Consider the following 114212-nt stretch of genomic DNA (forward strand, 5'->3'; position numbering starts at 1 on the left):
ATTTATAGAGAGTTTGATCCTGGCTCAGGACGAACGCTGGCGGCGTGCTTAACACATGCAAGTCGAACGAGAATCTGTGGAAAGAGGATTCGTCCAATTGAAGCAGAGGACAGTGGCGGACGGGTGAGTAACGCGTGAGGAACCTGCCTTTCAGAGGGGGACAACAGTTGGAAACGACTGCTAATACCGCATGACACATAGGTGTCGCATGGCACTTATGTCAAAGATTTATCGCTGAAAGATGGCCTCGCGTCTGATTAGCTAGTTGGTGAGGTAACGGCCCACCAAGGCGACGATCAGTAGCCGGACTGAGAGGTTGAACGGCCACATTGGGACTGAGATACGGCCCAGACTCCTACGGGAGGCAGCAGTGGGGAATATTGGGCAATGGGCGCAAGCCTGACCCAGCAACGCCGCGTGAAGGAAGAAGGCTTTCGGGTTGTAAACTTCTTTTGTCAGGGACGAGTAGAAGACGGTACCTGACGAATAAGCCACGGCTAACTACGTGCCAGCAGCCGCGGTAATACGTAGGTGGCAAGCGTTGTCCGGATTTACTGGGTGTAAAGGGCGTGTAGCCGGGAGGGCAAGTCAGATGTGAAATCCACGGGCTCAACTCGTGAACTGCATTTGAAACTACTCTTCTTGAGTATCGGAGAGGCAATCGGAATTCCTAGTGTAGCGGTGAAATGCGTAGATATTAGGAGGAACACCAGTGGCGAAGGCGGATTGCTGGACGACAACTGACGGTGAGGCGCGAAAGCGTGGGGAGCAAACAGGATTAGATACCCTGGTAGTCCACGCTGTAAACGATGAATACTAGGTGTGCGGGGACTGACCCCCTGCGTGCCGCAGCTAACGCAATAAGTATTCCACCTGGGGAGTACGATCGCAAGGTTGAAACTCAAAGGAATTGACGGGGGCCCGCACAAGCGGTGGATTATGTGGTTTAATTCGAAGCAACGCGAAGAACCTTACCAGGGCTTGACATCCTACTAACGAAGTAGAGATACATCAGGTGCCCTTCGGGGAAAGTAGAGACAGGTGGTGCATGGTTGTCGTCAGCTCGTGTCGTGAGATGTTGGGTTAAGTCCCGCAACGAGCGCAACCCCTATTGTTAGTTGCTACGCAAGAGCACTCTAGCGAGACTGCCGTTGACAAAACGGAGGAAGGTGGGGACGACGTCAAATCATCATGCCCCTTATGTCCTGGGCTACACACGTAATACAATGGCGGTCAACAGAGGGATGCAAAACCGTGAGGTGGAGCGAACCCCTAAAAGCCGTCCCAGTTCAGATCGTGGGCTGCAACCCGCCCACGTGAAGTCGGAATCGCTAGTAATCGCGGATCAGCATGCCGCGGTGAATACGTTCCCGGGCCTTGTACACACCGCCCGTCACACCATGAGAGTCGGGAACACCCGAAGCCCGTAGCCTAACCTAACGGAGGGCGCGGTCGAAGGTGGGTTCGATAATTGGGGTGAAGTCGTAACAAGGTAGCCGTTCGAGAACGAGCGGCTGGATCACCTCCTTTCTAAGGAGACCTGTCAGTGCCGACAGCAATTACATGGCGCGCGCAGCGCGACATATAATTCACTCAAAAGTCGGAACAAACGCTGGCGGACATCCTGGTCAGACGTCTGGGCAAACGCGAAAGCGTTTGCGGCGATGTGCAAAGCACAGCGCGCGTTCGTTGTTTAATTTAGAGGGCACAAGTCCCTGGGCTGTGGATATGGGCCCGTAGCTCAGCTGGCTAGAGCGTACGACTGATAATCGTAAGGTCGGTGGTTCGAGCCCACTCGGGCCCACCAACAGTCTAAAAGAGATAGATGGGGATATAGCTCAGCTGGGAGAGCGCCTGCCTTGCAAGCAGGAGGTCGCCGGTTCGATCCCGACTATCTCCACCAATTTCGAATTGAAGATGGATGGAAGCGGACAAGAGGTTGTACGTTTCGATCTGGTTTCAAGCGAGACTGGAAATTGCACCTTGAAAACTGAACAATGAAGAATGTGATGAAAGCAAGGCAACAGAGAGGTCTTTCAACGAAAGTTGGAAGAAGTTTGTAAAACATTTAATTGTGGAACATCTGAAAAGATGTGGGTATACAATTACAATTTTGCGAAGTAACCTGTAGATTGCCTGCATAATTCAAGAGAACCAAAATCTCTTAGACGAAAGTCGACGCGAAGCGTCACCTTAAGTGTCGTTTCACAAACCAGCGAAGCGTTTGTGAAACGAAGAAGAGGCGACGCGATGGAATGTATGAGTTCTGTTGTTTACAACAGAACGAAGGATATGCAATCCGCGTCGCCTCAAGGTCAAGCTATAAAGAGCGCAAGGGGAATGCCTTGGCATCAGGAGCCGAAGAAGGACGTGACAAGCTGCGATAAGCTTCGGGGAGGAGCAAATATCCGTTGATCCGGAGATTTCCGAATGGGGAAACCCACCAGAGCAATACTCTGGTATCGTGCGTTGAATAAAATAGGCGTACGAGGGGAACGCCCTGAACTGAAACATCTAAGTAGGGGCAGGAAAAGACATCAACCGAGATTCCGCAAGTAGTGGCGAGCGAACGCGGAGGAGGCCAAACCGGTGGATTTATTCACCGGGGTTCGGACTGGCATCACGATCAGAGGTATCTAGAAGAACGGCATGGGAAGGCCGGCCATAGAGGGTGAGAGCCCCGTATTTGAAAGAGAAGACTGACAGCCAGTATCCAGAGTACCGCGGGACACGTGAAACCCCGTGGGAAGATGGGTGGACCACCATCCAAGCCTAAATACTACCTGATGACCGATAGAGGAGCAGTACCGTGAGGGAAAGGTGAAAAGGACCCCGGGAGGGGAGTGAAAGAGAACCTGAAACCTTGTGCTTACAAGCACTCAAAGCACGTTAATGTGTGATGAGGTACTTTTTGTAGAACGGTCCGGCGAGTTATAGTAACGAGCAAGCTTAAGGTATTCAGTACCGGAGGCGAAGCGAGAGCGAGTCTGAATAGGGCGCATAAAGTTCGTTGCCATAGACCCGAAACCGGGTGACCTAACCATGAGCAGGCTGAAGTGAGAGTAAAATCTCATGGAGGGCCGAACGCACGTTCGTTGCAATGACCGGCGATGACTTGTGGTTAGCGGAGAAATTCCAATCGAACTCGGAGATAGCTGGTTCTCCCCGAAATAGCTTTAGGGCTAGCGTTGATTTAGATTACCGGAGGTAAAGCACTGAATGGGCTAGGGGGCGATAAGCTTACTGAACCCTATCAAACTCTGAATGCCGGCTAATTGATGATCAGCAGTCAGACAGTGTGAGATAAGTTTCATTGTCAAAAGGGAAACAGCCCAGACCTACAGCTAAGGTCCCAAATGTATGCTAAGTGGAAAACGATGTGGAGTTGCGAAAACAACCAGGATGTTGGCTTAGAAGCAGCCATTCATTAAAAGAGTTCGTAATAGATCACTGGTCGAGTGACTCTGCGCGGAAAATATAACGGGGCTAAGCATGCAACCGAAGCTTAGGATGTCCGCAAGGGCGTGGTAGGGGAGCGTCGTGTACGGGGTGAAGTCGCAGCGGAAGCAGCGGTGGACTGTACAGGAGTGAGAATGCCGGAATGAGTAGCGAGAATTATGTGGGAATCATAATGGCCGAAAATCTAAGGTTTCTTGGGGAAGGTTCGTCCGCCCAAGGTAAGCCGGGAGCTAAGGCGAGGCCGCGAGGCGTAGTCGATGCACATACGGTAGAAATTCCGTAGCCACCGAACTTTAAACCAGAAGGACACTTTCAGATAGCGGGACCCAGCCGTTGGTAGAGCTGGGCGCAAGGGACCGAAATATAGTAGGGAAGTCCGCGATGCTGGGAGGCGAGAAAAGCTCTGGTGTACACTAAGGTGCCCGTACCGCAAACCGACACAGGTAGATGAGGAGAGAATCCTAAGGCCAACGGGAGAAGGGTTGTTAAGGAACTCGGCAAATTGACCCCGTAACTTCGGAAGAAGGGGAGCCTCGAAAGAGGCCGCAGTGAATAGGCCCAAGCAACTGTTTACCAAAAACACAGGTCTATGCTAAATCGAAAGATGACGTATATGGGCTGACGCCTGCCCGGTGCCGGAAGGTTAAGAGGAGAGCTTAGCGCAAGCGAAGGTTTGAATTGAAGCCCCGGTAAACGGCGGCCGTAACTATAACGGTCCTAAGGTAGCGAAATTCCTTGTCAGGTAAGTTCTGACCCGCACGAATGGCGTAATGATTTGGGCACTGTCTCGACAGCCCGCCCGGCGAAATTGTAGTACTGGTGAAGATGCCAGTTACCCGCAACTAGACGGAAAGACCCCATGGAGCTTTACTGCAGTTTAATACTGGGAATCGGTAATTCATGTACAGGATAGGTGGGAGACTGAGAAGCATGGCCGTCAGGTCGTGTGGAGTCACCGGTGGGATACCACTCTTGGATTGCTGGTTTCCTAACCTGCGGCCCTGAATCGGGTCGGGGGACACTGTTAGACGGGCAGTTTGACTGGGGCGGTCGCCTCCAAAAGAGTAACGGAGGCGCTCAAAGGTTCGTTCAGCACGGACGGAAATCGTGCATTGAGTGTAAACGCATAAACGAGCCTAACTGCGAGACCGACGGGTCGAGCAGTAACGAAAGTTGGAGTTAGTGATCCGGTGGTATGTGAGTGGAAATGCCATCGCTCAACGGATAAAAGCTACCCTGGGGATAACAGGCTGATCTCCCCCAAGCGTCCACAGCGACGGGGAGGTTTGGCACCTCGATGTCGGCTCGTCGCATCCTGGGGCTGTATTCGGTCCCAAGGGTTTGGCTGTTCGCCAATTAAAGCGGCACGCGAGCTGGGTTCAGAACGTCGTGAGACAGTTCGGTCCCTATCTGTTGCGGGCGTAAGAGATTTGAAGGGAGCTGTCCTTAGTACGAGAGGACCGGGATGGACGTACCTCTGGTGCACCAGTTGTCCTGCCAAGGGCATAGCTGGGTAGCTATGTACGGACGAGATAAACGCTGAAAGCATCTAAGCGTGAAACTCTCCCTAAGATGAGATCTCTCATCCATTATGGAGTAAGGGCCCAGAAAGACGATCTGGTTGATAGGCCGGAGGTGGAAGCGCGGTAACGTGTGCAGCTGACCGGTACTAATAGCCCGAGGGCTTGACCTACAATTTGCAGGCAATCTTAGCCTTCTCCGTTCACTTCTTCATTGTTCGGTTTTGAAGGTGCAAACNTGGAGTAAGGGCCCAGAAAGACGATCTGGTTGATAGGCCGGAGGTGGAAGCGCGGTAACGTGTGCAGCTGACCGGTACTAATAGCCCGAGGGCTTGACCTACAATTTGCAGGCAATCTTAGCCTTCTCCGTTCACTTCTTCATTGTTCGGTTTTGAAGGTGCAAACCTTCAATTGAATAGTTGGTGCTGATTAGGGCGAGGGTCCACCCGTTCCCATCCCGAACACGGAAGTTAAGCTCGCTTCTGCTGACAATACTTGGCTGGAGACGGCCCGGGAAGATAGGTAGCGCCAACACTCCTCCTTAGCTCAATGGTAGAGCATTCGGCTGTTAACCGAAGGGTTGTTGGTTCGAGCCCAACAGGGGGAGCCACGAAGGGTGAGCCGCCATCCGAAAAGGTGGCGGCTCATTTCTTTTACTCAGAAAGCCAGCGTAGACTTGGGCCTTTAGCTCAGTTGGTTAGAGCAGACGGCTCATAACCGTCCGGTCCCGGGTTCGAGTCCCCGAAGGCCCACCACATAGGGGTATAGCTCAGTTGGTAGAGCAGCGGTCTCCAAAACCGCGTGTCGAGAGTTCGAGCCTTTCTGCCCCTGCCAAAATGACCACCCGATCGGGTGGTCATTTTTTCATATAAAAACGGGTACACCCATGTAACATACATGGTACTTCTATGTAGGGAACATGGCGTTTTACTGAAGGGTTGCGCGATAGTTGCTGGCGCAACCGTGATCGGTTTGTTATACTGGCGGCAGAAAAGGAGGGCATCACTATGAAAACGACGATCATTCTCTTTCTGCTGTCCGTTCCGGTATGGGCGGCGCTGGCATACGTGGTGTTTCTGATCATCAAGGCGCTGCGGAAATACATTCGGTCCGAGCCGCTGCGGCAGGAAAAGGCGGAACAGGCCAAAACATTGGGAGAGACATTGAAGCGTCGCCGGACGGCGTGCAAAATGACGCAGGAGTTTGTGGCGGAGGCGCTGGGTGTCAGCCGACAGGCGGTATCCAAGTGGGAATCCGGGCAGTCGGATCCCAGCACGACCAATCTGCTGGCGCTGGCGAAGCTCTTTGGCGTGAGGCCGGAGGAGCTGCTGCAAGAGGCAGAGTGACCGCGTAGAAAAAGAGCAGGCCATCTCGTAAGAGACGGCCTGCGGGAATCTATGCCACATTCCAGCGGGCGGTATCCTCGGTGTTGATGCCGGTGTCGGTCAGTGTTTCGATAAGGTCGGAGACGAGCGTCTCCTTATCCTCGATGGTGTCGGCGTCACCGGTGGGAGACAGCAGGGCGGGGTCCAGCGTCACGCCGGTGCGCTGGACCAGGTCGGCGCTGCCGATAGTGGGCAGGCGATAGTCGCCGTGTGCCTCTGCCAGATCGGCGCAGGCCGGGGAGAGAACGAACTCCTGCCACAGCTGGGCAGCAGCGGTATGGCTGGCGCCGGATAAAATGGCGCTGGCGGTGACCTGACCGAAGGTACCGGAGGCGGGAATTATCAGATGCAGGTCACCGGAGGTGTCAGCGGACAGGGCGGAGAGCCCATCGTGGAGCCAACCCACGGCGATGACGCACTCGCCGGTGGACAGGCACTTGACGAAGGTGTCATCCGCGGCGGTATAGAACTGCACGCTGGTGTCCAGCGCTGCCAGATAGTCCAGCCCCTTGTCGCGGCCCAGCCGCAGGGCGGCGCTGTACGCGGTCAGATGGCCGATCTCCGTGCTGCGGTAGGTGGGCAGCCAGATCAGCTCCTGGTATACCGGGTCGGTCAGATCTGCCCAGTCCTTGGGGGCGGAGATGGTCATGCGCCGGAGCACGTCGCTGTTGACGGCGAAAACGACCGCGTCGACGGATACGCCGTACCAATAGCCGTCCGCATCGCCATAGGCGGCGTTGGTCAGGTCAGCGGCGTGGACGGGCGTATAGGTCAGCAGCTTACCGTCAGCGGCCAGGGTGCGGCAGGTATCCGCGCTGCCGCCGAACCACACGTCGCCCCGGGCGCTGCCCGCCTGGGCGGCGGTAATGGCGCGGTAAGTGGTCTTGATGTCGAACAGCTCTTCAAACTTTTCGCACAGGGCCGTCATATACGCCTCGTCGCCGGTGCCGCACACGGTCAGGCGGCCCTCCTCGCGGGCGGTGTCGATCAGCGTCTCCAAGCCGGAGAAGGCGGCGGGGTAGGTGGGCGTATCGTCCGTATCCTGCGCGCCGCAGGCGCACAGGGACAGCGCCAGCAGCAGGGCCAGCGCTGCGGTGAGCATACGTTTCATAGGGGGACCTCCTTGCGGCCGTCGAAAAAGGGGGCGGCCAGACTCCCTAACATTATAGCGGAGACTGCCGTGGCTGTCAAATTCCGTCGAGAGACGGGGGACAAAGCATCACATTTGACGATGTGCCCAAAACCTGAAAGCTTATCTATGCACTATGCACAAAAAGCACGGCACCGGATATAAAAAAATATTGTGTCGAAAGGGGGTTGTTTTGTGTAATGCGCCGTGTTATACTGGCAATCACGTTCGGATGTTTCTATGTGATATGTATTGTATAGGAGGGTGCGGGCATGAAGACTGCAACACGCCGGAGGGCTCTCACTGTGGAGATGACCTCCGGTTCACTTTGGAAAAATATCCTGCTGTTCAGCTTGCCGCTGATGATGACCCAGGTGCTGGAGGTGCTGTTCAACCTCAGCGATGTGGCCATCGCCGGCAAGTATGCGTACAACACCTATGTGGCCCTGGGCTCTGTGGGCTCCACCACCACGCTGGTCACGCTGTTCACGGGACTGCTGATCGGCCTGGGCGGCGGCGTCAATGTGGCTGTGGCCCGCGGGCTGGGCATGGGCAATGACGAGGACGTGGAGCACACCACCCACTCCTCCTTCCTGATCTGTCTGGCGATGGGCGTGCTGACGTGCCTGGTGTGCGTGTTTTTTGCCGAGCCTATGCTGCGGCTGCTGCACACCAAGGAGGAATTCCTCCCCGGTGCGGTGCTGTACCTGAAGCTCTATGCCCTGGGCCTGCCGGCCATGGGCATCTACAACTGCGGCAACGGTATCCTCAGCGCCACCGGCGACACCAAGCGCCCCCTGCTGTATCTGACGGTGGCGGGCGTGCTGAATGTGATACTGAACCTGGTGTTCGTTATCGGCTGCGGCATGGCGGCCGAGGGCGTGGCTATCGCCAGCGCCATCGCACAGTGGGTGTCTGCCCTGCTCATTATCATCCATCTGCTGCACCGCAAGGACGCCTGCCGTCTGGATATCCGCAGGCTGCGGCTGCACCACCTGGCCTCCAAGCGTGTGCTGCTGATCGGTATCCCCTCCGGATTGCAGAACGCTATCTTCGCTGTGGCTAACCTGTTCGTGCAGGCGGGCCTGAACTCCTTTGACGAGATCACCGTTTCCGGCGCGGCGGCTGCCGCCAATGCCGATACGCTGGTGTTCAACATGATGGCCGCGTTCTACACCGCCTGCGCCAGCTTTGTCAGCCGCAACTGGGGCGCGGGGCGGAAGGAGCGTATCCTTAAGAGCTACTACATCAGTATGCTGTACGCCGCCGTTGTGGGCGTGCTGGTCGGCGTGCTGCTGACTGTCTTCGGCCGGGAGTTCCTGGGCCTGTTTGCCGACAAGCCCGAGGTCATCGACGCCGGCGTGGACCGCCTGCGGATCATGGCCTTCTCCTACTGGATCGGCCCCCTGATGGACGCCAGTATCGCCGCCTCCCGCGGCCTGGGCCGCAGCGTGGCCCCCACCGTTATGGTCATTCTGGGCTCCTGCGTGTTCCGGGTCATCTGGATCTACACCATCTTTGCCTACTTCCACACGATCACGTCCCTGTATCTGCTGTATATGTTCTCCTGGATACTCACCGGCGTGGCGGAGTATATCTACTTCCGCATCACTTACAAGCGCAATGTGCTCACTGCCCGCGCCACATGGTAACAAAAAAGACCGTGCCGAGAGGCACGGTCTTTTCCTATTGCGGCGTTACTGCACGGCGGTGAACAGGGCGGCCATGTCGGCGGTGACATCCTCGGTGAAGCTGCACAGCGTCACGCTGAAGGAGTAATTGCCCGCCTTCAGGCATACCAGCAGCTCATACGTGGCGATGTCGCCGTTCATGGCGGATACGGCCACGGCGGGAACGTTCTTCTGACCGGCAAAATCCACGGTGGTCAGCTGGGCCGTCACGTCCGTGAAGCCATAGCTCTCCAGCGCGGCGGGGACCTGCTCCACGGACAGCTCGGCCACATCCTGGGGCGTCACGGTGCTGCCGCCCAGCAGACCCATGTTGGTGAATACGACGTTGATGGTCATCAGACCGTCCGTGGAGGCAGCGTACATATCCTGCACGCTGCTGCTGCTCTCCAAGCGGGTCTTCAGCTCCTCGTCGCTGGTGCTCTCGCGGACGAAGCCGTTGAGCTCGTCGATCTGCTCATCGGTGTAGAAGTACCAGCTGTCGTCCAGGGTGCAGCTGATGCCGGCGAAACGGTTGGTGTAGGTGCCGCCGCTGACAGTGCCCATATCGGGAACAGCATCGCCGGTCACGCCGGGGGTCACGGCGCCGCCCGCCTGGTCATCCTTCTGGTCGCCGCAGGCGGCCATGGACAGGGTCATCAGCAGCGCCAGCGCCAGGGCTGCAAGCTTCTTTATCATGGTGTTACCTCCTCTGTGCGGGGAATAGTGTTCCCCTTATGCTTACGTTATTCTACCAAATACAACGAAAAATTACAAGGGCAGACCGACGCTTTTCACCCCTGGGCCGAAAAATCAAAGCCCTTTGCCATTTCCCGACGGAAATCGCGCCTTTAGCCGTTTACAATAACGGAAAAAGGAGGGACGAGCCATGAAACATCTGCTCCCGGCGGTACAGCGCACCGCCCTGCGTATTCCCTGGGCGGCTGTGGGCGGCTGTGCCGCCGCGCTGCTGCTGACGGCCGCCGCCCCCGGCGGGCAGTACGCCCCCTGGGCACTGGCGGCGGTGGCGGCGGCCGGCGTGGGATGGCCGGGCCTGCTGGCGGTGGTCTGCGCGGGGCTGGGCGCCCTGCTGTTCATGGACTTTCAGCCGGGACTGCGGCATACCGCCGCGGCGCTGCTGATCTTCTGCGCCAACACGGCGCTGTGCAATACGCGGCTGTACCGGCGGCCCCGCTTCCGGCCTATGGCCGCTGTGTGCGCCGCCGGGCTGACCCAGCTGCCGTATCTCATACAGCGGGGCGGACGGCAATGGGCGCTGTGCATGGCGGCGCTGGCGCTGCTGTATGGCGCGGCGGCGCTGCTGCCCGATCTGCTGCCGGAGTCGGCGGCGGAGCAGGCGGACAAGCGCCGGGCCTGGTTTTTGCTGCTGCTGGGGGTATGCGCCGTGCCGGCGGGCTGGACGGTGATGGGATTTTCACCGGCGGCTGTGCTGACAGCGGTGCTGCTGCTATATTTCGTGGGCCGCGGGCCGGCGCCCGACGCAGCTGCCGCCGGTGCGCTGGCGGGGCTGACGCTGGACCTGTGTGGCACGGGAGAGCTGTATCTGGCGGTGGTGCTGTGCGCCGCCGCGTCCGCTGCCGCAGGGCTGCGGGGCGGACAAAGACTGCCGGCGGCTGCGGCCTTCTGCGCCGCGGGTGTGCTGGCGGCCCTGCTGCTGGGGGAGGTCCGCCCTCTGGCGGTGCTGTGCCAGCTGCTGACCGCTGCCGGTGTGTGGCTGCTGCTACCGGAAAAGGAGGGGATGCTGCTGACGGCCGCCGGAGAGGTGTCTCCGGAGGCTGCGGCACCTGCGGCGGCCTTCCGGGCGGTGTATGACAGCCTGGAGGACCACGCGCCGCTGCTGCGGCCGGAGAACCCCGCCGTGCTGTTTGACCGGGCGGCGGAGCAGGTCTGCCGGGACTGTCCCCTGCGGAGCGACTGCTGGCAGACCCATTATACCGACACGTACAACGCCTTCAACGACGCCTGCCCGGCGCTCCTGCGGCGGGGACAGGCGCTGGCGGAGGATTTCCCGCCGTACTTTGCGGATCGCTGTGTACGCTTTCCCAAACTGCTGGGGGCGCTGGACGGACAGCTACATGATTTCCTCCAGCGTAGGCTGCACCACGGGCGGCTGGATGCGGCCTATCGTCTGGCCCGGGAGCAGTACCGGCAGGTGGCCGAGGTGCTGTCACGGACCGCCCCGGCGGAACGGCTCCGCCGCGCACACCTGACCTGCCGCACCGCTGCCCTGCTGCGGCCAAAGACCGGCGAAAAGCACTGCGGCGATCAGTGCGCCGTTTTTGATGCCGGAGGGCTGACTTGTCTGGTGCTGTCCGACGGTATGGGCAGCGGCGAGAGCGCCCACTGCGAGGCCGCTATGACCATCCGCCTCCTGCGGCAGTTTTTGCAGGCGGGTATCGAACCTCTCCCGGCGCTGAAGACCCTGAACACCGCTGCCATGCTCCGCTGTCAGGGAGGCGCCGGCTTCACGACCATCGACCTGGCCTGTCTGGACCGGGCCGAGGGCGTGCTGACGCTGTACAAGTACGGTGCCGCGCCGTCGTATATCAAGCGGCAGGGCACCGTGGCCCGCTATCGCGCGCAGGCGCTGCCCGCGGGACTGGAGAGCGCCGACGGCGACGTGCCGCCCCAGCGCGTGGCGGTATCGCCGGGCACCTGGCTGGTGCAGGTGTCCGACGGTGTGGCCGGCGAGGACGACGAGTGGCTCCAGGACCTGCTGGCCGGATGGGACGGCACCTCGCCCCGGGCGCTGGCGGAGGAGCTTCTCCGTCAGTCCGTTCAGCGGACGGGCGGCGCGGACGACTGCGCCGTGCTGGTGCTGGCCATCGACGGCAAGGCGGACCCGCACCGCGTCTGAGCGACAAAAAACGGCGGGAAATTTTGCCCGCCGCGCCGTATAACTTTCCGCCGCCACGGCGATACTATGGCTGTAACAAACAGCGCCCGTCACGGCTGAAGGAGGCATCGGTTTTGGTAAAAGGCGTTTCCCGCCGCGTGATCGTCGTGGACTCTCCCGACCCGCGGATATTCGAGCAGGCTATTTTCATCCTTCCCACGGACGGCGGCGGCGTCAGCTCCCGCCAGCTGGTGGACGAGGCGGTGCGGATCGCCCGCAGCTACGCCCGGGGACAGACCGGCGTTCGCCGCCGGTGGCGTCCGCCTGCATGGCTGTGGGCGGTATGGGGCGCGTGCGCCTGCGGACTGGTGTGGCTGCTGGCTGCGCTGCTTTGATCGTCGCGGTCCCGTGGCCTGCGGATGCTGTATCAGCTTACTTCCAGCGGTTTCCGCTGTTTCTGCCCTTTTTATCGCGGCGGCTGTGAGCAGTCACCGCCGCAAGGGTCCTGTTTTTTCTCCTCACTTGGGGCGGACGCGCGGCGTCCGCCCTCCTTTTTTACCCGGCGGTATCGTATGCCCTGCTCCAAAAAAAGAGACGCCCGCGGGCGTCTCTTTTTTTGTGGGTGCCCACAGGTTTTGTTGTCTGCACTCCCGCCCACCGCAAGGAAGGGGGAGTGTGAGGGGGGGAACCTTTGACGGGTTCCCCCACTCGCGTTCAATCACCCGCCCGCAGGCGGTCACTTTTGCGTAGCAAAAGTGCTGCTCCAAAAAGAAAACACCATCCTGACGGATGGTGTTTTCTTTTTGGAGCAGGGTACGGGAGTCGAACCCGCCTTAACGGCTTGGGAAGCCGCTGTAATACCGATATACCAACCCTGCGATTTACTTACCGGGTTATTGTAGCATACCGGCGGCGGTTTTGCAACCGAAAATTGTGTCGAAAGGGCATGAACGTCTTGTCCCGCCGCATACCCATAGAAAAAAGCCTGGAGGGGACGCTATGAAACGAAAACTGACAGCGCTGCTGGCGGCGCTGTGCATCACCGCTGTGCTGCCGGTACACGCCGGGGCGGTGGACCTGCCGCTGACCTCCCGCGCCGCGGTGCTGATGGAAAAGACCACGGGACAGATGCTGTTCGCCCAAAACGAGCATGAGAAGCTGGAGCCGGCCAGCGTCACCAAGATCATGACACTGCTGCTGACCATGGACGCCATCGACAGCGGCGCGCTGGCCTATGACGATGTGGTGACGGTGTCGGCCAACGCCGCCGGCATGGGCGGCAGCCAGGTCTTTCTGGCGGAGGGCGAGCAGATCACCGTGGAGGAGCTGCTGAAATGCGTGTGCGTGTCCTCCGGCAACGACGCGGCGGTGGCGCTGGCGGAGAAGGTCGCCGGCGTGACGGAGCTGTTCGTGGAGCAGATGAACAACCGCGCCAGGGGGCTGGGGATGGACGATACCCATTTTGCCAATCCCACCGGCCTGACGGCGGCGGACCACGTCACCAGTGCCTATGACATTGCCCTTATGAGCCGTGAGCTGCTGACAAAGCACCCGGACATCCGCAATTTCACCACCATATGGACGGACAGCATCCGAAACGGCACCTTCGACCTGGCCAATACCAACAAGCTCATCCGCTGGTACGACGGCGCCACGGGGCTGAAGACCGGCTACACCGCCTCCGCAGGCTACTGCATCAGCGCCACGGCGGAGCGCGAGGGCATGGAGCTGATCGCAGTGGTCATGAAGGGGGAGACGGCCGACAAGCGGAACACCGACGCCAAGGCGCTGTTGAATTACGGCTTCTCCGCCTATACGCTGGTCTCCGCCGCGCCGGAGGAACCGCTGCCTGCCCTGCCGGTGACCATGGGGGAGGCGGAGCAGGTAAGCCTGACGCTGCCGGAGACGGGCGTTACCGCTGTGGTGGAGAAGGCACAGGCATCGTCGCTGGAGTATCGGGTGGACCTGCCGGAGACGCTGGCGGCCCCGATACAGCAGGGCCAGCAGGTGGGCACGCTGACCCTGTGCAGCGGCGATACGGAGGTGCTGACGGTGCCCATTCTGGCGGCGGAGAGCGTTCCGGGGCGCAGCTGGGGCCGGATGTTCACCGATCTTTTGAAGCAGGCGGTGTTCCTGGCGTAGCGGAAAGGGGAAAAGCGGGGGGAAGTCCCGTTTTTCCCCTTGTATTTTCGCCGGAAACGTTGTACGATAGGGCAAATAGTTGCATTGCACCGACGAGGAGGTTTTAACATGATACAGGTCGATCTGCAAAATATCCGCAGCTTTATCCCACTGCCCTACGAGGCCGCGCTGTCCCCCCGCCTGCGTATCGCCCATGACCATCTGCAAAATGGTGATGGCGCCGGCGGCGAATTTACCGGCTGGGTGCGTCTGCCGGAGGACTATGACAAGGCGGAATTTGCCCGCATCAAGGCGGCGGCGAAGAAAATACAGTCCGATTCCCAGGCGCTGGTGGTCATCGGTATCGGCGGTTCCTATCTGGGCGCCCGGGGCGTCATCGAATGCCTGCGCTCGCCCAATTACAACCTGAAAAAGAAGAATACGCCCAACATTTACTTTATCGGCAACGGCCTCAGCTCCGACGCGCTGACCGAGGTGATGGAGCTGGTGGACGGCGTGGACTTCTCCGTGAACGTTATCTCCAAGTCCGGTACCACCACGGAGCCCGCCGTGGCCTTCCGCTTTTTCCGTGAGCTGCTGGAGAAGAAGTACGGCCCGGAGGAGGCCGCCCGGCGTATCTATGCCACCACCGACGCCCACAAGGGGGCCCTGAAGGGCCTGGCCGACGATAAGGGCTACGAAGAGTTCGTGGTGCCGGACAACATCGGCGGACGGTACAGTGTGCTCACGGCCGTGGGTCTGCTGCCCATTGCTGTGGCCGGCATCGATATCGACGCGCTGATGGACGGCGCGGCGGATATGATGCGCGAATGTGCCTTGGCGGACATGAACGCCAATCCCGCCTGGCAGTATGCCGGCGCCCGGTATGAGCTGTACCGCACGGGAAAGAAGATCGAGCTGCTGGCTGCCTATGAGCCCTGCTTCCGCTTTATGTCCGAGTGGTGGAAGCAGCTGTACGGCGAGAGCGAGGGCAAGGAGAACAAGGGCCTGTTCCCCGCCAGTGTGGAGTTTACCGCCGACCTGCACTCCATGGGCCAGTACATCCAGGAGGGTGAGCGCCACCTGTTCGAGACGGTGGTGCGCTTCGGCCCCTCTCAAAACGAAAACCCCGTGCCCTATGACGAGGGCAACGGCGACGGTCTGAACTTCCTGGCAGGCAAGAGCATGGACTTTATCCGCCAGCAGGCCATGGACGGTACGCTGCTGGCTCATGTGGAGGGCGGCGTGCCCAACGTGACGCTGCGGACAGGATCCGTCAATGAGCAGACCCTGGGCGGGCTGATCTACTTCTTTGAGTACGCCTGCGGCCTGTCCGGCTACCTGCTGGACGTGAACCCCTTTGACCAGCCCGGCGTGGAGGCCTATAAGAAAAATATGTTCGCCCTGCTGGGCAAGCCGGGGTATGAGGACCTGCGGCAGACGCTGCTGGGGAAGCTGGAAAAGTAAAAGTGCCCAAAAATAAGTTTACTTTTTCTGCATTGCTATTTTTCCACCGGTATGGTATGCTGTACTCAGGTGGAAACCACCAATGACAAAGGAGTGATTTCTTATGGTTAGACTGATCATGGGGGCCAACGGTGCCGGTAAGACCAAGCAGCTCATCGAGCTCATCCACACCAGTGTGGAGTCCGAGACCGGAAGTGTCGTGTGCATCGAGCCTAAGGGCGATATGACCTACGACGTCAGCTACAACGTCCGTCTGGTCAACGCCGGCGAGTATAATGTGGATTCTTTTGACTGCCTGCGCGGATTCCTGTGCGGTATGTACGCGGGCAATTACGATATTTCCCATGTGTTCGTGGATAATCTCTGCAAGATCGCCGGCAGCAACGACCTGCAGGCGGTAGAGACGTTCCTTCACTGGCTGGACCGCTTCAGCGAGGAGAATGGCGTGAAGTTCACCGTCACCATCAGCGCGGACGAGGACACCGCCACCGAGGGCATGAAGCAGTACATCTGAACCGAGCAAAAAGAACCGGCTAGAGGCCGGTTCTTTTTTCATGTGCCGCCGAAAGGCGGCTTTTTATGTGTACGGGCGGACACGGTCGTGACCGGCAGCGCCGGCGCTCACACTATGCCAGCAGATACAGCACCAGCCCATACACCACGCTGGCAGCGGTGCCGAATACGATCACCGGCCCGGCCACAGTGAACATCTTGACCGCCGTGCCGGTGACGATGCCCTCCGCCCGGAAGTCGATGGCCGGCGAGGCTACGGCGTTGGCGAAGCCGGTGATGGGCACCAGCGTGCCTGCCCCGGCGTACCGCGCCAGCCGGTGGTACAGCCCCAGCGCCGTCAGCAGCACCGACAGGAACACCAGCGTTACCGAGGTGGCGGTGGCCGCCGTCTGCTGCGTCAGCCCCAGTGCCTGCCAGCCGTTGGCGATCAGCTGTCCCAGTGTGCAGATCCCGCCGCCGACGACAAAGGCCAGCGCCGTGTCCTTGCCGATGGGGGATCTGGGTGACAGCTGCCGTACCAGCGCGTCATATTCCTTAGGTGTCACGCCATCACATCCTTTCCCCGGTAATATGTGTCGCTTTCACCGCTGCTATACTTGTCAAAACCCATGAAAGCGGCTATAATAATACGGTGATCTCAGGAAAGGAGGGCGTCAGTTATGCATGACCCTGCCCATCCCTTCGGGCGTAAGGCGGTCCAGCTGGCCGTGATCGACCCGGTGAGCTGCACTGGCTGCGGCTGGTGCGCCATGTTCTGCCCCATGAAGTGCATCGACCTGCGGCCGGACGGCTATTATGAGGTCCGTCAGGATGACTGCATCGGCTGCCGCAGCTGCAAGGTCAACTGCTTTTACGGCGCTGTGACCATACTGCCGCCTCAGGTACGCTGATATGCAGAAAGAAAAAGCCCCTCTCGGGCTCTATATCCACATCCCCTTCTGCCGCCAGAAATGCGCCTACTGCGACTTTTACTCTCTGCCCCGCAGCGAGGAGAAGATGGATGCCTATACCGCCGCCCTGCTGCGCCATATCGAGGAGGTCGCGCCCCGCACTGCCGCCCATCGGGTGGACACGGTGTACTTCGGCGGCGGTACCCCCAGCTATCTGGGACCGGACCGCCTGACAAAGCTGCTGCGGACCCTCCGCAAGCGCTGCCCTGTGGCCCGCGACGCCGAGATCACGTTGGAGGCCAACCCGGACTCCGCCTGTGACGTCAAGGCCCTGCGTGCGCTGCGTCGGGCGGGCTTCAACAGGATATCTCTGGGCGTTCAGTCGGCGGATGACGGCCTGCTTCGCGCTATCGGCCGCATCCATACCTTTGCCCAGGTGCAGGAGGCCGTGGCCGCCGTGCGGAAGGCCGGGTTCAAAAACCTCAGTATGGACCTGATCTACGGCCTGCCGGGCCAGACCATGCAGCAGTGGGAGGACACCCTCGCCGCTGTCATCGCCCTGGCCCCGGAGCATATCTCCTGCTACGGCCTGAAGCTGGAACCCGGCACGCCCCTGTATGACCGCCGGGACAGCGAGCGCTTCCCGGACGACGACGGCCAGGCGGATATGTATCTCTACGCCGTCACGGTTCTGGCACAGAACGGCTATGAGCAGTACGAGATATCCAACTTTGCCAAGCCGGGCTTTGCCTCCCGCCACAATTTGAAATACTGGCACATGGAGGAGTATGCCGGCTTCGGGCCCGGCGCCCACTCCGACTTCGGCGGCGTGCGCTACGCCTACGTCCGGGACCTGGACAGCTACATAAGCGGACGCCTGATCCTGTCGGAGTCCGAGTCCGACGCCACGCTGACCCGGGATTATGAGTACGTCATGCTGTCTCTCCGCACGGCGGAGGGCATCGACCGCCGGTATTTCGAGACGACCTACCGCCAGCGCTTCCAGCCCATGGAGGATCTGTTCGTGCAGTATGAGCGCACGGGTCTGGCCGCCCGGACGGAGAACGGCTGGCGCCTGACGCCCCGGGGCTTCCTGGTGTCCAACAGTATCATCGTGGCCCTGGAGGAGGCCCTGGCTACCCAGAAAATACGCCGGGAGCAGGCCCTGGCCCAGCGGGATTATCGGATAATTTAACTGAAAAAGGCGGCTGTGTGCCGCCTTTTTCCGCTTTCCTCTTGACATTTTTTCAAAACCGTGCTACATTGTCAGCAATATTGAAAGTTGCGATGAAGGGGACAGGCCGTGCCTCATGTCCACGCGAAGAGAGCCGCCGTTTGGTGCAAGGCGGACGGGACAGGGACACCGAACATCACCCCGGAGCATCCGCCTGAAAGCTCGCCAAGTAAGCGCGGACGGCAAGGGAGCCGTTACCTTCTCCCCGCCCCATTCCGTGGGGAATGAGTGGCCGCCCCGGCGGCAACGAGAGTGGTACCGCAGAGGACGTTTTTCCGCGCCTTTGTCTCTTGAACGAGACAAAGGCGCTTTTTATTTTGTTTTCAAAACTATTCAGATAAAGGAGAAGCAACATGGAGTACAAGAAGACACTGAATATGCCCAAAAGCGGCTTTCCCATGCGCGCCGGCCTGCCCGCCCGCGAGCCGGAGATGCTGAAGCACTGGGAAGAGCTGGACCTTTACAATGAGCTGCTGAAGAAGAACGAGGGCAAGCCCCTGTTCTCCCTCCACGACGGCCCTCCGTTCTCTAACGGCGCGCTGCACATGGGCCACGCCCTGAACAAGTCCCTGAAGGACTTTATCACCCGCATGTACGCGATGCGCGGCTACTATACCCCCTATATCCCCGGCTGGGACAACCACGGTATGCCCATCGAGTCCGCCATCATCAAGCAGAACAAGCTGAACCACAAGGCCATGAGCGTCTCTGAGTTCCGCAGTGCCTGCCATGAGTTCGCCGACCACTACATCGACGTGCAGCGCGACGGCTTCAAGCGCATGGGCGTGGTGGGCGACTGGGAGCACCCCTACAAGACCATGGATCCCGGCTTCGAGGCCCAGGAGGTCCGTGTGTTCGGCAGAATGTACCAGAACGGTCACATCTACAAGGGCCTGAAGCCCGTGTATTGGTGCCCCCACGACGAGACGGCCCTGGCCGAGGCGGAGATCGAGTATAAGGACGATCCCTGCACCACCGTCTACGTCAAGTTTCCCATGCACGACGATCAGGGCAAGCTGGGCCATCTGGACCACAGCAAGCTGTACTTCGTGATCTGGACCACCACCGTCTGGACCCTGCCCGGCAATCTGGCCATCGCCCTGCACCCCGACGAGAGCTACGCCGTGGTCAAGGCGCCCAACGGCGAGATGTACATCATGGCCGAGGCACTGGTCGAGAAGGTCATGAAGATCGGCGGCTTCGACAGCTACGAGATCGTGGAGACGCACCCCGGCTCCTTCTTCGAGAATATGCTGGCCGACCATCCCTTCCTGCCCAAGACCTCCCGCCTGGTGCTGGCGGATTACGTCACCATGGACTCCGGTACCGGCTGCGTCCACACCGCACCCGGCTTCGGTGCCGACGACTATGTGACCTGCAAGCGCTACGGCATGGACATGGTAGTGCCCGTGGACGATCAGGGCAAGCACACCGCCTACGCCGGCAAGTACGAGGGCATGACCACCGATGCGTCCAACCCCGTCATCCTGCAGGATATGAAGGACAACGGCACGCTGTTCGCCAGCGAGGACATCGTCCACAGCTACCCCCACTGCTGGCGCTGTAAGCAGCCCATCATCTTCCGTGCCACCCCCCAGTGGTTCTGCTCCGTGGACAGCTTCAAGGACGAGGCCATCGCCGCCTGCGAGGACGTCCGCTGGGTGCCCGCCTGGGGCAAGGACCGTATGCGCTCCATGATCCTGGAGCGCACCGACTGGTGCATCAGCCGCCAGCGCCGCTGGGGCCTGCCGATCCCCGTGTTCTACTGCAAGGACTGCGGCAAGCCCGTCTGCACCCCCGAGAGCATCGAGGCCGTGGCCGGGCTGTTTGAGAAGGAGGGCTCCAACGCCTGGTTCGACAGAGACGCCGCCGACATCCTGCCCAAGGGCTTCACCTGCCCCCACTGCGGCAAGGCCGCCGGATTTGATAAGGAGACGGACACGCTGGACGGCTGGTTCGACTCCGGCTCCACCCACTTTGCCGCCATGGAGCGCGATCAGGGCTTCTGGCCTGCCACCATGTACATCGAGGGCCTGGATCAGTATCGCGGCTGGTTCCAGTCCTCCCTGCTGGTGGCCGTGGGTGCTCTGGGCCGCGGCGCACCGTTCAAGGAGTGCGTCACCCACGGCTGGACCGTGGACGGCGAGGGCAAGGCTATGCACAAGTCTCTGGGCAACGGCATGGACCCCGCCGAGATCTTCAACAAGTACGGCGCCGATCTGCTGCGCCTGTGGGCCGGCAGCTCCGATTACCATGTGGACGTCCGCTGCTCCGACGAGATCTTCAAGCAGCTGAGCCAGAACTACCTGAAGTTCCGCAACACCGCCAAGTTCTGCCTGGACAATCTGACCGGCTTCGACGCCGATCATCTGGTGGAGCCGGGCGAGATGCTGCCCCTGGACAAGTGGGCCATCACCCGCCTGAACGACCTGCTGACCAAGGCTTATGCCGCCTACGACAACTACGAGTTCCATGTGGTGTCCCACATGATCAACGACTTCTGCGTGGTGGACCTGAGTTCCTTCTACTTCGATATTCTCAAGGACCGCCTGTACTGCGACGAGGCCGAGGGCCTCTCCCGCCGCAGCGCCCAGACCGCCCTGTTCCTGATCCTGGACGCTATGACCCGTCTGTTTGCCCCCATTCTGGCCTTTACCTGCGATGAGATCTGGCTGGCCATGCCCCATCGCTCCTGCGATGACGCGCGCAACGTCCTGTTCAACGAGATGGTGCTACCCTATAACGGCTACGCCCTCTCCGAGGACGAGATGGCCCGTTGGGCCCGTATCGCCGCCCTCCGCACCGCCGTCAACGGCGCGCTGGAGACTGCCCGTGCCAACAAGACCATCGGCAAGAGCCTGGAGGCTGAGGTGGACCTGACCGTTACGCCGGAGGATGGCTTCCTGGCATCCATGGACGCCGCCCAGGTGGCCGACCTGTTTATCGTCTCCCAGGTCCGCGTGGACGTGGACGCGGAGCAGAAGGTGGCCGTTCGCCCCGCCAACGGCGCCAAGTGTGCCCGCTGCTGGAAGGTCCTGCCCACCGTGGGCAGCGACAGCGAGCACCCCGACCTGTGCCCCCGCTGCGCCGCCGTGGTCAAAAAGCTCCCCGTCATCGAGTAAAAGACAAATAAAAAAGAAACCGCCCCGGGGGCGGTTTCTTTTTTATTCCTTCACCTGCTTCATGGACAGGCTGATGCGGTGCTTTTTCTCGTCCACGTCCAGCACCAGCACCTTCACGATGTCGCCCACGGCCACCACCTCGGAGGGGTGCTTGATGAACCTGCTGCACACCTGCGAGATGTGTACCAGCCCATCCTGATGCACGCCGATGTCCACGAATACGCCGAAGTCGATCACGTTCCGCACCGTTCCGGTGAGCACCATGCCGGGCTTCAGGTCCTTCATGTCCAGCACATCGGTGCGGAGGATGGGTGCCGGCAGGTCGCTCCGCAGGTCACGTCCGGGCTTCATCAGCTCCTTCACCACGTCCCGCAGTGTGGGCACGCCCACGCCGATCTCCTCAGCCACCTTTGCCTCGCCCATGGCCTGCACCTTCCGCATCAATCCGTCCACCGCGCCCCGGCGCACGTCTTCGTCGCCGCAGCCGCACAGGGCTAGCAGCTTCTCCGCCGCCCCATAGCTCTCCGGGTGTACGCCGGTGTTGTCCAGCACGTTTTTGCTCTCCGGCACCCGCAAAAAGCCCGCGCACTGCTCATAGGCCTTGGGCCCCAGCTTCGGAACCTTCAAAAGGCGCTTCCGGTCCGGGAAGGCGCCGTTGGCCTCCCGGTACGCCACGATGTTCTTCGCCGTGGTGCCGTTCAGCCCGGATACATAGCCCAGCAGGCTGGCGCTGGCGGTGTTCAGGTCAACACCCACGGCGTTGACGCAGTCCTCCACCACGCCGCATAGTGCCTCGTCCAGCCGCTTTTGCGGCATATCGTGCTGGTACTGCCCCACGCCGATGGCCTTGGGGTCGATCTTCACCAGCTCCGCCAGCGGGTCCTGTAACCGCCGGGCGATGGAGATGGCCGAGCGCAGGTTCACATCGTAGTCCGGGAACTCCTCCGCCGCCAGCTTGCCGGCGGAGTACACCGACGCGCCCGCCTCGTTGACGATCATATAGCTGACGCCCGGAAGGCCCCGCAGCATCTCCACCGTCATCTGCTCTGTCTCCCGGCTGGCAGTGCCGTTGCCGATGGCGATGTGCGCCACGCCGTGTTTTTTGCACAGGGCCGTCAGCTTGGCGATGGCCTCCCGCTTCTGACGTTCGCCGTAGGTGGGGTAGACCACCGTGGTGTCCAGCACCTTGCCGGTGCCGTCGATGACCGCCACCTTGCACCCGTGGGCATAGCCGGGGTCCAGCCCCATGGTCACGTGGCCCTTTACCGGCGGCTGGAGCAGCAGCGGCTTCAGGTTCAGCGCGAACTGTCCGATAGCGCCCTCGTTGGCGCTGTCCGTCAGGGCGGACCGCGCCTCGCGCTCCAGCGACGGATAGATCAGCCGGTCATAGGCGTCCTCACAGGCGGCCTTGATGAATTCCATGGCCGCCGAGACGGGCTTTACCACCGCCCGCCGCAGTGCCGGCAGCGCGGCCTCCCGGTCCAGCAGTACCGTGACGGAGAGCAGCCCCTCTTTTTCGCCCCGGTTGATGGCCAGGATCTGGTGCCCCGCCAGCTTGGGAATGGCCTGTTCAAAGTCGTAGTACAGTCGGTACACGCTGTCCTCCTCCGTGGCGGCAAGGCTTCTCAGCTGTCCCTGCCGCATCAGCAGGCCCCGCAGTGCCTTGCGGATGTCCGCGTCGTCGCTGATGATCTCCGCGATGATGTCGTTGGCGCCCTGCAATGCGTCGGCCGCGGTCTCCACGCCCTTCTCCGGATCGATGTACGCCTGTGCGGCCGCCTCCGGCGCGGGACAGTCCTTCTCCTGCGCCAGCAGCAGCTGCGCCAGGGGCTCCAGCCCCTTCTCCCGGGCCACCGTGGCCCGGGTGCGCCGCTTTTGCTTGTAGGGACGGTACAGGTCCTCCACCTCCGCCAGCGTGGCGGCGCTGTCGATGGCCGCCGCCAGCGCATCGGTCAGCTTGCCCTGTCCCTCGATGGCGGACTTGACCTCCTGCCGCCGCTTGTCCAGGTTCCGCAGGTATTGCAGCCGGTCCTCCAGCTTTCGCAGGGTGGTGTCGTCCATGGAGCCGTGCTGTTCCTTGCGGTAGCGGGCGATGAACGGAATGGTGCTGCCCTCGTCCAGCAGCGCGATAACGTTTTCCACGTACTGGACCGGCTGGCCCAGCTCCGATGCCAATATCTGTGCGATGCTCTGCATATGTGCTCCTTTCAGAAAGCTGTGCCCGCGCACGGCGCGGGCACAGACGCTTATTTACTTGTGATACAGGCTCTTGACCTCATATTTCGCCTCGCAGCTGACGTTGATGCCCAGCCGCTTATACAGCTTGGCGTCCTCCTCGGAGATGATGACCGAGAAGTGGGCCTCGCAGCCCCGCAGGTTCTTCAGCTGCGCCTGCACCATGGCCGCCAGGGGATTCGTCAGACCGGAGATCGCCAGCGCGATCAGCACCTCATCCGAGTGCAGCCGGGGATTTCGGTGGCCCAGGCAGCCGGTCTTCATGGCGCTGATAGGTTCGATCACCGACGGGGGGATCAGGTCCAGCTTGTGGTCAATGCCCGCCATCTTCTTCAGCGCGTTCAGCAGCAGCGCCGCCGACGCGCCCAGCAGGGGAGAGGTCCGCCCGGTCACCACGCTGCCGTCCGGCAGCACCATGGCGCCCGCCGGCTTTCCGGTGGCCTCCGCCTTTTCCAGCGAGGCCGCCACCGCCGGGCAGATGTCCGGCGTCACGCCGGCCTGCTGCATCACCAGCTCCAGCTTCCGCACCACGCACTCGTCCGCCTGCCCCTTGGCCCGTTCCACGCACCCGGTGTAGTACCGGCGCAGGATCTCCATCCGGCTGGCCTCCTGACACACCGCGTCGTCCACGATGGCGAAGCCCGCCATGTTCACGCCCATGTCCGTGGGGGACTTGTAGGGGCACTCGCCCTGGATCATCCGGAACATGGCCGCCAGCACCGGGAAGATCTCCACGTCCCGGTTGTAATTCACCGTGGTCTTGCCGTAGGCCTCCAGGTGGAACGGGTCGATCATGTTCACGTCGTTCAGGTCTGCCGTGGCCGCCTCATAGGCCAGGTTCACCGGGTGCTTCAGCGGCAGGTTCCAGATGGGGAACGTCTCGTACTTGGCGTAGCCCGCCCGGATACCCCGCCGGTTGTCGTGGTACAGCTGGCTCAGGCAGGTGGCCATCTTGCCGCTGCCGGGGCCGGGGGCCGTCACCACGATCAGCGGCCGGGTCGTCTCAATATATTCGTTCTTGCCCAGGCCCTCGTCGGACACGATGTGCGCCACGTCCGAGGGATACCCGGCGATGGGATAGTGCTTATAGCTCTTCACGCCAAGGGCGCTCAGCCGCTTGATAAAGGCGTCCGCCGCCGGCTGGCCGGCGTACTGGGTGATGACCACGCTGCCCACATAGAAGCCCAGCCCCCGGAATACGTCGATCAGCCGCAGCACGTCCACGTCGTAGCTGATACCCAGGTCGCCGCGCATCTTGTTCTTCTCGATGTCCCCGGCGCAGATGGCCACCACGATCTCCACGTCGTCCTTCAGCGTCTGCAGCATCCGTATCTTGCTGTCCGGCTGGAACCCCGGCAGCACACGGGAGGCGTGGTAATCGTCAAACAGCTTGCCGCCGAACTCCAGATACAGCTTGCCGCCGAACTGGGCGCGCCGCGCCGTGATGTGCTCCGCCTGTAATTGCAGGTACTTTTCGTTGTCAAATCCGATCTTCACCCTGATCCACCTCTGTCTCTCCAAAATATCGTCTGCTATTATACAATATCTTGTGGGGCAGGGAAAGAAGAAATCACAACTTTCCCGGGGGAAAATGTGACGAACTTTGACTGTGTTTTTTGGCAAAACCCACCGTTGCTTTTTGCTTCCGGCGGGGGTATACTAAAAATTACCCCCATTTTGCAGGAGGAGTGTCTATGCGTTTTCACGTTATCTGGCGCAAGAGCCACGAGCCGGAGGAGGCCTATCGCGACTTCTTCGAGACAAACGATATTTACGAGGCCAAGGATTTCGCCATGCGCCTGGCCTTTGACGAGACGAACTGCGTCTACGTCCGCGACGAGAAGCGGGACGAGATCGTCCGCGACTTCGACGCGGAGGTCTACCGCTGAAACTCATAAACCCACTGCCTCCGGCCATACTAAGGCCGGAGGTGATTTTTATGCCCAAACGCAAGCGCAGCCGGGAGGGCTTTCCCTATGACGCTACACCGGACGTCCACCACTTTCCCGGCGTACCGCGCAGCAGCTTCGACCTGGTGAATATGTACGGCACCTATAACATTCAGCCCACGTCTGACACGGAGAACACCTTTCCCCTCATCGCCCCCGGCCTGCCCAAGGCCTACCGGAACATGAAGCTGGACAAACACGACCTGGAGCCGTGAACCGCAGAAAGCCGCATGGCGCGAGCGCGCCATGCGGCTTTCCCATACTGCCATGACGAGTTTCCAAAGAAAACGCAACATTGTCCCGGAAAAATCCGGAAAGTTTTAATCATTTAAAGTGCGGCTCGGTACAATGCACAAATAATTGTTATTTCTTTGGCAATTCGCATAATTGACGCAAATTTCACAAACCCGTATAATATAAGTAAACTGGTAAGACCAGTGGCGCCGTTTACGCGCCCGGTCAGGGAGGTTTCCATGTACACCTTAGGTATCGACATCGGCAGCACCACTTCCAAGTGCGCCGTTCTTAAAGACGGAAAAGAGCTGGTGGCCCACAGCCTCCAAACCGGCGGCCTGGGCACCGGCGGGCCGGAGGAGGCGCTGGCGCAGCTGTGGCAGACCAGCGGCCTGACCCGGGCCGATATGGCCTGCGCCTTTGTCACCGGCTACGGCCGCAAAAACTACGAGGGCGCCGACGGCGAGATCAGCGAGCTGACGGCCCACGCCCTGGGCGGGCGCTTCGTGTTCCCGGACCTGCGTACCGTCATCGACATCGGCGGGCAGGATGCCAAGGTCATCGCCCTGTCGCCCTCCGGCAAGATGGTAAACTTCGTCATGAACGATAAGTGCGCCGCCGGTACAGGGCGGTTTCTGGATGTGATGGCCTCTATCCTCCGCCTGGATGTGGACGATCTGGATGCCGAGGCCGCCAAGGCCGCGGCCCCCGCCGCTATCTCCAGCACCTGCACCGTGTTCGCCGAGAGCGAGGTCATCAGTCAGCTGGCTAACGGCGTCAGGCGCCCCGACCTGGTGGCGGGCATCTGCCGCAGCGTGGCCAGCCGCGTGGCGGCCCTGGCCCGGCGGGCGGGCGTCACGGAGCAGGTCTGTCTCTCCGGCGGTGTGGCCCGGAATGACGCGGTGCGGCAGGCGCTCAGCGACGAGCTGAACGTCCCCGTCAGTGTGGACCCGCTGGCCCAGTATTTCGGCGCCATCGGCGCGGCCCTGTGGGCATATAAGCAGACGACATGAATAAACAGAAATATGTTTCGATAAAAGCTGTGAGGAGGAACTGAAATGGCAGAAGAAGTGAAGAAGGTGCCTAAGCCGGTGGATCCCAATTCCGCCAAGTATAAGCTGGGCAAGATCGCGGCGGACGCCTATGTGGATGCCATCGAGGCCAAGAAGCGGGGCGAGAAGGTGGCTTGGGTCTCCAGCAACTTCCCTGTGGAGATCCCGGAGACTATGGGCATCGCCACCGTGTATCCCGAAAATCAGGCCGCCGGCATCGCCGCCCGCGGCGCGGGCACGAGAATGTGCGAGGTGGCGGAGTCCGAGGGCTACTCCAACGACATCTGCGCCTACGCCCGCGTGTCCCTGGCCTACGCCAAGCTGAAGTCCTGTCCCGAGCAGGACGTGGCCATGCCCGACGTACTGCTGTGCTGCAGCAACATCTGCTCCTGCATGATCAAGTGGTACGAGAACCTGGCCCGTGAGCTGAATATCCCCATGATCCTGCTGGATATCCCCTTCAATCCCGACTATGAGGTGTCCGACGCGGAGGTGGCCTACGTCACCGGCCAGTTCTGGGATGCCGTGAAGCAGCTGGAGGAGATCACCGGCAAGAAGTGGTCTGACGAGAAGTTCCAGGAGGTCACCGGCTTCAGCTGCCGTTCCAGCCGCGCCTGGCTGGCGGCCACCGGCTGCGCCAGGTATGTGCCGTCCCCCTTCAACGGCTTCGACCTGCTGAACCACATGGCCGTCATGGTCACGGCCCGGGGCAAGTCCACCGCCGCCGACGCCATGGAGACGCTGCTGAAGGAGTACGAGGACAACCACAAAAACGGTACCTCCACCTTCCGCGGCGAGGAGAAGTACCGCATCATGTTTGAGGGCATCGCCTGCTGGCCGTACCTGCGTGCCACCAGCACCGGCCTGAAGTCCCGTGGCATCAACATGGTCACGACGATCTACGCCGACGCCTTCGGCTTCGACTACAACACCTTTGACGAGATGATCCGCGCCTACTGCAAGGTGCCCAACGCCATCAATTTGGAGATGAGCCGCGACAAGCGCATCAAGCTCTGCAAGGACAACCATGTGGAGGGTATGCTGGTGCATACCAACCGCTCCTGCAAGCTGTGGAGCGGCTTCATGTACGAGATGAGCCGCCAGATCGGCAAGGCCTGCGATATCCCCGTGGTCAGCTTCGACGGCGATCAGGCCGACCCCCGCAACTTCTCCGAGGCCCAGTACGACACCCGTGTGCAGGGTCTGACGGAGATCATGGAAGCCAACAAGGCTGCGAAAGGAGTGTAAGGCATGAACGACATCCTCAACAAGCTGCATGAGGCAGCAGCCTCTCCCCGCGCGCAGATGGACGGCTATCTGGCGCAGGGCAAAAAGATCGTCCTGTGCGCTCCTGTTTACACTCCCGAGGAGCTTATCCACGCCATGGGCTTCGTCCCTATGGGAGCCTGGGGCGGCGATGTAGCGCTGAACCGCGCCAAGGAATACTGTCCCGCCTTCCTGTGCGCCATTGTCCAGTCCCTGCTGGAGCTGGGCATCAGCGGTGCCTACGAGGGCGCGTCCGCTATCGTCATCCCCTCCTTGTGCGATACCCTCAAGACCGTGGGCGAGAACTGGAAGTACGCCGTGCCGTCCATCCCCTTCATCCCCATGACCTATCCCCAGAACCGCAAGCCCGTCTACGGCGTGGCCTATACCAAGGCCGGCTATGAGCGCGTGATCCGCGACCTGGAGAAGCTGGGCGGCGCCTTCTCCGAGGAGAAGCTGCTTGCCTCCATCAAGATCTACAACCGCCACAACGCCGCCATGCGGAAGATCGACGAGCTGCTGGCTGTTCACCCGGAGATCACCGCCGCCCAGCGCAGCGACATCTTCAAGAGCGCCTTCTTCATGACCAAGGAGGAGCACACCGATCTGGTGGAGGCGCTCATTGAGAAGCTGGAAGCCAAGACTCCCGCCGCGGAGAAGCTGCCCATCGTCATCTCCGGCATCCTGACGGACGCCCCGGCGCTGAACGCCATTCTGGACGAAATGGGTCTGCACATCGTGGCCGACGACGTGGCCGCCCAGTCCCGCCAGTACCGCACCGACGCACCGGAGCGCGATGACGCCCTGAACGCGCTGGCCGAGAAGTTCGCCGCCATGGGCAACTGCTCTGTGCTGTACGATCAGGAGAAGAACCGGGTGAAGTGGATCGTGGACACCGCCAAGGCGAGAAGCGCCAAGGGTGTTCTGGTGGTGCTGACCAAGTTCTGCGACCCGGAGGAGTTCGACTATGTGATGATCAAGAAGGCCTGCGAGGCCGCCGACCTGCCCCTGACGCTGGTGGAGGTGGACCGTCAGATGGTGCGGTTTGAGCAGGTGCGAACCAACCTCGAGACCTTCCGCGACCTGCTGAAAATGTAAGCAACACACCATTTATTAACATACATGGAGGAACGATATGAGTGAAGTAAAGCGTCCCCTCGAGGGCGTAAAGGTGCTGGAGCTGGCCACCTTTATCGCCGCCCCCTGCTGCGCCCGCTTTCTGGCGGATCTGGGCGCCGAGGTCATCAAGGTCGAGGCTCCCGCCGGCGACCCCCTGCGCTATACCGCCGTCAACGAGGGCCGTCCCCAGGACCAGAAGGAGAACACCTCCTACGATCTGGAGAACGCCGGCAAGACCTGCGTCTGCCTGAACACCAAGACCCCCGCCGGCCGTGAGGCACTGGAGAAGCTCATCGCCGAGGCGGACATCTTCATCACCAACTGGCGGCAGAACCCTCTGAAAAAGGCCGGTCTGGACTATGAGACGCTCCACGCCAAGTACCCCAGGCTGGTGTATGGCTTCGTGTCCGGCTACGGCGAGAAGGGCCCCGACAAGGACCTGCCCGGCTTCGACTTCACCGCTTTCTTTGCCCGCGGCGGTATCCTGGGCACCCTGTTTGACAAGGACGCCCTGCCCATGCTGACCATCGCCGGCTTCGGCGACCATCAGGTGGGTATGTACCTGGCCTCCGGCGTGCTGGCGGCCCTGTACCGCGCCCGCGAGACGGGCATCGGCGACCGCGTGGTGGTCTCCCTGTTCCACAGTGCCATCTGGGATGTCTCCCTGCTGCTGCAGGCCAGCCAGTACGGCGACCCCACCACCCAGTACCCCCTGTCCCGCCGTACCCTGCCCAATCCCCTGGTGGTGGCCCACAAGACCAAGGACAACAAGTGGCTCCAGATCGCCATGCCCCAGTACAACCGCCACTATCCCATCTTTATGAGCGCCATCGGCCATCCCGAGCTGGCCGAGGATCCACGCTACTATCCCCAGACCAACCTACAGGCCAACATCGAGGAGTTCTACGACTTCCTGGTGGCCGAGATGGCCAGCCGCACCCTGGACGAGTGGTGCAAGCTGATGGACGCCAACGATCTGCCCTACGCCGTGGCCCAGACCTGGGACCAGCTGCTGGTGGATAAGCAGGCATGGGCCTCCGGCTGCTTCTACGAGATGGAATATTCCAACGGCAATAAACGCACCATGGTCCGGCCTCCCGTTATCTTCGAGGAGACGGAGCTGCCGCCCTATAACCGCGGTCCGTACCTGGGCGAGCAGACCGAACTGGTGCTGAAGAACCTGGGCTACACCGACGAGCAGGTGGCCGCCATGATCGCCGCCGGCGAGGCGGTGCCCATGGATCCTTCCCTGAAAGACTGACGGCGGGATATTTTCCGCCCTGCCATCGTCAAACCGTCTCGACGTACACACGGTACGCCATCGCCGGTTTGCCATCGGCAGAACGAAAAATCTCTCCGCCGTAGGCGGAGCGCGACGAACACGAACACCCCGGCGACTTGAGGAAAAGCAAACTATAGGGCGCGGCGCGTTGAGGAGCGCGCCGCCACCCGAAAATATGAAGGAGAAGAATCATGAAAATCGCTGCTTATGAAGTACGTCCCGACGAAAAGCCCGTTATCGAGAACCTGTGCAAAAAATATGGCATCGACCTGATCTCCACTCCCGCAAATCTGGATAAGACCACCGCCCATATGGCCGCCGGCTGCGACGGTGTTACCACCCTGGGCCAGAGCGACTATTCCAACGCCGTTCTGGACGAGCTGAAGGGCTATGGCGTGCAGGTGCTGGCCAGCCGCTGTGTGGGCTATAACCACATGAACTGCGGCTATGCCCGCTCTCTGGGCTTCCGCCTGTGCAACGGCGCTTACGCGCCCAACGGCGTGGCGGAATACACCGTTATGGCCATCCTGATGTGCATCCGCAAGTTCAAGAAGGCGCTGTACAACACCAACGACAACGACTTCACCCTGAAGGGCAAGATGGGCCGCGAGCTGCGCACCATGACCGTGGGCGTCATGGGCACCGGCAAGATCGGCTTCACCATCATCAAGTGCCTCAGCGGCTTCGGCTGCCGTATCATCGCCAACGATGTCTATGAGAACGACGCCGTCCGTGCGTACGCCGAGTATGTAGACCTGGACACCCTGTACCGTGAGTCCGACATCATCACCATCCACACCCCGCTGCTGCCGGAGACCACCGGCATGATCGACCGCGAGGCCATCGCCAAGATGAAGGATGGCGTGGTGTTCATCGATAACGCCCGGGGCGAGCTGATGGATATCGATGCCGTCACCGAGGCAGTGGAGTCCGGCAAGTTCGGCGCGCTGTTCATGGATGCCTTCCCCGGCGAGACCGGCATCATCCACGTTCCCCACGATGAGGACATCATCCGTACCCCCGGTATGCCCTACTTCAAGCTGAAGTACCTGCGCTCCTTCGTCAACGTGTACCACACGCCCCACATGGCCTTCTTCACCGAAGAGGCCGCGGAGCAGATGGCCGAGTGCGGCGTCAACAGCATCTATGAGATTTTGACAGAGGGTAAGTCCAAGCACGAGATCCCCTGCTGAGCAGAGCAGTGACCCATACTTTAACAGGAGGAAAACTATGATTTTCGACGCAAAGCATGAAATGATCCGCAAGCTGGTCCGCCAGTTTGCCGAGACCGAGCTCACCACCGAGGTCCTTGACAAGGTGGAGGAGACCGGCGAGTTTCCCGAGGAGATCGTGGACAAGATGGCCAAGTGCGGCTTCCTTGGCCTGAAGATTCCCCGCGAATACGGCGGTGCCGGTGCCGACACCCTGGCCTATGTCATCATGATCGAGGAGATTGCCCGTGTCTCTGCTGTGGCCAGCCTGTACGCCAATACCCCCAACTCTCTGGGCGGCGGCCCCCTGATGCAGGCGGGCACCCCCGAGCAGCTGGAGAAGTATCTCCGTCCCTCCGTGGAGAACAAGGTGAAGATCGTCTTCGGCCTCACCGAGCCGGGCGCCGGCTCCGACGCCAGCAGCATGGTCACCACCGCCGTGAAGGATGGCGACGACTACATCCTCAACGGCCGTAAGTGCTTTATCTCCGGTGCACCCCTGGCCGACTACTGCATCGTCTACGCCAAGACCGACATGAGCCGCGGCAATAAGGGTATCTCCGCCTTTATCGTGGACATGAAGGCCCCCGGTGTCTCCTGCGGCAAGCACGAGGCCAAGATGGGTCTGGTGGGCTACGCCACCTCCGACGTGGTGCTGGAGGATGTCCGCGTCCACAAGAGCGATATGCTGGGCAAGGAGAACAGGGGCTTTATCAACGCCATGAAGACCCTGGACGGCGGCCGTCTGGGTGTGTCCGCCCAGTCCATCGGTCTGGCCCAGGGCTGCCTGGATGAGGCCATCAAGTACTCCAAGGAGCGCGTCCAGTTCGGCAAGCCCATCTGCAAGAACCAGGCCATCGCCTTCATGCTGGCGGATATGGCAACCAAGCTGACCGCCGCCAAGGAGCTGGTCTATATGGCCGCCCAGATGAAGGACAGAAATGACCCCAACGCCTCCATGTACTGCTCCATGGCCAAGTACTTCGCCTCCGAGACGTGCAACGAGATCGCCGCCAAGGCGGTGCAGATCCACGGCGGCTACGGGTACATCAAGGAGTACCCCGTCGAGCGTAAGTACCGCGACTGCCGCGTGTTCACCATCTACGAGGGGACCTCTCAGGTCCAGCAGATGGTCATCTCCGGCAATTTGCTGAAGTAATGCGGAAAGGAGCAAGAATAGAATGAAGCTTATCGTATGTGTCAAGCAGGTGCCGGATACCTCCGGCAAGGTGGCCGTCAACGCCGACGGCACGCTGGACCGTGCCTCCATGCAGACCATCATCAACCCCGATGATATGAACGCCGTCGAGGCCGCCCTGGCCCTGAAGGATCAGCTGGGCTGCCCCGTTATCGCCGTGTCCATGGGCCCCCCGCCCGCCGCCGGTATGCTGCTGGAGCTGAAGGCCATGGGCGTGGACAAGGCCGTGCTGGTGTCCGCCCGTGAGTTCGGCGGCTCCGACACCTTCGCCACCTCCCAGATTTTGGCCGCCGCCATCAAGAACCTGGGCGTGGACAAGGACGACATCATCTTCTGCGGCCGTCAGGCCATCGACGGCGACACCGCCCAGGTGGGCCCCCAGATCGCCGAAAAGCTGGAGATCCCCCAGGTGTCCTATGTGGCCGACATCGAGAAGCACGGCGACACCCTCACCGTCCGCCGTATGCTGGAGGACGGCTATATGACCGTGCAGGTGCAGACCCCCTGCCTGCTGACCTGCATCAAGGAGCTGAACACCCCCCGCTACATGACCATCCGGGGCATCCTGGACTGCGACGCCGAGCCCGTCACCGTGCTGGACTACAACGCGCTGAAGGACGATCCCCTCATCGAGGTGGACACCATCGGCCTGAAGGGTTCTCCCACCAATATCTACAAGAGCTTTACGCCTCCCCGCAAGGGCAGCGGCATGATGCTGGAGGGCAGCGGCAAGGAGACCGTGGAGCAGCTGTTCGGCATCCTGTCCGCCAAGCACATCATCTGAGAAGGGAGAAACGATATGTCTACTTTTATGAATACCGATCCCAAGGCCTTCTCCGGCGTGTGGGTCTTTTGCGAGCAGCGGCAGGGCAAGATGATGCCCACCACCTTTGAGCTGATCTCCGAGGGGCGCAAGCTGGCCGACGAGCTGGGTGTGCAGCTCAGCGGCATCCTGCTGGGCGACAACGTGGACGGCATCGCCGCGGAGCTGGGCGGCTACGGCGCGGATAAGGTCTACGTCTACAACAGCCCCCTGCTGAAGGACTACACCACCGACGCCTACACCAAGATCATCACTGACGCGGTGCACGAGTTCAAGCCCGAGATCATGCTGTTCGGCGCCAGCCACATCGGCCGCGACCTGGCGCCCCGCTGCGCCGCCCGTCTCCACACCGGCCTGTGCGCCGACTGCACCCACCTGGACGTGGATCTCAACGGCTACATCAACTTCCTGCGCACCGGCTCCTCTCTGGACGTGGACAGCATGAGCTTCGAGACCAAGCTCTTTGACGTCAACACCAACCTGAAGATGACCCGTCCCGCCTTCGGCGGCCACCTGATGGCCACCATCGTCTGCCCCCGCTTCCGCCCCGCCATGGCCACCGTGCGCCCCGGCGTGATGAAGAAGCGCGAGTTTGACGAGAACGGCGCGAGCAAGGTGGAGCTCATCCACCCCGCCTTTACCCTCACCGAGGCCGACATCCACACCAAGGTGCTGGAGATCGTCAAGGCCGCCCGCGCCATGGTGGATCTCACCGGCGCTGAGGTGGTGGTCTCCGTGGGCCGCGGCATCGCCAAGGACGTGGAGAAGGGCATCGCCCTGGCCGAGGAGCTGGCCGCCCTCATGGGCGGCGTGGTGGGCGCGTCCCGCGCCGTGGTGGACGCCGGCTGGATGACCGCCGACCATCAGGTGGGACAGACCGGCAAGACCGTCCATCCCCGCATCTACGTGGCGCTGGGCATCTCCGGTGCCATCCAGCACAAGGCCGGCATGCAGGACTCCGAGTGCATCATCGCCGTCAACAAGAGCGACGTGGCCCCCATCTTCGAGGTGGCGGATTACGGCATCTGCGGCGACCTGTTCAAGGTTGTCCCCATGATGATCGAGGAAATGAAAGCCCTGAAGAAGTAATATCCCCCTCCCCACAGCGGGAAAGCCCGAAGGCGCCGTCCTCCGGGCTTTCCTGCATCCTGCCCTTGCTATTTTCCCCGGGATGCGCTATACTGTCCGGGTATTTTCTGTGAAAGGAGGGCCTTCCATGCCGGAAGCCGTACATATCCCCTGGCAGCCCATCGGCGGCGGGCGGGCCAGCGAGGCCATCTATGACCAGCTGCGGGAGCTTATCACCTCCGGAGTGCTGAAGCCCGGCGACCGCCTGCCCTCCGAGCGTGCCATGATGGAGCAGCTCCACCGTTCCCGTCCCACCATCCGCGAGGCCCTGCGTATGCTGGAGCAGGGCGGCTATGTGGCCTCCACCCACGGCGCCAGCGGCGCCGTGGTGCAGGAGCTGACCATCGACGGCGTGGAGCAGCCGCTGTCGGCCATGCTCCAGCTGAACCAGATATCTCTGGAGGAGCTGGGCGAGTACCGCGCCGTCAACGACGGCACCATCGCCGGCTGGGCGGCCCGGCGCCGCACCGACGAGGATCTGGCGGCGCTGGACAGCTGCCTCACGGCGGCGGAGCAGGCCCTGGGCGATTACCGCCGCTTTGCTGAGCTGGACGTCCGTTTCCACAGTCTGCTCTCCCGCGCCACCGGCAACCAGGTGGCCATGATCGTCACCGATGTCCTGGGCCAGGTGGAGCAGCACACCCTGCTGAAAAAGATGGAGACGCTGAACGACAGCGCGTGTCTGGCCCTGGAACGCCGTATTCTGGCGCGCCACCGGGAGATACTGAGCGCTATCCACCGGCAGGATGACGCGGCCGCCAAACAGGCCATGCGTGAGCACACCCGCGCCGCCGCCACTGATCTGAAGGTCTGACCCCCCAAAGCCTTCCCCCTGGGGGTGGTTTCAAAAGGAGGGGGCCGGAGCCCCCTCCTTTGTCGTTTCAAGGGGATAGGATTCTTAAGGAAAGGGGGAAATTCGAAATCCCCCTTTCCTTAAGTGGCGTTCTTTGGCTGCTTTCTTTCGACACGAAAAGAAAGCAGCTCGCGCCCGCAGGCGCGAAATCCTCCCTGCTGCCCCGCAGCGCCAAAAAACGCCCTCGCCCCGCCGCAGGCGGCATTTTCTCCGCCCTCAACGCCCATTTCCTGCCAAATTTTCCTGTTTTTATTCCCGGTAACAGAAAAAATGTGTAAAATTTCCATAAAAAGGCTGGACAAACGGTGTAAATGTGCTATAATCTGACTATCCGCAGAGGTACCTCTGCATTTGCGTTTTAATACACATTAAAACGAGCGCACCTGCGGAAATCTACTACCATAAGGGGAATGAACAATGAAAAAAGTATTAGCAACCATTCTGGCCCTGGTCATGGCCCTGGCACTGTGCAGCGTCAGCTGGGCGGATGCAACAGAGGTCAAGACAGAGGCGGAACTGACCGCCGCTGTTAGCAATGGCGGCGAGATCAAGCTGGCCGCAGATATTACGCTGACTTCTACACTCAATCTTGCAAAGGACGTTACTATTGACGGCCAGGGCAAGTATACCATCAAGGCGGCTGACAACTTTACTTCCGGCAGCGATAATAAGACCGCCTGTGTTTTGTATGTTTCCGCCACGGTCACATTAAAAGATGTTACCGTGAACGGCAACGAAAAGTGCCGTGTGATTTTCTGCGACAAGGGCAAGCTGACCATTGATGGTGCGACCATCACGAACGGCAAGGCTCCCAATTTTATCGGCGGTGTTTATATGACCAGCAGCGCGTCGTTTGAGATGAACTCCGGCAGTATCGTCGGCAACAAAAACGTTGAAAAGTATCAGGACGACAATTATTTACAGTACAGTTCCGATCTGTGGATCGGTGCCAATGCCACCGGTGCACTGACTGCGATCAACGGCGGTACCATCGGCAATGTGTTTGTGAATTCCAATGCGTATTCTGCCAGCAACCCCGGTAGCTTTACGATGAATGGCGGTACGGTTACCAATCTTTATGTGGAGCATGATAAGGGTTACGGTGCAAAGTTTAAATACACCGACGGTACCATTGAGCATCTGTATCTCTCCAAAGAAAACGGAAACGGCCAGTCCATCGAAGTGACACCGGTCAAGGGTACAGACTATAGCGGAGGTGTCAGCGAGGAGCAGATGGTTACTGTCACTCTGAATTATAACGATAACCAGGCTACCCCGGCAAAAGCGCTTAAGGTGGCAAAAGACAGCACCATTACCCTGCCTGCCCCCACCCGCAGCGGGTATACCTTCGCAGGCTGGTATGATGGTACCACAAAGGTGGATGCTGAATACAAAGCTGTGAATAACATTACTCTCACCGCCAAGTGGACATCCACTTCCTCCGGCGGCTATTACTACTACCAGCCCACCACCGACACCAAGACCACCGACACCAAGGGCAGCCCCAAGACCTTCGACGCAGGCATTGCTCTGTATGTCGGCATGGCGCTGACCTCCGCCGCCGGCGTGGCGTTTGTGGGCAAAAAGCGCGAGGACTGACACCGTTTTCCGCGGTGTCTTACCCCGGCGCCGTGTGAAATAACAGAAGAGGCCCCCCGTCAGGGGTGCCTTTTCTCATGCCTCAAAATAGGCTTCTGCCTGCTGAATATTCCGCTGTATCTCCTGACGCAGCGCCTCCAGCGTGTCGAACCTCTGCTCGCCCCGCAGCCGGCGGCAGAACTCCACCCGGAGCTCCTGCCCGTACAGGTCGCCCTCGAAGCCCAGCAGGTACGTCTCCACGGACACCTGATCGCTGTCGGACACCGTGGGCCGCGTGCCCACGTTGGTCACGCCGGCGCACCGCCGTCCGTCCGGCAGAAATACCTCCGTCACGTACACCCCGTGCGCCGGGGCCAGCACGTGCTCCGGCACCGCCAGGTTTACCGTGGGGATGCCGATGGTCCGCCCGATCCGCTGTCCGTGCTGCACCGTCTGGCTCAGGCAGTGCCGGTGGCCCAGAAAGTCCGCCGCGCGCTCCATGTCGCCCGCCTCCACCAGCGTCCGGATGTACGTGGAGCTGACCGTGATGCCCTCCCGCTGTACCGGCGGGATGATGTCGCACCCGATGTCCATCTCCGCGCACTTCTGCCGCAAAAGCTGCACGTTCCCGGCGTTTTTATGGCCGAACCGGTGGTCGTGCCCGGCCACGAAGTGCACCGCGCCGTATGTCCCGATCAGCATTTCCAGATAGGCCTCCCACGGCATGGTCATCATCTCCCGGTCAAAGGGCGCGAAAATGACCCGCTCGATGCCGTACAGACGCTCCATCAGCCCCTGCCGGTCCCGGTTGGAGTTGATCAGGTACACGGGCTGCCCCGTGACCACCTCCTTCGGCGGCCGGTCAAAGGTGAATGCCGCGGGGACGGCTCCCAGCTCCCGGGCGCGCTCCGCCGTCTTCCGCAGCAGTGCGCCGTGGCCCCGGTGCACGCCGTCGAAGAAGCCCAGGGCGATAACTGTCTTTTCCAAGTTGTTCACGCTCCGAAAAAGTTTTTCTCTGATGTCAGAACACCCGCTTCCCAGCGGCTCAGGCACAGAAACGCCCCATCCGGGCTGTACACCCGGTACAGCCCCGGCTGCAAGCCCTCCGCCGCCAGCGGATTGCCGCACAGGCACCGTCTGTGGTCCCGTTCACCGGCGATGTGATAGGCCGGGTACTGCCGGAACAGCGAGTCGGTAGGGGAGAGCAGGGCCTCGCCCTGCGCCTGTACGTCCTCAATACTGCGGCTCTCCGCCAGTGTAAACCCGGCGGCCATGGTCCGCCGCAGAGCGCTCATGCATCCGCCGCAGCCCAGCGCCTGCCCGATGTCGTGGCACAGCGCCCGCACATACGTGCCCTTGCTGCACCGTATCCGCAGCCGCCAGTCGCCGTCCTCCGGCTCCAGCAGCGCCAGCTCGTGTATGGTCACCCGCCGTGGGGGCCGTTCGATCTCCTGCCCCTTCCGGGCCAGCTGATACAGCTTCTGCCCGTTGATCTTGATAGCCGAGTACATGGGCGGCACCTGGTCGATCTCCCCGGTGAACCGCGCCAGCACGTCCTCCAGCTGCGCCCGCGTCACGGACACAGGGCGCTCCGCCACCACCTCGCCGGTGGTATCCTGGGTGTTGGTCGTCAGCCCCAGCCGCAGCCCCGCGACGTACTCCTTGTCCCCGCCCTCGGCGTAGGACACCGCCCGCGTGGCGTTTCCCACGAACACTGGCAGCACGCCGGTGGCCATGGGGTCCAGCGTTCCGGCGTGGCCCACCTTTTTCGTTTTCAGTATGCCCCGCAGCTTGCCGCACACGTCCATGCTGGTCCATCCCGCGGGCTTGTCGATAATGATGATCCCGTCGGCCATGTTATCCCATGACCTCCGTATAGGCCGCCAGAATGGCCGCCTTCGCTTCGTCCAGGGTGCCGTCCACCGTGGCCCCGGCGGCGCCCCTGTGGCCGCCGCCGCCCAGCACGCGGCATACGGTGCTGGCGTCCACCCGCGGTCCCGTCCGCAGCGACAGCTTCACCCGTCCCGGCTTCAGCTCCCGCAGCGTGATGCCGCAGTCGGTGCCCTGCACCAGCGCCGCCAGACTGCTCAGCTCCTCCACGTCGGACTCGGCAGCGCCCAGCTCCCGGCACAGCGCCAGAGGGATGGACATCACCACCACCCGGCCGTTGTCATACAGCTCCATGTCCGCCACCATCCGGGCCTCCATGGCCAGCCGCACCGGCGACTTCGTGCGGAACAGCGCCTTGTTCACCGGCCCCACGTCGATGCCCCGATCCATCAGCGCGGCGGCGATGCGGTGCGTCCGCGCCGTGGTGTTGGCATAGACGAAGCACCCGCAGTCTGTGGACACCGCCACATACAGCGCCATGGCCATCTCCGGCGTGATGTCCGTCAGCCTGCCCACGATCTCATACACGATCTCGCCGCAGGCGGCGGCCTCCGCGTCCAGGCACGTCCGTTCCGCGAAGAACTCCTGGGATCCGTGGTGGTCGATGGCCAGGCAGATGTCGTTTTTATACGGCACCGCGTTCTCCGGCAGCAAATTCAGCGCCGCGATGTCCACCGACACCACGCTCTGCGGCACATAGCCCTTCGGTGCCCACAGCCCCTCGGCGTAGGGCGTGTACGTCTCCGTGATCTCCGGGTTTTCCAGCAGATACGCCGTCCGGCCCAGCGCCCGCAGGGCGCGGCACAGCGCGGCGGCGCAGCCCACCGTGTCCCCATCCGGGCGCACGTGGGTCAGGATCAGCACGCCGTCCAGCGTCCGCAGAAAGTCCGCTGTCTCCTGCACCGTCAGCCGCGCGCTCATTCCCGGTCCTCCGGCAGCACGATGTCCGCGTTGGCGGGGTTGGCGGGCTTCACGTGGTTCAGCAGATCCAGAATGTGCGCGCCGTGGGCGATGGAGTCGTCCATGAAGAACTGCAGCTCCGGCGTGTAGCGCAGGTCGATGGCCTGGCCCAGCTCGTGCCGCAGATATCCGGCCGCAGACTTCAGCCCCTTCATCAGGCCCTTTTCATCCGCGCAGTTCAGCGCGCTGATATACACCCGCGCGTACCGCAGGTCGCTGGTGGTGTCCACCCGCGTGATGGTCAGCATCCCCTCGGATACCCGCGGGTCCTTTACGGTGCGGAGCAGGGCGCTCAGCTCCTTGCGTATCTCCTCATTGATGCGTCCGATGCGGTTTCCGGCCATAGGGCGCTCCTCCTTTCAAGAAAAAGATGGGTGGGCGCTCGCCCACCCATCGGCTGTTTGTTATACCTCGATCTGCTCCATGGTGAAGGCCTCCACGATGTCGCCTTCCTTGATGTCGTTGAATTTCTCGATGCTCAGGCCGCACTCGTAGCCGGCCTGCACCTCCTTCACGGAGTCCTTGAACCGCTGCAGGGAGGCCAGCACGCCCTCGTGGATCACGATGCCGTCGCGGACCAGCCGTACCTGGCAGTCCTTGCGCTGCAGCTTGCCGTCCTGCACGTAGCAGCCGGCAACGGTGCCCACGCCGGACACCTTGTACGTCTGGCGCACCTCGGCGTGGCCCAGCAGCACCTCGCGGAACTTGGGGGCCAGCATGCCCTTCATGGCGGCCTCGATCTCGTTGATGGCATCGTAGATCACGCGGTACATCCGCATATCCACGTTGGCCCGGGCGGCACTGTCGCGGGCGGCGGCGTCCGGCCGGACGTTGAAGCCCACGATGATGGCCTGAGAGGTGGACGCCAGCATGACGTCGCTCTCGTTGATGGCGCCCACGCCGCCGTGGATCACGCGCACACGGACCTCCTCGTTGCTCAGCTTCTCCAGCGAGGACTTCACCGCCTCCACGCTGCCCTGCACGTCCGCCTTGACGATCAGGTTCAGGTTCTTCATCTCGCCGGCCTGGATCTGGCTGAACAGATCCTCCAGCGACACCTTGGTCACAGGGGCGTTGGCCTTGGCCTTCTCCTCGGCCTTGCGCTGCTCCACCAGCTCGCGGGCCAGCTTTTCGTCGGCCACGGCGTTGAAGGTAGCGCCGGCGGAGGGTGCCTCGCTCAGACCCGTGATCTCCACGGGCACGCTGGGGCCGGCCTCGGTGATGCGCTGGCCCTTGTCACTGACCATGGCACGCACGCGGCCCACAGAGGTACCGGCGATGATGATGTCGCCCTGATGCAGCGTACCGTTCTGTACCAACAGGGTGGCCACGGGGCCGCGGCCCTTGTCCAGACGGGCCTCGATCACGGTGCCCTGCGCCGCGCGGTTGGGGTTGGCCTTCAGCTCGCCCACCTCGGCGGTCAGCGTCAGCATCTCCAGCAGATTGTCCACGCCCATGCCGGTCTTGGCGGAGATGGGGCACACGATGGTGTCGCCGCCCCACTCCTCGCACACTAGGCCGTACTCGGTCAGCTGCTGCTTGATGCGCTCGGGGTTGGCCTCGGGCTTATCCATCTTGTTGATGGCCACGATAATGGGGATACCGGCGGCCTTGGCGTGGTTGATGGACTCCACCGTCTGGGGCATGATGCCGTCCTCGGCGGCCACCACCAGAATGGCGATATCCGTCACCATGGCGCCGCGGGCGCGCATGGAGGTAAAGGCCTCATGGCCGGGGGTATCCAAAAATGTGATGGGCTTGCCGTTGATCTGCACCTGATAGGCGCCGATGTGCTGGGTGATGCCGCCGGCCTCGCCGCTGGCCACGTGGGCGTTGCGGATATAGTCCAGCAGGCTGGTTTTGCCGTGGTCCACGTGGCCCATGACCACCACCACGGGTGCCCGGGGCACCAGATCCTCGTCCTTGTCCTGATGGTCGTCGATCAGGCGCTCCTCGATGGTGACGACGACCTCCTTCTCTACCTTGCAGCCCATCTCCTCGGCGATGATGGCGGCGGTGTCGAAGTCGATCATCTGGCTCAGGGAGGCCATCACGCCGTTCTTCATCAGGCACTTGACCACCTCTGCGCCGGTCTTCTTCATCCGGCTGGCCAGCTCGCCCACGCTGATCTCGTCGGGGATCTGCACGGTCACAGGGGTCTTCTTGATGACCTCCAGCCGCAGCTTCCGCAGCCGGTCGGCCTCCTCCTGCTTGCGCTTGTTGCTGGCGAAGTTATTGTCCCGCCGCTGCTTATTGCTGCGGAACTTCTCCTTGCCCTGTGGGGCCTGCTGGTCCCGCTTACCGCTGCTGCGGGCGTCGGCCATATCCTGCAATTTCTCGTCGTACTTGTCCAGATTGACGTTGGTGGCCTTGCGGGTGTCCACCACCTGCCGCTGGGGCACGCGGGACATGGGCTGTTTGGGCTGCTCCGCCTTGGGCGCGCCGCCCTGCTGGGGCTTGCCGCCCTGCTGGGGCTTGCCGCCCTGGCCCTGACCCTGTACCGGCGCGGATGCGTTCTGCGCCGGCTTGGCGGCGGGCTTCTCCGCCTTCTTCTCCTCCGGCTTGGCGCCCTCGGCGAAGATCACCGCGATGCTGCTCACCGGGTTGTGCTGGGTCAGATACTCAAAGATCAGGCTCAGCTCCCGGTCCTCCAGCACCTGCATATGATTTTTGGGCGTTTCGGCGTACTTGGTCAGGATCTCCGTGATCTCCTTCGTGGACACACCGAAGTCCTTGGCCACCTCATGCACTCTGTATTTGTTAGCGATACTACCCAAATAAAGCCACCTCCATCTCAGTTGCTCGCACCGCGCTCACGGCGCGCTGTGTTCCTGTTATCTGCCGGTCGTCTTCCGGCTTCCCTTGCCTTTCTTTACCGGACGCGCGTTTTCATACCGTGCGCCGGGGGCCTCCTTCTTTGCCGGCCGTTTATCCCTGGGCGGGCGGCCGTTCCGTTCCTTATAGACCCGGTCGGGGCGTCCCTCCGGATACTCCCGCCGCGGCGGACGCCGGTGTTCCGGCGCGGGGGGCCTGTGCTCCGGTGCCGGAGGCTCCGGAGACGCGTGGGGCGGCTCCGGCGGCTTGCCGCCGTGAACGCGGTGCCTGCCCTGGCGCAGGTTCTTCTCGTGCTGTAATTGCTCTTCCTTCCGTTCCCTTGCCCGCTTGGCCTTCAGGTCCAGCGCCTCCGCCGCCGCGCCGTAGATCTCCGGCTCCGCCGCCGCCAGCTTCTTCACCAGCGACTGGGCGAACCCGATGTCCGTCACCGCGCACATGGCCACGCTGGTCCGGCCCAGCGCCCGGCCGAAATCCTCCTTGTCCGCCGGGAAGGGCAGGCACAGACAGCTGCCTGCCCGGCCGAAGCTGTACGCCCGCCGCACCGAGGATGCCGCCGCGTCCCGCGCCGTAAAGATGACCCTGGCCTTCTTGGCCCGTGCCGCCGCGCCTACGGGTTCCTCGCCCACGGCCACCGCACCGGCGCGCAGCGCCAGACCCAAAGTGGATAACAAATGCTCTGTCACAGTGCCACCATCTGCCCTTCCAGCGCGTCGTACACCTCCGCCGGTATGGCGGTGTCGAAGGCGCGCTCCAGCGCACGGCTTTTCCGTGCTTTTTTCAGGCACTCCGGGTCCGGGCACACGTACGCGCCCCGGCCGGATCTCTTTCCGGTGCTGTCCAGCAGTATCTCCCCCTCCGGGGTCTTCACGATACGCAGCAGCGCCTTTTTGTCCTTCATTTCCCGGCAGCCCACACATTGCCGCTGGGGTATCTTTCGGGTCTTCTGCATCGCTGCCGTTCCTTTCCGCAGCCGCCGCTTACTCCGCGTTGGCCGCCTTGATGTCGATCTTATAGCCGGTCAGCCGCGCGGCCAGACGGGCGTTCTGCCCCTCCTTGCCGATGGCCAGACTCAGCTGGTCTGCGGGCACCGTCACGCGGCAGGCCTTGCCCTCGTCGGCCAGCTGCACGCTGACCACATCCGCCGGCGCCAGCGCCGCGGCGATAAACTCCGCCGGGTCCTCGCTGTACTTCACGATGTCGATCTTCTCGCCCCGCAGTTCGTCCACGATGGCGTTCACGCGCTGGCCCCTGGGGCCCACGCACGCGCCGATGGCGTCCACGTTGGGGTCCTCGGACCACACGGCGATCTTCGTGCGGTTGCCGGCCTCCCGGGCGATGGACCGCACCTCCACGGTGCCGTCGTAGATCTCCGGCACCTCCAGCTCAAACAGCCGCTTCACCAGACCGGGGTGGGTGCGGGAGATCATCACCTGCGGCCCGCGCGTGCTGCGGCGCACCTCCACCAGATACACCTTCACCATCTGCCCCTCGTGCAGCTCCTCGCCGGGCACCTGCTCGTTCATGGTCAGCACAGCCTCCGTGGCCTCGCTGCCGCTGCCGATCCGCAGGATCACATTGCCGTTCCGGGGGTCGATGCGGCTGACGGTGCCGGTGAGGATCTCGTGCTGCTTGCTGCCCCACTCGTCATAGATCATGCCGTGCTCGGCTTCCCGCAGGCCCTGGATGATGACCTGCTTGCCGTTGCCGGCGGCGATGCGGCCGAATTCCACGGACTCCACCGGGAAGTTCACCATGCCGCCCAGCTCGTTCTTGGCGGAGATGCGCTTGGCCTCCTCCAGCGAGATCTGGCTGGCGGGGTTCTCCACCTCCTCCACGATCTCCTTCTGGACGTACATTTTCAGGTCCTTCTTCTCCTCATCCACGTCCACCACCACATACTCCACGCCCTCGTGGTCGCGCTTATAGGCGGTGGTCAGCGCCTGGATGATCTTGCCCATCATAAAGCTCTGGGGAATGCCCCGTTCCTTTTCCAGCATAGCCAGTGCCGCGAAGATCTCGTCACATTTCATGGTCGTTTCTCCTTCTATCTCAAGTCGTGTTGTCTCAGAATTCTACCCGCAGGCGCACCAGCGCCGTCTCGTTCTTCTCAAAGCGTACCGTCTCGCCGCCCATGTCCAGCAGCACCGCGCCGTCTTCATAGCCAGCCAGGGTCCCGGCGAACTCCTTGCGCCCGTCCTTGGGCTGGTACGTTTTCACCAGCACGGGGCTGCCCATGAACTGCGCAAAATCCCCCGGCCGCTTCAGCTGGCGCTCCAGCCCCGCCGAGCCCACCTCGAACACGTAGCTGCTCTCGATGGGGTCCGCCTCGTCCAGCAGATCGCTGACCGTGCGGCTGATGGCCTCGCAGTCCAGAATGTCCACGCCGCCGTCCTTGTCCAGATACAGCCGCAGGTACCACTGTCCCGCCTCCCGGACGTACTCTACATCCCAGATGCGGCAGCCCTGCGCCTGCACCGCCGGCTCCGCCAGCGCCCATACGACCTCGGTGATCTTTTTCACAGCAAGCCCTCCAACAGAACGTCCCGGTCATCATAGAACGATGACCATTAAAAAAAGCGGACGATCTCGTCCACTCCAGTCAATACCTTAACCTTACGTACACACATAGCATACCATATAAGCACACGAAACGCAAGGGTTTTTCCGCAAAAAGCACCCGCAAAATAGGTCGAAAAGCTGAAAAGAACGCCCTTAGGACGCTCTTTTCAGCTTCATAACGCCTCTCGACAGCAAAAACGCCGCCAAATTTACCAGCACCACCGTGGCGCCCACCGGCGTGCCCCACAGGTACGACCCGGTCAGCCCCACGCAGAAGCACACCACGCTCAGCCCTGCGGCGCAGATGACCACGCCCCGGAAGCTCCGCAGCAGCGTCATGGCCGTCAGCGCCGGGAAGATGACCAGACTGGAGATCAGCATCGCGCCCATCATCCGCATACCCAGCACGATGGTCAGGGCCGTCAGCACCGACAGGATGGTGTTGTACAGCCCCACCTTCACCCCGGTGGCCCGGGCGAAGCTCTCGTCGAAGGTGATGGCGAACAGCCGATGGTAAAACAGCACATACAGCACCAGTACCGCCGCGCACAGCCCCACGCTCAGTGCCACATCCGCCCGGTCCATGGCCAGGATGGAGCCGAACATAAAGCTGTCCACATCCGTGGTCATGCCGGTGGTCAGACTTGTCACCACCACGCCCACGGCCAGCGCCGACGCGCTGACCACCGCGATGGCCGCGTCCGCGCCCATCCGGCTTCTCTCCGTCATCCGCAGCAGCCCCAGTGCCGCCAGCACCACCACCGGGATAGACACCGGCAGCGGCGCCCAGCCGCAGGCCAGTGCGATGCTCAGTGCGCCGAAGGACACATGGCTCAGCCCGTCGCCGATCATGGAGTACCGCTTCAGCACCAGCGGTACGCCCAGCAGCGCCGCGCACAGCGCCACCAGGATACCCACCACAAAAGCCCGCAGGATGAACGGGTATGTGAACATTTCCAGCAGTAAGCTCATGCCTCGTCACCTCCGAACCGTTTGCCCCAGGGGGACGTTAGATAGTCCGCCGCCGTGCCGAAAAAGTACGTTCCGTGGCCGGCGTGCAGAATGTGGTCGGCGTAGCGCAGGGCGCTGCGTATATCGTGTGTCACCGCCACGATGGCGATGCGCTCCTGCTTGTTCAGGTATTCCAGCGTGCGGTACAGCTCCTGGGCTGCCGCCGGGTCCAGCCCCGTCACCGGCTCGTCCAGGATCAGCAGCTCACCGGCGGCGCACAGGGCCCGCGCCAGCAGCACCCGCTGCTGCTGCCCGCCGGACAGCTCCCGGTAGCACCGGTCCTTCAGCTCCAGCACGCCCAGCTTGCCCATGTGCATCAGCGCGGTGGACTTCTCCTTCGGCGTGTAGAAAAACCGCATTCCCTTCCCGCTGAGAAAGCCGCTGCGCACTACCTCCGTCACCGTGGCGGGAAAGTCCTTCTGCGCCTTTGTCTGCTGGGGCAGATAGCCGATGGCGCCGGAGCGCAGGGAGGGCGAACGTACGATCTCGCCCGCCATGGGGTGCAGCAGCCCCAGCAGGCTCTTCACCAGCGTGGACTTGCCGCTGCCGTTCTCGCCCACGATGCACACATAGTCGCCGCTGTGTACCTGAAAGCTCAGGTGCTCCCACACCGGCTTGCCCTCATAGCCCAGCGCTGCATCCCGGCAGTCCAACAATATGCGTTTCTCCTGTTCCATCAGGACAGTCCCTCCTTCAGTGCCGCCGCGTTGGCGGTCATCAGACTGATATAGGTGGCTCCGCCGTCGAATTCCGCCCGGCTCACCGTCTGGCAGGAGTGGAATGTCCGCACCTGCGCCCCGGTGGTCTCGGCGATGGCCTGCGCCACCTTCCGGCTGCTCAGCTCGATGGTGTATACCACCGGTATCTCCTGCTCCTCCACCACGTCGATCAGATATTTCAGCGTGGCGAGGGACGGCTCCGTGTCTCCCGCGCAGCCGTGGAACGCCGCCCGGTAATCCAAATCATATTCCCTACAGAAATACAGCAGCGGGAACCGATCGCCGAACACCAGCAGCCGCCGTGCCGCATGGCCCGTGATGTCCCGGAATGTCTCGTCCAGCGCCTGCAATTCGTCCAGATAGTCCGCCAGCCGAGCCCGATAGCCGTCGGCATTGTCCGGATCGGCCTCACACAGCGTATCGCAGATGGCCCGGCACAGGGCCATGGCGTTCACCGGCGATGTCCAGATGTGCTCGTCGTACTCTATTTCCTCTTCGTGGCCATCGTGCAGATGCCCGTCATGCGCCTCATGGTCATCGTGCTCGCCATGTTCGTCATGTGCGTGGTCATGGCCGCCCTGCATCCCCTCGGCGTACTCCTCCCGGTATGTCTCCACGCAGTCCATCATAGCCAGCCGGTAGGGGATAGCCTCGCCTGCCGCGTCCAGAATGTCCTCCACCCACAGCTCGCTTTCCCCGCCGTTGTAGAGGAACACCTCCGCCTCGCTGACGGCGATCACGTCCAGCGGCGTGGGCTCAAAGCTGTGTGTCTCCCGCCCGGCGGGCACCAGCAGCTGTACGTCCACCGCGTCCCCGCCGATCTGCCGCACAAAGTCGTAGTAGGGGAACAGCGTGCACACCACGTTCAGTTTCCCGCTTTGCGGACGATCCTGCCGCCCGCAGCCCGCCAGCGTCAGCGCCAATACCGCCGCCAGCACCAGCGCCCGGAACCGTCTCATCATCCCCCACCTCCCTGCAAAGAATCAGGAACAGTATACCACACTTCTCCCCGAAAGAAAACCCCCGCGCCCCTGCCGTTCTTCTCGTCGCCGCGTTAAAATTTTACCGATCAAGTTTCTTGAAAAGAAAATCATTCGCCGTCTGTTGCAAAAATCCCGGAACCCCGCCAAAAACTGAATGGTTCAATGTAAAAAAAGAAGCAAAAACCATATAAAATATGTGGAAAAATCCGTTCATAGAATGTTAAAAATGTACAATATGGCGCTCAATTTTTATAAAAACTGCTAATTGCGGGCGGAAAGAGTTTCCTGTATACTTTTTTCAGGTAGCCTTGAAGGGATTTTATCCCGTGAGGAAATACCTGCGGGGCATGGCGGTGCCCCGTGCCGTTTCCTGTCAATAGACGGGCGCGGTAAAATTTACCAACTCCTGCGTCGATGTAGGAGCAAAAATCTGTTAAGGAGAGAAAACAATGGAAGAAAGAAAAGGCTTTGGAACCAATTTCGGGTTCCTGATGGCCGCGGTCGGCTCGGCAGTCGGCCTGGGCAACATCTGGGGCTTCCCCAATAAGATGGGCGCCTCCGGCGGCTTCACGTTCCTCATCATCTATCTGATCCTGGCGGTCCTGTGCGGCTTCATCGTCATGGTGGGCGAGCTGGCCATCGGCCGCAAGACCGGCCACGGCGCCGTGGGCGCGTACAAGGCTCTGTCCAAGAAGTTCAAGTGGATGGGCTGGCTGGGCATCCTGTCCGCCTTCTTCATCCTGTTCTTCTACTGCGCACTGGGCGGCTACTGCATCAAGTACACCGTTCTGAACATCGGCGATCTGTTCGGTGCCGGCTTCGGCTCCAATGGCCTGTCCGGCGGCGAAATTTTCGGCAACTTCCTGGGCAGTCCCGTTGAGGGTGTTATCTACGGCCTTATTTTCGTGGCGCTGACCATGCTCATCGTTATGGGCGGCGTCGGCGGCGGCATCGAGAAGGTCTGCTCCGTGGGTATGCCCGCCCTGTTCGTGGCCCTGCTGATCTGCATCATCCGCGCCTGCACCCTGGAGGGTACCGACGTGGCCGTGCAGATCCTGCAGGCGGACGGTTCTCTTGTGGAGGGCGTTGTTAACGGCAGTGCTCTGGACGGTCTGAAGTACATGTTCTCCCCCGGCTGGGCGGCCAATGTCGGCTATTATGTGCCCGCCAAGGCGGTTGTTGACGGCGTGGAGGTTTCCTCCATCATGGTCAATGGCGTGGCACAGGCCATCGTCTCCTACCAGTCCGGCGCTCCCAGCATCTTTAACGTTGTTTCCACCGCTGGCGGCCAGATGTTCTTCTCCCTGTCTCTGGGCATGGGCGCCATGATCACCTACGGCTCCTACCTGCAGAAGAAGGAGAACCTGCAGAAGAACGCCCTGCTGATCATCATCATGGATACCATGGTGGCCCTGATGGCCGGTCTGTGCGTCATGCCCGCCCGCTTCGCGCTGGATCCCGCCGGCAACATCGGCGGCCCCAAGCTGCTGTTTATCACCATGCAGAACGTGTTCCACTCCATGGGCACACTGGGCCCCATCTTCGGCATCCTGTTCTATCTGCTGGTGGTGTTTGCCGCCATCTCCTCCTCCATCTCCCTGCTGGAGGTCATCGTGGCCCACTTTGTGGATAAGGCCCGTATCGAGGGCAAGGGCGACAAGCGCAAGAAGTACACCCTGATCGCCGCGGCTCTGGTGGGCCTGGGCTGCATCCTGGTCTGCGCCGACTGCCTGGGTTCCAGCGGTATCGCACCGGCCAATATACTGAATATAGCGGAACCCAAGAACTGGGCGGCTGACTGGCTGGACTTCTGGGATGCACTGTCCGAGGGCGTTATGATGCCGCTGGGCGCCCTGCTGATGTGCCTGATGATCGGCTGGGAGGTCGGCCCCGAGTTCGTCAAGGAAGAGGCGGAGCAGTCCGGTCATGCCATGGGCAGCTACGGCTTCTTCAAGGTCTGCGTCAAGTTCATCACCCCGCTGTGCATGGTCCTCATCCTGTACGGCCAGATCAAGGATTTCTTCTTCTAAGTAAATGCAGAACGCCGGAGCAATGCTCCGGCGTTCTTTCTGCCATAAAAAGGCCGGGCGCTGAAAGCACCCGGCCTTTTGCTTACTTAAGCGTAATGCTGTTTTGCAGTACGGCAACGCTGTACAGCAGCAGTACGTCTGCCCCCTCCGGGAATTCCGTCACCCGCGCCAGCGCGTCGGTGGAAATATAGCGGATGTCCACCGCGTATACGGTGCTGTAGCCGCCTGCCAGCAGGGGAATCAGGCTGCTGCCGAAGGAGTCACGCATCACCACCAGCGTCCGGTCGTTGTCTGCCGCCGGGTTTTCGATCCGCAGCAGCGCCTTCGGCCCGCCCAGAAACAGGTCGTAGGGCGCCTTCTCCGCTGCCGTCAGATCATACACGCCGCCGGTGCTGTCCGTCTCATAGTCGTACACCGTGCAGCCCTCCAGCAGGGGAGAGGTGATATAGGACAGGACGTCCGCCGTCAGCGGCTCCGCCGTCTTGCCCCAGTAGCTGCCGTGGAATTCGCCCGCCAGCGCGCACAGCGTCTCCTCCGTCGTGTTCGGCACAAGTGCACCCATGGCCTCCGATATGGTCTGCGCCACGGCGGAAAGACGCTCCTGCCGCCAGTGGGGATCGGTACGGTAATAGTCCTCCAGCGACAGCAGCCCGGAAATATCGATCGTCTGTACCGGCAGCCGCTGCGCCAGATAGTCCGCCGTCTCCTGGGCCCCGGCGGGCGTGTAGCCCTCCGGCGTCTCCATAAAAGCGGCCTTATCTGGGATCACGCTCATATATACGTGTTCCGACCCGGGGAAATATGCCTCCAACAGGTGAGAAAACCGTTTTACGGCGAAGTCCAGTGATTTCTCGCTCCACGGTGCGTCGGTGGCGGCGGCATAGCCACGGTACACATATACCTCCGGCAGCGTATCCTCCTGCGCCCGCCGGGTGGGAATGGCGGCAGCAGCTATGACCATAGCCGCTGCCGCCAGCAGAAATACGCCTCGCTCTATCCAGCGCTTCACAGGATGGCCTCGTCGTAGACGGGCTGCACGCCGAAGATGCCGTTCAGGTGGGACATAAAGGTGTCCACAAGATCCTCGGCACCGAACACGGACACCACATACTCGCCCACCACGGCCACGGCAACCTTATCGGGGAAGCCGCACATCCACTGCCGCTGCTGGATGTTGTCCCGCAGGGCGGTGGCCAGCGCATCGGCATCATCGGTGCAGTGGTACGCCGCGGCGGTAAAGGTGTTCTGGTTCATCATATGGACCAGCGACGCGGCCTGATCCACCTTGGCCGTCTCCGGCAGGCCGAGGGCACTGTCCACAGCGGCACGGTCGGTCAGGTCATAGACGCCGGGGGCGTCCTCCTTGCTGTTCGCCTCGGAGTAGTCGCCGCCGCTGGCGGGGAACTTCTCGTCCTCGGTGTAGGTGCTCCACACCTTTTCCAGCAGGTCAAGAGCGCTGGCAGGCGCGGCGGGCTGGTCGCCCTTGCTGTCGTTCTTCGTGCCGCAGGCGGCGAGACTCAGGGTCAGCACGGCGGCGAGCACAAGGGAAATGATTTTTTTCATCGTGTAGTTTCCTCCTGAAATAGGTTTCTGTCCATTGAGACGGAGCGCGGTGCGATTTGGTTCCATGAAAATTCTGCCGCGTTTATAGCCAGCTCTGGTCAAAGCCGTAGGGCAGCAGCTCCTTCAGCGCGAAGCGCTTGCTCTCGCCCTTTCCGTTCAGGCAGATCACCGTCAGGCCGGGTGCGAACTCCATCATCACCTGCCGGCAGGTGCCGCAGGGCACGCAGTAGTCCTCGCTGCGCCCGGCGATCACAATGGTGTCGAAGTCCCTGTGTCCCTCACTGACCGCCTTGACCATGGCCGTCCGTTCGGCGCATATCGTGGCGCCGTAGGCGGCGTTCTCCACGTTGCAGCCGGTGAATACTGTGCCGTCCTTGCACAGCAGCGCCGCGCCCACCGGGAAGTGGGAATAGGGCACATAGGAACGCTCCAGCATGGCCACCGCCATATCACAAAGCTGTTTTTCCGTCATGGTGCATCCTCCTTTGATCTTTTCCGGTTTCTTCCTCGTTTATACCTCAGCTCAACTCCGCCTTGCCGGTGTAGAGCTGATAATACTTGCCCTTCTGCGCCAGCAGCTCCTGATGGTCGCCGCGTTCGATGATGCGCCCATGCTCCAGCACCAGAATGGCCTGACTGTTCCGCACGGTGGACAGCCGGTGTGCGATAACGAACACCGTCCGGCCCTCCATCAGCGAGTCCATGCCCTGTTCGATCAGGTTTTCCGTCCGCGTGTCGATGGAGCTGGTGGCCTCGTCCAGGATCAGTACCGGCGGGTCGGACACTGCCGCCCGGGCGATGGCCAGCAGCTGCCGCTCGCCCTGGCTCAGGCTGCCGCCGTCCCCGGTGATGACCGTGTCATACCCCTGGGGCAGATGGCGGATAAAGCTGTCGGCGTTGGCCAGCTTCGCCGCGGCCCGTACCTCCTCGTCCGTGGCGTCCAGCCGTCCGTAGCGGATGTTGTCGGCGATGGTGCCGGTGAACAGATGGGTGTCCTGCAATACCATGCCCAGCGAACGGCGCAGAGAGTCCTTCTGGATGTCCCTCACGTCAATGCCGTCATAGGTGATGGTGCCCTCCTGTACGTCGTAAAACCGGTTGATGAGGTTGGTGATGGTGGTCTTGCCCGCGCCGGTGGAGCCCACAAAGGCGATCTTCTGCCCCGGCTTGGCGAACAGCGACACGTCGTTCAGCACCGTTTTCTCCCCGTCATAGGAGAAGGTCACATGGTCGAAGCGCACGTCGCCCTTCAGCTCCACCAGCGTGCCGTCGGGCTTTTTCCATGCCCAGCAGCCGGTGCGGCGGTCTGTCTCGGTCAGCGTATCGCCGTGCTTTTCCACCCGGACGATGACGGTCTTGCCCTCGTCCGTCTCCGGCTCGGCCTCCATCACGGCGAAGATGCGCTCCGCGCCGGCCACCGCCGCCAGCAGCACATTCACCTGCTGGCTGATCTGCGAGATGGGCTGGCTCACCTGCTTCACATACAGCAGGTACGCACCCAGGGAGCCCACGTCGAACATTCCGCCGATGGCCAGCAGCCCGCCCACGCAGCAGGTGACGGCGTAGTCGATGCGGGACAGGTTGGCCATGGCCGGCATCATGGCGCCGGAGTAGGTCTGGGCCGCCGTGGCGGCGTCCCGATAGCTGTCGTTCAGCCCGGAGAACTGCGCGATGGCCTTGCTCTCGTGGTTGAACACCTTGATGACCTTCTGGCCCTCCACCATCTCCTCGATATAGCCGTTCATGGCGCCCAGCGCCTGCTGCTGTGCCTGAAAGCTCACGCGGCTTCTGCCGCCAACGCCCTTGACCACCAGCAGCATCAGCACCAGAAAGGCAAAGGTGATCAGCGTCAGCACCCAGTTCATATACAGCATCATAACAACAATGCCGATAAACGTCAAGGCGCAGGACACCACACTGGCGAAGCTGGAGTTGATCATCTCCGACACGGTGTCCATGTCGTTGGTAAAGCGGCTCATCAGGTCGCCGGACTGGTGGGTGTCGAAGTACCGCAGGGGCAGGTCCTGCAATTTGTCGAACAGATCCTGCCGCATCTGAGCCACCGTCCGCTGGGAGATATGCACCATGATGCGGGCGTAGGCATAGGAGCACAGGCCCGACAGCAGGAACAGTCCCAGCAGCAGCGCCAGCATTTTCAGCAGGCCGGCGAAGTCGCCCACCAGGATATAGTCGTTGATAATAGGCTTGAGCAGATAGCTGCTCATCACCGAGCCCACGGAGCTGATCACCAGGCAGATGAACACCACCGCCAGCGACGCCTTATAGCGCCCGATATAGCGCAGCAGCTTGCTCACCGTGCCTCTGAAGTCCTTGGGCCGCTGGAAGCCGTGCCCCTGGGGCCCGTGGCCGCGAGGGCCGCCGCGTTTTTGTTCAGCCATCGATGCTCACCCCTTCCTGTTGGGAGCGATAGACCTCCCGATAAATGTCGCTCTGCGCCATCAGCTCCTCATGGGTGCCTATGGCGGAGATGTGCCCATCGTCCATCACCAGTATCAGGTCGGCGTCCATAACGGATGTGATCCGCTGGGCGATGATGAGCTTTGTGGTGCCGGGCAGCGCCGTTTTCAGCGCGCCTCGGATCTTCGCGTCCGTGGCGGTGTCCACCGCGCTGGTGGAGTCGTCCAGGATCAGTATCTTCGGCTTCCGCAGCACCGCTCGGGCGATGCACAGCCGCTGCTTCTGCCCGCCGGAGACGTTGGTGCCGCCCTGTTCGATATAGGTGTCGTATCCGTCCGGCATTTTCTCAATAAACTCGTCGGCGCAGGCCAGACGGCAGGCCGCCTCGATCTCCTGATCGCTGGCGTTCTCGTCGCCCCAGCGCAGGTTCTCCCGGATGGTGCCGGAGAACAGCGTGTTCTTCTGCAGCACCATGGCGCAGCCGTCGCGCAGCGCCTCCATGGTGTAGTTCTTCACATTGTGGCCGCCCACATACACCGCGCCGCCGTTCACGTCGTACAGCCGGGGGATCATGCTCACCAGCGTGGTCTTGGCGCTGCCGGTGCCGCCTAAAATGCCCACCGTGGCCCCGCTGGGTACGGTAAAGCTCACATCCTCCAGGTTCCAGGCCTCCGCCGTGTCGTGGTACTTGAAATACACATGGTCGAAGCGGATGGAGCCGTCCTCCACCTTCAGCGCCGGGTCGGCCTGCTCGTCGGTGATGCGGGGTTTCTCCTCCAGCACCTCGGCGATGCGCTTGCCGCAGGCGATGGCCCGGGTCAGCATCATCAGCACCACGGATACCATCATCAGCGACATCAGTATCTCACTCACATAGGTAAAGAACGCGATCAGATCGCCGGAGAGCAGCGTGCCCTCCCACACGTAGTGGCCGCCGATCCACATGACCGCCGTGATGGTGCCGCCCATCAGGATCATCATCACCGGCATGAACAGCACCACAAAGCCGAAGGCGCGCTCGGCCATGCTTCGCAGCTTCTCGCTGCGCTGGGTGAACTTCTCCTTTTCCTGCGCCTCACGCACAAAGGATTTCACCACGCGGATGGCGTTCAGGTCCTCCTGCACCACCAGGTTCAGCTGGTCCGTGGCCCCCTGCAAAGAGGTGAAGAACGGACCTACCCGCTTGATGACGATGACCACCGCGATGACCAGCAGGGGAATGACCACCAGGAACACCTGGCTCAGCCGCTGGCTGATGATCAGGGCCATTACCAGCGCCGTCACCAGCATGGTGGGGGCGCGGACCAGCATACGCATTCCCATAAATGTGGTCATCTGCACCGAGGCCACGTCGTTGGTCAGCCGCGTCACCAGACTGGCGGTGGAGAAGCGCTCGATGTTGGCAAAGGAGAAGCGCTGTACCTGCTCGTACTCCGCCTTCCGCAGCGCCGCGCCGAAGCCCATGGACGCCTTGGCGGCCAAAGCCGCCGCGCCCACGCCGCAGCCCAGCGCCAGCAGCGCCATAATGACCATTTTCAGCCCCGCCATCAGGATATAGCCTCTGTCTCCGTTGGCGATGCCGATATCCACGATGTCGCTCATCACCTGAGGCAGCGTCAGCTCCAGCACCGCCTCTCCGGCGGAGCAGGCGATGGCGAACAGCATCAGCAGGCGGTAGCCCTTGGTATAGGGCGCCAATTTTTTTATCATGCTTCCTCCTCCTCGTCGGTCAGGTTCCGTCCCGCCCGCAGCAGGAACGCGGTGAACTGCGCCTTTTCCTCCTGCGTGAAGCCGCGCTCCAGCCGTTCGTTCACCTGGTGCAGCACGGTCTGGAAATCGTCATGGAACCGCTGGCCCTCCTCTGTCAGTGCCAGAATGCGGCACCGTCCGTCCGTGGCGCTGACGGTGCGGTATACCAGCCCCTTCTCCTCCAGCCGGTCCACGATGCCGTTCACCGTGCTGGGCTTGATCATCAGGTGGCGCTCCAGTGTTTTCTGGTTCACGCTGCCCTCCGCGTCGTGCAGGAACATCAGCGTCCGGCACTGCATGGGCGATACGTCGTAGCGCTTCAGCATCCGCCCCATCAGCTTATGCACCTGGTGATCGCAGTAGCCGAACAGCGCGCCGAAGTGCGCCGGGTGCTCGTCAAAGCAACATTTCATAGCGACCCTCCTTCTTCACCTTTAAATTATTAGCATACGAATTATTAGCGTGCTAAATGGTAGCACCAATATTTTTTGTTGTCAATAGGGGAGGGGTGTCCTGCCTGTAAACGATTTGTGAACGGAGTCCCTACTTTGTGAATGGTTTGTTAATTCTTTGCCAAACCTGTTGACTTCCCGCCCGGGTGCGTGTATGATACGCTCATCCGAAAGGATACCCACCCATTGTATTTCTCTCTCCTTTTACTGAAAAAAAGGCGGCGCTTCAGCGCCGCCTTTTTTCGTGTCTGTCGTTTCCGGCGCGGCTGAACTGCGTCTGCGCCGCGCCGCCTGCCCTTCGGCCTCGTTTATATCCAATGGCTATGAGGGCATGATGAAAGCAAACGCGAAGCAAACGCAAAAAACAGTTGCCATCGCGGAAGAATTGTAGTAGAATGTATCTCACGAACTTGTCCTCCGCCGTGAGCTGCGGGGCCGGTCTCGCGCAATGGATACCCACGAATCATGTCAGGCGGGGAACCGAGCAGCATTAAGAGGGATCATCCATGTGCCGCGAGGGTGCCGGCCCTGTGGCTCACGGCGGAGGACTCGTTTATTTTGTTTGTCAGCAGGGAGGTGTGCCCATGTACCAGGCGCTGTACCGCAAATACCGGCCCAAGACCTTTTCCGAGGTGGTGGGCCAGCAGCACATCACCGATACGCTCCAGCGCCAGGTGGCCGACGGTCAGGTGGGCCACGCCTACCTGTTCACCGGTACCCGCGGCACCGGCAAGACCACCTGCGCCCGTATTCTGGCCAAGGCCGTCAACTGCCAGCACCCCATTGACGGCGCGCCCTGCAACCAGTGCGCCGCCTGCCGCGGCATTGATGACGGTTCACTGCTGGATGTGACGGAGCTGGACGCCGCCTCCAACGGCAGCGTCAACGACGCCCGCAGCCTGCGGGAGGAGGCCGTCTACCCGCCGGCGGTGCTGCAAAAGCGCGTCTACATCATCGATGAGGTGCATATGCTCTCCCGCGACGCCTTCAACGCCCTGCTGAAGATCATGGAGGAGCCGCCCGCCCACCTGCTGTTTATTCTGGCCACCACCGAGATCCAGAAGGTCCCGGCCACCATACTCTCCCGCTGCCAGCGGTTCAACTTCAAGCGCATCCTGCCCCACGATATGGAGCAGCAGCTGCTGAAGGTGGCGAAGGCCGAAGCCATCGACCTGACCCCGGACGGGGCGGACCTGCTGGCCCGCATGGCCAACGGTGCGCTGCGCGACGCGCTCAGCCTGCTGGACCAGTGCCGTGCCGCCGGCGCGGTCGTGGACGGCCGCAGCGTGCTGGACACGCTGGGACTGGCCGGCAGCACCCAGACGGTGCAGCTCATGCGCCTGCTCCTGGCGCGTCAGGGGGGCGACGCTTTGGCGCTGCTGGACCAGCTGTACCGGGGCGGCAAGGATGTGGGCGCGCTGCTGGGCGAGCTCAGCGATCTCTGCCGGGACATGACCGTTCTGGCCGCCGCGCCGGAGGGCGGCGCCGCCCTGCTGGGCGGCCTGTATGATCGCAAGACCCTCTCTGAACTGACGGCGGAGGTCCCCATGCGCCGCCTGCTCTATATGACCGATACCATCCAGCGCACCGCCGCGGCCCTGCCCCGGAGCATCCGCCAGCGGACGGACGCCGAGCTGTGCCTGCTGCGTCTGTGCGACGAGAGCCTTTCCAACGACACGGAGACTCTGGCGGACCGCGTCTCCGCCCTGGAGGACGCCTTGAAGAAGGGCGTCGTCCCGGCGGAAAGACCCGCCGCCCGTCCGGCGGCTGCGCCGACTCCGCCGCCCCGGCGTGAAGTGCCTCCGATCCCGCAGGAGACATCTCCCGCACCGGAACCCGCACCGGTCCCCATGGCCCCCGCACCCGCGGCGCCTGCGCCGGAGAGCGCCCCGGCGGCGCCCGCTGCCGGCGGTGACAGCCAGGTCTGGGCCGCGCTTATCGAGCACTATAAAGGCCCGCTGACCATCCCCGACCGGGTATGGCTGAACCAGGCGACAGGTACGCTGGAGGGGGATGTGCTCACCGTTTCCTGTGCCAACGATCTGGTGAAGCAGCAGCTCAGCCGCAAGGCCATCGAGGACGTGCTCTGCGGCGTCACCAGCCGCCATGTGGGCCGTCCCGTCCGGGTGCAGTTCACCGTAGGCGGCGGCTCCGCCGTGCCCGTGCGGCACGCCCCGGTCCGCCCCGCGCCCCGGCCCGAACCCACCCCGCCGGCGGACGACTATGAGCGCCCGCCCCTGCCGGAGGAGGCGCCGCCCGCTCCGCCGGATCTGCCGCCCTGGGAGGTGCCGGCTCCCCACAGGGACAAGCTGGACGAGTTGGTGGAAAACGCCAAACAGCTGGACAATTTTCGCATCAAATAAGCCGACAGTTCATGCTGAGCGCACCGGTGTCTCACATGGAGCACACCAATGTTACACAAAGAGCGCATCGGTATTACACATGGGTAGACCGATGCTGCACATAAGATGTCCGATAGTTTACACTGGCAAAATGAACAGATCGATATAAAGGAGAAACGAATATGGCAAAGGGATATAGCGCCCGCAGGGGCTTTACCGGCGGTGCCGGGATGATGCAGCAGCAGGCGCAGATGCAGCAAAAACTGCTGAAAATGCAGCAGGATATGGCAAAAGCGCAGGAAGAAGTTGAAAAAACGGAGTTTGCCGCCTCGGTGGGCGGCGGCGCCGTCACCGCCGTGGTCACCGGCAAAAAGGAGCTGACCAAGCTGACCATCAAGCCCGATGTCATCGACCCGGAGGACGCGGAAATGTTGCAGGATCTGGTCATTTCTGCGGTAAATGAGGCACTTCGGCAGGCAGATGATGCCATGAACAACTCCATGAGCTCACTCACCGGCGGACTGAACATCCCCGGCCTGGGCCTGTAAACCGTGATAGAAAAGCGCCCGCCCTGCATAACGCAGGGCGGGTGTTTTTCGCGCAAAAAGGGCAAAATATTCGGATATTTCGCGCGATATATTGACACATTCGACAAGGCGGTGTATTCTGTGTATGTAGAAGTTTTGCTAAATTTCTGCTTATCATATGGATAAAAAACGGGAGAAATACATCATGGAAAACGAAAAAAACGAGATGAAAAAGAAACCGGGAAAGGTGCTGCCGTGGTTGGCCGCTGTGCTGCTGGCGGCGGCCCTGGCAGCGCGGGCGGCGGTGCCCGTGCCCGCGGGCCTGTTTACGCAGATCTGGAACATCGGCACACAGCTGATCATACTGTTTTCCGGGTTGGTGCTGTTTTCGGCGGCGGCCAGAGCCGTATTTCAGAGAGTGTCGCCCAGCAGCAACCACGGCAAGACCGTGTTCACGCTGGCGGACAGCGCTATCCGATATCTGCTGATCATCGTGGGGCTGCTGTGGGCGCTGTCTATCGTGGGCGTGGATGTGCGGGCGCTGCTGGCCGGCGCCGGCGTGCTGGCGCTGATCATCGGCTTCGGTGCGGAGAGCTTGATTGCCGACGTGATCACCGGTACGTTCATGCTGTTTGAGCACCAGTACGAGGTGGGCGACATCATCGTGGTGGGCGACTTCCGCGGCACGGTCACACAAATCGGCATCCGTACCACGCAGATCATGGACTCCGGCGGAAACGTGAAGATCATCAACAACTCCGATATCCGCAGTCTGATCAACCGATCCAACGACCTGTCCTTTGCCGTGTGCGACATGGCGGTCCCCTATGACAAGGAGAGTCTGGCGCGGGCGGAGAAGGTGCTGGGCGAGGTGCTGCCGAAGCTGAACCGGGAGCACCCCGACCTGTTCAGCAAGGCCCCGGCCTATCTGGGTGTGCAGACGCTGGACTATGAAAATCGCGCCGTTGTGATCCGCGTGGCGGGTGAGACACACGAGGAGAACATTTACAAGGCGCAGCGCCTGCTGAACCGCACGCTGTTCATGGCCTTTGAGGAGGAGGGGCTCTCCTGCCCCGTCCACAGGGTGGAGCTGGATCGGGAGTAAGCCATGAACGACAAGGAATTTTCACCGGCACCCGCGGAATTTTCTCCGCCGAGGCCGGAGTTCTCCGCGCCGCCGCGGGAGTGGGCCGCGCCGGGGAACGAGATATCCCGCGACGACACCGCGCCGCCGCAGAAGAAGCGCCGCAGTCTTCCGGCCATGCTGGTGGCCGGGGCCGCGGCGGTGGCCATCGGCCTGTCGTGCTGGGGCGCCGCCGTGACGGACAACACGCCCCGCGCCGCGCTGACGGCGGAGCAGTGCGCCTATCTGGACGCGGTCAGCGAGGCGCTGCTGGAGGAGGACATCCCAGGTCTGGAGGCGCTGGCGCTGGATCCCATGATGCGGCAGCTCTGCGAGGAGGTCATAGAACCGTATTACTACGACGTGCTGCTGCCCTACGACGCTTCCTACAGCGATATGGTGCGCAAGGACGAGCTTTATACCTACTACCGGGACATCGATTATGACGGGGAAACGCTGGGTGCCATTAATGATGCGGTGGATATCTTTAAGCTGGGGAGAAACCTGCATATCTGGTACAGCAAGTATGAGAGTGGAGATCCCTCTGTTGATTGGGATGATACGTCATGGCGGTATACTCAAAGGCACGGCGATGAACATACCTACCACTGGCTTGTATGCGACAGCAGGGCGGAGGGCCTTAACAATCTGAAATTTTCAACGTGGAAAGAAAAGTGGACCGTGGACGGAGTAAGATGGCCCACGGATATCCATGATGTCAGACAGTATCGGGCGGCCTATACGCAGGGCGTCTGCAAAAGCGTATGGATCAGTGAGGGAGACGCTGTGTATGTCGCCGATGACTACCGGGACGGCATGATATATGGGAGCGTATGTCTGGAAAACGGCAAGGTCACCCTCCGCACCGGCGACGGGCGCTATGAGACGACATTTCCCGTTGTCAACGGGAGGGCGCAGCCGGGAACGGATGTAGAGGTCGAAATGCGATCCGATGAAAACGGCAATGTCTACGCATCGGCGCTGCTCTGGCATACGCCGGACGGGGAGACGCTTCGGATAGGGCTGCAAACGCACTGGGGGCAATCTGCCGATGCGTCCAATGCGGAAGAGCTGTATCATATTATCGTGCTGGAGCGTATGAGCATAGGATGATCCCAATAGACTGCCCGGAGGCTTCGCCGGATCAAACGGACCAATAAAAAATATTCCCTTAGGCCAACTGGCCTAAGGGAATATTTTTTATCCGAAATAGGCCACCAGCAGGTCCGTGACCACGCCGTAGCTCTTGCTGCCGTCCGTGTCGCCGTTGCTCTTGAGAAAGCCGTCATACACGGTGTCCGAGACCTTTGAGACGACGCCGCGAAACTGCGCCCAGTAGGCGTTGTCCGCCCGCAGGTCGGCCACCACCGTGTCCGGCAGTGCGTCCCGTATGGTCTGCCACGCCTCCCGGTCAGCGCTGTACAGGGCGTTGGACAGATACCCGAACCCCGTCAGCCAGCCGGAGTAGCGGTACCCTGCGTCCTCTGACCGGACAGCGGCCAGTATGCCGATGAAATTGCACTCCTCCTCCGCCGTGATGCCCCGCTGGTGCGCCAGCTCATGGCATACAGTGGCCGGCAGAAAGGCCGCCGGACTGTCCATGTTGACGTTCGGCTCGCCGGTGAAGGGGAAGTAGAACCCGGTGAAGCGCAGGGCACTCAGCGCCCGGGAGCAGCCGAAGCCCTTGGCACCGCCCGTTTCCGCCCGCAGGAACGGGAACTCGCCGCAGAGCACATCCAGCGCGGAGGCGCTCCGGTTCAGCACCGCCTGCCGGTCCAGCGTGCAGACACCGCTTTCATCTCTGGGGACGTCATCGGCGCAGGCGGCCAGATTGCCGGCAAAATAGGCCGTTACCTCCGCCAGCGTCTCCGCCGTGGAAGGCCGGGCATGGATGCCGCTTTTCTCCTGAAAGCCGTCAGTGTTGTACCCGATGCCCCAGGTCAGGCAGAAGCCGGCATACACCGTGGCTGCCGCCAGCGCCGCTGTCAGCGTCAGGCGCAGGGCCATGCCCCAACGGCGGCCCCGCGCGGCGATGATGCGCCGGGGTACGTTGGCCAGCCACAGTATGGCGCAGAACACCGCCGTCAAGATCAGGACCTCACCTACGGAGAGCGTCAACCTTCCACACAGCCGCCCCAGCCACTGCTCCGCCGGCAGCACGGCGCCGTACCACAGGGCAGTCATGGCCGTGCGGCTGGTGCGCAGGGCGAAATACGCGGCAAAGAACACCGCCAGCGCAATACACCAGCGGCACAGGGCGCGGCGGCTCATAGGGGCAGGGCCCTGCCGGTGAAGCACATGACGCAGTGGGCGCGGACGATGACCTTGCCGGTTTCGTCGGTCATCTCGGCGGAACAGAAGGCCAGCTTGCCGCCCAGGCGGTCCACCTTGCCCACGGTGGTCAGGGTGCTGCCGGCGGCCGCGGCGGACAGATAATCGATGGTGGAGTTCACCGTGACCACCATCTCCTGCCGCAGCGTCATAATGGCCATGCCCATGGCCACATCGCACAGCGAGAACAGGATGCCGCCGTGGGCGCCGCCCCAGCGGTTCAGACTTTCGGTGTGCATGGGCAGCGTCACGGTGGCGGTACCGTCGTCCAGGTCGGTGGTCCGCATAAAGTTGTGGGTGAGAAACGGCTCCCGGTCGTTGCCGAAGACCATCAGCTTATCGTAGAGGTCTTTTGTCATGGAGGTGCTCCTTTCAAAGAAAAGGCAGGCGGGCTGCGTGCCCGCCTGCCTGCCATATCACGCGGGATCTTTGGGTTCGGGCGCGGGCGTATCCTCCGGCGGGGAATCCTTGGCCCGACCCACATAGGCGTAGGCCTCCGTGGGCATATTCCGCTTCCGCAGCCGGCGGTCCATCAGGAATTTCAGCAGTTCCTGTATGCAGGCGAACACCGGCACGCCGATGAACATACCCAGCACGCCGGCGAAGCCGCCGCCCACCAGGATGGCCACGATGACCCAGAAGCTGGAGATGCCCGTGGCGTCGCCCAGAATTTTGGGCCCCAGGATGTTGCCGTCAAATTGCTGGAGGATCACGATGAAGATCACGAACACCAGACATTGCTTGGGGCTGACCAGCAGGATCAGGAATGCCGACGGCACCGCGCCCAGGAAGGGCCCGAAGAAGGGGATCACGTTGGTCACGCCCACCACCACGCTGACCAGCGGGGTGTAGGGCATTTTCAGGATGGAGCAGCAGATAAAGCACAGGATGCCGATGATGAGGGAGTCCAGCAGCTTGCCGCGGACAAAGCCGGAGAAGATGGCGTTCACCCGCCGCGTGCCGCGCATGACCGCGTCGGCATTTTCCTCCGGCAGCGCGGCGTAGACCGCCTTGCAGCAGCGAGCCAGGCTCTTCTCCTTCATGCCCATCAGATAGATGGACACGATGATGCCCACGATCAGGTCAAAGGCAAAGCCCACCGCGCCGCGGATGCCGCTCCAAATTCCGTTGGTCAGCGGCACAATGGCCTTCTGGGCCCAGGGCAGCACCTTGTCGGTCAAAAAGGCCATGCCGTCGGTATAGCGCTCGGTGATGAGCCCCGCCAGCCAGACACCGATCCCACTGTCGCTCTCCAGCAGGTCGTTGGCCCAGCGATAGACCTTGCGGTAGTAGGACTCTGCGTTGTTGATGAGGGTGGTCACGCTGTCCAGCACCTGGGGCACCAGCACGCTCATCAGCAGGTACAGAAGGAAGATGACCACGGCCTCGGTCAACAGGATGCTCACCAGCCGCAGCGCGCCCGACGGCTGCTTCAGCTCTTTTTTGAAGAGCTTTTTCCACAGCGCCGCAATGGCTCGTTCCAGCCAGGACATGATGGGCGTCAGCAGATAGGCGATGGCGAAGCCATACAGCACCGGCGCCAGGATGGATGCCAGCTTGGACACGAACTGCTGCAGCGTTCCCGCCTGATAGAAGGTGTCGTAGAACACCAGCACGGCACATACGGTCAAAAAGGCCGTCAGCCCCCATTTGAAATACTGCGTTCGCTTCATGGCAGGACCTCCCACTGCTGTTTTTTCTATCATACCCGTATACGCGGCGTTTTGCAACAATTTTCGAACACAAACACCCGCGGCGGAATGTGTATTGCAATCCCGCCGCAACTGTGGTATCATACTCGGACAACCCCGCGCAAAATGCGAGAATTACGATGGTATGGAAGGGTGTCCCTATGAAAAAGCTCTTGTTTATCGTCAATCCCCGTGCGGGAAAGACAAAATCCCGCGCCCCGCTGTTCGATGCCGTGGCGCAGTTCTCCCGTGCCGGCTATCTGGTACGGGTCTATATCACCGAGGCGGGCGGCCAGGCCCGCGATATCACCGCACGGTGGGGCGGACAGTACGACATGGTGGTCTGTGCCGGAGGCGACGGCACGCTGAACGAGACGCTATCCGGGCTTATGCAGCTGGAGCAGCGGCCCCTGCTGGGCTATCTGCCCTGCGGCAGCACCAACGACTTTGCCATGAGCCTGCATCTTCACACCATGCTGCCCGCCGCGGCAGAGGCGGCCGCCACCGGCACGCCCTGCCCCCTGGACGTGGGGAGGCATAACGACCGCTATTTCGCCTATGTGGCCTCCTTTGGAGCCTTTACCCGGTCCTCCTACTCCGCTACCCAGGCGGCCAAGAACGCCCTGGGCCATTTTGCCTACATTCTGGAGGGGCTGGGCGATCTGGACTCCCTGCGGCCCTACCGCTGCGCGGTGGAAGCCGATGGTGAGCGCTTTGAGGGGGAGTTCATTTTCGGCGCTGTGTGCAATTCCACCTCCTTGGGCGGCCTAGTGAAGCTGGATCCCTCCCGTGTACGGATGGACGACGGAAAATTCGAACTGCTGCTGCTCCGTATGCCAAAGACGGCACTGGATCTGCAGAACCTCATTACCGCCATGACCCGTATGCAGTACGACTATCCCGGCGTGATACTGCGCCATGTCCGGCGCGTCACCCTGACCACGGAGGAGAACCTCCCCTGGTCCCTGGACGGTGAATACTGCCCCAGTGCGCCCCGCGTGGAGATCGAAAACCTCCCCGCCGCCATCCAGCTGGTCCGCTGAGGCCGAAACAAGTTGAAAAGACCCGCCATCGGCGGGTCTTTTTCTATACACGCTGCAATTGTGCGGTGAAAATATACAGATCGCGATCAGAAGGACACCATCTCCGGGTCCGGCTTGGTGGTGGCGGCGATGGAGGTGACGTACAGCACGGGGCCTTCGCCCTGATAGGCGTCACAGGCCTCCTTCTTCACTGTGGCGTGTATCTTCACCCACTGCTTGTCCTTATACTGCTCCAGCCCTTCGCCGCGGCACACCAAGGCCAGGAACTGCATATCCTTGTCGCAGCACACCATGGCGAAGCGCCCCGGGCAGTGCACGCCCTTGAACTTTTTGGAGTGGCACATCAGCGCCCTGAAGGACACCTCCACGCCCTCGTAGCGTCCCGGGTTGTCCATCATGTCCACATACCAGATGCCGTAGTCCTCGTCCGGCACCTCCAGCTTGCCGCCGGTCAGGTCGAAGGGCGACATCTCCGGCGTGACGTACTCCTCGCTGGTGCCGTCCTCGTTTTCCAGATAGATATCCGCCCGACGGTTGGCCATCCGCAGGTTGCGGCTGCGAAGCTGGGCGCGCAGCTGCTCATTGCAGCGGTTGAAGATCAGCATATCGCAGTTGGTGATCTTCTCCATCATCAGCTGCCCCATGTTCTTCAAATACATCTCGAAGGTCGTGGCGTCCACCAGGCACATGATCTGGTACAGGATCCAGTTGGCGGGCAGCCCCTCGCGGTACAGCTTCTCCATGCTCCACATGCCGTTGTACTCCACGATGACCTGCTTGGGCCGGTACTGCTTTTCCAGCTTTTTCAGAAAGTCGGGCGTCAGTTGGTCCTCGTCCTCCACGGTATAGGTGAATACGTTGCCCAGCACCTTGGGATCATAGCCGTTCTCACCTTCCTCGCAGCACAGCAGCAGCGTCCGATCCTCGGCGGCGAAACCGTCCCGCAGGATGCCGTTGATGAATTCGGTCTTACCGGCGTCCAGAAATCCGGCAATAAGATAAACAGGAATATCCATGTCAGCCGCTCCTTACAGTCCGAACAGCTGAGAGAGCTTATCCTCTTTCAGTTGGGAGCCGATCACACAGATACGGCCGGTGTAGTCCGCCGGACCGCGCCGCACCTGGTGCTCCTCGGGCACAAAGTCATAGTGCAGCCACTGGCCGCCGTCGGCGGCAGCCACGATACCCTTGGCCCGCAGGATCGCGCCGTATTCGCCGCTGTCCAGCGCCGTCAGGATGTGCTCCAGCTCCGCTTCGGAGTAGGCCTTCACCGTCTCCGTGCCCCAGCTGGTGAATACCTCGTCGGCGTGATGATGGTGATGGTGGCAGCCGCAGTGGGGATCATCGCATTCCTCGCCGTCGTGGTGATGGTGGTGATGATCGTGGTCATGCTCGTCCTCATCGTGGTGATGATGGCAGCAGTGCTCATGGTCGTGGTCGTCGTCATCGTCATCATCGTGGTCATGGTGATGGCAGCAATGGTCATGATCGTGCTCATCCTCGTCATGGTGGTGATGGTGATGCTCATGCTCGTGCTCCGCCTCATCCGCCTCGTGCTCGGCGCGCATATGCGCCAGCAGCTCGTCCGCCAGAGAGACCTTCTCGATGGCGCTGAGAATGGTCATGCCATCCAGCTGGTCCCAGGGTGTGGTGAGAATGGCGGCATTGGGGTTCTTCTCCCGCAGCAGCGCCACGGCGGCCTCCAGCTTCTCCTGGCTCAGCCGTTGGGTGCGGGAGAGGATGATGGTACCGGCGGACTCGATCTGGTTGTTGTAGAACTCGCCGAAGTTCTTCATGTATATCTTGACCTTTGTGGCGTCCGCTACGGTCACAAAGCTGTTCAGCTTCATGTCCGGTACGTCCTTCACGGTGTTCTCCACCGCCACGATCACGTCGCTGAGCTTGCCCACGCCGCTGGGCTCGATGAGGATGCGGTCAGGGTGGAACTGCTCATGTACGTCCTTCAGCGCCTTGTTGAAGTCGCCCACCAGAGAGCAGCAGATGCACCCGGAGGACATTTCACTGATCTGCACGCCGGAGTCCTTCAGGAACCCACCGTCAATGCTGATCTCACCGAACTCGTTTTCGATCAGTACCAGCTTCTCGCCGGGGAAGGCCTCGGCCAGCAGCTTCTTGATAAGGGTCGTCTTACCTGCGCCCAAGAATCCGGAAACGATGTCGATCTTTGTCATAGAAAAAACCTTCTTTTCTCTGCCGCCCACTGCGGCGTAAATTTTGTTCCGTGCCCCGCGTTCGCCGTTCAGAGGACGAAAAAAGGGGGCGGGGACGTTTTTCACCTATATAATATCCCATTTTTTGAAAAATGCAAGTCCTGCCGTTAAAAACCGCGCGGCGGGCACACGATGCCCGCCGCGCTTTTGTCATTCGCCGATCCGGTTTAGGATCAGCTGACTGAGCGACGCTGCCAGTGCCCGGTCGTACCGCCGCGTCTCCGCGGTGCCGTCCATCTGTCCGTCCTCATCCGCCCGGCCGCTTTCGCTGTGGCCGCCGTTCAGGTCATCTTTGGCGCTGCCGGTGTCCGTGCCGTTGGTGTCCGGCTGCGTGGTGATGCTGCCGTTGGGTGTGGTGTCCGGCGCGGTGCCGTTTGCCTTGTCGTCTGCCGCGCCGCAGGCCGCCAGCGTCACCGCCAGCATCACTGCCGCCGCCAGTGCAGCGAGTCGATCTGTCATATCTTTTTCCTCCTTTTCCCATATGCGTCGGCCGATCCGCGCAAAAACACGCGCACATGCGCGGAGAACAGCCGCCGCCAAACGTAGGTTTTGCCGCGGGCGGTTTTATAGCCCCGACACTTTTTGCCTTTTGCATCATTTGTACAGGAAAGCCGTATCTTTTGTGGCGGAAGTATTGCATTTTCCGAAAAACCATGATATGATTTTTTCTACCTCAGCGATGGGTAAATGTTTGATTATGAACCGTGTTATTTGCTTAGGACATAACGACTTGAACATAGATGGAGGACGATGTATCATGCAGGAACTGGAAAAGCAGTATCATATCCACTGCGCCGAGGGCGACGTGGGCCGCTATGTTATTCTTCCCGGTGACCCCGGCCGCTGTGCCAAGATCGCCGAGCTGTTCGACGATGCGCACTTTGTTTCTCAGAACCGTGAGTACACCATCTATACCGGTACACTGCTGGGGGAGAAGGTCTCTGTCTGCTCCACCGGTATCGGCGGGCCCTCCGCCTCCATCGCCATGGAGGAGCTGCACAACATCGGCGCTGACACGTTTATCCGCGTAGGGACCTGCGGCGGAATCGAGCTGGATGTCCGCAGCGGCGACGTGGTGGTCGCCACCGGCGCGATCCGCTTTGAGCATACCAGCCGGGAATATGCCCCCATCGAGTACCCCGCGGTGGCGAACTTCGAGGTCACCACCGCACTGGTCCAGGCGGCCAAGGCGCTGGGTAAGCGCACCCAGGTAGGCGTCGTTCAGTGCAAGGACGCGTTCTATGGCCAGCACAGCCCCGAGCGTATGCCGGTATCCTATGAGCTGCTCAACAAATGGGAGGCCTGGAAGCGCCTGCACGTCAAGGCCAGTGAAATGGAGTCCGCCGCCCTCTTTGTGGTGGCCGATGCCCTGAACTGCCGCTGCGGCAGCTGCTTCCATGTGGTCTGGAACCAGGAGCGTGAAAAGGCCGGCTTGGACCAGGATATGAGCGAGGACACTACCTCCGCCGTTCAGGTGGGCGTGGAGGCGCTGAAGCTGCTCATTCAGGCCGATCGCGCGGCCCAATAAGCTTCCCTGAAAAAAGCGCCCCTGTCATGCGCCCCCGGATGCGGACGGAAGGCTGACCTGTCCCGGTCGGCACCCCATGCTGCTATCTCATCAGCATCGTGTCAGTTATACCCCGGCTGACGCAGCCCCCTGAGAACAGAAGGAGGCACCCCCACCTCCTTGCCCTCGGCCACGCCGGGGGCGCTTTTTTTGACTGACATCTGAAAAAAATTCAGCAGGCCTGACAAAAAGTCTTGTTTTTCCTGTTAAAAAGCGTTAAGATGATACTTGCGCCGGAGGGCGCGCAGCATTTTGTAAAGGAGAGAATCACATGGAGCGTATCTTTCATCTGAAAGAGAACGGCACCTCCGTCAAGACGGAGATCCTGGCCGGTCTCACCACGTTCATGACGATGGCCTACATCATCGCCCTGAACCCCAACCTGCTGACCAACTTTGCCGTGGGCACTCCGCTGTGGAACGGTGTCTTTCTGGCCACCTGCATCGCCAGCGCCATCGGCACCGTGGTCATGGCCTTCCTCGCCAACAAGCCCTTTGTCATGGCGCCGGGTATGGGACTTAACAGCTTCTTCGCCGTCATCGCCGGCAATGTGGCCGCCATGCTGAACACCGACTACACCAGCGCCTTCCAGGCGGTGCTGTGCATCATTCTGGTGGAGGGTATCGTTTTCCTGCTGCTGAGCGTATTCAATATCCGCGACAAGATCGTTCACGCCATTCCTCTGGGCGTCCGTCTGGGTATCGGTCCCGCCATCGGCCTTATGCTGATGAACATCGGCCTGGGCTCCAACGTGGGCATCTATGCCGAGGGCAATGGCTATACCTCCCCCTTCTATGTCATGCGTGACTTCTTCGGCGCCATGACCCCCAGCGTGATCAAGGACCACATGGGTGCCGAGTACAGCCAGATGGTCCTGACTGTTATCACCATGTTCATCGGTCTGTTTGTCATCATCCTGCTGGCCAAGAAGGGCGTCAAGGCCGCTGTGCTGGTGGGTATGCTGGTAGCCTCCGTGATCTACTGGGCCGGTTGCTTTATCTTCCTGGGTACCAACCCCTTTGCCTCGCTGGAGGGCGCGTCCTTCCTGCCGCCTTTCCACGACATGGTGGAGACCACGCTGTTCAAATTTGACTTCACCGACTTCTTTAATATCGGCTGGTTCACAGCGATCAGCCTGATCATCACCTTCTGCATGATCGATATGTTCGACACCATCGGCACCCTGGTGGGTACGGCCTCCCGCGCCGGCATGACCGACAAGGACGGCAATATGCCCAACATGAAGGAGGCCCTGCTGTCCGATGCCGTGGGCACCGTGGCCGGCGCCTGCTGCGGCACCTCCACCGTTACCACCTTCGTGGAGTCCGCCTCCGGCGTGGAGGCCGGCGGCCGCACCGGCCTGACCAGCCTGACCGCCGCGTTCATGTTCCTGGCCTGTATGTTCATCGCGCCCGTGGCGGCCGTCATTCCCGCTGCCGCTACCTCCTCCGCCCTGATCTACGTGGGCATCCTGATGCTCCAGGGCCTGAAGAACGTGGATTTCGACGATCTGGACCAGGTGGTCCCCGTGTTCCTGATGCTGCTGGCCATGCCCATCTCCGGCTCCATCGGCCACGGAATCGGTATTGCCATGATTTCCTACACCGTGATCAAGGTGTTCTCCGGCCGTGCCAAGGATGTGTCTGTCCTGACCTACATTATTTCCCTGCTGTTTATCATCAAGTTCTTTGCCGTCGTCTAAACGGTCAGCGGCCCCCGGCTGTGCCGGGGGCCGCTTTTCATCCATGCGCACCGGCTCTTGGTCGGAGCGCATATTTTTATTGTTCCTGCTCGGCCTTGTATGCCATGGCCTCCTTCTGGTAGTCCAGCGCCGCCTGCCGCAGCTCGGCAATGGCTGCTTCGTCCAGCTGGCCTTTGATCTTGGCGGGGGAGCCGAAGGCCAAAGACCCGTCCGGTATCTCCACGTTCTGCGGTACCAGCGCCCCCGCGCCGATCAGGCAGTTGCTGCCGACCTTCGCGCCGTTCAGCACGATGGCGCCCATGCCGATGAGGGTGTTGTCACCCACGGTGCACCCATGGAGAATGGCCCCGTGGCCCACCGTTACGTTTTCGCCCACCGTCACCGGATGGTCGTAGTCCACGTGCACCACACAGTTATCCTGGATATTCGTGCCCGCACCGATGGTGATCGGCGCCCGGTCGCCCCGCAGCACCGCGCCGAAGAACACGCTGCTGTTGGCGCCCAGGGTCACGCTGCCCCGGACGGTGGCGTTGTCCGCCACAAAGGCGGAGGGATGGATGACAGGTTTTTTCATGGCTGCACCTCGCAAAAGTTTTCCTGCATTGTATCACAACTTTCCGGGAAAATCGACAGTCACGGTAAAATTTGTGCTTACATTTTTCGTCAGAATATGTTATACTGATGTCAGGTAATGGTGAGCAAAAGGGGAACGCATGGTCGTGTGCCATGTGCCTTTTTGTGTATATATGTGTATGTATGTTGCGGATAAGGAGCGTGTGTGATGTTTGCAGCGGGTGATCTGGTGGTATACGGCGGCGAGGGCGTCTGCCGGGTGGAGTCCATAGGGCCATCCGGTCTGGCCTATGACGGCGGCGACAAGGTCTACTATCATCTCTCTCCCCTGTACCGCGGCGGCACCGTTATGACTCCTGTGGACACCACTGTCCTCATGCGCCCCATCATCAGCCGAGACTGTGCGCTGGAGCTGATCGCTGCGCTGCCGGCCCTGCCGGAGCAGAAGCCCGCCGAGCGCGGTATGCGTGCTGCCAAGGATTTCTACCACCAGCTGGTGCTCCGCTGTGACTGCGCCGAGCTGGCCGCCATGATCCACGGTATCTGCCGCAAGCGGGCGTGGGCCCTGCGCCATGGTAAGAAGGTCAGCCAGATGGATGAGCGCTATCTCAAGCGGGCTGAGGACCAGCTCTACGGCGAGCTGGCCGCGGCACTGGATATGCCCCGGGATCAGATGATCCCCTATATCCGCCAGACCTGGGCCAAGTGGCCCGAGCAGCTGCCCAAGCAGGGGCAGGAGGAGCCGGCGGAGGCTGCTGAAGTGGAATAAGCGGACAGGGACGGCGGGAGCCGTCCCTGTTTTAACAGCAACTCATATCAAACATTTGGGGCGGAAAGGGTGTATTCTGTTCACAGCGAGAGAAGGGAGCAAGCCTATGTACGAATGGCAGCAGATGATCCAGACCGTCGTCAATGAGATGGACGACGCCATTATGCGCCGGGACGATCAGGCGTTGACACTGCGGGCGCTGGCGGCACGTCTGCACTATTCTGAGTACCACGCCACCCATAAATTCCGCGAGATCGCGGGTATGTCCCTGCGTACCTACCTGCACCAGCGGCGCCTGGCCTTTGCCCTGAAGGAAGTGCGCGATACCGACCGGCCTTTGCTGGACATCGCGCTGGACTACGGCTTTTCCGGGCAGGAGGCCTTTACCCGCGCCTTCAAGGCGCTCTACGGCGTTACCCCCGGTGTTTACCGCCGCCGGCCCCGCCCCGTAGTGCTCCGCACCCGCATCCATCCCTTCGATCGCTATATCTTTGGATTGGGAGAGATCGGTATGGTCAAAAGTGAACAGGGCGTCAAGACGTATTTCTATTTTGTGCCGGGGCAGTACTTCAAGTATATCCGGCCCATCAGACGGGAGAAATAAGAAAACAGGGCAGCCCAACGGGCTGCCCTGTTTTTCAGATCAAGAATTCCGCAGGGACGTCGTGGGAGGAAAACAGCAGCGGCGACAGTGTTCTGGCGTAGGCCCCGGTGTTCCCCACGGCCACAAGATCTCCCACCGCCAGCGCCGGACCGGTGAAGTTCTTAGCCAGCACGTCCGCGGCGCAGCAGAGGTTTCCTACGATGTCTACGGTCTCGGTGATGCCGGTATCCTCCGCAGGCAGGGCGGTGATGGGGAAGGAGGTCTCGCCGGTAAACAGAGGTTCCTGAGGCGCAAGGGGGCCTTCTCCGGCGGCGTTACGCAGCATGGCGGCAAGAGAGGGCTTCTGGAAGCCGTTGAGACAGTTTTCTACGATGACATAGGTGGTGCCGTGGGACGTCTTTTTGTCTACCACAGGCAGATAGTACGTTCCCGCCTGTGCTGTCAGAAACCGCCCGGACTCCACCAGCAGCCGTGCGCGGAGGGTACGGGCGTTTTCCTCTGCTACGGCCTGTGCACATTGCTTCAAGGTGCTCATGTTCAGCGGCGGTTGGCACGCCGGGTCGTAAACGATGCCTACTCCGCCGCCGAAGTTGATATACTCGATGGCACAGTCCAGAATATCGCGGACGCGGAGGGCCAGCGCGAAGCAATTTTTGTAGTAGCGGGCGAGAGTGTCCGCGGAGAGGTTCTGGGAGCGCAGGTGAATATGGAGGCCGCAGACGGCTACCGGCAGCGTTTGCAGCAGGATTTTCAGTGCCGGGAGATCGGACTCGTCGATGCCGAACTTGGACGTTCCGCCCGTACTGCCGTCCATACTGAAAGCGGGGTTCACGCGCAGGCCGATGGTCTTTGTCTCGCCGCGGGCAGCGGCCATAGCGGCGATTCGCCGCACCTCGCCGATAGAATCGGCGATCAGATGGCAGTTATCCCACGCGGCGGCCAGTGCACGATCACTTTTTCCGGCGGCGGAGAAGTAGATATCCTCCTGCGCGATCCCGCATTCCGCGGCCAGGCAGACCTCACCCGCACTGGCCGCATCCGCGCCGATGCCAAGCGCCGCAAGGTGCCGTATTACCGGTGGGAAGGGGTTGGCCTTCACGGAGAACAGAATATCAAAGCCGGGGAAGGTCCTGTGGAGAGTCTCTGCCTGTGCGGTAAGGATCTCGCGGGAGTAAATGTAGCAGGGCGCGTGCTGACGCGCCAAGGCGAGGGCATTTTCGCTCATGGGGCACCATCCTTTCGTGTACTGTTGATGACAGTATAGCATAGGGTGGAGGGGAAAGGCAAAACATTCCTTGCACGCCGACGTGAAGTGTGCTACAATACGGCGTGGATATGCGGGCGTGGTGGAATTGGTAGACTCGATGGATTTAGGTTCCATTGCCAACAGGCGTGCGGGTTCGAGTCCCGCCGCCCGCACCAAAAAGGGAAAGACACATATTCATGTGCCTCTCCCTTTTTGGTATGATGAACAGGAGGCGGCTCTATGAAACGAATAGCGTCCATACAGGACATTTCCTGTCTGGGGCGGTGCTCGCTGACGGTGGCGCTGCCGGTGATCTCCGCCATGGGGGTGGAGTGCGCCATCGTGCCCACGGCGGTGCTCAGCGCCCACACGGCATTCCCGGGCTTTGTCAGCCGGGATCTCAGCGACCAGCTGCCGGCCATCGCCGATCACTGGCGGTCCCAGCAGGTGCATTTTGACGCGCTCTATACCGGTTACATCGCCTCCGCGCCCCAGGTGCAGCAGGTGATGGATTTTTTCGACGCGGTGAAGAGCCCGGATACGCTGCTGATCGTGGACCCGGCCATGGCGGACCACGGGAAGCTGTACAGCGGGTTTGACGGCGCTTTCCCGGCGGCGATGGCCCGCCTGACGGCTCGGGCGGACGTGGCGCTGCCCAATATCACGGAGGCCTGTCTGCTGACCGGTACACTTTACCGGGAGGAGGTGGACGAGGGCTTTGCCCGTGAGCTGCTGCGGGGGGTGGCCGCGCTGGGGGCGAAGAAGGTGATCCTCACCGGGGTGTCCTTTGCGCCGGATAAGCTGGGCGCTATGGGCTATGACAGCGGCGCGGAGACATATTTTACCTGTCTCGGCCCGCGGAACCCGGCCTCCTTCCACGGCACGGGGGATATTTTTGCCGCCGTTGTCACCGGCGGGCTCATGCGGGGCATGACGCTGGAGCAGGCGGCTTCGCTGGCGGTGGAATTTGTGCTGGCCTGTATCGACGCCACGGCGCGGGACCCGCAGGCCGGGTGGTACGGCGTGGAGTTTGAAAAGGCGCTGCCGCTGCTGTGCGAACGGGTGCGGGACCTGCCGGAAAACTGAAAAAGAAAACAGCCCTGCGGCGCTGCCGCAGGGCTGCTGTGCATTTATTCGGGGTCGCCGTCCGCGTGCTCCGCCGGTTTGTCTTCGGCGGGGGTGCCTTCCGGGTCCTTATCCTCCGGCTTCTCATCGTAGTTCGGCATGGGGATGGGCTCGGACACGATGTTGATGTGTCTGGCGGGGGCCTCGATGGTCTCCGGTACGCTGGGCCGGAAGGCGGGCTGGCTGCTCTTGCTGGCGCCGTAGTTGTCCACGGTCTCCGGGTCACGGCCCTCGATGATGGCCATCATCTCCTGGCCGGTGATCGTCTCCTTCTTCAGCAGATAGGCGGCGATCTTATCCAGCAGCTCCCGGTTTTCCCGAAGGATCTGCTTGGCCTCCTCGTGGCACTGGCGCAGGATCTTGATGGTCTCGCGGTCGGCTGCGGCGTAGGTCTCCTGGGCGCAGGTCATGGAGTAGCCGCCGTCCAGATACTGGCTCTGGACGCTGCCCAGGGCCATCATGTCGAACTCGTCGCACATACCGAAGCGTGCCACCAGGTTCCGGGCCATCTCCGTGGCGCGCTCGATGTCGTTGGCGGCGCCGGAGGTCATGGTGTTGCACACCACCTCCTCACTGGAGCGTCCGGCCAGCAGGGTACGGATCTCGGTCAGAATGTCCTCGCGGGACATGAGGAACTTTTCCTCCTCCGGCAGGTGCAGGGTGTAGCCCAGCGCACCCTGGGTGTGGGGGACGATGGTGATCTTGCTGACGGGCTGGGCATTCTTCTGCTTGGCCGCCACCAGCGCGTGGCCCACCTCGTGGTAAGCGATAATGCGCTTTTCCGCCTCGGTGATGACGGTGCCCTTTTTCTCGCTGCCGGCGATGACCAGCTCAAAGGACACCAGCAGATCGTCCTGATTTACGGCCCGGCGGCCCTTGCGCACGGCACGCAGGGCGGCCTCGTTCACCAGATTGGCCAGGTCGGCGCCCACGCAGCCGGCGGTGGCCTGGGCGATCTTTTCCAGGTTCACGTCCTCGGCCAGGCGGATATTGCGGGTGTGTACCTGCAAGGTGGCCAGACGGCCGGCCAGGTTGGGCCGGTCCACGGTGATGCGCCGGTCGAAGCGGCCGGGGCGCAGCAGCGCCTTGTCCAGTACCTCGGGGCGGTTGGTGGCGCCCAGCACGATGACGCCCTTGCTGGGGTCAAAGCCGTCCAGCTCGGCCAGCAGCTGGTTCAGCGTCTGCTCGCGCTCATCGTTGCCGCCAAAGCGGCTGCCATCGCGGGATTTGCCGATGGTGTCGATCTCATCGATGAAGATAATGCAGGGAGCGACCTTGGCGGCCTCCTTGAACAGGTCGCGGACGCGGCTGGCGCCCACGCCAACGAACATCTCCACGAAGTCGGAACCAGAGATGGAGAAGAAGGGGACGCCGGCCTCGCCGGCCACAGCCTTGGCCAGCAGGGTCTTGCCGGTGCCGGGGGAACCCACCAGCAGCGCGCCCTTAGGCAGCTTGGCACCGATGGCGGTGTATTTGCCGGGATTGTGAAGGAAGTCGATGATCTCCTCCAGCGACTCCTTGGCCTCGTCCTGACCGGCCACATCCTTGAAAGTGACGCCGGTGGACTTCTCCATGTAGACCTTGGCATTGGCCTTGCCCACACTGCCGATGCCGCCGAAGCCGCCGCCTCCGGATTTGCTCATCAGACGCATGACCAGCATGAACGCGCCCACGATGAAGATGGTGGGCAGAATATACTGGATCATGATCATCAGGAAGGGGCTCATCTCGGCCTCATAGAAGCCGGTATAGGCCACATTGTGCTCCTCCAGCAGGGGGAGCAGGTCGGCGTTGGAGAGGTACACGGTGTACAGCGTCAGGCCGGAGTCCTTGGACTGGGTGTAGGTTTTTGTCTCCGTCTTGCTGCCGGAAGTGACCTCCTCGGTGAAGACGTAGCCGTCCACGGGGGTGACGTAGATGGTGCTGTCCTTGAACAGGATCTCCTTCACCTGATCCTTTTCGATCATGGAGATCATGTCGCTGTATTTGATCTCGTGACTGGTGCTCTTATTGGCGGCGTTGTTGTTGTAGGCGTTGAAATACTGGAACGCCACCGTCAGCACCAGTGCCCACGCGATCAGCGTGAGAACGCCGCGGAAACCGCCGTTTTTGCCGTTCTTGCCGCCGCGGTTGTTATTGTTGCTGCTGTTGTTATTGGCCATATATTTATCCTCCGTTTGACTTGTGAGGGGAATATAATTTCTAATCAGTATACCACACCTGCCCGAAAGTCTCAAGGCAAAGGCAGAGGGTTTTCCTGTAAAATTTCTATGAATGTGCCTTTATATTGACGAAAGGATGTGGTATACTGGTGACAATTATATGGATCGCGAGGTATGCCCCATGAGAGAGATAAAGGACACCGAGAACAGACGGCCGCTGCCCGACGCCGAGGCGGACGGCATCATCGAGGGCCGCAACGCGGTCATCGAGGCCCTGCGGACGGAGACGGCCATCGATAAAATTTACATCGCCAAGGGCGAGACGGATAAGACGCTGGGGCACATCGCCTCCAAGGCCCGCGCCGCGGGTATCGTGGTGGTGGACGCCGACCGGCGGAAGCTGGACGCCATGAGCCGCACCCATGCCCACCAGGGGGTCATCGCTCTGGCGGCCGTGCGGGAGTACGCCACGGTGGAGCAGATCCTGCAGTCCGCCGCCGACAAGGGCGAGGCGCCGCTGCTGGTGGTGTGCGACGAGATATCCGACCCCCACAACCTGGGCGCGATCCTGCGTACCGCCGAGTGCGCCGGGGCCCATGGGGTCGTCATTCCCAAGCGGCGCAGCGCGGGGCTGACGGCCATCGTGGCAAAGACCTCCGCCGGCGCGGTGAGCTATATCCCGGTGGCGCGGGTGCCCAACATCCCGGCGCTGCTGAAGGACCTGAAAAAGCAGGGCGTGTGGGTGTTCGGCACGGCGGCGGACGGGAATACCACGCTGTACAATGCCGATCTGAAGGGGCCGGCGGCCATTGTCATCGGCTCCGAGGGGACGGGCATGACCCGCCTGGCGGCGGAGAATTGCGATTTTCTGGTGAGCATCCCCATGAAAGGAAAGATATCCTCACTGAACGCCAGCGCGGCGGCGGCCATACTGCTGTACGAGGCTGTGCGGCAGCGGGGATAACGGAAAGCGACGCAGAACAGGAAGAAAACAGGAAAGAACAGCATGAGAAGGCGACGGGACGAGGAGCTATACGGCGCGTTCGACGAGCAGGAGGACGAGCTTTCACTGGAGGCCATTCTTGCCGAGTACGGCAAGGGTGGGCGTCAGCCTGTCCCGACGGAGGAAGCGGCGATACCGAAGACGCCGACAGAGGAAAGGGCTCCCGTGCCGGTATCGGAGGCAGTACCGCCATCTGAGACGGAGGCTCCGTCGGAGCCCGCTGCCCCGGAGAAAAACGAGCCGGAATACGAGGCCCCCGCGCCGGATCGGGTGGCGTTGAAGGATATCATGTCCCAGACGGTGGACGCGGTGCTGGAGGACGAGGATGACGGCGTCATCGCCCAGCCGGTGCCCCTGCGGGAACGCTTTGCGGCACTGCTGGAGAGGCTTCGCCGTCCGGCAGCGGAGCAGAAGCGCCGTCCGGCTTTTCAGGACACCGAGCAGCTGTTCGACGAGCCGGAGGAGGAACCGGAGCCGGAGGAACCACCGGAGCCGGAGCCCCTGCCGGAGGACGTGCTGCGGGATGCCAAGCGCCGGTGCAGCCGGCTGCGCGGCGGACTGATATGGGGGATGCTCCCGGCACTGGCACTGGTGGCCGCGGCGGTGCTGCAGGAGCTGGAAAAGCTGCCGTCGGCATGGCTGGACGAGTCGCTGCTGCGGTGCGCCGCCCTGGGGGCGGGGCTGTTGCTGACGGCGCTGGCCTGTATGCCGGTGTGGAAGCAGGCCGTGTCGCTGCTGCGTGAGGGAAGGGCGGGCTGTGAACTGTGTGCCGCTGTCGCCGTGCTGACGCAGCTGATCTGCTGTGTGTGCGGCATGGTCACGGGCAGTACCCGGGCCACACCCTATGCCGCCGCCGGCGCGCTGCTGATCCTGGCCTGCCAGTGGGGGCTGTACCTGGAGGCGTCGGCACTGCGGAACGCCTATCACCTGCTGGTGCTCAACGGCACCGTGCCCTATGTGGCGTCGGTGACGGCGGCGGGCGTATGCAGGCAGCAGGGGACGGCAGAGGGCTTTTACCGTCTGTGCAGCAAGCCCGATCCGGCGCGGAGATGGCAGAATTACGCCCTGCCGCTGGTGCTGGCCACGGCGGCGGTGCTGTCCGGCGTGGTGTGCTTTTCCGGCGGGAATATGAGCGATTTCCCCTGGGTGCTGACGGCGCTGACCACCGCCGGCGCGGGGCTGGGGATCCCCCTCAGCGGGGCCCTGCCCATGTACTATCTGTCCCGGCGGCTGAGCCGCAGCGGTTGCGCCGCCGCAGGCTATGCCGGGGCGAAGGCGGTCAGCCGGCCGCGGCGGCTGGTGCTGACGGACGATGATCTGTTCCCGGCGGGAACGGTGACACTGAACGGCTATAAGGTCTTCGGCGAGGAGCGCAGCCGCGCGGTGTCCTACGCCGCGTCGGTAGCCAGGGCGGCGGACAGCAGCCTGACGCCGCTGCTGGAGCGCCAGCTCACCGCCGAGGGCGGCTTCCGCCTGCCGGTGGAGTGGGTGAACTACTGCGAGGAGGGCGGCGTGGAGGCCAATATCCGGGGCGAAACGGTGCTCATGGGCAGTGCGTACTTTATGAAAAAGCGCAAGGTGGCCCTGCCCCGGGATATGAAGCTGTCTACCGGCGTGTTTCTGGCGGTAGACGGGGCGCTGACAGCGGTGTTTGCCGTGAAATATCAGCCCTCCCGCAACGCGGAATGGGCCCTGCGGACGCTGAAGCGGTTTCACATCGTGCCGGTGCTGGCCGTGCGAAGCGGCAACGTGACACCGGGGCTGATCAAGCGGAAATTCGGCGTGGATGCCAAGCCGGTGTATCCGGACGTGTCCACGCGGCTGGCGCTGGCCCAGCTGGCGGAGCAGCAGGGCGAGCAGCCCTGCGTGGCCATCTGCCGGGAGGGGCTCATGCCGCTGGTGGAGTCTGTGGCCGGGAGCCGCCGGGCGGTGAAGGCTGTACGGACCGCCACCCTCCTTAGCTACATCGGCGCGGCGGCAGGCGTGGCGCTGGCCTACTATCTCACCTCTGTGGGAAATTTCGCCCTGCTGACGCCCATTGCCATGGTGCTGTATCAGGTGCTGTGGCTGCTGCCGACGCTATTGCTGGCGGGGCTGGTGAAGCACTATTGATCCCGGGGGAATTTTGTGCCCTGCCTGCGCCAGCCCTTCTCGACGTATACCCGATACGCCGTCGCCGGTCTGTCATCGGCAGGACGGAAGATCTCTCCGATGTGGGGAGATAGTTCGCTAATGGCAGAAAGGGAAGCGCACATATGGAAAAGTACAGGACAACACTGCCGGCGGGGTATCGGGAAGTCGATGTCATCGATATAAAGAACGACAAAAGAGTGAGGGTGTGGGGAGATATCCTCTCCGTACTGCTGATGGCGGCCACGGTAGGTGTCGGCTGTCTTGTCGTGCCGTTGTCGGAGCTGATACGCTTTGATCATACGGATTTGGCAGCGCTGCTGTCCGTGCTCCTGCGGCTGCTCGCCGCGGGCCTGGGTGGGGTCGCCGTGATCGTGCTGACCTGTCTGCTGGCCGCGGCCGCCATGCGTTGGTGCGGGGCGGAAAAGACGAATTTCGGCATTACCAAAGGGTTGGTCTGTACGGTGGGCTGTGACGGATATTTCAGCCGTGGGGCATATGCGCGGTACACCCTGACCGCGCCGGCGATACTTTTTGCGGTGATCCTGTTGGCGGCGCTGGCGCTGCCGCGAAGCTGGTTCTGGGTGGCGTGGTTCTGGCAGATGAACAATATAAGCCTGATGGGAATGACCCTGTATATGCACCGAAGGCTGCGCCGCCTGCCGGAGGATATATGGATACAGGACGGCGGGACGGTCGTAACGGTATATGCGCCGCGGGACATTGGCGAGATGAACAGAGAATGACACCGTTGGTTGTACAAAGTGACGAAAAGTGCGGGATACTCCCGCACTTTTCCCACAAATATCTAAATTAGAGGTTGTCAGGCTTGAAGAAATACTATATAATCGGTACGTTGAGCTACTGTCCGCGGCTGTGGGCGGCGGACTTCAAGAAAATGAAGGGAGAACATCATCACTATGACTGCTAACGACATTCGCAATATCGCCCTGCTGGGTCACGGAGGCTCCGGCAAGACCTCTCTGGCTGAGCAGATGCTGTTTATGACCAAGGGTACTGACCGTCTGGGCAAGACCGCCGACGGCAACACCACCTGCGACTATGATGCCGAGGAGATCAAGCGCCAGATATCCATCTCCCTGGCCTTTGCCCCCGTGCAGTATAAGGGCAAGAAGATCAACGTCATGGACGCCCCCGGCAACTTCGATTTCTCCGGCGAGGCCGTGTGCGCCATCCGCGCCGCCGAGTGCGCCGTCATCGTGGGCAATGCCAAGGACGGCCTGTCCGTGGGTATGGAGCGTACCTGGAAGATGCTGGGCAAGAAGCCCCGGATGATGTTCATCAACCGCGTGGAGGAGGCCAACTCCGACTACGCGTCCTGCATTGAGGCCATCAAGGCCAAGTACGGCACCGCCATCGCCCCCATCGTGGCCACCAAGGCCGACGCCAACAAGGCTGTCACCGTCATCGTGGACCTGCTGCACAACAAGGCTTACGACGCCAAGGGCGAGTGCGCCATCCCCGGCGACATGGCCGACGAGGTGGAGGCCCTGCGCGCTGAGCTGATGGAGGCCGCCGCCGGCGCCGACGAGGAGCTGATGGAGAAGTTCTTCGAGACCATGGAGCTGTCCGCCGAGGATATGGCCAAGGGCCTGAAGATCGGTGTGCGCGACGGCAGCGTGTGCCCCGTGCTGTGCGGCTCCGCCGTTACCGGTATGGGCGTGGATATGCTGATGCAGACCATCGTGGATCTGGTGCCCGTGGCCACCGATATGCCCGCCGAGGCCGCCGAGGACGATGACGGCAACGCCATCGAGGTCGCCTATGACCCCAACGGCCCCACCGCTGCCTTCGTGTTCAAGACCATCTCCGACCAGTACGGCAAGTTCTCCATGATCAAGGTCATCCGCGGCAAGGTCACCAGCGATATGTCCCTGTATAACATGACCACCGGCAACACCGAGAAGCTGGGCCGCCTGTACACCATGAAGGGCAAGAAGGCCGAGGAGACCAAGGAGATCTGCTGCGGCGACATCGGCGCCATCGGCAAGATGGACAAGGTCAAGACCGGCGACACCCTGTGCGAGCCCAAGACCTATGTGAAGTTCGCGCCGCTGGCCTTTGCCCCCGCCTGCTACGAGCGCGCCATCTCCCCCAAGACCAAGCAGGAGATCGAGAAGCTGGGCACCGGCCTGAACAAGCTGAACGAGGAGGATCCCACCTTCTCCGTCACCAACAACGCCGAGACCCATCAGACCGTGATCTCCGGCGCCGGCGACATCCAGATCGACGTGCTGTGCAGTAAGCTGAAGAGCCGCTTCGGCGTGGACGCGGAGCTGGATACTCCCCGCGTGGCCTATCGCGAGAAGATCCGCAGCACCGTCCGCAAGCAGGGCCGCTATAAGAAGCAGACCGGCGGCAGCGGTCAGTTCGGCGATGTCCATATCATTTTCGAGCCCCAGACTGAGCAGGAGGATATGATCTTCGAGGAGAACGTGTTTGGCGGCTCCGTGCCCAAGAACTACTTCCCCGCCGTGGAAAAGGGCCTGCGCGAGAGCTGCCTGCACGGCGTGCTGGCCGGCTATCCCGTGGTGTTCCTGAAGGCCACCCTGGTGGATGGTTCCTACCACCCCGTTGACTCCTCCGAAATCGCGTTCAAGCTGGCTGCCAACCTGGCCTTCAAGGCCGCGCTGCCCGAGGCCAAGCCCGTGCTGATGGAGCCCATTGGTGAGCTGAAGGTCACCATCCCCGACAGCTATCTGGGCGATGTGATGGGCGATCTGAATAAGCGCCGCGGCCGTGTGATGGGCATGAACCCCACCGGTGACGGCGAGCAGGTGCTGGAGGCTGAGGTCCCCATGGCCGAGATGATGAGCTACGCCATCGATCTGCGATCCATGACCCAGTCCCGCGGTACGTTCACCTTCAACTTCGTCCGCTACGAGGATTGCCCCGCCGCGGCGCAGGAGAAGGCTATTGCCGAGGCTAAGGCGCTGGCCGAGGCCGAGTAAATTGAAATGAGGAGCCCGGTACGCTGTGCGTACCGGGCTCCTTTGCATATTTTCCGCACCGATAGGGGAGGCTAACAGGCACTGGAAAATTTTTTTAAAAAAATGCAAAAAACCTCTTTACAAATCCAAACGGGTGTGCTACTATACTAATGAAAACGATAATTGTTAGCAACAAGAAAGGAGCGCCGCAGATGGATAACACACGGTACAGCCCCAAGCGGGACGCCATACTGCAATGCCTGCGCTCCACCACCTGCCACCCATCGGCGGAGTGGGTGTACAGCCAGCTGAAGCCCCGCATACCCGACCTCTCTCTGGCCACCGTCTACCGCAATCTGGCGCGGTTCCGGGCGGAGGGCGCGGTGCAGGTCATCGGCTGTGTGGACGGCGAGGATCGCTACGACGGTGACACCGCCCCCCACGGGCACTTCGTCTGCCGCACCTGCGGCGCGGTCATCGACCTGCCGCCCATCCCGGTGGAGCTGCCGGATATGACAGCTGTGGGCGAGGCGGACAGCTGCGGCGTCGTGTTCTACGGCCGCTGCAACGGCTGCCTGGCCGAGAAGAAAACCAGTTGACAAATGCCGCTGCGGCGGCGTCAAAATAACAAACACAACGACATGAATACATTTATGGAGGTAACGATTATGAAGAAGTGGGTCTGTCCTGTTTGCGGTTATGTTCACGAGGGTGATGTTCCCCCCGCCGAGTGCCCGGTCTGCCACGTCAGCGGCGACAAGTTCCTGCTGCAGTCTGAGGAGAAGTCCTGGGCCGCCGAGCACATCGTGGGCGTAGGCAAGGTCTTTGGCGACGATGTCCCCGAGGATGTCCGCAAGGAGATCATCGACGGTCTGCGCGCCAACTTCGAGGGCGAGTGCTCCGAGGTCGGTATGTATCTGGCCATGGCCCGTGTGGCCCACCGCGAGGGCTATCCCGAGATCGGCCTGTACTGGGAGAAGGCCGGCCTGGAGGAGGCCGAGCACGCCGCCAAGTTCGCCGAGCTGCTGGGCGAGGTCATCACTGACAGCACCAAGAAAAACCTGGAGATGCGCGTGGATGCCGAGAACGGCGCGACCGCCGGCAAGTTCGAGCTGGCGAAGCTGGCCAAGAAGTACAACCTGGACGCCATCCACGACACCGTCCACGAGATGGCCCGCGACGAAGCCCGCCACGGCAAGGCCTTCGAGGGTCTGCTGAACCGCTACTTCGGCAAGTAAGCAAGTTTGATAAGATAGAAAAGCAGGGAGCGTTTCGCTCCCTGCTTTTGCTGCTCCGGCCTCGTGTCAGCCGGCCATGATCTCGAATTTCAGCACGCCCTCTGCTACGGCGGGGACGGGGGAGTTTTACGCCGCCTGCGGGCGGGGACACCTCATCCGCTCCCAGGGGGAAGGCGTGGGAGGTCAGTTCTCGCCGTTTTCGGCCACCCAGCGGCGGACGTAGTCCACGAAGCGGCGGGTGGAGGCGGACTGGGCCTTTTCATCCTTGACGGCGATGCCGATGTTGCGGTAGAAGCGCTCGGGGGCGTGGCAGGCGGCCACGGGATAGGGGCTGCGGCGGACCATCAGCTCCGGCAGGAGGCTGATGCCCAGGCCCTTGGACACCATGGCCAGGATGGTGCGGTCCTCGCGGGCGGTGTATTTCACGTTGGGGTGGACGCCCATGGCGTCCAGGGCGGCGGTAAGCTCATAGTCGCGGCCCTCCTCCAGACGGATGAAGGGCTCGGCGGACAGGGCCGACAGGGGAAAAGCCGCCGCGTCCGCCAACGGGTGGCCGCAGGGGACGACCACCAACAGCTCATCCCGGTACAGGGGGTGGGCGCAGAGGGATTTTGCTGAGGGCAGGCGCAGGAAGCCGCAGTCTACCTTGCCCTGGAGGATCCACTCCTCGGTCTGGCCGTAGAAATCGGCATCCACCACCTCGAACTCGATGTTGGGGTAGACGTCGCCGAAGCTTTTGAGGATGGAGGGGAGCCACTGGGCGGAGACGCTGGAGAAGGTGGCCACCTTGACCAGACCGGCGTCCAGGCCCTTCAGGTCCGCCGCGGACTGCATGAGGGCATGGTGGGCGGCGCAGAGGGCCTCGACCCGGGGCAGCAGCGCGCGGCCGTCAGCCGTCAGCACCACGCCGCCGCGGTTGCGGCTGAGCAGCGTGATTCCCAGCTCGTCCTCCAGCGCCTGGACGGCGTGGCTGACGCCGGACTGGGTGAAGTTCAGCTCCTCCGCCGCCCGGGAGAAGCTGCCGCACTCCACGGTCTTGAGGAACATCTGGTATTTGGATACGCTCATGGCGGGACCTCCTGTACAGTCGCTGTCGCTATTATATCATACTTTTTCTCATACTTGCAAATACAATTATGCGTTTTACAACTGAAAACTTTTGTGGTAGTATAAGGACAATGAAACAAAACAACAATATGGAGGTAATAAGTTATGGCTATCGTATCCAAGACCACCCGCTGCGCCGTCTGCGGCAGCACCGATGTTACGTTTTCCGAGGCGACCAAGCACTATCACTGCGCGTCCTGCGGCGCCGATGAGGCCCACGCCATGAACGCCGCCGATGTGGCGGCCATCAACAGCATCGCCGCACTGGGCGACACCGAAGGCAAGCTGGACGAGCTGCGCCGCCGCTATCCCAACCTGGACATCACCAGCTGGACCCGCGAGAACCGCGTCCAGATGTGATCTTACCCCCTCCTTTCACAAAGCAAAAACCGGCGCCGGGGGGCGCCGGTTTTTGCTTTGTCTTTCACCGCAGCACTGCTGTTACAGGGCGGCGCGGATGGCGGCCAGCAGGTCGCCGTAGTCCTCGAAGGCGGGCAGGTCGGGGTAGTCCTGCTTGATCTTGTCGGGACCGCGGAAGAGAAAGCCGGCCTTGCTGTGGAGGATCATCTCCAAATCGTTATAGCTGTCGCCGCTGGCGATGGTGTCGTAGCCGATAGACTGAAGGGCCTTGACGGTGGTGAGCTTGGAGTGTTCACAGCGCATGAGGTGGCGGGTGATGTAGCCCTCGCCGTCCACCTCGAGGGTGTTGCACAGCAGGGTGGGATAGCCCAGCTTGGCCATGAGGGGCATGGCGAACTGGTCGAAGGTGTCGCTGAGGATGACCACCTGAGTGTCCTTACGCAGCGCGTCCAGGAAGTCCTTGGCGCCGGGCAGGGGGGCGATGCGGGAGATGGTCTCCTGAATGGCGCTGAGCTTCAGGCCGCGCTGCCGCAGCAGATCGATGCGCCAGCGCATGAGTTTGTCATAATCCGGCTCATCGCGAGTGGTGCGGCGCAGCTCGGGAATGCCGCTTTCCTCGGCAAAGGCGATCCAGATCTCGGGGACGAGGACACCCTCCATGTCCAAACAAACGATATTCATAGGGAACGGTTCCTTTCTTTTATTTCAGCACGTCGGACAGCACATAGTCCAGCATGGCGTCCTTGTCGATGACGTCGGTATGGAGGACGGGGCGGCCCTCCAGGCCGCGGAGATTTTTGGGGATGTCCATGCCGGTGAGGGCGTGGAGCTGCTCCATCATGGCGAACTCATCGTCACCGGATGCCTCGCCCAGGGCGTGCAGCACGGCGGCGGGGAACTTGTAGGGCGAGGCGGTGGACAGGACCACCATGGGGACGCCCTCGCGGGTATGCTTCTCCGCTACGGCCCAGGCCACGGCGGTGTGGGGGTCGCAGAGGTACTTGTGCTCACGCCACACCCGACCGATGACCTCCGCCGCGCCGGCATCGTCGCAGCAGCCGCAGCCGAAGACGGCGCGGAGCCTCTCCAGCATCCAGCCGCTGACCTGATACCAGCCCTGGGTGTTCAGCTCACGCATCAGGCGCTCCACGCAGCTGGCATCCTGGCTGACCAGATAGAGCAGACGCTCGAGATTGCTGGACACCAGGATATCCATGGAGGGGGAGGTGGTCTTGTAGAAGGGGCGGCGCTTGTCGTAGCGGCCGGTGGTCAGGAACTCGGTGAGTACGTCGTTGGCGTTGCTGGCGCAGATCAGGCGGCCCACAGGCAGGCCCATCTGCCTGGCAAAATAGCCGGCCAGAATGTCGCCGAAGTTGCCGGTGGGGACGGTGTAGTCCACCACGTCGCCCAGCCGGATGCGGCCGGACTTCACCAGATCGCCGTAGGCGCGGAAGTAATAGACCACCTGGGGGGCCAGACGGCCGATATTAATGGAGTTGGCGGAGGAGAGCATGGCGCCGTGGAGGTCCTTGTCCTTGCAGGCGGCGAAGATCTCCTTCACGCCGGTCTGGGCGTCGTCGAAGTTGCCGCGGACGGCGCAGACGCGGACGTTGGCGCCCTCCTGGGTGGCCATCTGGGCCTGCTGAACGGCGGAGACGCCGCCATAGGGGTAGAACACAGTGATGCGGGTGCCGGGCACATCGTGGAAGCCCTCCATGGCCGCCTTGCCGGTGTCGCCGGAGGTGGCCGTCAGGATGACCACGTCGCCCTTCATGCCCTCAGCCTTGGCCGCCGCCACGATGAGGCGGGGCAGGACGCTGAGGGCCACATCCTTGAAGGCGGAGGTGGGGCCATGGTACAGCTCCAGCACGTATTTATCCGCCACGGGGGTCAAGGGCGTCAGGTCGGACGTGGGGAACTTGCCGGCGTAGCTGTCGCGGACCAGCCGGTCCATGTCCTGAAAGTCCGGCAGCAGGGCGTGGAGGATATCCGCCGCCATGGAGAGGGTGTCCTTTTCCAGGGCGGCGCGCCAGTCGAAGCGCAGGGCCGCCGGGTCGCAGATGTACAGGCCGCCGTCCGGGGCGATGCCCTGGAGCACCGCGTGGGTGGAGGAAGCGGTGAGCTGCTCGTTTCTTGTGCTGTGGTAGATCATGGTAAAAAGCCTCCGAAAAAACTTTTGAAATTGGGTCTTGCATTTCTGATATGGCTATGATACACTGTCCCCATCAAAAAAGCAAGTGTTTTTCCCTCATGGACATAAAATATTTTTTTGTCGCGCATGAAAAACCCTGCACACAATAACCAAAGCGAAAGAGGCAAGGACTATGTTGAAAGTGTTGAAATTCGGCGGGTCGTCCATGGCGGATGCCCACCAGCTGGAAAAAGTACGCTCCATCGTGGAGGCAGACCCCGCCCGCCGGGTGGTGGTGGTCAGCGCCGCCGGAAAACGGTTCAAGGACGACCACAAGATCACGGACCTGCTGTATCTGTGCCACGCCCACCTGCAGTACGGCGTCAGCTGCGACGGTATATTCGATATGGTACGCAGCCGGTATCTGGAGATTCGGGACGAGCTGGGCCTGTCCACGCCGCTGGAGGCGGAATTCGACGCCCTGCGCGCCAAGATGGACAAGGGCATCTCCGCCGATGAGCTGGTGAGCCGGGGCGAGTATTTCGCTGCCCGGATCATGGCCGACTGCCTGGGCTTTGACTTTCTGGACAGCAGCCTGTGGCTGCACTTCCGCATGGACGGCACGGTGGACCAGGAGGCCAGCTATCAGGCTCTGGTCCATGCGGCCAGCGGGCGGAAGGTAGTCATTCCCGGCTTCTACGGCGTGCTGCCGGACGGCAGCATCCACACCTTCAGCCGGGGCGGCAGCGACATCACCGGTGCGCTGGCGGCGGCGGCGCTGGACGCCGACGTGTATGAGAACTGGACGGACGTGTCCGGCTTCCTGATGGCCGACCCCAAGATCGTAACCGACCCGCGGCCCATCGAGCGCATTACCTACGCCGAGCTGCGTGAGCTGAGCTACATCGGCGCGCAGGTGCTGCATGAAGGCACCGTCTCCCCGGTGCGGGAGAAGAACATCCCCCTGAACATCCGCAACACCAACCAGCCGGAGCACCCGGGCACCATGATACGGGAGGCCTTCGACGACACGGCGGCGGAGCTGCAGGAGAGCAGCATGATCACCGGCATCGCCGGAAAGAAGGGCTTTTCCGTCATCACCATGACCAAGAACGGAATGTCCTCGGAGCTGGGCGTTATCCGCCGGGTGCTGGAGATATTGGAGCGCTATCACATCAACGTGGAGTACATCCCCTCCGGTATCGACTCGGTATCGCTGGTGGTGGAGGCGGCCAAGGCCGCGCCGTATCTGTATCAGGCACTGGGCGACATGGAGAAGGAGATCAAGCCCGACAGCCTGCACGTTACCGACGGTATGGCCGTGGTGGCGGCCGTGGGCCGGAAGATGGCCTTCCAGCCCGGTTCCTCCGGCAAGATCTTCGCCAAGCTGGGCGAAAACGGCATCAATATCCGCATGATCACCCAGGGGCCCGAAGAGCTGAACATCATCGTGGGCGTGGACAGCGCCGACTTTGAGAAGGCTATCCGGGTGCTGTACAACAGTTTTGTAAAATAAAGTGCGTCTCCTGCGCCCATACTTCGCCGCAGCGGCTTGCCGTACACAAGGTGCGCCTGCGCCATGCGCCGCATCTGAACGCAGGATACGTCACTTATTCGATATCGAGAAAAGGAGTACATCATATGAAAAAGTATAAAGTTGCTATTCTGGGCGCCACCGGCGCGGTGGGCCGCGAGATGATGAAGGTACTGGCCGAGCGCGATTTCCCCATCGAGGAGCTGCACCTGCTGGCGTCGGCCCGGTCCGTGGGACAGGCTGTCCACTGGAAGGGCCACGACCTCCCCGTGGAGCTGGCCTGTGACGAGGCCTTCAGGGGCATGGACATCGTGCTGGGCGCGGCGGAGAACGACATCGCCAAGCAGTTCGCCCCGGCCATCGTCAAGGCGGGCGCGGTGTTCGTGGATAACTCCAGCGCCTTCCGCATGGACCCGGATGTGCCCCTGATCGTGCCGGAGATCAATCCGGAGGACGTGAAGAAGCACAAGGGCATCATCTCCAACCCCAACTGCACCACCATCGTTTCGCTGGTGGCCATCAACGCCCTGAACCACGACAGCCCCATCGAGAGCATCGTGGCCAGCAGCTACCAGGCGGTGTCCGGCGCCGGCGCCGGCGGCCCCATCGAGCTGATGGACGAGGTGGAGCTGCTGCGGGAGGGCAAGCCGGTGGAGCCCAAGGTGTTCCAGTACCAGATCGCCTACAACGTCATCCCCCAGATCGGCGGCGAGGCCTTTGAGGGCTATACCTCCGAAGAGATGAAGATGCAGAACGAGGGCCGGAAGATCATGCACCTGCCGGAGCTGAAGGTCAGCTGCACCTGCGTCCGCGTTCCTGTGGTACGGAGCCACAGCGTGTCCATCGTGGTGCGGACCAAGGAGAAAATCAGCGTGGAGCGCGCCCGGGAGCTGATCGCCGCCGCCCCCGGCTGCCGGCTGGTGGACGACCTGGCCAACAAGCGCTATCCCATGCCGCTGGAGACCAGCGACCAGGACCTGGTGTTCGTGGGCCGTATCCGGGACGACCTGACCAGCGACAACGGGCTGAACATCTGGTGCTGCGGCGACCAGGTACGCAAGGGCGCGGCCACCAACGCCGTGCAGATCGCCCAGCTGCTGATCGCGGAGTAATTGTAAACAAAGTGAGGCCGCCCGGAGGGCGGCTTTACTTTTGGCGCAAAACCATATATAATGGGGAAAAGTCTATTCCCGGAGGAAGTCCTATGAAACGATGGAAGCGGGGCGCGGCCATGCTGCTGTGCCTGTGTATGATGGCGGCGCTGCTGGCCGGCTGCGGCCGCGGCCGCAGCGGCGAGAGCACCGCGTCGGTGGTGATGACCGGCAGCGTGTCCACGGTGGACCCGGCCTATGCCGCCACACAGGCGGAGCGCACCCTGGTGCTGCACCTGTTCGACAACCTGTACCGCTGGACGGCGGAGGGCGCGGTGCCCGCAGCGGCCCACGCCTACGACTGCACGGACAACGAGGACGGCACGCAGACGTACACGTTCCACCTGCGGCGCGACGGCAAGTGGTCCGACGGCAGCGACGTGACGGCAGAGGATTTCGTGTACGCCTGGCGGCGGCTGACAGCACCGGAGACGGACAGCCAGGAGGCGGATATCCTGTCCATGGTGGCGGGCTATGAGGACGCCCACGCGGGCGACCCGGAGGCGCTGGGCGTATACGCCGAGGACGAGCACACCTTCGTGGTGACGCTGAGCACGATGTGCCCGTACTTTGTGGACGCGGTGTGCACAGCGGCGGCCACCATGCCGGTGCAGCAGAAGGCTGTGGAAGGCGGCGAGGGCTGGAGCGCCAGCCGGACGTGGTTCGTGGGCAACGGGCCGTACCGCCGCACCGGCGACTGGAGCGACAGTCTCTTCGCCACGCTGGTGAAGCAGGAGGACCACTATAACGCGCGGCAGGTGCGCGCGGACCGGATCGAGATCCGGTTCAAGAGCGCGGCGGAGGCCGCCAAGGACGCGGGCACCGCGGACGCGGTCATCGGCGCGGCAGGAGAGGACGGCACCTACGGCGGCAGCAGCACCGTGGGCGTGCTGCTCATCAACCAGATGGCCACCAACATGGACCGGACGGAGCTGCGGCAGGCCATGAGTCTGGTCATCGACCGGGATGCGGCGGCCGGCGCTCTGGGCGCGGACTATGCCGCCGCGGAGGGGCTGGTGCCCCACGGCATACGCACCGCCGGAGGCGAGGAGTTCCGGGCGGTCAACGGCGCGGTGATCGACTGCGAGGCGGATACCTACACGGACCGGTGCAGTCAGGCGCTGGAGCTGATGACGCAGGCGGGCCTGCGGCGGCCGGAGGCGCTGATAAGCCTGGGGACGGTGACGCTGCTGTACCGGAATACGCCGGCGCAGACGGCACTGGCCCAGCGGCTGCAGAAGGTGTGGCAGGAAAAACTGGGACTGAGCGTGACCCTGCAGGGTGAGGATGCGGAGACGTATCAGCAGCTGCTCAGCAGCGGCGCGTTCACCCTGGCCCTGACGGAGCTGGACGCGCTGTACAACGATGCATCAGCCTATCTGGACCTGTGGCGCAGCGGCGACACGCGGAACTACGCGCTGATCTACATGAACGCCTATAACATTCTGATGCGGGTGGCGGCGGCCAGCACCTCCGCCGAGGCGCGGGACGCCTATTTGAAGGATGCGGAGTGGCTGCTGCTGGACACGGCCAACGTGATACCGCTGTATGAGAAGGGGCAGGCCTACGCCCTGCGCGGCGACGTGACCGGCGTGGTGTCCGACGGCATGGGTGCGTGGTACTTCGGCGCGCTGTGGCGCGTGGAGCAATAAGTGAAAAACGCCCGGACCAACAGGCGTTAAACGCCTGCCCGCTATACTGTACGGAGAAAGCGCATATTTCCGGCCCCACAGCAGAAAGGAGCGATCATACTGATGATAGAAAAAGCTGAGGTCACAGCACTTTTGCAGCAGCTCACGGCCATCAAAAGCGAATATTTCCATGAGGACGAGATCATGGCCTTCGCCAGGGATTGGCTGTGCCGGCAGGGACTGCCCGCACAGCTGCACGAATACCACGATGCCAAGGTCACAGATTTCCATGGAAAAAATGTCATCGCCGTTATCGACGGCGGCAGACCCGGACCGGTCATCTGCCTGAACGGCCATCTGGACACCGTGCAGCTGTGCGGCGGTTGGACCCGCGATCCCTACGGCGAGCTGGACGGCGACAGGCTCTATGGTGTGGGCGCGCTGGACATGAAATCCGGCTGCGCCGCGCTGATGGTCACGGCCGCCCGCTTCGCCGCCGCCCATAAGACCTTCGCCGGGAAGATCAAGCTGGCGCTGGTCTCTGACGAGGAGGGCCCCTACGGCCTGGGCACCAATGCCCTCATCGAGGACGGCTATCTCTCCGACGTGGACTTCTCCATCATCACCGAGCCAAGCGCCGGCTTTGACGGCAAGCCCTTCCCCGATGTCTGCCTGGGTGCCCGGGGCGGCTATGGTCTGGAGATCCGCTTCTACGGAAAGTCCGCCCACGCGGCCAACCCGGAAAAGGGCCACAGCGCCCTGCTGGACGCGGCCAAGGTGGCGCAGGCCCTGGAGCAGGTGGACTATGTTGAGGACCCGCACCTGGGCAAGGGCACCTGCTGCGTGGTGGGCATCAACGCCGACGGCGGCGCGTGCAGCGTGCCGGACTTCGCCGTGCTCCACCTGTTCTGGCACATCGTGGTGGGCGAAAGCCCGGACACCATCGTCCGCGAGATCGAAAAGGCCGTGCAGCGCGCCGGTATCACCGGGCGGTATGAGATCTGCTTCCGCGAGGCGCCGTCCGAGGGCTCCCGGGGCTTCATGCCCTACACCGTCCCCCAGGACGAACCCATGACCGTCTCCCTGCTGGAGTCCATCCGCAAGGTCACCGGCAAGGAACCCACCATCTCCTACTTCGCCAGCATCGGCGATTTCAACTACCTGGGCACACGGCTGGGCGCGCCGGCCATCATCTTCGGCGCCGACGGCGAGAACTATCACAGCAGCGACGAATACGTCCTGCTGGACTCCGTCCACCAGACCGCCGAGGCCGTTTACGACTTCCTGGAGAAAACACTGCTGCCCTGAGCAAGCAAAACCACCCCCGGCGAGGAGCCGGGGGTGGTCTGTTTTTCAGAAGGTCATCTCCAGTCCGCACTTCAGCTGGTGCAGTCTGTCGCCCAGGACCGTCTCCATCACGCCGCAGGCCCTCTCCCGGGTGCAGCGGCGGCGCAGGCGTACTGCACGGCCAATTCCACTCTTGCGCTCCGGCATTTTTCGCGGTAAAATAGCACCACAAAAAAGGAGGGCAATGCCATGATCTATCGTGATTTTCAGGACCTGCACCTGTCCCTGCTGGGCTTCGGCACCATGCGCCTGCCCACCACGGCGGACGGCACCATCGACGAGGACACCACCCAGGCGATGGTGGACTATGCGCTGGCCCACGGCGTCAATTATTTCGACACCGCCTGGCCCTATATGCAAAATCTGTCCGAGACGGTGGTGGGCCGCTGCCTGAAAAAGCATCCCCGGGACAGCTTCTACCTGGCCACCAAATACCCCGGCCATATGCTCACCTGCGACCCGGACCCGGCGGACATCTTTGCCCAGCAGCTGGAGAAGTGTCAGGTGGACTACTTCGATTTCTACCTGCTGCACAACGTCTATGAAAACGACGTGGATATCTACACCGATCCCCGGTGGGGCATCATCGACTATTTTGTGGAGCAGAAGCGCCTGGGCCGCATCAAGCACCTGGGCTTTTCCACCCACGCGGACCTTCCCTGCCTCACCGCTTTTCTGGAGCGCTATGGCAGGGAGATGGAGTTCTGTCAGATCCAGCTGAACTATCTGGACTGGACCATCCAGCGGGCCAGGGAGAAATACGAGCTGCTGGAAAAGCACCATATCCCCGTCTGGGTCATGGAGCCGGTCCGCGGCGGCAAGCTGGCCGCCCTGGATGCCGACAGTGAACAGCAGCTCCACGCCCTTCGCCCCAACGCCAGCATCGCCTCCTTCGGCTTCCGCTGGCTCCAGGGACTGGATAACGTCCACATGGTCCTCTCCGGTATGTCCGACATGGCGCAGATGGCGGATAATGTGGCCACCTTCGAGCACCTCGACCCCCTCTCCCCCGCTGAGGAGGCGATCCTCTTTGCTGCGGCGGATAAGATGAAGAATTCCATCCCCTGCACTGCCTGCCGCTACTGCTGTGACGGCTGTCCCCAGCAGTTGGATATCCCGGATCTGCTGCACAAGTACAACCAGCTCCGCACCGGCAGCGGCAGCACCATCAAGATGCAGCTGGACGCGGTGCCCGCGAACAAGTGGCCTCACGCCTGTCTGGGCTGCGGCGCCTGCACCGCTGTCTGCCCCCAGAAGATCGTCATTCCCGATGAACTGGCAGCCTTTGCCGCCGAGCTGGACAAGCTGCCCGACTGGGTGGAGGTCTGCCGCCAGCGGGCGGAGGCCGAGGCGCGGGAGCGCGCCTCCCGCGGGCTGTAAGCGCACAAGAAGAAGTCCCTCCCGGCGGGAGGGACTTCTTTTGTTTACACCTGATATTTCGCCGCGCAGCGTTGGTACTGCTCCCGGAAGTTCGGGTCCCGGCGCCGCGCCGCATCCAGCGTGGCGTGCATATTCAGATCGTGGTGGGCGGCGTCGATCACGCACCCGGCGATATTGGAGCAGTGGTCCGAGGTACGCTCCAGATCCGTCAGCAGGTCGGACCAGACAAAGCCTGCCTCGATGCTGCACTGGCCTTGCTGCATCCGCAGGATATGTCGGGTACGCAGCTGCTCCTTCAGATCGTCGATGACCTGCTCCAGCGGCTCCACCTGCCGGGCGGCGGTCATATCCTGCTCCCGGAAGGCGTCCAGCGCCCGCATGAGGATATCGTTGACCGCGGCGGACATCACGCTCAGCTCCCGCTTCGCCTCGTCGCTGAAGGCCAGCCCCTTCTCCCGCAGCTCCTCCGCCGACTCCAGCACGTTCACCGCATGGTCGGAGATACGCTCAAAATCGCCGATGGCCTTCAGCAGCTCCGCGGACTCCTCGCTCTCCTGCTCACCCAGCTTCTGGGCGCTGAGCTTTACCAGATAGGTGCCCAGCACGTCCTCGTAGTGGTCGCAGCGGCTCTCATCCTCCCGGATGGCGGAGGCCAGCGCTTCGGTGTAGTGGTCAAAGCTCCGCAGGGCGTTTTGCAGCGCCCGCACGGCAACCTCCGCCATCTCGCAGGTGACGACCCGGCAGCGCTCCAGCGCCACGGCCGGTGTGGTCAGCAGGCGCTGGTCCAGCTCCACCGTTTTATCGGCCGCGTGGGCCTTATCCGGCACCAAGCGGATAGCCAACTTCTCCAGCAGGTCGCCGCAGGGCAGCAGTATGGCCGTACACAAGATATTGAACACCGAATGGGCCACAGCGATACCCGCCATAGACGCCGCCTTGTTCAGCAGTACCGGGGCAAAGATGGCCTTGACGATGCAGAACACCGTCAGCAGCACCGCCACGCCGATCACATTGAACATCAGATGCACCACGGCCGCCCGCTTGGCGTTTTTGTTGGTGCCGACGCAGGAGATCAGCGCCGTGACGCAGGTACCGATGTTCTGGCCCATGATAATGGGCACCGCGGCGGCGTAGCTGACCTGGCCGGTAGAGGCCAGCGCCTGCAAAATACCCACCGAGGCGGAGGACGACTGGATGATCGCCGTCAGCACCGCGCCCACCAGCACGCCCAGCAGCGGGTTTGTAAAGGCCAAAAACAGCTCTGCAAACCCCGGCACGTCCTTCAGCCCCGCCACCGCGGCGCTCATGGTGTCCATGCCGAACATCAGCGTGGCAAAGCCAAGCAGAATGGAGCCAGTCTCCTTTTTCCGGCTGTCCTTGCAGAACATATAGAAAATGATGCCGATCAGCGCCAGCACCGGCGTAAAGGCGGTGGGCTTCAGCAGCTGCAGCCACACGCTGCCGCCGTCGATCCCCGCCAGGCTCAGCAGCCAGGCCGTCACCGTGGTGCCCACGTTGGCGCCCATGATAACATTGATAGCCTGCCGCAGGGTCATCAGCCCGGAGTTCACGAAGCCCACCACCATGACGGTGGTGGCCGATGAGCTCTGAATGATGGCGGTGATGCCCAGTCCGGTCAGGAAACCGGCACCCACGCTGCCGGTCATTTTATCCAGCAGCGTCCGCAGCTTGCCGCCGGCCCGGCGCTCCAGCGCCTGGCCCATGAAATTCATGCCGAACAGAAACAGGCACAGCCCGCCCAGCATGGTCAGCGCATGAAAAATATCCATTTTCTTTCCCTCAACTTTACATTTTCTCAGATGTCACCTTATTGTCCATCTACATTGTACGGTATAAATGTCAAGTTCGCAGGCCATCTTTTGTAAAATCCATGTAAAACAGCGCAAAAAGAAGCACCCGTACGGGTGCTTCTTTTTTATGCTTCTTTTACCGCTGGCCCTTGTCGTAGGGGATACCCTCCGCCTTGGGTGCGCGGGATTTCTTGGATGTGAAGGCCAGCACCACCAGCGTGATCAGGTACGGCAGCATACGGTACACGTGGGAGCTGATGCCGATCTCCGCCAGCCAATACACGCCGTCGCCGTTGATATCCAGGCTGGAGTACGCCGCGGCGATACACTTGAACAGGCCGAACAGCAGCGACGCCCCGGCGATGTTCAGCGGCTTCCAGTTACCGAAGATCATAACGGCCAGCGCCAGGAAGCCGAAGCCCGCCACATCGCCGTTGGCCGTGCAGTTGGCCGTGGTCAGGGCGTAGACAAAGCCGCCCATGCCGGCCAGCGCGCCGGAGATGGTCGTACCGGCATAGCGCATCTTGTACACGTTGATACCCACGGAGTCCGCCGCCTGGGGATTTTCACCGCAGGAGCGCAGCCGCAGGCCAAACCGGGTCTTGTACAGCAGGATCGACAGCACCACGAAAATGATGATGCAGACATAGGTCGCCAGATACACCTTGTGCAGGAAGGTATTGCCCAGGAAGCCCAGGTCGTCCGTCTTCGCGTAGCCCAGAGTGGTCTTCTTGATCATGAACCAACTGGCCGCATCGCCGGTGGCCATTTGCAGGGTGTTCTGGTTGGCGATGATACGGATGAGGAACAGCACCAGGGCCGGAGCCATCAGGTTCAGCGCCGTACCGCCGATGGTCTGGTCCGCCCGCAGATTTACGGAGGCAAAGCTCAGCAGCAGGGAGAAAATGGCGCCGAATATGGCCGCCACCAGCATAGCCAGCAGCTCAAAGCCCTGCAAAGCCACCCAGTCGCCGGCAGCCTTGGCCGCGTCGTAGACATGGTTGGTCTGCATGATGTTCACGAACAGCACGCCGATAAACGCACCCAGGATCATAATACCTTCCAACGCCAGGTTGATGATACCGCTGCGCTCGGCGAACACGCCGGCCAGCGCCACGATCATCAGGGGAACGGCGTAGATCATGGTCTGTTGGATCAGAAATGTCATGCCTGCCCCCCTCCTTCCTCCGGCTGCTCAGGTACCTGCGGTGCTTCCTCCATCGGTATGTCCGGTATGTCCTCCGGCGGCACATCCAGTGGCGGTGTCTCCGCCTCTGCCGGTATATCCGCCGTGGTGGTCTTGTTGGCCTCCACGACGAGCTTCTTTTTCCGTCCGGTCAGCATCATCTGGATGAGCAGAGAGAAGGCGGACAGATACACGATGACGGAGATGATCACGTCGGTGATGTACTCGTTGTAGGCGGTCAGGTTGGTCAGCTGCAGACCGACGATATCCAGCATGGCCATGAAGATGCCGGTGAAAATGACCGCGATGGGGTTGTTCACCGCCAGCAGGGCCACGGGGATTCCGTTAAAGCCCACGCCGGGCAGGGCCTGGTAGGTGTTCCAGTAGAACTCGGTGTTGCCGCTGAGCCAGTACAGCGCGGCGCCGGCGCCGGCCAGCGCGCCGGCAATGGCCATGGACAGCACGATATTGCGCTTATCGGGGATACCGGCGTAGCGGGCCGCATGGCGGTTGGCGCCGCAGGCCTTCAGCTCATAGCCGAACACCGTCTTCTCCATGATAATGTACACCACGATGGCCAGAATGATGGCCACCAGAATACCGGCATTGACCTGGGAGCCGGGAAACAGCTGATCCAGTCCCAGCTTGGGTGTGGCCACACCGTTGAAGGTGGTCTTGTAGATGTAACCGGACTTCGTGCCCTCTGTTACGTTCTTGAAGCTGCTGATATCAAACATCCAGGTGACAAGATTGGCTGCGATCCAGTTGGTCATGATGCAGGCCAGCACCTCGTTGATATTCAGCAGCGCCTTCAGCAATCCGGGGATCGCACCCCACAGGGCGCCAGCCAGCATACCGCCCAGAAAGGCCAGCAGCCAGATGATGCCAACGGGCACGGACTCGGAGGGGATGCCCAGCGCGACGGACAGCGAGACAAGCGTACCCATCAGATACTGGCCGGGTGCGCCGATATTGAACAGGCCCGTCTTGAAGGCCACCGCCACGGAAAGGCCGGTCATGATCAGCGGCATGGCGCGGAAGAGCATATTGCCCACATTCTGGGCGTTAAAGCCCCAGGTCAGCGCGCCCGCAGCGTCGCGGCCTGTGCTGAGGATGCCGGCAAAAATCAGGCGGACGCCCTCCCACATACCGGCGGTGGTGATCTTCTGCTCCGCCAAGCCCACAATAATGACCACGATGCTGCCCAGCAGCAGGCCGGCCAGGATGGACAGCAGAGAGGCCAGGACTTTCTTGGTGCCATTCTTGGCATACAGATCTGTCAGTTTTTGTTTCACGCCGTCTCACCCTCTTTCTTGTCCGCCCGCTTGGCGCCGGCCATATAGAGGCCCAACTCCTGCACGGTGATCTGCTTCGGGTCGAACTCACCCACGACTTCACCCTCGTACATGACCAGAATGCGGTCGGAAAGGCTCATGACCTCGTCCAGCTCCAGGGATACCAGCAGCACTGCCTTGCCGGCATCACGCTGCTTTACCAGTTCCTTGTGTACGTTTTCGATCGCGCCCACGTCCAGGCCGCGGGTAGGCTGGACCGCCACGATCAGCGGCTTGTTGCGGTCCACCTCGCGGGCGATGATCGCCTTCTGCTGGTTGCCGCCGGACATACTGCGGGCGGTGGTCACGGGGCCCTGTCCGCTGCGGATATCGTATTCCTCGATCAGCCTCTCAGCGTAGGCACGCACCGCGTCCTTTTTGATGAAGCCGCCCTTTTCGAATTCCGGCTCCTTATACCGCTGCAGCACCAGGTTCTGCTCCAGCGTAAAATCCAGCACCAGGCCGTGCTTGTGCCGATCCTCGGGGATGTGGCTCATACACTCTCCACGGCGACGGATGCTGGCGTGGGAGATATCCTTGCCGCACAGCGTCACCGTGCCGCCATTGCTCTTATCCAGGCCGGTGAGCGCGTGAATGAACTCCGTCTGTCCGTTGCCGTCGATACCGGCGATACAGAGTATCTCGCCGGCGCGTGCATCAAAGCTGACATGGTCCACGGCGTTGCGCTTGTGGGTATGAGAGGGCACACACAGATCCCGGACCTTCAGCACCACATCCGTGGGCTTGGCCGGCTCCTTTACGACCTCCAGCTGCACCGGGCGGCCCACCATCATGTTGGACAGCTCCTGCTTGTTGGTGTCGCAGGTGTTCACGGTACCCACATAGCGGCCCTTACGCAGAACCGTCACCCGGTCCGCCACCGCCATGATCTCGTTGAGCTTGTGGGAGATGAAGAGGATGGATTTCCCCTCCGCCGTCAGGTTCTTCATAATGGCCATCAGCTCGTCGATCTCCTGGGGCGTCAGCACGGCGGTGGGCTCGTCGAAGATGAGGATCTCGTTGTCGCGGTAGAGCATCTTCAGGATCTCGGTACGCTGCTGCATACCCACAGTGATATCCTCCACCTTGGCGTCCAGGTCCACGTGCAGGCCGTACCGCTTGGAGAGCTCCTCGACCTTCCTCCGCGCTTCCTTTTTCTGCAGGAAGCCGCACTTCGTCGTTTCGGCGCCCAGAATGATGTTGTCCAGCACGGAGAATACCTCCACCAGCTTGAAGTGCTGGTGGACCATGCCGATACCCAGTGCCGTGGCATCGTTGGGATCGTTGATCTTCACCGTCTGGCCGTTCTTGCGTATCTCACCCGCCTCGGGCTGGTACAGGCCGAACAGCACGCTCATCAGCGTGGATTTGCCGGCGCCGTTTTCGCCCAGCAGCGCGTGGATCTCTCCCTTTTTCAGTTGGAGGGTGATATCGTCGTTGGCCTTGATGCCGGGGAACTCCTTGGTAATGTGAAGCATCTCGATCACATACGTGGGAGTCTTATCCATGCCGCCACCTACTTTCCTCTATTATTTTGCCTAATGGCGATAAAGGCATAAATTTATTATATAGCATATATGCACAGATTGCAAGAAAAACAGCGGCGTTTTACTCCTCGCATCACGGCGCTTGACGCAAAAAAAAGAGACGCCCGCAGGCGTCTCTTTTTTTGTTAAGTACGTTCCGATTACTTGACCAGGTTCAGGGTCAGGCTGTCGGTGCTGTCCAGCTTGGAGTAGTCGTTGTCGACGACCAGAGAACCATCGGCCATCTTGGCCAGCATGGCGTTGTAGTCGTCCACAGTCCACTTGGTCAGGGACCAGGTAGCGGTGGGCAGGCCCACAGCGTTGTCCTTGGCGCCCAGGGTCACAAAGGTGCCGCCGATCTCGTCGAAGGAACCGTCATAGACCTTGCCGCAAGCCCACTGCACGGAGGCGGACAGGCCCTTCATAGCGGAGGTGATAACGGTATCGGACTGGCTGGACTGGTCAACGTCCACGCCCACCACGGCGCCGTCGTTAGCGGCAGCGGCAGCGGCGACAGACTGGAACATATTACCGCCGCAGGCGAAGATGACCTCGGTGCCGTTCTCATACCAGCCGGAAGCCATGGTCTGCAGCTCGGTGGAAGCGGCGAAGGAAGCGCCATACAGCCAGGAGTAGTTCATCTCGACCTTCACGCCCATCTCAGCAGCAGCAGCGGAAGCGCCCTGCACGAAGCCGTAGCCGTAACGGCAGCAAGCGGGGTTGTCGCCGCCGCCACCACCGGTGAAGCCCAGCTTGGTGTAGCCTTCCTTAACAACAGCGTAACCGGCCAGATAGCCGCACTGCTCTTCCTGGAAGCAGATGCCCAGAACGTTCTTCAGGGCGGTGCCGTCCTCGGTGGTCACAGCGCTGTCGCGGTCCACGAACACGAACTTGACATCGGTGAACTCAGCAGCGGCCTTGGTCAGGGCAGTGGCCTGCATAAAGCCGGCAGCCACGATGACCTTGGCGCCGCCCTCGGCAGCAGCCTTCATGGCATCGTAACGGTCGTCATCGGTAGCCTGGTCGCCGTTGGCGGGCTGATAGTACTTGTAGCTCAGGCCGTTGTTGGCAGCGTACAGCTTCACGCCGTCGAAGGTGCCCTGGTTGAAGGACTTATCCTTCAGCTGGCCCACGTCGGTGACGAAAGCGATCTCGTACTTGCCATCCTCGGAGGTCATCTCATCGGCGATCTCGTCGGCGTTGGTGATCTCGGTGACTTCGGGATTGTTGCCCTGGTTGTCGTCGGTCTTGGGGTCGTCCTTCTTGTCGCCGCAAGCGACCAGGGACAGCGCCATAACCAGAGCCAGGATCATAGCAAGAAACTTCTTCATGGTTATTCTACCTTCCTCAATTTTTTTATTTTCGCGCCTTGCGGCGGGAAAACCATCATTTCGGCACGGGGTCTTCCTCCCCCTGTGCCTTGCGCATTATAGCAGACTTTTTCGCCTTTGGCAAGGGAAAAACGCATTTTGCGGGCGAATTGTAAACAAATGTAATCAAAAATTTACACTTTGTTTCTACAAAACGCACAAATGTGCTGTTGATAACGACAGCACAGAGCATTACACCCTGTGCTGTCACACAAACGCTTATTCCCTTGCGGCCATCTTGACCGCCGCCTCCAGCGCGATCTTCATCATATTGGTGAAGGTGGTCTGGCGCTCATCGGCGGACAGCTCGGTGCCGTTGACCAGGTTGTCGGAGATGGAGCAGATGGCCAGCGCCCGCTTGCCGGTATAGGCGGCGGTGCAGTACAGACCGGCGGCCTCCATCTCCACGGCCATAACGCCCATCTTGGCGAAGCGCATGTTGCGCCCGGCGGCGTCATAGAACGTGTCGGAGGAATACAGGTTGCCCACGGGCATCTTGACGCCCAGCTCCCTGGCGCTCTCCACGGCGGCCATCAGCAGGTCAAAATCGCAGATAGGGGCGAAGGAGCCGCCCAGCTCATACTGGCTGGCAAAGTCGGAATTGGTGCAGGCGCCCTGGCCGGCCACCACGCTGCCCAGCTCCAGGTCGGCACGCATGGCACCGGCGCTGCCCACGCGGATAATGTTCTCCACATCATACTGGGTGTACAGCTCGTAGGAATAGATGCCGATGGACGGGATGCCCATGCCGCTGGCCATGACGGACACCGGCACGCCCTTGTACGTGCCGGTATAGCCCTGCACACCGCGGACGTTGTTCACCAGCTTCGGCTCGGTGAGGAACGTCTCGGCAATGAACTTGGCCCGCAGCGGATCGCCGGGCATGAGAACGGTCTTGGCGAAATCGCCCTTGTTGGCGTTATTGTGGGGAGTCGGCATAGTGGTTCCTCCTTATATTTACTGTTCCATGGCCTTCACGGCCTTGACGATGCGGCTGGTGCCCAGACGGTCGGCACCCAGTGCGATGAAGTCGCGGGCGTCGTTGAGATCTGCGATGCCGCCGGCGGCCTTGATCTTCACATGGGGAGCGACATGCTTTTTGAACAGAGCTACGTCCTCACGGGTAGCCCCGCCGCCGCCGAAGCCGGTGGACGTCTTGATATAGTCCGCGCCGGACTCGGACACCACGCGGCACATCTCGATCTTCTCCGCGTCCGTCAGCAGGCAAGTCTCGATGATGACCTTCAGCAGCTTACCGCCGCAGGCGGCCTTGATCTGGCGGATCTCATCCAGCACCTTGTCGTACAGGCCGTCCTTCACCCAACCGATGTTGATGACCATGTCCACCTCGGACGCACCGTTTTTCACAGCGTCGGCAGCCTCGAAGCACTTGGCGGCGGTGGTGTCGTAGCCGTTGGGGAAGCCGATAACGGTGCAGACGGCGATCTTGCCGTCCACATATTCCGCCGCCTGCTTCACATAGCTGGCGGGGATGCAGACGCTGGCACAGCCGTACTTGATGCCGTCGTCGCAGATGGCCTTGATCTCATTCCAGGTGGCACCTTGTGCCAGCAGCGTGTGGTCCACGCGGGAGAGGATATTCTTCAACTCTTCGTTCATTATCTTCGCTCCTTTTCGGGATTTTGCGGCTATATGTGTATATTGTACCACACACCGCGCGAAATAGCAACCCGCGCGGCCCAACGGCGCCCACCTGCTGCCGTTCCGTAAAAAAGGACCCGCCTGCTGAAGTGCGCTCTTTTCTCATTTCTCGCCGACAGTCACACTGCCGTCCTCGCCCAGCACGGCGGGCACGATGGTGCTCCGCGTGTTCCGCGCGATGTTGTCCAGCCGCAGCCGGCTGGGGAAGTCGCTGAGCAGCGTGTACGCCACGCCGTGCTTCTTGGCCCGTCCCGTCCGGCCGATGCGGTGGATGTAATACTCGTTCTCCTCCGGCACCTCATAGTTGAACACCGCGTCCACATCGTCCACGTCGATGCCCCGGCTGGCCACGTCCGTGGCCACGAACACCCGCAGCTTTCCGTCCCGGAACCGCTGCATGACCTCCTCCCGCTTGCGCTGGGGAATGTCGCCATGGATGCACTGGGCGTCCACGCCCCGCATCTGTAAAAATTTTGTCAGCCGCTCCGTGCTGCCCTTGGTGTTGCAGAAGCAGATCACCCGGTCATAGTTCTCATGCGCCAGTATCTTCGCAATGGCGTCCACCTTCCCGTCGGAGGGAACCTCCAGCCGGTACTGCAAAATGTCCGGCTTGTTTTCCTTGGTGGCCTGCACCGTGATCTCCTCCGGGTCCCGCTGGTATACCCATGAGATGTCCATCACCTCCCGCGAGATGGTGGCGGAGAACATCCCCAGGTTTTTCCGGCTGGGGATCTTGTCCAGAATACGCGTCACGTCGTGGATAAAGCCCATATCCAGCATCCGGTCCGCCTCGTCCAGCACCACCGTCTGCACGCTCTTCAAATTCACGGTCCGCCGCTTCATGTGGTCGCTCAGCCGCCCCGGCGTGGCCACCACGATTTGGGGCCGCCGCTTCAGTGCGTCGATCTGCTTGCCAATGGGCTGTCCGCCGTACAGACATACCAGCCGAACGCCCTCGTGGCACACGGCGATGTCCCGCATCTCGTCGGTGATCTGCATGGCCAGCTCCCGCGTGGGTGCCAGAATGACCGCCTGCACCTCCTCACTCTCCCGGTCGATGCGCTCGATGATGGGGATGCCGAAGGCCATGGTCTTGCCCGTGCCGGTGGGAGCCTTGGCGATCACGTCCTTCCCCGCCAGCATGGGGGGGATGCACCCGGCCTGCACGGGGGTGCTGACGGTGTAGTGCTTATTTCGTATGGCGCGCATGGTGGCCTCTGACAGGCCAAAGCTCTCAAACGGTGCGCCCTGTGTTACTTCCATAGTCGTTTCCTCATTTTTCCACATAGTATACCAATAAAGAATTATACCATATCTGTCAACGCCTTGCAACCGCGCAAAAAACCGTCCCCGCCGGCGGGGTAGCTCCGGCAGGGACGGTGCGGGGGAAGCGAATGTGTGCTGGGAAACATGAAGAATGTGAAGAAGATCGTGGTATCTTGGCGGCATAGTGGTCAGTTATGCCGCTGTTCCCGGGCCGGTATCAGCCCCGGTTGCCGAAGAAGTAGTTATAAAACTCCTGCCAGTTCTCGGGGATCTGGCCGCTGTAACCGCCGTTATTACCGCCCTGAGAGGAGGTGTCCTCCTCCGTGTCGGTGCCGGTGATCTGGGGCTGTTGGTCGAAGGTGATGTCGGTGGTGATGTAGCTGCCGTCGCGGAACACGGTCAGGGTGGCGGTGTCGCCGGCGCGGTAGCTCTTCAGCGCCGCGGACAGATCCTGACGGCTGGTCAGCGTGGTGTCGCCCATCTTGGTGATCACGTCGCCCAGGCGCAGGCCGGCCTTGTCGCCGGCGCCGCCCTTGACGACGGAGTAGACGAACACGCCCTGATCGATGTCGATGCTGTACTGAGCGGCCATCTGGGAGTTCATGGTGCCCACGGTCACGGCCATGTATGCCTTGCCGGTGACGGCGCCGTTCTCCATGATGTCGGTTATGATGGACTTCACATCGTCAATGGGAATGGCGAAGCCCAGACCCTCCACCGTGGTGGAGGAGTAGGTGGAGTACTTGGCGGACACGATGCCCACCACCTCGCCGTACAGGTTCATCAGGGGGCCGCCGGAGTTGCCGGGGTTGATGGAGCAGTCCACCTGGATCATGTTGAAGGGGGTGCCGTCCACGTTGATGGCGCGGTTGCAGCTGGACACATAGCCGCCGCTCATGGAGAACGTCAGCTCGCCCAGGGGATTGCCGATGGCCAGCACGGAGTCGCCCACGTTCACATCGGCGCTGTTGCCCAATGTCACGGGGGTCAGCCCGGCGGCGTTGATCTTCAGCACCGCCACATCGTAGTCGCTGTCGCCGCCGATGACGGTGGCATCGTAGGTGTCGCCGTTATACAGCGTCACCTTCACGGAGGAGGCGCCGCTGATCACATGGTAGTTGGTGACGATGTAGCCGTCCTGACTGATGATGAAGCCGCTGCCGCTGGAGGCGGACTGGGTGGTTTGACCGAACACGTTGGTGGTGGTGGAGCAGTTGATGGACACGGTGGAGTTTACCGTGGAGGCATAGACCTCGGCGGGCTGCATCTTCGTCTTGCCGTCCACCTTCTTGATCTGCACGGCAGTGGCCGTGCGGTCACTCTCATTGATGGTGGTCTTGCCGCCGGAGGTGCTGCCGCCTGCCAGCGCCGCGCCGCCGTAGCCTGCCGCGCCGCCCACCACGGCGCAGGCCAGCACCAGCGCTGTGACCTTTACCCACGTCCTGTGGAAGAAGCCCTGCTTCCTCACCGGCGCGGTATACGTGTTCTCCTGCCGGGGTGCGGGCGCGTAGTCGTCGCGGGGCACCTCCCGGTTGGTGAAGCGGTACATATCGTTGTTGTTGAATTCGTCGTTATACATCGTAATGACCTCCTGTGTCGCAGTTTCGTATAAGGAGCGCTCTCCCATCTTGCCGCCGAGGGGAAAGCGTGGTATGATGGAGGAAGCAGACATGAAGAAGGGTGCCTGCTTCGAAGGGGCTCATTGCTCTTTCTGTTTTATAGCATACTCGCTTTCCTTAATTCTACCTTTAAGTTTTGCAGAAAAACCGTGAACTTTCTTTGAACACCCGCCCGCAGGCGCCAAGCCTTCCCCTTGATGGGTCCGCGGTGTTGAATGACACGCCGGTGGCGTGTCAGATCCGCGAACCGACCGACCCGCAGGGAGACAGGTGGCACGGCGAAGCCGTGGCGAATGAGGTGTCGCCGCGCAGCGGCGTAAAGCCCCCCCCGTACCCGCCGCAGGGGCTATTTCGCGCCCCGGCGCGAGCGCTTTCTTTGTCTCCGACGGCCCCATTTCTTCCAACAGCGGAAGAAATGGGGGGAAAGAACGCCGGCAGAAACTGCGTTTCTGCACTTCCTCAGCGCGCTACGCCTGTTCACTGCCACCCGCGCTTTCCCTCACGTAACCGGCGTTTTCCTGATCGTTGTCGGTCCCCCGACTGTGCCAGCACAGCTTTCCGCTGCCGCTGCCTGCTACTATGGTAAAAATTATTCGTTCTGCCGTGTCGCAGGCTAAGAAATAATTATATTCTGTGCCCAACGGGCACACCTACCTTTGCCGCCTTGCGGCGGCAAAGGCGCGATTTGATAATCGCCAAAAACGACCAGCGCACCAACCCCTACCCTCACCGCTGTCAGCGGCAGCGGCGCAAGCGGTACAAGCGATCCCTGAACCGACAATGTTACCCACTGCACTTCATGCGCGAGTACACACCGCCAAATTTGCACTTACCCGCCCCGCGCCAAGGGGTCCTTAGACCGTAGGTCTAAGCGACTTTCTTTCCCACATTTCTTTCTTCGCAGAAAGAAATGTGGCCGCCGGAGGCCGCCTCCCCGCCAGGGGAAAGCCAACTCGCCGCCGCGGCGGCGAACCCCCACCCGATCCTATAAAAAGGAGACGCACCCATGCTCCGTATCGACCAACTGCGCCTGCACCCCGGCCAGCAGGAGACGCTCCTGCGCGCCCGGTGCGCCAAGCTGCTCCGCGTGGCTCCGGCGGACATCACCGCCTGCACCGTTCTGCGAAAGGCCATTGACGCCCGCGAAGACCTGACCCTTGTCTACACGGTGTCCGTCTCTGTAAAAAACGAGGCCCAGGTCCTGCGCCGCTGCCGCGATAAGCGCATATCCGTCTATAAACAGGAAGTATACTTCCTGCCGCCGCCGGTGACGGCCCCGGCGGTCCGGCCCATCGTGGTGGGCGCGGGACCGGCGGGCCTGTTCGCTGCCCTGGTGCTGGCCCGCTGCGGCGCACGCCCTATTCTATTGGAGCGCGGCCGGCCGGTAGAACACCGTCAGGCGGACGTTGAGCGCTTCTGGTCCGGCGGCCCGCTGGACCCGGACAGCAATGTCCAGTTCGGCGAGGGCGGCGCCGGCGCCTTTTCTGACGGCAAGCTGAACACCGGTACGAAGGATCTGCGCCACCGCTTCATTCTGGAGACGTTGGTCCGCTGCGGCGCACCGGATACCATTTTGACCGACGCCAAGCCCCATGTGGGCACCGACAAGCTCCACATCGCCCTGCAGGCCCTGCGGCAGGAGCTGGAGGCGGCCGGGGCGGACATACGCTTCAACGCCCGGCTGGAGCATATACGGATACAGGACGGCGCGGTCAGCGCCGTCACCGTCTGCCAGAACGGGCAGACCTATGACCTGCCCGCCCGCCATGTGCTCCTGGCCCTGGGTCACAGCGCCCGGGATACCTTTGAAATGTTGCATCGCGTCGGACTGTATATGGAGCCCAAGCCCTTCGCCATGGGTGTCCGCATCGAGCACCGCCAGTCGGCCATCGATGCCGCCCAGTACCGTTCTCTGGCGGGCCACCCGGCCTTGCCCCCCAGCACCTACAAGCTGTCCTGCCACCTGCCCAACGGCCGCAGCGCCTTCAGCTTCTGCGTCTGCCCCGGCGGTCAGGTGGTGGCCGCCGCCTCCGAGCCGGGGCGCACCGTAACCAACGGCATGAGCGTCTATGCCCGTGATGGGGAGAACATCAACGGCGCGCTGCTGGTGAATGTCACGCCGGCGGATTTCCCCTCGGACCATCCCCTTGCAGGAATTGCCCTCCAGCGGCAGCTGGAGACGGCGGCCTACGCCCTCACCGGCGGCTTTGCCGCCCCCTGCCAGCGGGTGGCGGACTTTCTGACAGGCCGTCCCTCCGCCGGACCGGGGATCGTGCGCCCCAGCTACCGCCCCGGCGTGGTCTATACCGACCTGCGCCGCTGTCTGCCGGATTTTATCGGCGAGACGCTGGCCCTGGCCCTGCCGGTCCTGGGCCGTCAGCTTCGGGGCTACGATGACCCGGACGCCCTGCTCACCGGCGTGGAGACGCGCTCGTCCTCCCCGGTGCGCCTGGTGCGTAACGCGCACTATGAAGCCAATATACGCGGCATATTCCCCTGCGGCGAGGGGGCCGGCTATGCCGGCGGCATCCTCTCCGCTGCCGCCGACGGAATGCGCTGCGCGGAAAAACTCCTGGAGGTATATACAACATGAGAAAGATCGCCATCTATGACAGCTTCACCGAGCCCAAGCACCGCCGGCTCATCGACGAGACAGCGGCCCGCGCCGGCTTCACCGTGGACTACTACGCGGCCCCCGCCGCCGTCCCCGCGGACAAGCGGGGTGACTATGAGGTCATCTACGGTATGCCCAAGCCCGGTGAATTAAAGGACTTCGTGAACCTCAAGTGGTTCTGCGGCAGCTTTGCCGGCGTGGACGCTTATCTGGACGACAGCCTGTATCCCTCTCCCGAGGTCATGCTGTCCAACTCCTCCGGCGCCTACGGTGTCACCATCGCCGAGCACATGGTCATGGTCACGCTGATGCTCCTGCGCCACGCCCCGGCCTACTGCGCCGACCAGGCCGCCGGCCGCTGGGGCCGTGTGCTTCCCATGCGCTCCATTATGGGCAGCACCATCACCATCGTCGGCACCGGCGATATCGGCACCGAGTTCGCCCGCCGCGCCAAGGCCATGGGTGCTGCCGCCGTCCGCGGTGTCCGCCGCACCAAAAAGGCCGCCGACCTCGCCTTTGACGAGATCCATACCAACGACGAGCTGGACGCCCTCCTGCCGGATACGGATATCCTGGCCCTGGCCCTGCCCGCCACCGGTGAGACGAAGGGGTTTCTCTCCGCGGCGCGCCTCGCCCTGCTGCCGAAGACCGCCTATGTGGTCAACGTGGGCCGCGGCAGCGCCATCGACCAGGCCGCCCTTCTGGACGCCCTGAACCACGACCGTCTCGCCGGCGCGGCTCTGGATGTGTTTGAGCAAGAGCCCATCCCCGCCGGCGACCCGGCCTGGACGGCGAAGAACCTGCTCATCACCCCCCACATCTCCGGTCAGATGAGCCTGGGCTACACCCGCGATCGAAACGTGCAGCTTTTCTGTGAGGACCTGGAGCGCTACGGTCGGGGTGAGAAGCCCCTGCGTCTGGTGGACCGCCGGATCGGCTATTGAGCAGTCCCCATGTGCGCCCCCTGTGCAGGGGGCGCACATGAAGACGACCGTCCGGGCCTTCGTTTTTGGCCCCGAAAAGGGGGGCTGGAAGGAAGAGAAAAAGAACCTGACCCAACAGCGCATAAAAGGTGCATGAAAAGGCGCATGAGGAGCGCATAAAAAGTGTGAAGAAAGTATAGAAAAGGTACAGACATTGTATCATATACTGCCAAAGAAATTTGCTGTGCCGGGAGGTGAAAAGCATGGGAGAGCGCATCATACTGCACTGTGATCTGAACAGCTTTTACGCCTCTGTGGAGCTGCTGGACAAGCCCGCTTTGTGGGAGGTCCCGGTGGCCGTCTGCGGCGACCCGAAGACCCGCCACGGCATCATTCTGGCCAAGAACGAACCCGCCAAAAAGTACGGAATACAAACGGCTGAGACGGTCTGGCAGGCCAAAAAGAAGTGCCCCGGCCTCGTACTTCTGCCGCCCCATCACGACCTGTATAAAATGTGGTCCGTCCGCGTCAACGACATCTACGAGCGCTTCACCGACCTGATCGAGCCCTTTGGGATCGACGAGAGCTGGCTGGATGTCACCGGCAGCCTCCACCTCTTCGGCGGCGACGCGGAAAAACTGGCCAATAAAATTCGAAAAACAGTAAAAAATGAGACAGGATTAACAATTTCTGTGGGAGTTTCGTTCAATAAAGTGTTTGCCAAGCTGGGCAGCGATATGAAAAAACCGGACGCTACAACGGTCATTCCGATAGACGGGTGGCAAAATATCGTTTGGCCGCAGCCGCTGGGCAACCTGTTGTACGCCGGCCGCGCCGCCACCCAGACCCTGAAAAAATACGGTATAGAAACCATCGGTCAGTTGGCCGCCTGCGATCCCGCCATGCCCGAGCAGCTGCTGGGAAAGATGGGCCGCCAGCTGTGGGAATACGCCAACGGTCTTGACAAAAGCCCTGTTAAGCCACGCCACGCCGCCGATCCGGTCAAGTCCGTGGGCAACGGCACTACCTTCCCCGATGACCTGGTGCGCTGGGAACAGATCTGCGCCGGCTTGATGCCTCTGTGCGACAGTGTGGCCGCCCGCCTGCGCCGCCACGGCCTGTATGCCGGCGGCGTCAGCGTGACGCTGAAAGACGTATCGTTCAAAACATTCAGCCGCCAGACCCGCTTGGACGCGCCTACCCATCTGGTCCGGGATATTTACCGTGCGGCTGCGGACCTGGCCCGGCAGCTGTGGAAGCCGCCTGCCCGCCTTCGCTCCATGACCGTAACGGCGCTGTACGTCACCGAGACGTGCAGCACTTTCCAACAGTTGGATCTGCTGGACAGTACCGCTCAGGCCTGCGGTCAGCGGCAGGAGCAGCTGGAGGAGGCCGTGGACGCTATCCGCCAAAAATACGGCAGGACGGCCATTGCCTTCGGCAATGGCGAGGAGGGTGAGGCCCTTCCGGAGGAGGAACTGTAACACGGACGACGCTGCCGTCCGTGTTCTTTTTGTATAGGGACATTCCCATAGGGCATAGGGTGTTGTGAAAGGAGCGATGCGTATGCTGTCTGCTGCACTGTTGCTGCTGTGCAACAGCCTGTTTTTGTCCCTGCACCTGACCGGTAGCGCCGGGTCCTTCCCCAAGCCCCTGTCTGCTGCCCGGGAGAGGGAGTGCCTGGAGCGCTGTGCCGCCGGAGATTTGGAGGCCCGGAATATACTGGTGGAGCACAATCTGCGCCTGGTGGCCCACATCATCAAGAAGTATTACACGCAGTCCACTGACCAGGAGGACCTGATCTCCATCGGAACGATCGGGCTTATCAAGGCGGTCAATACCTTCCGCCCTGACAAGGGAATCAAGCTGGCCACCTACGCCGCTCGTTGTATAGAAAATGAGATACTAATGTACTTCCGGGGACAGAAAAAATTGCAGGGGGAGGTGTCGCTGAACGAGGCGCTGGACACGGGGCCGGAGGGTGACGCATTGTATTTGGGCGATGTGGTGGGAGAAGAGGACACCATGCTGGAGGAGCTGCAAAGCAAGGAGGACAGACGTCTGCTGCATCAGCTGCTGGCCCGGGAGCTGACCCCTCGGGAGGCGGATGTTCTGCGGCGGCGCTACGGCCTGGACGGCCATTTGCCCCAGACACAGCGGCAGGTGGCGCTCCATTACGGTATCAGCCGCAGCTATGTGTCCCGTATTGAAAAAAAGGCGCTGCACAAGCTGGAGGAGGCCCTGCGGGACCGGAGATAAAAGGCATCTTAACAACGCCTTAACGGCTGTGGCGGAAGGCTGTGCAGGTTGCATGAGGAAACATTCGCGCGGCGATAGAAATTCTCGCAACTGCACATTGTTTTCCATAATGAATTTGTTATAATGGTAACAAAAGACTGGGGGTTTCGGAGGAAAAGTGTACCTATGAGAAACTTTAAATGCTCCATCGCGGATATGCGTAAGCAAGTGTTTGCCGAGGTGGCGCGGCTGGCCTATGAGGGCGGAGACTACCGCCGCATGGAAAAGCTGCCCTACAAGATCGTTCCCGGTGAGGTGGGAAACCAACGGGAGTCCATCTTTCTGGAACGGGCTATCGTAGGCGAGCGCATACGGCTGGCTATGGGCCTGCCCCTGCGGCCGGTGGCGGAGCACAGCCTGCTCAGCGACGGGGTGGAGGAGAGTGCCATCGCGGAGAAGTACTACGATCCTCCGCTGGTGAACATCATAAAATACGCCTGTAACGGCTGCACGCCTACTCACTATGAGGTCACGAATGCCTGCCAGGGCTGTCTGGCCCGCCATTGCCAGAATGCCTGCCATAAGGGGGCCGTTGCTATCGAACGCGGACAGGCGCATATCGACCAGGATAAGTGCATCAAGTGCGGCAAATGCCGGGATGCCTGCTCTTACCACGCCATCATCAAGTTTACCCGGCCTTGCCAGGAGGCCTGCGGCATGAATGCCATTGGCCAGGATGAGTACGGCCACGCCAAGATCGACTATGACAAGTGCGTCAACTGCGGTATGTGCCTGGTGAATTGCCCCTTCGGAGCGATCGTGGATAAGGGACAGCTGTTCCAACTGATCCACGCCATCCGTCGGGGCGACGAGGTGGTGGCGGTGATCGCGCCGGCCTTCTGGGGCCAGTTCGGAGACAATGTAACGCCGGGGCAGATCAAGGCCGCTATGCAGCAGCTGGGGTTCGCCGCGCTGGAGGAGGTGGCCGTGGGCGCCGATCTGTGCGCGGTGGAGGAAGCCGAGGAGTTTTTGCGTATGGTGCCGGAGAAGCAGCCATTTATGGCGACCTCCTGTTGTCCGGCATGGTCTGTGATGGCCAAAAAGGAGTTCCCCGGCTTTGCGCCGTATATCTCCATGACCATGACGCCTATGGTGCTGACAGCGCGGCTGCAGAAGCGCCGGCGTCCCGGGTGCCGCGTCGTC

At 61.7% G+C, this 114212-nt stretch carries 96 protein-coding genes, 7 tRNA genes, 3 rRNA genes and 1 other RNA gene (1 of these 107 running past the window's edge); 61 read left to right on the forward strand and 46 right to left on the reverse strand.

Annotated elements, in window-relative coordinates; all coding sequences use genetic code 11:
* Nucleotide 1 precedes the first annotated feature (1 nt).
* The 9 genes from ACOMDU_RS02885 to ACOMDU_RS02925 all read left to right on the forward strand — a co-directional run bounded on the left by ACOMDU_RS02885 (nt 2) and on the right by ACOMDU_RS02925 (nt 6325).
* A 16S ribosomal RNA gene (locus ACOMDU_RS02885) occupies nt 2-1530 on the forward strand.
* A gap of 200 nt (nt 1531-1730) precedes the next feature.
* Nucleotides 1731-1807, forward strand: a tRNA-Ile gene (locus ACOMDU_RS02890).
* 20 nt (nt 1808-1827) lie between these two features.
* Nucleotides 1828-1903, forward strand: a tRNA-Ala gene (locus tag ACOMDU_RS02895).
* A gap of 410 nt (nt 1904-2313) precedes the next feature.
* Nucleotides 2314-5152, forward strand: a 23S ribosomal RNA gene (locus tag ACOMDU_RS02900).
* A 245-nt stretch (nt 5153-5397) separates the two neighbouring features.
* Nucleotides 5398-5513, forward strand: a 5S ribosomal RNA gene (rrf, locus tag ACOMDU_RS02905).
* Together the 16S, 23S and 5S rRNA genes with 5 tRNA genes alongside form the textbook arrangement of a ribosomal RNA operon.
* A gap of 1 nt (nt 5514) precedes the next feature.
* A tRNA-Asn gene (locus ACOMDU_RS02910) sits at nt 5515-5589 on the forward strand.
* A 68-nt stretch (nt 5590-5657) separates the two neighbouring features.
* Nucleotides 5658-5734 (forward strand) — tRNA-Ile (locus ACOMDU_RS02915).
* Nucleotides 5735-5737: 3 nt separating this feature from the next.
* Nucleotides 5738-5813 (forward strand) — tRNA-Trp (locus ACOMDU_RS02920).
* Between the two features lie 173 nt (nt 5814-5986).
* On the forward strand, nt 5987-6325 hold the full coding sequence (locus ACOMDU_RS02925; protein ID WP_421128946.1) for a helix-turn-helix domain-containing protein: 339 nt from the start codon (nt 5987-5989) through the stop codon (nt 6323-6325).
* 49 nt (nt 6326-6374) lie between these two features.
* Here ACOMDU_RS02925 and ACOMDU_RS02930 read toward each other — a convergent pair whose 3' ends face one another.
* Nucleotides 6375-7475, reverse strand: coding sequence for an extracellular solute-binding protein (locus ACOMDU_RS02930; protein WP_421128947.1), 1101 nt, complete (start codon nt 7473-7475; stop codon nt 6375-6377).
* A 290-nt stretch (nt 7476-7765) separates the two neighbouring features.
* Between ACOMDU_RS02930 and ACOMDU_RS02935 the strand changes: the two genes are divergently transcribed.
* Entirely contained in the window at nt 7766-9145 is a 1380-nt protein-coding gene (locus tag ACOMDU_RS02935) for an MATE family efflux transporter (RefSeq protein ID WP_421128948.1), read from the forward strand.
* 45 nt (nt 9146-9190) lie between these two features.
* Here ACOMDU_RS02935 and ACOMDU_RS02940 read toward each other — a convergent pair whose 3' ends face one another.
* Nucleotides 9191-9859: a hypothetical protein gene (locus ACOMDU_RS02940; protein ID WP_421128950.1), complete on the reverse strand. Its 669-nt coding sequence runs from the start codon at nt 9857-9859 to the stop codon at nt 9191-9193.
* Nucleotides 9860-10049: 190 nt separating this feature from the next.
* Here ACOMDU_RS02940 and ACOMDU_RS02945 point away from each other — a divergent pair, with 190 nt between their 5' ends.
* Together ACOMDU_RS02945 and ACOMDU_RS02950 are read left to right on the forward strand one after the other, a co-directional pair.
* Nucleotides 10050-12038, forward strand: coding sequence for a SpoIIE family protein phosphatase (locus tag ACOMDU_RS02945; protein ID WP_421128951.1), 1989 nt, complete (start codon nt 10050-10052; stop codon nt 12036-12038).
* A 113-nt stretch (nt 12039-12151) separates the two neighbouring features.
* On the forward strand, nt 12152-12412 hold the full coding sequence (locus ACOMDU_RS02950; RefSeq protein WP_421128952.1) for a hypothetical protein: 261 nt from the start codon (nt 12152-12154) through the stop codon (nt 12410-12412).
* Between the two features lie 409 nt (nt 12413-12821).
* Here ACOMDU_RS02950 and ACOMDU_RS02955 read toward each other — a convergent pair.
* Nucleotides 12822-12895 (reverse strand) — tRNA-Gly (locus ACOMDU_RS02955).
* Nucleotides 12896-13016: 121 nt separating this feature from the next.
* Between ACOMDU_RS02955 and ACOMDU_RS02960 the strand changes: the two genes are divergently transcribed.
* From ACOMDU_RS02960 to ACOMDU_RS02970, 3 genes are all read left to right on the forward strand, one after another.
* Entirely contained in the window at nt 13017-14159 is a 1143-nt protein-coding gene (locus ACOMDU_RS02960) for a D-alanyl-D-alanine carboxypeptidase family protein (RefSeq protein ID WP_421128953.1), read from the forward strand.
* Between the two features lie 108 nt (nt 14160-14267).
* Nucleotides 14268-15605, forward strand: a complete 1338-nt coding sequence (locus ACOMDU_RS02965) for a glucose-6-phosphate isomerase (RefSeq protein ID WP_421128954.1) — start codon at nt 14268-14270, stop codon at nt 15603-15605.
* 103 nt (nt 15606-15708) lie between these two features.
* The gene (locus ACOMDU_RS02970) at nt 15709-16119 is read left to right on the forward strand and encodes a hypothetical protein (RefSeq protein ID WP_022136158.1); all 411 of its coding nucleotides are present in this window, start codon (nt 15709-15711) and stop codon (nt 16117-16119) included.
* Nucleotides 16120-16231: 112 nt separating this feature from the next.
* Here the strand turns inward: ACOMDU_RS02970 and spoVAC are convergent, their stop codons facing one another.
* The gene (spoVAC, locus tag ACOMDU_RS02975; protein WP_421128955.1) at nt 16232-16663 is read right to left on the reverse strand and encodes a stage V sporulation protein AC; all 432 of its coding nucleotides are present in this window, start codon (nt 16661-16663) and stop codon (nt 16232-16234) included.
* A 114-nt stretch (nt 16664-16777) separates the two neighbouring features.
* Here spoVAC and ACOMDU_RS02980 point away from each other — a divergent pair, with 114 nt between their 5' ends.
* From ACOMDU_RS02980 to ileS, 3 genes are all read left to right on the forward strand, one after another.
* On the forward strand, nt 16778-17008 hold the full coding sequence (locus ACOMDU_RS02980; RefSeq protein ID WP_421128956.1) for an ATP-binding protein: 231 nt from the start codon (nt 16778-16780) through the stop codon (nt 17006-17008).
* 1 nt (nt 17009) lies between these two features.
* A complete protein-coding gene (hemW, locus tag ACOMDU_RS02985) occupies nt 17010-18203 on the forward strand; it encodes a radical SAM family heme chaperone HemW (RefSeq protein ID WP_421128958.1) in 1194 nt (397 codons plus the stop codon).
* A gap of 392 nt (nt 18204-18595) precedes the next feature.
* Nucleotides 18596-21364 carry an isoleucine--tRNA ligase gene (gene ileS, locus ACOMDU_RS02990; protein ID WP_421128959.1) on the forward strand — a complete coding sequence of 923 codons (2769 nt, stop codon included), beginning with the start codon at nt 18596-18598 and terminating at the stop codon, nt 21362-21364.
* 42 nt (nt 21365-21406) lie between these two features.
* Here ileS and ACOMDU_RS02995 read toward each other — a convergent pair whose 3' ends face one another.
* Entirely contained in the window at nt 21407-23560 is a 2154-nt protein-coding gene (locus ACOMDU_RS02995) for a Tex family protein (protein WP_421128960.1), read from the reverse strand.
* Nucleotides 23561-23614: 54 nt separating this feature from the next.
* Entirely contained in the window at nt 23615-25096 is a 1482-nt protein-coding gene (locus tag ACOMDU_RS03000) for a DUF1846 domain-containing protein (RefSeq protein WP_421128962.1), read from the reverse strand.
* Between the two features lie 197 nt (nt 25097-25293).
* Here ACOMDU_RS03000 and ACOMDU_RS03005 point away from each other — a divergent pair, with 197 nt between their 5' ends.
* The 13 genes from ACOMDU_RS03005 (at nt 25294) to ACOMDU_RS03065 (ending at nt 37313) form a co-directional block, all read left to right on the forward strand.
* Nucleotides 25294-25488 (forward strand): hypothetical protein, encoded by a 195-nt coding sequence (locus tag ACOMDU_RS03005; RefSeq protein ID WP_022136152.1) that lies wholly within the window; start codon nt 25294-25296, stop codon nt 25486-25488.
* Between the two features lie 50 nt (nt 25489-25538).
* Nucleotides 25539-25763, forward strand: coding sequence for a hypothetical protein (locus ACOMDU_RS03010; protein WP_421128963.1), 225 nt, complete (start codon nt 25539-25541; stop codon nt 25761-25763).
* Between the two features lie 258 nt (nt 25764-26021).
* Nucleotides 26022-26795 (forward strand): acyl-CoA dehydratase activase, encoded by a 774-nt coding sequence (locus ACOMDU_RS03015; protein WP_421128964.1) that lies wholly within the window; start codon nt 26022-26024, stop codon nt 26793-26795.
* 45 nt (nt 26796-26840) lie between these two features.
* Nucleotides 26841-28082 (forward strand): 2-hydroxyacyl-CoA dehydratase subunit D, encoded by a 1242-nt coding sequence (locus ACOMDU_RS03020; RefSeq protein WP_421128965.1) that lies wholly within the window; start codon nt 26841-26843, stop codon nt 28080-28082.
* 3 nt (nt 28083-28085) lie between these two features.
* Nucleotides 28086-29198: a 2-hydroxyacyl-CoA dehydratase subunit D gene (locus tag ACOMDU_RS03025; RefSeq protein WP_421128966.1), complete on the forward strand. Its 1113-nt coding sequence runs from the start codon at nt 28086-28088 to the stop codon at nt 29196-29198.
* 37 nt (nt 29199-29235) lie between these two features.
* Nucleotides 29236-30480 (forward strand): CaiB/BaiF CoA transferase family protein, encoded by a 1245-nt coding sequence (locus tag ACOMDU_RS03030; protein ID WP_421128967.1) that lies wholly within the window; start codon nt 29236-29238, stop codon nt 30478-30480.
* A 212-nt stretch (nt 30481-30692) separates the two neighbouring features.
* Nucleotides 30693-31694: an NAD(P)-dependent oxidoreductase gene (locus tag ACOMDU_RS03035; protein ID WP_421128968.1), complete on the forward strand. Its 1002-nt coding sequence runs from the start codon at nt 30693-30695 to the stop codon at nt 31692-31694.
* 37 nt (nt 31695-31731) lie between these two features.
* On the forward strand, nt 31732-32871 hold the full coding sequence (locus ACOMDU_RS03040) for an acyl-CoA dehydrogenase family protein (protein WP_421128969.1): 1140 nt from the start codon (nt 31732-31734) through the stop codon (nt 32869-32871).
* 22 nt (nt 32872-32893) lie between these two features.
* Nucleotides 32894-33694, forward strand: coding sequence for an acryloyl-CoA reductase electron transfer subunit gamma (gene acrB / locus ACOMDU_RS03045; protein ID WP_421128970.1), 801 nt, complete (start codon nt 32894-32896; stop codon nt 33692-33694).
* Between the two features lie 15 nt (nt 33695-33709).
* The gene (gene acrA, locus ACOMDU_RS03050; protein WP_421128971.1) at nt 33710-34822 is read left to right on the forward strand and encodes an acryloyl-CoA reductase electron transfer subunit beta; all 1113 of its coding nucleotides are present in this window, start codon (nt 33710-33712) and stop codon (nt 34820-34822) included.
* A 127-nt stretch (nt 34823-34949) separates the two neighbouring features.
* Nucleotides 34950-35675: a FadR/GntR family transcriptional regulator gene (locus ACOMDU_RS03055; RefSeq protein WP_421128972.1), complete on the forward strand. Its 726-nt coding sequence runs from the start codon at nt 34950-34952 to the stop codon at nt 35673-35675.
* Between the two features lie 59 nt (nt 35676-35734).
* Nucleotides 35735-35992, forward strand: coding sequence for a hypothetical protein (locus tag ACOMDU_RS03060; protein ID WP_421128973.1), 258 nt, complete (start codon nt 35735-35737; stop codon nt 35990-35992).
* A 139-nt stretch (nt 35993-36131) separates the two neighbouring features.
* Nucleotides 36132-37313, forward strand: coding sequence for an InlB B-repeat-containing protein (locus ACOMDU_RS03065; RefSeq protein WP_421128974.1), 1182 nt, complete (start codon nt 36132-36134; stop codon nt 37311-37313).
* A gap of 75 nt (nt 37314-37388) precedes the next feature.
* On the opposite strand, the gene ribF is transcribed toward ACOMDU_RS03065, so the two are convergent.
* The 12 genes from ribF to ACOMDU_RS03125 all read right to left on the reverse strand — a co-directional run bounded on the left by ribF (nt 37389) and on the right by ACOMDU_RS03125 (nt 48228).
* On the reverse strand, nt 37389-38288 hold the full coding sequence (gene ribF, locus ACOMDU_RS03070) for a riboflavin biosynthesis protein RibF (RefSeq protein WP_421128976.1): 900 nt from the start codon (nt 38286-38288) through the stop codon (nt 37389-37391).
* Nucleotides 38285-39148, reverse strand: a complete 864-nt coding sequence (truB, locus tag ACOMDU_RS03075) for a tRNA pseudouridine(55) synthase TruB (RefSeq protein ID WP_421128977.1) — start codon at nt 39146-39148, stop codon at nt 38285-38287. Before truB ends, ribF begins: the two co-directional genes overlap by 4 nt.
* 1 nt (nt 39149) lies before the next feature.
* Complete coding sequence (locus tag ACOMDU_RS03080; protein WP_421128978.1) at nt 39150-40103, reverse strand: DHH family phosphoesterase; 954 nt, start codon at nt 40101-40103, stop codon at nt 39150-39152.
* A complete protein-coding gene (gene rbfA / locus ACOMDU_RS03085; protein ID WP_022136314.1) occupies nt 40100-40486 on the reverse strand; it encodes a 30S ribosome-binding factor RbfA in 387 nt (128 codons plus the stop codon). The genes ACOMDU_RS03080 and rbfA overlap by 4 nt, the downstream gene beginning before the upstream one ends.
* 60 nt (nt 40487-40546) lie before the next feature.
* Nucleotides 40547-42910: a translation initiation factor IF-2 gene (infB, locus tag ACOMDU_RS03090; protein WP_421129277.1), complete on the reverse strand. Its 2364-nt coding sequence runs from the start codon at nt 42908-42910 to the stop codon at nt 40547-40549.
* A gap of 66 nt (nt 42911-42976) precedes the next feature.
* Nucleotides 42977-43660, reverse strand: coding sequence for a L7Ae/L30e/S12e/Gadd45 family ribosomal protein (locus ACOMDU_RS03095; RefSeq protein WP_421128979.1), 684 nt, complete (start codon nt 43658-43660; stop codon nt 42977-42979).
* Nucleotides 43657-43926 carry an RNase P modulator RnpM gene (rnpM, locus tag ACOMDU_RS03100; RefSeq protein ID WP_421128981.1) on the reverse strand — a complete coding sequence of 90 codons (270 nt, stop codon included), beginning with the start codon at nt 43924-43926 and terminating at the stop codon, nt 43657-43659. The genes ACOMDU_RS03095 and rnpM overlap by 4 nt, the downstream gene beginning before the upstream one ends.
* 28 nt (nt 43927-43954) lie before the next feature.
* Nucleotides 43955-45007 (reverse strand): transcription termination factor NusA, encoded by a 1053-nt coding sequence (gene nusA / locus ACOMDU_RS03105; RefSeq protein ID WP_022136318.1) that lies wholly within the window; start codon nt 45005-45007, stop codon nt 43955-43957.
* Nucleotides 45008-45041: 34 nt separating this feature from the next.
* Nucleotides 45042-45497, reverse strand: a complete 456-nt coding sequence (locus ACOMDU_RS03110; RefSeq protein WP_421128982.1) for a ribosome maturation factor RimP — start codon at nt 45495-45497, stop codon at nt 45042-45044.
* A 192-nt stretch (nt 45498-45689) separates the two neighbouring features.
* Nucleotides 45690-46508 (reverse strand): metal ABC transporter permease, encoded by an 819-nt coding sequence (locus ACOMDU_RS03115; protein ID WP_421128984.1) that lies wholly within the window; start codon nt 46506-46508, stop codon nt 45690-45692.
* Nucleotides 46505-47224 carry a metal ABC transporter ATP-binding protein gene (locus tag ACOMDU_RS03120; protein ID WP_421128986.1) on the reverse strand — a complete coding sequence of 240 codons (720 nt, stop codon included), beginning with the start codon at nt 47222-47224 and terminating at the stop codon, nt 46505-46507. The genes ACOMDU_RS03115 and ACOMDU_RS03120 overlap by 4 nt, the downstream gene beginning before the upstream one ends.
* Nucleotides 47224-48228, reverse strand: coding sequence for a metal ABC transporter substrate-binding protein (locus ACOMDU_RS03125; RefSeq protein WP_421128987.1), 1005 nt, complete (start codon nt 48226-48228; stop codon nt 47224-47226). Before ACOMDU_RS03125 ends, ACOMDU_RS03120 begins: the two co-directional genes overlap by 1 nt.
* A 470-nt stretch (nt 48229-48698) precedes the next feature.
* On the opposite strand from ACOMDU_RS03125, the gene ACOMDU_RS03130 reads away from it, so the two are divergent.
* Nucleotides 48699-50279 carry a sodium-dependent transporter gene (locus tag ACOMDU_RS03130; RefSeq protein WP_421128988.1) on the forward strand — a complete coding sequence of 527 codons (1581 nt, stop codon included), beginning with the start codon at nt 48699-48701 and terminating at the stop codon, nt 50277-50279.
* A gap of 82 nt (nt 50280-50361) precedes the next feature.
* On the opposite strand, the gene ACOMDU_RS03135 is transcribed toward ACOMDU_RS03130, so the two are convergent.
* From ACOMDU_RS03135 to ACOMDU_RS03160, 6 genes are all read right to left on the reverse strand, one after another.
* Complete coding sequence (locus ACOMDU_RS03135; RefSeq protein ID WP_421128989.1) at nt 50362-51288, reverse strand: alginate O-acetyltransferase AlgX-related protein; 927 nt, start codon at nt 51286-51288, stop codon at nt 50362-50364.
* Nucleotides 51285-51842, reverse strand: a complete 558-nt coding sequence (locus ACOMDU_RS03140; RefSeq protein WP_421128990.1) for an LptM family lipoprotein — start codon at nt 51840-51842, stop codon at nt 51285-51287. Before ACOMDU_RS03140 ends, ACOMDU_RS03135 begins: the two co-directional genes overlap by 4 nt.
* 82 nt (nt 51843-51924) lie before the next feature.
* Nucleotides 51925-52314 (reverse strand): cytidine deaminase, encoded by a 390-nt coding sequence (gene cdd, locus ACOMDU_RS03145; RefSeq protein WP_421128991.1) that lies wholly within the window; start codon nt 52312-52314, stop codon nt 51925-51927.
* Nucleotides 52315-52360: 46 nt separating this feature from the next.
* Nucleotides 52361-54241 carry an ABC transporter ATP-binding protein gene (locus ACOMDU_RS03150; RefSeq protein WP_421128992.1) on the reverse strand — a complete coding sequence of 627 codons (1881 nt, stop codon included), beginning with the start codon at nt 54239-54241 and terminating at the stop codon, nt 52361-52363.
* Complete coding sequence (locus tag ACOMDU_RS03155; protein ID WP_421128993.1) at nt 54234-55970, reverse strand: ABC transporter ATP-binding protein; 1737 nt, start codon at nt 55968-55970, stop codon at nt 54234-54236. The genes ACOMDU_RS03150 and ACOMDU_RS03155 overlap by 8 nt, the downstream gene beginning before the upstream one ends.
* Nucleotides 55967-56422, reverse strand: coding sequence for a MarR family winged helix-turn-helix transcriptional regulator (locus tag ACOMDU_RS03160; protein ID WP_421128994.1), 456 nt, complete (start codon nt 56420-56422; stop codon nt 55967-55969). The genes ACOMDU_RS03155 and ACOMDU_RS03160 overlap by 4 nt, the downstream gene beginning before the upstream one ends.
* Nucleotides 56423-56893: 471 nt before the next feature.
* Here ACOMDU_RS03160 and ffs point away from each other — a divergent pair.
* The 5 genes from ffs to ACOMDU_RS03185 all read left to right on the forward strand — a co-directional run bounded on the left by ffs (nt 56894) and on the right by ACOMDU_RS03185 (nt 61566).
* Nucleotides 56894-56993: signal recognition particle sRNA small type (gene ffs, locus ACOMDU_RS03165), an RNA gene on the forward strand.
* Between the two features lie 52 nt (nt 56994-57045).
* Nucleotides 57046-58824, forward strand: coding sequence for a DNA polymerase III subunit gamma/tau (gene dnaX, locus ACOMDU_RS03170; RefSeq protein ID WP_421128995.1), 1779 nt, complete (start codon nt 57046-57048; stop codon nt 58822-58824).
* Between the two features lie 161 nt (nt 58825-58985).
* Entirely contained in the window at nt 58986-59351 is a 366-nt protein-coding gene (locus ACOMDU_RS03175; protein ID WP_421128996.1) for a YbaB/EbfC family nucleoid-associated protein, read from the forward strand.
* A gap of 184 nt (nt 59352-59535) precedes the next feature.
* The gene (locus tag ACOMDU_RS03180) at nt 59536-60435 is read left to right on the forward strand and encodes a mechanosensitive ion channel family protein (RefSeq protein WP_421128997.1); all 900 of its coding nucleotides are present in this window, start codon (nt 59536-59538) and stop codon (nt 60433-60435) included.
* A 3-nt stretch (nt 60436-60438) separates the two neighbouring features.
* Nucleotides 60439-61566, forward strand: coding sequence for a hypothetical protein (locus ACOMDU_RS03185; RefSeq protein WP_421128998.1), 1128 nt, complete (start codon nt 60439-60441; stop codon nt 61564-61566).
* Nucleotides 61567-61653: 87 nt separating this feature from the next.
* Here ACOMDU_RS03185 and ACOMDU_RS03190 read toward each other — a convergent pair whose 3' ends face one another.
* The 3 genes from ACOMDU_RS03190 to ACOMDU_RS03200 are packed head-to-tail and all read right to left on the reverse strand — an operon-like array spanning nt 61654 to nt 64457.
* A complete protein-coding gene (locus ACOMDU_RS03190) occupies nt 61654-62724 on the reverse strand; it encodes a DUF3810 domain-containing protein (RefSeq protein ID WP_421128999.1) in 1071 nt (356 codons plus the stop codon).
* Nucleotides 62721-63143 (reverse strand): PaaI family thioesterase, encoded by a 423-nt coding sequence (locus ACOMDU_RS03195; protein WP_421129000.1) that lies wholly within the window; start codon nt 63141-63143, stop codon nt 62721-62723. Before ACOMDU_RS03195 ends, ACOMDU_RS03190 begins: the two co-directional genes overlap by 4 nt.
* Before the next feature lie 57 nt (nt 63144-63200).
* The gene (locus ACOMDU_RS03200) at nt 63201-64457 is read right to left on the reverse strand and encodes an AI-2E family transporter (RefSeq protein ID WP_421129001.1); all 1257 of its coding nucleotides are present in this window, start codon (nt 64455-64457) and stop codon (nt 63201-63203) included.
* A 179-nt stretch (nt 64458-64636) separates the two neighbouring features.
* Here ACOMDU_RS03200 and ACOMDU_RS03205 point away from each other — a divergent pair, with 179 nt between their 5' ends.
* On the forward strand, nt 64637-65518 hold the full coding sequence (locus ACOMDU_RS03205; protein ID WP_022136096.1) for a diacylglycerol/lipid kinase family protein: 882 nt from the start codon (nt 64637-64639) through the stop codon (nt 65516-65518).
* Nucleotides 65519-65604: 86 nt separating this feature from the next.
* Here the strand turns inward: ACOMDU_RS03205 and ACOMDU_RS03210 are convergent, their stop codons facing one another.
* From ACOMDU_RS03210 to ACOMDU_RS03220, 3 genes are all read right to left on the reverse strand, one after another.
* On the reverse strand, nt 65605-66534 hold the full coding sequence (locus ACOMDU_RS03210; RefSeq protein ID WP_421129002.1) for a TIGR03943 family putative permease subunit: 930 nt from the start codon (nt 66532-66534) through the stop codon (nt 65605-65607).
* A 12-nt stretch (nt 66535-66546) separates the two neighbouring features.
* A complete protein-coding gene (locus ACOMDU_RS03215) occupies nt 66547-67710 on the reverse strand; it encodes a CobW family GTP-binding protein (protein ID WP_022136094.1) in 1164 nt (387 codons plus the stop codon).
* A gap of 189 nt (nt 67711-67899) precedes the next feature.
* Entirely contained in the window at nt 67900-68208 is a 309-nt protein-coding gene (locus tag ACOMDU_RS03220) for a hypothetical protein (protein WP_421129003.1), read from the reverse strand.
* A 298-nt stretch (nt 68209-68506) separates the two neighbouring features.
* On the opposite strand from ACOMDU_RS03220, the gene udp reads away from it, so the two are divergent.
* Nucleotides 68507-69277 carry a uridine phosphorylase gene (gene udp / locus ACOMDU_RS03225; protein ID WP_421129004.1) on the forward strand — a complete coding sequence of 257 codons (771 nt, stop codon included), beginning with the start codon at nt 68507-68509 and terminating at the stop codon, nt 69275-69277.
* 310 nt (nt 69278-69587) lie between these two features.
* The gene (locus tag ACOMDU_RS03230) at nt 69588-71018 is read left to right on the forward strand and encodes an NCS2 family permease (RefSeq protein WP_421129005.1); all 1431 of its coding nucleotides are present in this window, start codon (nt 69588-69590) and stop codon (nt 71016-71018) included.
* 76 nt (nt 71019-71094) lie between these two features.
* Here ACOMDU_RS03230 and ACOMDU_RS03235 read toward each other — a convergent pair whose 3' ends face one another.
* The gene (locus ACOMDU_RS03235; protein ID WP_421129006.1) at nt 71095-71592 is read right to left on the reverse strand and encodes a gamma carbonic anhydrase family protein; all 498 of its coding nucleotides are present in this window, start codon (nt 71590-71592) and stop codon (nt 71095-71097) included.
* A 207-nt stretch (nt 71593-71799) separates the two neighbouring features.
* Between ACOMDU_RS03235 and ACOMDU_RS03240 the strand changes: the two genes are divergently transcribed.
* Entirely contained in the window at nt 71800-72360 is a 561-nt protein-coding gene (locus ACOMDU_RS03240; RefSeq protein WP_421129007.1) for a CarD family transcriptional regulator, read from the forward strand.
* Between the two features lie 106 nt (nt 72361-72466).
* Nucleotides 72467-72964 (forward strand): helix-turn-helix transcriptional regulator, encoded by a 498-nt coding sequence (locus tag ACOMDU_RS03245; protein WP_421129008.1) that lies wholly within the window; start codon nt 72467-72469, stop codon nt 72962-72964.
* A gap of 34 nt (nt 72965-72998) precedes the next feature.
* On the opposite strand, the gene ACOMDU_RS03250 is transcribed toward ACOMDU_RS03245, so the two are convergent.
* Nucleotides 72999-74189 (reverse strand): type III PLP-dependent enzyme domain-containing protein, encoded by a 1191-nt coding sequence (locus ACOMDU_RS03250; protein ID WP_421129009.1) that lies wholly within the window; start codon nt 74187-74189, stop codon nt 72999-73001.
* A gap of 112 nt (nt 74190-74301) precedes the next feature.
* Here ACOMDU_RS03250 and ACOMDU_RS03255 point away from each other — a divergent pair.
* Nucleotides 74302-74386, forward strand: a tRNA-Leu gene (locus ACOMDU_RS03255).
* 64 nt (nt 74387-74450) lie between these two features.
* On the forward strand, nt 74451-75296 hold the full coding sequence (locus tag ACOMDU_RS03260) for a pyridoxamine kinase (RefSeq protein ID WP_421129010.1): 846 nt from the start codon (nt 74451-74453) through the stop codon (nt 75294-75296).
* A 44-nt stretch (nt 75297-75340) separates the two neighbouring features.
* Here ACOMDU_RS03260 and ftsH read toward each other — a convergent pair whose 3' ends face one another.
* On the reverse strand, nt 75341-77497 hold the full coding sequence (ftsH, locus tag ACOMDU_RS03265) for an ATP-dependent zinc metalloprotease FtsH (protein ID WP_421129011.1): 2157 nt from the start codon (nt 77495-77497) through the stop codon (nt 75341-75343).
* A 181-nt stretch (nt 77498-77678) separates the two neighbouring features.
* Between ftsH and rlmB the strand changes: the two genes are divergently transcribed.
* The 6 genes from rlmB to ACOMDU_RS03295 all read left to right on the forward strand — a co-directional run bounded on the left by rlmB (nt 77679) and on the right by ACOMDU_RS03295 (nt 84819).
* Nucleotides 77679-78461 carry a 23S rRNA (guanosine(2251)-2'-O)-methyltransferase RlmB gene (gene rlmB, locus ACOMDU_RS03270; RefSeq protein WP_421129013.1) on the forward strand — a complete coding sequence of 261 codons (783 nt, stop codon included), beginning with the start codon at nt 77679-77681 and terminating at the stop codon, nt 78459-78461.
* A gap of 42 nt (nt 78462-78503) precedes the next feature.
* Nucleotides 78504-80612, forward strand: a complete 2109-nt coding sequence (locus tag ACOMDU_RS03275) for a hypothetical protein (protein WP_421129014.1) — start codon at nt 78504-78506, stop codon at nt 80610-80612.
* Between the two features lie 143 nt (nt 80613-80755).
* Complete coding sequence (locus ACOMDU_RS03280; protein ID WP_421129015.1) at nt 80756-81376, forward strand: hypothetical protein; 621 nt, start codon at nt 80756-80758, stop codon at nt 81374-81376.
* 174 nt (nt 81377-81550) lie between these two features.
* Nucleotides 81551-83602 carry an elongation factor G gene (locus tag ACOMDU_RS03285; protein ID WP_022135041.1) on the forward strand — a complete coding sequence of 684 codons (2052 nt, stop codon included), beginning with the start codon at nt 81551-81553 and terminating at the stop codon, nt 83600-83602.
* A 191-nt stretch (nt 83603-83793) separates the two neighbouring features.
* Nucleotides 83794-84180, forward strand: a complete 387-nt coding sequence (locus ACOMDU_RS03290; RefSeq protein WP_421129016.1) for a Fur family transcriptional regulator — start codon at nt 83794-83796, stop codon at nt 84178-84180.
* Nucleotides 84181-84249: 69 nt separating this feature from the next.
* Nucleotides 84250-84819: an NADH peroxidase gene (locus tag ACOMDU_RS03295; RefSeq protein WP_421129017.1), complete on the forward strand. Its 570-nt coding sequence runs from the start codon at nt 84250-84252 to the stop codon at nt 84817-84819.
* Between the two features lie 183 nt (nt 84820-85002).
* Here the strand turns inward: ACOMDU_RS03295 and ACOMDU_RS03300 are convergent, their stop codons facing one another.
* Nucleotides 85003-85887 (reverse strand): LysR family transcriptional regulator, encoded by an 885-nt coding sequence (locus ACOMDU_RS03300; protein WP_421129018.1) that lies wholly within the window; start codon nt 85885-85887, stop codon nt 85003-85005.
* A 144-nt stretch (nt 85888-86031) separates the two neighbouring features.
* Between ACOMDU_RS03300 and ACOMDU_RS03305 the strand changes: the two genes are divergently transcribed.
* Complete coding sequence (locus ACOMDU_RS03305; protein ID WP_022135037.1) at nt 86032-86286, forward strand: hypothetical protein; 255 nt, start codon at nt 86032-86034, stop codon at nt 86284-86286.
* Nucleotides 86287-86367: 81 nt separating this feature from the next.
* Here the strand turns inward: ACOMDU_RS03305 and thrH are convergent, their stop codons facing one another.
* Nucleotides 86368-86967 carry a bifunctional phosphoserine phosphatase/homoserine phosphotransferase ThrH gene (gene thrH / locus ACOMDU_RS03310; protein WP_421129019.1) on the reverse strand — a complete coding sequence of 200 codons (600 nt, stop codon included), beginning with the start codon at nt 86965-86967 and terminating at the stop codon, nt 86368-86370.
* Nucleotides 86968-86986: 19 nt separating this feature from the next.
* Complete coding sequence (gene thrC / locus ACOMDU_RS03315) at nt 86987-88438, reverse strand: threonine synthase (RefSeq protein ID WP_421129020.1); 1452 nt, start codon at nt 88436-88438, stop codon at nt 86987-86989.
* A gap of 172 nt (nt 88439-88610) precedes the next feature.
* Here thrC and ACOMDU_RS03320 point away from each other — a divergent pair, with 172 nt between their 5' ends.
* The 4 genes from ACOMDU_RS03320 (at nt 88611) to ACOMDU_RS03335 (ending at nt 94041) form a co-directional block, all read left to right on the forward strand.
* Nucleotides 88611-89933 (forward strand): aspartate kinase, encoded by a 1323-nt coding sequence (locus ACOMDU_RS03320; RefSeq protein WP_022135034.1) that lies wholly within the window; start codon nt 88611-88613, stop codon nt 89931-89933.
* Between the two features lie 125 nt (nt 89934-90058).
* Nucleotides 90059-91063 (forward strand): aspartate-semialdehyde dehydrogenase, encoded by a 1005-nt coding sequence (locus ACOMDU_RS03325; protein WP_421129021.1) that lies wholly within the window; start codon nt 90059-90061, stop codon nt 91061-91063.
* A gap of 92 nt (nt 91064-91155) precedes the next feature.
* Nucleotides 91156-92754, forward strand: coding sequence for a peptide ABC transporter substrate-binding protein (locus ACOMDU_RS03330; RefSeq protein WP_421129022.1), 1599 nt, complete (start codon nt 91156-91158; stop codon nt 92752-92754).
* Nucleotides 92755-92856: 102 nt separating this feature from the next.
* A complete protein-coding gene (locus tag ACOMDU_RS03335) occupies nt 92857-94041 on the forward strand; it encodes a M20 family metallopeptidase (RefSeq protein ID WP_421129023.1) in 1185 nt (394 codons plus the stop codon).
* A gap of 45 nt (nt 94042-94086) precedes the next feature.
* On the opposite strand, the gene ACOMDU_RS03340 is transcribed toward ACOMDU_RS03335, so the two are convergent.
* On the reverse strand, nt 94087-94227 hold the full coding sequence (locus tag ACOMDU_RS03340; protein WP_421129024.1) for a hypothetical protein: 141 nt from the start codon (nt 94225-94227) through the stop codon (nt 94087-94089).
* Nucleotides 94228-94269: 42 nt separating this feature from the next.
* Between ACOMDU_RS03340 and ACOMDU_RS03345 the strand changes: the two genes are divergently transcribed.
* Nucleotides 94270-95460 carry an aldo/keto reductase gene (locus ACOMDU_RS03345; RefSeq protein WP_421129025.1) on the forward strand — a complete coding sequence of 397 codons (1191 nt, stop codon included), beginning with the start codon at nt 94270-94272 and terminating at the stop codon, nt 95458-95460.
* A gap of 44 nt (nt 95461-95504) precedes the next feature.
* On the opposite strand, the gene ACOMDU_RS03350 is transcribed toward ACOMDU_RS03345, so the two are convergent.
* From ACOMDU_RS03350 to ACOMDU_RS03390, 9 genes are all read right to left on the reverse strand, one after another.
* Nucleotides 95505-97250 carry a Na/Pi cotransporter family protein gene (locus ACOMDU_RS03350; protein WP_421129026.1) on the reverse strand — a complete coding sequence of 582 codons (1746 nt, stop codon included), beginning with the start codon at nt 97248-97250 and terminating at the stop codon, nt 95505-95507.
* A gap of 157 nt (nt 97251-97407) precedes the next feature.
* A complete protein-coding gene (locus ACOMDU_RS03355; protein ID WP_421129027.1) occupies nt 97408-98439 on the reverse strand; it encodes an ABC transporter permease in 1032 nt (343 codons plus the stop codon).
* Nucleotides 98436-99752 (reverse strand): ABC transporter permease, encoded by a 1317-nt coding sequence (locus tag ACOMDU_RS03360; RefSeq protein ID WP_421129028.1) that lies wholly within the window; start codon nt 99750-99752, stop codon nt 98436-98438. The genes ACOMDU_RS03355 and ACOMDU_RS03360 overlap by 4 nt, the downstream gene beginning before the upstream one ends.
* On the reverse strand, nt 99749-101299 hold the full coding sequence (locus ACOMDU_RS03365) for an ABC transporter ATP-binding protein (RefSeq protein ID WP_421129029.1): 1551 nt from the start codon (nt 101297-101299) through the stop codon (nt 99749-99751). Before ACOMDU_RS03365 ends, ACOMDU_RS03360 begins: the two co-directional genes overlap by 4 nt.
* Nucleotides 101300-101478: 179 nt before the next feature.
* Nucleotides 101479-102648: a BMP family lipoprotein gene (locus ACOMDU_RS03370; protein WP_421129030.1), complete on the reverse strand. Its 1170-nt coding sequence runs from the start codon at nt 102646-102648 to the stop codon at nt 101479-101481.
* 258 nt (nt 102649-102906) lie between these two features.
* Nucleotides 102907-103626 (reverse strand): purine-nucleoside phosphorylase, encoded by a 720-nt coding sequence (deoD, locus tag ACOMDU_RS03375; protein ID WP_421129031.1) that lies wholly within the window; start codon nt 103624-103626, stop codon nt 102907-102909.
* Nucleotides 103627-103644: 18 nt separating this feature from the next.
* Complete coding sequence (gene deoC / locus ACOMDU_RS03380; protein WP_421129032.1) at nt 103645-104307, reverse strand: deoxyribose-phosphate aldolase; 663 nt, start codon at nt 104305-104307, stop codon at nt 103645-103647.
* Between the two features lie 144 nt (nt 104308-104451).
* Entirely contained in the window at nt 104452-105612 is a 1161-nt protein-coding gene (locus ACOMDU_RS03385) for a DEAD/DEAH box helicase (RefSeq protein ID WP_421129034.1), read from the reverse strand.
* A 220-nt stretch (nt 105613-105832) separates the two neighbouring features.
* Nucleotides 105833-107194, reverse strand: coding sequence for a S1C family serine protease (locus ACOMDU_RS03390; protein WP_421129035.1), 1362 nt, complete (start codon nt 107192-107194; stop codon nt 105833-105835).
* Between the two features lie 1046 nt (nt 107195-108240).
* On the opposite strand from ACOMDU_RS03390, the gene ACOMDU_RS03395 reads away from it, so the two are divergent.
* The 5 genes from ACOMDU_RS03395 to ACOMDU_RS03415 all read left to right on the forward strand — a co-directional run.
* Nucleotides 108241-109827, forward strand: a complete 1587-nt coding sequence (locus tag ACOMDU_RS03395; protein ID WP_421129036.1) for an NAD(P)/FAD-dependent oxidoreductase — start codon at nt 108241-108243, stop codon at nt 109825-109827.
* Nucleotides 109824-110792: a D-2-hydroxyacid dehydrogenase gene (locus ACOMDU_RS03400; protein WP_421129037.1), complete on the forward strand. Its 969-nt coding sequence runs from the start codon at nt 109824-109826 to the stop codon at nt 110790-110792. Before ACOMDU_RS03395 ends, ACOMDU_RS03400 begins: the two co-directional genes overlap by 4 nt.
* Before the next feature lie 242 nt (nt 110793-111034).
* Complete coding sequence (gene dinB / locus ACOMDU_RS03405; RefSeq protein WP_421129038.1) at nt 111035-112255, forward strand: DNA polymerase IV; 1221 nt, start codon at nt 111035-111037, stop codon at nt 112253-112255.
* A gap of 82 nt (nt 112256-112337) precedes the next feature.
* Entirely contained in the window at nt 112338-113030 is a 693-nt protein-coding gene (gene sigK / locus ACOMDU_RS03410; protein ID WP_421129039.1) for an RNA polymerase sporulation sigma factor SigK, read from the forward strand.
* A gap of 165 nt (nt 113031-113195) precedes the next feature.
* Nucleotides 113196-114212 carry the 5' portion of a 4Fe-4S dicluster domain-containing protein gene (locus tag ACOMDU_RS03415; RefSeq protein ID WP_421129040.1) on the forward strand. Its footprint extends 525 nt past the window's final position, so only the first 1017 of its 1542 coding nucleotides appear in the window; its start codon is at nt 113196-113198; the stop codon falls past the right edge of the window.

The sequence above is a fragment of the Vescimonas sanitatis genome, from assembly GCF_049060325.1.
GTDB classification, from domain to species: Bacteria; Bacillota; Clostridia; order Oscillospirales; family Oscillospiraceae; genus Vescimonas; species Vescimonas sanitatis.

Excerpts from the sequence above, each read along its gene's own strand:
- ACOMDU_RS03300 (WP_421129018.1), bottom strand. The coding sequence starts at position 85,887 with ATGAGCGTATCCAAATACCAGATGTTCCTCAAGACCGTGGAGTGCGGC.
- ACOMDU_RS03185 (WP_421128998.1), top strand. The coding sequence starts at position 60,439 with ATGAACGACAAGGAATTTTCACCGGCACCCGCGGAATTTTCTCCGCCG.
- ACOMDU_RS03335 (WP_421129023.1), top strand. The coding sequence starts at position 92,857 with ATGATAGAAAAAGCTGAGGTCACAGCACTTTTGCAGCAGCTCACGGCC.
- ACOMDU_RS03155 (WP_421128993.1), bottom strand. The coding sequence starts at position 55,970 with ATGATAAAAAAATTGGCGCCCTATACCAAGGGCTACCGCCTGCTGATG.
- ACOMDU_RS03330 (WP_421129022.1), top strand. The coding sequence starts at position 91,156 with ATGAAACGATGGAAGCGGGGCGCGGCCATGCTGCTGTGCCTGTGTATG.
- ACOMDU_RS03205 (WP_022136096.1), top strand. The coding sequence starts at position 64,637 with ATGAAAAAGCTCTTGTTTATCGTCAATCCCCGTGCGGGAAAGACAAAA.
- ACOMDU_RS03250 (WP_421129009.1), bottom strand. The coding sequence starts at position 74,189 with ATGAGCGAAAATGCCCTCGCCTTGGCGCGTCAGCACGCGCCCTGCTAC.
- ACOMDU_RS03280 (WP_421129015.1), top strand. The coding sequence starts at position 80,756 with ATGGAAAAGTACAGGACAACACTGCCGGCGGGGTATCGGGAAGTCGAT.
- ACOMDU_RS03370 (WP_421129030.1), bottom strand. The coding sequence starts at position 102,648 with ATGAAGAAGTTTCTTGCTATGATCCTGGCTCTGGTTATGGCGCTGTCC.
- ACOMDU_RS03005 (WP_022136152.1), top strand. The coding sequence starts at position 25,294 with ATGCGTTTTCACGTTATCTGGCGCAAGAGCCACGAGCCGGAGGAGGCC.
- ACOMDU_RS02970 (WP_022136158.1), top strand. The coding sequence starts at position 15,709 with ATGGTTAGACTGATCATGGGGGCCAACGGTGCCGGTAAGACCAAGCAG.
- ACOMDU_RS03180 (WP_421128997.1), top strand. The coding sequence starts at position 59,536 with ATGGAAAACGAAAAAAACGAGATGAAAAAGAAACCGGGAAAGGTGCTG.
- ACOMDU_RS02960 (WP_421128953.1), top strand. The coding sequence starts at position 13,017 with ATGAAACGAAAACTGACAGCGCTGCTGGCGGCGCTGTGCATCACCGCT.
- ACOMDU_RS03390 (WP_421129035.1), bottom strand. The coding sequence starts at position 107,194 with ATGTATAACGACGAATTCAACAACAACGATATGTACCGCTTCACCAAC.
- ACOMDU_RS02930 (WP_421128947.1), bottom strand. The coding sequence starts at position 7,475 with ATGAAACGTATGCTCACCGCAGCGCTGGCCCTGCTGCTGGCGCTGTCC.
- rbfA (WP_022136314.1), bottom strand. The coding sequence starts at position 40,486 with ATGGCCGGAAACCGCATCGGACGCATCAATGAGGAGATACGCAAGGAG.
- ACOMDU_RS03295 (WP_421129017.1), top strand. The coding sequence starts at position 84,250 with ATGAAGAAGTGGGTCTGTCCTGTTTGCGGTTATGTTCACGAGGGTGAT.
- ACOMDU_RS03080 (WP_421128978.1), bottom strand. The coding sequence starts at position 40,103 with ATGAGCGCGCGGCTGACGGTGCAGGAGACAGCGGACTTTCTGCGGACG.
- ACOMDU_RS03395 (WP_421129036.1), top strand. The coding sequence starts at position 108,241 with ATGCTCCGTATCGACCAACTGCGCCTGCACCCCGGCCAGCAGGAGACG.
- udp (WP_421129004.1), top strand. The coding sequence starts at position 68,507 with ATGCAGGAACTGGAAAAGCAGTATCATATCCACTGCGCCGAGGGCGAC.
- ACOMDU_RS02995 (WP_421128960.1), bottom strand. The coding sequence starts at position 23,560 with ATGCAGAGCATCGCACAGATATTGGCATCGGAGCTGGGCCAGCCGGTC.
- hemW (WP_421128958.1), top strand. The coding sequence starts at position 17,010 with ATGCAGAAAGAAAAAGCCCCTCTCGGGCTCTATATCCACATCCCCTTC.
- ACOMDU_RS03235 (WP_421129006.1), bottom strand. The coding sequence starts at position 71,592 with ATGAAAAAACCTGTCATCCATCCCTCCGCCTTTGTGGCGGACAACGCC.
- ACOMDU_RS03040 (WP_421128969.1), top strand. The coding sequence starts at position 31,732 with ATGATTTTCGACGCAAAGCATGAAATGATCCGCAAGCTGGTCCGCCAG.
- ACOMDU_RS03015 (WP_421128964.1), top strand. The coding sequence starts at position 26,022 with ATGTACACCTTAGGTATCGACATCGGCAGCACCACTTCCAAGTGCGCC.
- ACOMDU_RS03285 (WP_022135041.1), top strand. The coding sequence starts at position 81,551 with ATGACTGCTAACGACATTCGCAATATCGCCCTGCTGGGTCACGGAGGC.
- ACOMDU_RS03215 (WP_022136094.1), bottom strand. The coding sequence starts at position 67,710 with ATGACAAAGATCGACATCGTTTCCGGATTCTTGGGCGCAGGTAAGACG.
- cdd (WP_421128991.1), bottom strand. The coding sequence starts at position 52,314 with ATGACGGAAAAACAGCTTTGTGATATGGCGGTGGCCATGCTGGAGCGT.
- ACOMDU_RS03190 (WP_421128999.1), bottom strand. The coding sequence starts at position 62,724 with ATGAGCCGCCGCGCCCTGTGCCGCTGGTGTATTGCGCTGGCGGTGTTC.
- deoD (WP_421129031.1), bottom strand. The coding sequence starts at position 103,626 with ATGCCGACTCCCCACAATAACGCCAACAAGGGCGATTTCGCCAAGACC.
- thrH (WP_421129019.1), bottom strand. The coding sequence starts at position 86,967 with ATGAATATCGTTTGTTTGGACATGGAGGGTGTCCTCGTCCCCGAGATC.
- ACOMDU_RS02935 (WP_421128948.1), top strand. The coding sequence starts at position 7,766 with ATGAAGACTGCAACACGCCGGAGGGCTCTCACTGTGGAGATGACCTCC.
- ACOMDU_RS03150 (WP_421128992.1), bottom strand. The coding sequence starts at position 54,241 with ATGGCTGAACAAAAACGCGGCGGCCCTCGCGGCCACGGGCCCCAGGGG.
- ACOMDU_RS03175 (WP_421128996.1), top strand. The coding sequence starts at position 58,986 with ATGGCAAAGGGATATAGCGCCCGCAGGGGCTTTACCGGCGGTGCCGGG.
- ACOMDU_RS03240 (WP_421129007.1), top strand. The coding sequence starts at position 71,800 with ATGTTTGCAGCGGGTGATCTGGTGGTATACGGCGGCGAGGGCGTCTGC.
- ACOMDU_RS03115 (WP_421128984.1), bottom strand. The coding sequence starts at position 46,508 with ATGAGCTTACTGCTGGAAATGTTCACATACCCGTTCATCCTGCGGGCT.
- acrA (WP_421128971.1), top strand. The coding sequence starts at position 33,710 with ATGTCTACTTTTATGAATACCGATCCCAAGGCCTTCTCCGGCGTGTGG.
- ACOMDU_RS03130 (WP_421128988.1), top strand. The coding sequence starts at position 48,699 with ATGGAAGAAAGAAAAGGCTTTGGAACCAATTTCGGGTTCCTGATGGCC.
- ACOMDU_RS03020 (WP_421128965.1), top strand. The coding sequence starts at position 26,841 with ATGGCAGAAGAAGTGAAGAAGGTGCCTAAGCCGGTGGATCCCAATTCC.
- ACOMDU_RS03350 (WP_421129026.1), bottom strand. The coding sequence starts at position 97,250 with ATGGATATTTTTCATGCGCTGACCATGCTGGGCGGGCTGTGCCTGTTT.
- ACOMDU_RS02945 (WP_421128951.1), top strand. The coding sequence starts at position 10,050 with ATGAAACATCTGCTCCCGGCGGTACAGCGCACCGCCCTGCGTATTCCC.
- acrB (WP_421128970.1), top strand. The coding sequence starts at position 32,894 with ATGAAGCTTATCGTATGTGTCAAGCAGGTGCCGGATACCTCCGGCAAG.
- deoC (WP_421129032.1), bottom strand. The coding sequence starts at position 104,307 with ATGAACGAAGAGTTGAAGAATATCCTCTCCCGCGTGGACCACACGCTG.
- ACOMDU_RS03220 (WP_421129003.1), bottom strand. The coding sequence starts at position 68,208 with ATGACAGATCGACTCGCTGCACTGGCGGCGGCAGTGATGCTGGCGGTG.
- ACOMDU_RS03260 (WP_421129010.1), top strand. The coding sequence starts at position 74,451 with ATGAAACGAATAGCGTCCATACAGGACATTTCCTGTCTGGGGCGGTGC.
- sigK (WP_421129039.1), top strand. The coding sequence starts at position 112,338 with ATGCTGTCTGCTGCACTGTTGCTGCTGTGCAACAGCCTGTTTTTGTCC.
- ACOMDU_RS03325 (WP_421129021.1), top strand. The coding sequence starts at position 90,059 with ATGAAAAAGTATAAAGTTGCTATTCTGGGCGCCACCGGCGCGGTGGGC.
- ACOMDU_RS03160 (WP_421128994.1), bottom strand. The coding sequence starts at position 56,422 with ATGAAATGTTGCTTTGACGAGCACCCGGCGCACTTCGGCGCGCTGTTC.
- ileS (WP_421128959.1), top strand. The coding sequence starts at position 18,596 with ATGGAGTACAAGAAGACACTGAATATGCCCAAAAGCGGCTTTCCCATG.
- ACOMDU_RS03035 (WP_421128968.1), top strand. The coding sequence starts at position 30,693 with ATGAAAATCGCTGCTTATGAAGTACGTCCCGACGAAAAGCCCGTTATC.
- ACOMDU_RS03365 (WP_421129029.1), bottom strand. The coding sequence starts at position 101,299 with ATGGATAAGACTCCCACGTATGTGATCGAGATGCTTCACATTACCAAG.
- ACOMDU_RS03195 (WP_421129000.1), bottom strand. The coding sequence starts at position 63,143 with ATGACAAAAGACCTCTACGATAAGCTGATGGTCTTCGGCAACGACCGG.
- ACOMDU_RS03355 (WP_421129027.1), bottom strand. The coding sequence starts at position 98,439 with ATGACATTTCTGATCCAACAGACCATGATCTACGCCGTTCCCCTGATG.
- ACOMDU_RS03120 (WP_421128986.1), bottom strand. The coding sequence starts at position 47,224 with ATGGAACAGGAGAAACGCATATTGTTGGACTGCCGGGATGCAGCGCTG.
- ACOMDU_RS03320 (WP_022135034.1), top strand. The coding sequence starts at position 88,611 with ATGTTGAAAGTGTTGAAATTCGGCGGGTCGTCCATGGCGGATGCCCAC.
- nusA (WP_022136318.1), bottom strand. The coding sequence starts at position 45,007 with ATGAAATGTGACGAGATCTTCGCGGCACTGGCTATGCTGGAAAAGGAA.
- ACOMDU_RS03125 (WP_421128987.1), bottom strand. The coding sequence starts at position 48,228 with ATGATGAGACGGTTCCGGGCGCTGGTGCTGGCGGCGGTATTGGCGCTG.
- ACOMDU_RS02980 (WP_421128956.1), top strand. The coding sequence starts at position 16,778 with ATGCATGACCCTGCCCATCCCTTCGGGCGTAAGGCGGTCCAGCTGGCC.
- ACOMDU_RS03025 (WP_421128966.1), top strand. The coding sequence starts at position 28,086 with ATGAACGACATCCTCAACAAGCTGCATGAGGCAGCAGCCTCTCCCCGC.
- dinB (WP_421129038.1), top strand. The coding sequence starts at position 111,035 with ATGGGAGAGCGCATCATACTGCACTGTGATCTGAACAGCTTTTACGCC.
- ACOMDU_RS03140 (WP_421128990.1), bottom strand. The coding sequence starts at position 51,842 with ATGAAAAAAATCATTTCCCTTGTGCTCGCCGCCGTGCTGACCCTGAGT.
- ACOMDU_RS03230 (WP_421129005.1), top strand. The coding sequence starts at position 69,588 with ATGGAGCGTATCTTTCATCTGAAAGAGAACGGCACCTCCGTCAAGACG.
- ACOMDU_RS03385 (WP_421129034.1), bottom strand. The coding sequence starts at position 105,612 with ATGGAAGTAACACAGGGCGCACCGTTTGAGAGCTTTGGCCTGTCAGAG.
- ACOMDU_RS03200 (WP_421129001.1), bottom strand. The coding sequence starts at position 64,457 with ATGAAGCGAACGCAGTATTTCAAATGGGGGCTGACGGCCTTTTTGACC.
- ACOMDU_RS02940 (WP_421128950.1), bottom strand. The coding sequence starts at position 9,859 with ATGATAAAGAAGCTTGCAGCCCTGGCGCTGGCGCTGCTGATGACCCTG.
- ACOMDU_RS02965 (WP_421128954.1), top strand. The coding sequence starts at position 14,268 with ATGATACAGGTCGATCTGCAAAATATCCGCAGCTTTATCCCACTGCCC.
- ACOMDU_RS02925 (WP_421128946.1), top strand. The coding sequence starts at position 5,987 with ATGAAAACGACGATCATTCTCTTTCTGCTGTCCGTTCCGGTATGGGCG.
- thrC (WP_421129020.1), bottom strand. The coding sequence starts at position 88,438 with ATGATCTACCACAGCACAAGAAACGAGCAGCTCACCGCTTCCTCCACC.
- ACOMDU_RS03210 (WP_421129002.1), bottom strand. The coding sequence starts at position 66,534 with ATGGATATTCCTGTTTATCTTATTGCCGGATTTCTGGACGCCGGTAAG.
- ACOMDU_RS03305 (WP_022135037.1), top strand. The coding sequence starts at position 86,032 with ATGGCTATCGTATCCAAGACCACCCGCTGCGCCGTCTGCGGCAGCACC.
- ACOMDU_RS03055 (WP_421128972.1), top strand. The coding sequence starts at position 34,950 with ATGCCGGAAGCCGTACATATCCCCTGGCAGCCCATCGGCGGCGGGCGG.
- ACOMDU_RS03340 (WP_421129024.1), bottom strand. The coding sequence starts at position 94,227 with ATGCCGGAGCGCAAGAGTGGAATTGGCCGTGCAGTACGCCTGCGCCGC.
- ACOMDU_RS03290 (WP_421129016.1), top strand. The coding sequence starts at position 83,794 with ATGGATAACACACGGTACAGCCCCAAGCGGGACGCCATACTGCAATGC.
- ACOMDU_RS03030 (WP_421128967.1), top strand. The coding sequence starts at position 29,236 with ATGAGTGAAGTAAAGCGTCCCCTCGAGGGCGTAAAGGTGCTGGAGCTG.
- rnpM (WP_421128981.1), bottom strand. The coding sequence starts at position 43,926 with ATGCAGAAGACCCGAAAGATACCCCAGCGGCAATGTGTGGGCTGCCGG.
- ACOMDU_RS03245 (WP_421129008.1), top strand. The coding sequence starts at position 72,467 with ATGTACGAATGGCAGCAGATGATCCAGACCGTCGTCAATGAGATGGAC.
- ACOMDU_RS03065 (WP_421128974.1), top strand. The coding sequence starts at position 36,132 with ATGAAAAAAGTATTAGCAACCATTCTGGCCCTGGTCATGGCCCTGGCA.
- rlmB (WP_421129013.1), top strand. The coding sequence starts at position 77,679 with ATGAGAGAGATAAAGGACACCGAGAACAGACGGCCGCTGCCCGACGCC.
- dnaX (WP_421128995.1), top strand. The coding sequence starts at position 57,046 with ATGTACCAGGCGCTGTACCGCAAATACCGGCCCAAGACCTTTTCCGAG.
- ACOMDU_RS03400 (WP_421129037.1), top strand. The coding sequence starts at position 109,824 with ATGAGAAAGATCGCCATCTATGACAGCTTCACCGAGCCCAAGCACCGC.
- ACOMDU_RS03345 (WP_421129025.1), top strand. The coding sequence starts at position 94,270 with ATGATCTATCGTGATTTTCAGGACCTGCACCTGTCCCTGCTGGGCTTC.
- truB (WP_421128977.1), bottom strand. The coding sequence starts at position 39,148 with ATGGCCGACGGGATCATCATTATCGACAAGCCCGCGGGATGGACCAGC.
- ACOMDU_RS03010 (WP_421128963.1), top strand. The coding sequence starts at position 25,539 with ATGCCCAAACGCAAGCGCAGCCGGGAGGGCTTTCCCTATGACGCTACA.
- ACOMDU_RS03275 (WP_421129014.1), top strand. The coding sequence starts at position 78,504 with ATGAGAAGGCGACGGGACGAGGAGCTATACGGCGCGTTCGACGAGCAG.
- ftsH (WP_421129011.1), bottom strand. The coding sequence starts at position 77,497 with ATGGCCAATAACAACAGCAGCAACAATAACAACCGCGGCGGCAAGAAC.